The organism is Burkholderia sp. THE68 (genome assembly GCF_009938265.1).
In the GTDB taxonomy this organism is placed as follows: Bacteria; Pseudomonadota; Gammaproteobacteria; order Burkholderiales; family Burkholderiaceae; genus Caballeronia.
Genome location: NZ_AP022320.1, coordinates 115,343 through 229,868 on the forward strand (window position 1 = coordinate 115,343; position 114,526 = coordinate 229,868).

Annotated in this window: 108 protein-coding genes and 2 pseudogenes (2 of these 110 cut by a window edge); 54 read left to right on the forward strand and 56 right to left on the reverse strand. The window is 60.3% G+C overall.

Annotated features, from left to right (window positions below; all coding sequences use genetic code 11):
- From BTHE68_RS35940 to BTHE68_RS36055, 25 genes are all read left to right on the forward strand, one after another.
- A protein-coding gene (locus BTHE68_RS35940) for a GntR family transcriptional regulator (protein ID WP_162071069.1) crosses the window boundary here: on the forward strand, window positions 1–101 show its final stretch. Its footprint begins 652 nt before the window's first position; the window shows 101 of its 753 coding nt (coding positions 653–753); its start codon lies off the left edge, out of view; the stop codon is at window positions 99–101.
- Window positions 102–334: 233 nt separating this feature from the next.
- A complete protein-coding gene (locus BTHE68_RS35945) occupies window positions 335–784 on the forward strand; it encodes a MerR family transcriptional regulator (RefSeq protein WP_162071070.1) in 450 nt (149 codons plus the stop codon).
- 246 nt (window positions 785–1,030) lie between these two features.
- Window positions 1,031–1,942 carry an acetoacetate decarboxylase gene (locus BTHE68_RS35950; protein WP_162071071.1) on the forward strand — a complete coding sequence of 304 codons (912 nt, stop codon included), beginning with the start codon at window positions 1,031–1,033 and terminating at the stop codon, window positions 1,940–1,942.
- A 54-nt stretch (window positions 1,943–1,996) separates the two neighbouring features.
- Window positions 1,997–3,241, forward strand: a complete 1,245-nt coding sequence (locus tag BTHE68_RS35955) for a saccharopine dehydrogenase family protein (RefSeq protein WP_162071072.1) — start codon at window positions 1,997–1,999, stop codon at window positions 3,239–3,241.
- 81 nt (window positions 3,242–3,322) lie between these two features.
- The gene (locus BTHE68_RS35960; protein ID WP_162071073.1) at window positions 3,323–3,802 is read left to right on the forward strand and encodes a MerR family transcriptional regulator; all 480 of its coding nucleotides are present in this window, start codon (window positions 3,323–3,325) and stop codon (window positions 3,800–3,802) included.
- 180 nt (window positions 3,803–3,982) lie between these two features.
- A complete protein-coding gene (locus BTHE68_RS35965; protein ID WP_162071074.1) occupies window positions 3,983–4,666 on the forward strand; it encodes a type 1 glutamine amidotransferase domain-containing protein in 684 nt (227 codons plus the stop codon).
- A 102-nt stretch (window positions 4,667–4,768) separates the two neighbouring features.
- Window positions 4,769–6,220, forward strand: coding sequence for a coniferyl aldehyde dehydrogenase (locus BTHE68_RS35970; protein WP_162071075.1), 1,452 nt, complete (start codon window positions 4,769–4,771; stop codon window positions 6,218–6,220).
- A 726-nt stretch (window positions 6,221–6,946) separates the two neighbouring features.
- Window positions 6,947–8,416: a pyruvate carboxylase subunit B gene (locus BTHE68_RS35975; RefSeq protein WP_162071076.1), complete on the forward strand. Its 1,470-nt coding sequence runs from the start codon at window positions 6,947–6,949 to the stop codon at window positions 8,414–8,416.
- A gap of 30 nt (window positions 8,417–8,446) precedes the next feature.
- Window positions 8,447–8,980, forward strand: coding sequence for an acetyl-CoA carboxylase biotin carboxyl carrier protein (gene accB / locus BTHE68_RS35980; protein WP_162071077.1), 534 nt, complete (start codon window positions 8,447–8,449; stop codon window positions 8,978–8,980).
- An 8-nt stretch (window positions 8,981–8,988) separates the two neighbouring features.
- On the forward strand, window positions 8,989–10,359 hold the full coding sequence (gene accC / locus BTHE68_RS35985) for an acetyl-CoA carboxylase biotin carboxylase subunit (protein ID WP_162071078.1): 1,371 nt from the start codon (window positions 8,989–8,991) through the stop codon (window positions 10,357–10,359).
- 295 nt (window positions 10,360–10,654) lie between these two features.
- Window positions 10,655–11,017 (forward strand): DUF485 domain-containing protein, encoded by a 363-nt coding sequence (locus BTHE68_RS35990; protein ID WP_162071079.1) that lies wholly within the window; start codon window positions 10,655–10,657, stop codon window positions 11,015–11,017.
- Entirely contained in the window at window positions 11,014–12,690 is a 1,677-nt protein-coding gene (locus BTHE68_RS35995; protein WP_162071080.1) for a cation acetate symporter, read from the forward strand. The genes BTHE68_RS35990 and BTHE68_RS35995 overlap by 4 nt, the downstream gene beginning before the upstream one ends.
- Window positions 12,691–12,864: 174 nt before the next feature.
- Window positions 12,865–13,497: a carbonic anhydrase gene (locus BTHE68_RS36000; RefSeq protein ID WP_162071081.1), complete on the forward strand. Its 633-nt coding sequence runs from the start codon at window positions 12,865–12,867 to the stop codon at window positions 13,495–13,497.
- Between the two features lie 104 nt (window positions 13,498–13,601).
- The gene (locus BTHE68_RS36005) at window positions 13,602–14,921 is read left to right on the forward strand and encodes an adenosylmethionine--8-amino-7-oxononanoate transaminase (protein WP_162071082.1); all 1,320 of its coding nucleotides are present in this window, start codon (window positions 13,602–13,604) and stop codon (window positions 14,919–14,921) included.
- Window positions 14,918–16,108, forward strand: coding sequence for an 8-amino-7-oxononanoate synthase (gene bioF / locus BTHE68_RS36010; RefSeq protein ID WP_162071083.1), 1,191 nt, complete (start codon window positions 14,918–14,920; stop codon window positions 16,106–16,108). Before BTHE68_RS36005 ends, bioF begins: the two co-directional genes overlap by 4 nt.
- Window positions 16,105–16,806: a dethiobiotin synthase gene (gene bioD, locus BTHE68_RS36015; RefSeq protein ID WP_162071084.1), complete on the forward strand. Its 702-nt coding sequence runs from the start codon at window positions 16,105–16,107 to the stop codon at window positions 16,804–16,806. Before bioF ends, bioD begins: the two co-directional genes overlap by 4 nt.
- A gap of 4 nt (window positions 16,807–16,810) precedes the next feature.
- Window positions 16,811–17,812 carry a biotin synthase BioB gene (gene bioB / locus BTHE68_RS36020; RefSeq protein WP_162071085.1) on the forward strand — a complete coding sequence of 334 codons (1,002 nt, stop codon included), beginning with the start codon at window positions 16,811–16,813 and terminating at the stop codon, window positions 17,810–17,812.
- 179 nt (window positions 17,813–17,991) lie between these two features.
- Window positions 17,992–18,759, forward strand: a complete 768-nt coding sequence (locus BTHE68_RS36025) for an SDR family NAD(P)-dependent oxidoreductase (RefSeq protein ID WP_225936610.1) — start codon at window positions 17,992–17,994, stop codon at window positions 18,757–18,759.
- 17 nt (window positions 18,760–18,776) lie between these two features.
- Complete coding sequence (locus BTHE68_RS36030) at window positions 18,777–19,970, forward strand: acyl-CoA dehydrogenase family protein (protein ID WP_162071086.1); 1,194 nt, start codon at window positions 18,777–18,779, stop codon at window positions 19,968–19,970.
- Complete coding sequence (locus BTHE68_RS36035; RefSeq protein ID WP_162071087.1) at window positions 19,963–21,030, forward strand: phosphotransferase; 1,068 nt, start codon at window positions 19,963–19,965, stop codon at window positions 21,028–21,030. Before BTHE68_RS36030 ends, BTHE68_RS36035 begins: the two co-directional genes overlap by 8 nt.
- Before the next feature lie 1,113 nt (window positions 21,031–22,143).
- A complete protein-coding gene (locus BTHE68_RS36040; RefSeq protein ID WP_162071088.1) occupies window positions 22,144–23,127 on the forward strand; it encodes an NAD-dependent epimerase/dehydratase family protein in 984 nt (327 codons plus the stop codon).
- Between the two features lie 264 nt (window positions 23,128–23,391).
- Complete coding sequence (locus BTHE68_RS36045; protein WP_162071089.1) at window positions 23,392–24,228, forward strand: alpha/beta fold hydrolase; 837 nt, start codon at window positions 23,392–23,394, stop codon at window positions 24,226–24,228.
- Window positions 24,229–24,571: 343 nt separating this feature from the next.
- Window positions 24,572–27,505, forward strand: a complete 2,934-nt coding sequence (locus tag BTHE68_RS36050; protein ID WP_162071090.1) for a Tn3 family transposase — start codon at window positions 24,572–24,574, stop codon at window positions 27,503–27,505.
- A gap of 462 nt (window positions 27,506–27,967) precedes the next feature.
- Entirely contained in the window at window positions 27,968–28,792 is an 825-nt protein-coding gene (locus BTHE68_RS37380; protein WP_502710633.1) for a hypothetical protein, read from the forward strand.
- 206 nt (window positions 28,793–28,998) lie between these two features.
- Complete coding sequence (locus BTHE68_RS36055; protein ID WP_162070994.1) at window positions 28,999–29,832, forward strand: hypothetical protein; 834 nt, start codon at window positions 28,999–29,001, stop codon at window positions 29,830–29,832.
- 129 nt (window positions 29,833–29,961) lie between these two features.
- Here BTHE68_RS36055 and BTHE68_RS36060 read toward each other — a convergent pair whose 3' ends face one another.
- Together BTHE68_RS36060 and BTHE68_RS36065 are read right to left on the reverse strand one after the other, a co-directional pair.
- Complete coding sequence (locus BTHE68_RS36060; RefSeq protein ID WP_162071091.1) at window positions 29,962–30,549, reverse strand: hypothetical protein; 588 nt, start codon at window positions 30,547–30,549, stop codon at window positions 29,962–29,964.
- A 348-nt stretch (window positions 30,550–30,897) separates the two neighbouring features.
- Window positions 30,898–32,096 (reverse strand): IS3 family transposase gene (locus BTHE68_RS36065; protein WP_174258164.1). Its coding sequence is split into 2 segments (ribosomal slippage): window positions 30,898–31,781 and window positions 31,781–32,096, totalling 1,200 coding nucleotides; the frame shifts between segments, so codons are not numbered across the junction.
- Window positions 32,097–32,222: 126 nt separating this feature from the next.
- Here BTHE68_RS36065 and imuA point away from each other — a divergent pair.
- Window positions 32,223–32,936, forward strand: coding sequence for a translesion DNA synthesis-associated protein ImuA (gene imuA, locus BTHE68_RS36070; RefSeq protein ID WP_162071093.1), 714 nt, complete (start codon window positions 32,223–32,225; stop codon window positions 32,934–32,936).
- A gap of 13 nt (window positions 32,937–32,949) precedes the next feature.
- Here imuA and BTHE68_RS36075 read toward each other — a convergent pair whose 3' ends face one another.
- On the reverse strand, window positions 32,950–33,363 hold the full coding sequence (locus BTHE68_RS36075; protein WP_162071094.1) for a hypothetical protein: 414 nt from the start codon (window positions 33,361–33,363) through the stop codon (window positions 32,950–32,952).
- Window positions 33,364–33,616: 253 nt separating this feature from the next.
- On the opposite strand from BTHE68_RS36075, the gene BTHE68_RS36080 reads away from it, so the two are divergent.
- Window positions 33,617–33,841: a hypothetical protein gene (locus tag BTHE68_RS36080; RefSeq protein WP_162071095.1), complete on the forward strand. Its 225-nt coding sequence runs from the start codon at window positions 33,617–33,619 to the stop codon at window positions 33,839–33,841.
- 30 nt (window positions 33,842–33,871) lie between these two features.
- Window positions 33,872–34,549, forward strand: a complete 678-nt coding sequence (locus tag BTHE68_RS36085) for a hypothetical protein (protein WP_162071096.1) — start codon at window positions 33,872–33,874, stop codon at window positions 34,547–34,549.
- Here the strand turns inward: BTHE68_RS36085 and BTHE68_RS36090 are convergent.
- Together BTHE68_RS36090 and BTHE68_RS36095 are read right to left on the reverse strand one after the other, a co-directional pair.
- A complete protein-coding gene (locus tag BTHE68_RS36090; RefSeq protein WP_232078421.1) occupies window positions 34,526–35,215 on the reverse strand; it encodes an ATP-dependent DNA ligase in 690 nt (229 codons plus the stop codon). The genes BTHE68_RS36085 and BTHE68_RS36090 overlap by 24 nt on opposite strands.
- Window positions 35,212–35,403: a hypothetical protein gene (locus tag BTHE68_RS36095; protein WP_162071097.1), complete on the reverse strand. Its 192-nt coding sequence runs from the start codon at window positions 35,401–35,403 to the stop codon at window positions 35,212–35,214. Before BTHE68_RS36095 ends, BTHE68_RS36090 begins: the two co-directional genes overlap by 4 nt.
- A gap of 62 nt (window positions 35,404–35,465) precedes the next feature.
- Here BTHE68_RS36095 and BTHE68_RS36100 point away from each other — a divergent pair, with 62 nt between their 5' ends.
- The 3 genes from BTHE68_RS36100 to BTHE68_RS36110 all read left to right on the forward strand — a co-directional run bounded on the left by BTHE68_RS36100 (window position 35,466) and on the right by BTHE68_RS36110 (window position 36,180).
- Complete coding sequence (locus BTHE68_RS36100; protein ID WP_162071098.1) at window positions 35,466–35,681, forward strand: hypothetical protein; 216 nt, start codon at window positions 35,466–35,468, stop codon at window positions 35,679–35,681.
- A 72-nt stretch (window positions 35,682–35,753) separates the two neighbouring features.
- Entirely contained in the window at window positions 35,754–35,930 is a 177-nt protein-coding gene (locus BTHE68_RS36105; protein WP_162071099.1) for a hypothetical protein, read from the forward strand.
- Window positions 35,931–35,937: 7 nt separating this feature from the next.
- A complete protein-coding gene (locus tag BTHE68_RS36110; RefSeq protein WP_162071100.1) occupies window positions 35,938–36,180 on the forward strand; it encodes a hypothetical protein in 243 nt (80 codons plus the stop codon).
- Here BTHE68_RS36110 and BTHE68_RS36115 read toward each other — a convergent pair.
- Both BTHE68_RS36115 and BTHE68_RS37325 read right to left on the reverse strand, forming a co-directional pair.
- A complete protein-coding gene (locus BTHE68_RS36115; protein ID WP_162071101.1) occupies window positions 36,152–36,355 on the reverse strand; it encodes a hypothetical protein in 204 nt (67 codons plus the stop codon). The genes BTHE68_RS36110 and BTHE68_RS36115 overlap by 29 nt on opposite strands.
- Before the next feature lie 1,186 nt (window positions 36,356–37,541).
- Window positions 37,542–37,958: a surface-adhesin E family protein gene (locus BTHE68_RS37325; RefSeq protein ID WP_353622679.1), complete on the reverse strand. Its 417-nt coding sequence runs from the start codon at window positions 37,956–37,958 to the stop codon at window positions 37,542–37,544.
- Window positions 37,959–38,326: 368 nt separating this feature from the next.
- On the opposite strand from BTHE68_RS37325, the gene BTHE68_RS36120 reads away from it, so the two are divergent.
- From BTHE68_RS36120 to BTHE68_RS36130, 3 genes are all read left to right on the forward strand, one after another.
- Entirely contained in the window at window positions 38,327–39,136 is an 810-nt protein-coding gene (locus tag BTHE68_RS36120; protein ID WP_162071102.1) for a hypothetical protein, read from the forward strand.
- A gap of 107 nt (window positions 39,137–39,243) precedes the next feature.
- A complete protein-coding gene (locus tag BTHE68_RS36125) occupies window positions 39,244–39,486 on the forward strand; it encodes a hypothetical protein (RefSeq protein ID WP_162071103.1) in 243 nt (80 codons plus the stop codon).
- Between the two features lie 453 nt (window positions 39,487–39,939).
- Window positions 39,940–40,227 (forward strand): hypothetical protein, encoded by a 288-nt coding sequence (locus BTHE68_RS36130; RefSeq protein WP_162071104.1) that lies wholly within the window; start codon window positions 39,940–39,942, stop codon window positions 40,225–40,227.
- 21 nt (window positions 40,228–40,248) lie between these two features.
- Here BTHE68_RS36130 and BTHE68_RS37225 read toward each other — a convergent pair whose 3' ends face one another.
- The gene (locus BTHE68_RS37225; RefSeq protein WP_286202808.1) at window positions 40,249–40,383 is read right to left on the reverse strand and encodes a hypothetical protein; all 135 of its coding nucleotides are present in this window, start codon (window positions 40,381–40,383) and stop codon (window positions 40,249–40,251) included.
- Between the two features lie 370 nt (window positions 40,384–40,753).
- Window positions 40,754–40,933 carry a type II toxin-antitoxin system RelB family antitoxin gene (gene relB / locus BTHE68_RS36135; protein ID WP_162071105.1) on the reverse strand — a complete coding sequence of 60 codons (180 nt, stop codon included), beginning with the start codon at window positions 40,931–40,933 and terminating at the stop codon, window positions 40,754–40,756.
- 264 nt (window positions 40,934–41,197) lie between these two features.
- On the opposite strand from relB, the gene BTHE68_RS36140 reads away from it, so the two are divergent.
- Complete coding sequence (locus BTHE68_RS36140; protein WP_162071179.1) at window positions 41,198–41,428, forward strand: H-NS family nucleoid-associated regulatory protein; 231 nt, start codon at window positions 41,198–41,200, stop codon at window positions 41,426–41,428.
- On the opposite strand, the gene BTHE68_RS36145 is transcribed toward BTHE68_RS36140, so the two are convergent.
- Window positions 41,357–43,078, reverse strand: coding sequence for a caspase family protein (locus BTHE68_RS36145; protein WP_162071106.1), 1,722 nt, complete (start codon window positions 43,076–43,078; stop codon window positions 41,357–41,359). The two genes, BTHE68_RS36140 and BTHE68_RS36145, sit on opposite strands and share 72 nt — an antisense overlap.
- A 4-nt stretch (window positions 43,079–43,082) precedes the next feature.
- On the reverse strand, window positions 43,083–43,445 hold the full coding sequence (locus tag BTHE68_RS36150; protein WP_162071107.1) for a hypothetical protein: 363 nt from the start codon (window positions 43,443–43,445) through the stop codon (window positions 43,083–43,085).
- Between the two features lie 501 nt (window positions 43,446–43,946).
- Between BTHE68_RS36150 and BTHE68_RS36155 the strand changes: the two genes are divergently transcribed.
- On the forward strand, window positions 43,947–44,123 hold the full coding sequence (locus BTHE68_RS36155) for a hypothetical protein (RefSeq protein ID WP_162071108.1): 177 nt from the start codon (window positions 43,947–43,949) through the stop codon (window positions 44,121–44,123).
- A 2-nt stretch (window positions 44,124–44,125) separates the two neighbouring features.
- Window positions 44,126–44,920: a DUF6338 family protein gene (locus BTHE68_RS36160; RefSeq protein ID WP_162071109.1), complete on the forward strand. Its 795-nt coding sequence runs from the start codon at window positions 44,126–44,128 to the stop codon at window positions 44,918–44,920.
- A gap of 183 nt (window positions 44,921–45,103) precedes the next feature.
- On the opposite strand, the gene BTHE68_RS36165 is transcribed toward BTHE68_RS36160, so the two are convergent.
- The 22 genes from BTHE68_RS36165 to BTHE68_RS36270 form a co-directional block, all read right to left on the reverse strand.
- Complete coding sequence (locus BTHE68_RS36165; protein ID WP_162071110.1) at window positions 45,104–45,799, reverse strand: response regulator transcription factor; 696 nt, start codon at window positions 45,797–45,799, stop codon at window positions 45,104–45,106.
- 538 nt (window positions 45,800–46,337) lie between these two features.
- Window positions 46,338–49,700, reverse strand: a complete 3,363-nt coding sequence (locus tag BTHE68_RS36170; protein ID WP_162071111.1) for an eCIS core domain-containing protein — start codon at window positions 49,698–49,700, stop codon at window positions 46,338–46,340.
- Between the two features lie 19 nt (window positions 49,701–49,719).
- Window positions 49,720–50,670, reverse strand: a complete 951-nt coding sequence (locus tag BTHE68_RS36175; protein WP_162071112.1) for a hypothetical protein — start codon at window positions 50,668–50,670, stop codon at window positions 49,720–49,722.
- On the reverse strand, window positions 50,667–52,154 hold the full coding sequence (locus BTHE68_RS36180; protein ID WP_162071113.1) for a hypothetical protein: 1,488 nt from the start codon (window positions 52,152–52,154) through the stop codon (window positions 50,667–50,669). Before BTHE68_RS36180 ends, BTHE68_RS36175 begins: the two co-directional genes overlap by 4 nt.
- A gap of 66 nt (window positions 52,155–52,220) precedes the next feature.
- Window positions 52,221–54,329 (reverse strand): phage tail protein, encoded by a 2,109-nt coding sequence (locus BTHE68_RS36185; protein WP_162071114.1) that lies wholly within the window; start codon window positions 54,327–54,329, stop codon window positions 52,221–52,223.
- The gene (locus BTHE68_RS36190; protein ID WP_162071115.1) at window positions 54,326–56,227 is read right to left on the reverse strand and encodes a putative baseplate assembly protein; all 1,902 of its coding nucleotides are present in this window, start codon (window positions 56,225–56,227) and stop codon (window positions 54,326–54,328) included. The genes BTHE68_RS36185 and BTHE68_RS36190 overlap by 4 nt, the downstream gene beginning before the upstream one ends.
- On the reverse strand, window positions 56,224–61,407 hold the full coding sequence (locus tag BTHE68_RS36195) for a baseplate J/gp47 family protein (RefSeq protein ID WP_162071116.1): 5,184 nt from the start codon (window positions 61,405–61,407) through the stop codon (window positions 56,224–56,226). The genes BTHE68_RS36190 and BTHE68_RS36195 overlap by 4 nt, the downstream gene beginning before the upstream one ends.
- The gene (locus tag BTHE68_RS36200; RefSeq protein ID WP_162071117.1) at window positions 61,404–61,814 is read right to left on the reverse strand and encodes a GPW/gp25 family protein; all 411 of its coding nucleotides are present in this window, start codon (window positions 61,812–61,814) and stop codon (window positions 61,404–61,406) included. The genes BTHE68_RS36195 and BTHE68_RS36200 overlap by 4 nt, the downstream gene beginning before the upstream one ends.
- A gap of 12 nt (window positions 61,815–61,826) precedes the next feature.
- A complete protein-coding gene (locus tag BTHE68_RS36205) occupies window positions 61,827–62,123 on the reverse strand; it encodes a PAAR domain-containing protein (RefSeq protein WP_162071118.1) in 297 nt (98 codons plus the stop codon).
- Window positions 62,124–62,137: 14 nt separating this feature from the next.
- Window positions 62,138–62,779 carry a phage baseplate assembly protein V gene (locus BTHE68_RS36210; protein ID WP_162071119.1) on the reverse strand — a complete coding sequence of 214 codons (642 nt, stop codon included), beginning with the start codon at window positions 62,777–62,779 and terminating at the stop codon, window positions 62,138–62,140.
- A complete protein-coding gene (locus BTHE68_RS36215) occupies window positions 62,776–63,888 on the reverse strand; it encodes a phage late control D family protein (protein ID WP_162071120.1) in 1,113 nt (370 codons plus the stop codon). Before BTHE68_RS36215 ends, BTHE68_RS36210 begins: the two co-directional genes overlap by 4 nt.
- Window positions 63,866–64,564, reverse strand: a complete 699-nt coding sequence (locus tag BTHE68_RS36220) for a CIS tube protein (protein ID WP_162071121.1) — start codon at window positions 64,562–64,564, stop codon at window positions 63,866–63,868. Before BTHE68_RS36220 ends, BTHE68_RS36215 begins: the two co-directional genes overlap by 23 nt.
- A 5-nt stretch (window positions 64,565–64,569) precedes the next feature.
- Window positions 64,570–65,535: a hypothetical protein gene (locus tag BTHE68_RS36225; RefSeq protein WP_162071122.1), complete on the reverse strand. Its 966-nt coding sequence runs from the start codon at window positions 65,533–65,535 to the stop codon at window positions 64,570–64,572.
- Window positions 65,532–65,957: a phage tail protein gene (locus BTHE68_RS36230; protein ID WP_162071123.1), complete on the reverse strand. Its 426-nt coding sequence runs from the start codon at window positions 65,955–65,957 to the stop codon at window positions 65,532–65,534. Before BTHE68_RS36230 ends, BTHE68_RS36225 begins: the two co-directional genes overlap by 4 nt.
- 12 nt (window positions 65,958–65,969) lie before the next feature.
- Window positions 65,970–66,149, reverse strand: coding sequence for a DUF6760 family protein (locus BTHE68_RS36235; protein WP_162071124.1), 180 nt, complete (start codon window positions 66,147–66,149; stop codon window positions 65,970–65,972).
- On the reverse strand, window positions 66,146–66,538 hold the full coding sequence (locus BTHE68_RS36240) for a hypothetical protein (protein ID WP_162071125.1): 393 nt from the start codon (window positions 66,536–66,538) through the stop codon (window positions 66,146–66,148). The genes BTHE68_RS36235 and BTHE68_RS36240 overlap by 4 nt, the downstream gene beginning before the upstream one ends.
- A gap of 13 nt (window positions 66,539–66,551) precedes the next feature.
- Window positions 66,552–67,001: a phage tail protein gene (locus BTHE68_RS36245; protein WP_162071126.1), complete on the reverse strand. Its 450-nt coding sequence runs from the start codon at window positions 66,999–67,001 to the stop codon at window positions 66,552–66,554.
- A gap of 9 nt (window positions 67,002–67,010) precedes the next feature.
- Window positions 67,011–68,591 carry a phage tail sheath family protein gene (locus BTHE68_RS36250; protein WP_162071127.1) on the reverse strand — a complete coding sequence of 527 codons (1,581 nt, stop codon included), beginning with the start codon at window positions 68,589–68,591 and terminating at the stop codon, window positions 67,011–67,013.
- A gap of 67 nt (window positions 68,592–68,658) precedes the next feature.
- Window positions 68,659–70,002: a hypothetical protein gene (locus tag BTHE68_RS37115; RefSeq protein ID WP_162070995.1), complete on the reverse strand. Its 1,344-nt coding sequence runs from the start codon at window positions 70,000–70,002 to the stop codon at window positions 68,659–68,661.
- Between the two features lie 25 nt (window positions 70,003–70,027).
- Entirely contained in the window at window positions 70,028–70,705 is a 678-nt protein-coding gene (locus tag BTHE68_RS36260) for a hypothetical protein (RefSeq protein WP_162071128.1), read from the reverse strand.
- Window positions 70,698–71,288, reverse strand: a complete 591-nt coding sequence (locus BTHE68_RS36265; protein ID WP_162071129.1) for a Pvc16 family protein — start codon at window positions 71,286–71,288, stop codon at window positions 70,698–70,700. The genes BTHE68_RS36260 and BTHE68_RS36265 overlap by 8 nt, the downstream gene beginning before the upstream one ends.
- Window positions 71,285–73,816, reverse strand: a complete 2,532-nt coding sequence (locus BTHE68_RS36270; protein ID WP_162071130.1) for an ATP-binding protein — start codon at window positions 73,814–73,816, stop codon at window positions 71,285–71,287. The genes BTHE68_RS36265 and BTHE68_RS36270 overlap by 4 nt, the downstream gene beginning before the upstream one ends.
- 390 nt (window positions 73,817–74,206) lie before the next feature.
- On the opposite strand from BTHE68_RS36270, the gene BTHE68_RS36275 reads away from it, so the two are divergent.
- From BTHE68_RS36275 to BTHE68_RS36285, 3 genes are all read left to right on the forward strand, one after another.
- Complete coding sequence (locus tag BTHE68_RS36275; protein ID WP_162071131.1) at window positions 74,207–74,503, forward strand: hypothetical protein; 297 nt, start codon at window positions 74,207–74,209, stop codon at window positions 74,501–74,503.
- Between the two features lie 2,114 nt (window positions 74,504–76,617).
- Entirely contained in the window at window positions 76,618–77,088 is a 471-nt protein-coding gene (locus tag BTHE68_RS36280; protein ID WP_197919779.1) for a hypothetical protein, read from the forward strand.
- Between the two features lie 222 nt (window positions 77,089–77,310).
- Window positions 77,311–78,597 (forward strand): hypothetical protein, encoded by a 1,287-nt coding sequence (locus BTHE68_RS36285; RefSeq protein WP_162071132.1) that lies wholly within the window; start codon window positions 77,311–77,313, stop codon window positions 78,595–78,597.
- 502 nt (window positions 78,598–79,099) lie between these two features.
- Here the strand turns inward: BTHE68_RS36285 and BTHE68_RS36290 are convergent.
- Window positions 79,100–79,261, reverse strand: coding sequence for a hypothetical protein (locus tag BTHE68_RS36290; protein ID WP_160147514.1), 162 nt, complete (start codon window positions 79,259–79,261; stop codon window positions 79,100–79,102).
- A 204-nt stretch (window positions 79,262–79,465) separates the two neighbouring features.
- On the opposite strand from BTHE68_RS36290, the gene BTHE68_RS36295 reads away from it, so the two are divergent.
- Window positions 79,466–79,708 (forward strand): hypothetical protein, encoded by a 243-nt coding sequence (locus BTHE68_RS36295; RefSeq protein ID WP_162071133.1) that lies wholly within the window; start codon window positions 79,466–79,468, stop codon window positions 79,706–79,708.
- 187 nt (window positions 79,709–79,895) lie between these two features.
- Here BTHE68_RS36295 and BTHE68_RS36300 read toward each other — a convergent pair whose 3' ends face one another.
- On the reverse strand, window positions 79,896–80,882 hold the full coding sequence (locus BTHE68_RS36300; RefSeq protein WP_232078382.1) for a hypothetical protein: 987 nt from the start codon (window positions 80,880–80,882) through the stop codon (window positions 79,896–79,898).
- 36 nt (window positions 80,883–80,918) lie between these two features.
- Window positions 80,919–81,362 carry an SET domain-containing protein gene (locus BTHE68_RS36305; protein WP_162071134.1) on the reverse strand — a complete coding sequence of 148 codons (444 nt, stop codon included), beginning with the start codon at window positions 81,360–81,362 and terminating at the stop codon, window positions 80,919–80,921.
- A gap of 44 nt (window positions 81,363–81,406) precedes the next feature.
- Between BTHE68_RS36305 and BTHE68_RS36310 the strand changes: the two genes are divergently transcribed.
- Window positions 81,407–81,658 (forward strand): hypothetical protein, encoded by a 252-nt coding sequence (locus BTHE68_RS36310; protein ID WP_232078385.1) that lies wholly within the window; start codon window positions 81,407–81,409, stop codon window positions 81,656–81,658.
- A 79-nt stretch (window positions 81,659–81,737) separates the two neighbouring features.
- Here the strand turns inward: BTHE68_RS36310 and BTHE68_RS36315 are convergent, their stop codons facing one another.
- The 3 genes from BTHE68_RS36315 to BTHE68_RS36325 form a co-directional block, all read right to left on the reverse strand.
- Entirely contained in the window at window positions 81,738–82,016 is a 279-nt protein-coding gene (locus BTHE68_RS36315) for an HU family DNA-binding protein (protein ID WP_162071135.1), read from the reverse strand.
- Between the two features lie 72 nt (window positions 82,017–82,088).
- Window positions 82,089–82,364, reverse strand: coding sequence for a YlcI/YnfO family protein (locus tag BTHE68_RS36320; protein WP_162071136.1), 276 nt, complete (start codon window positions 82,362–82,364; stop codon window positions 82,089–82,091).
- An 86-nt stretch (window positions 82,365–82,450) separates the two neighbouring features.
- On the reverse strand, window positions 82,451–83,479 hold the full coding sequence (locus BTHE68_RS36325; protein ID WP_162071137.1) for a DNA-binding protein: 1,029 nt from the start codon (window positions 83,477–83,479) through the stop codon (window positions 82,451–82,453).
- A gap of 191 nt (window positions 83,480–83,670) precedes the next feature.
- On the opposite strand from BTHE68_RS36325, the gene BTHE68_RS36330 reads away from it, so the two are divergent.
- The 3 genes from BTHE68_RS36330 to BTHE68_RS36340 all read left to right on the forward strand — a co-directional run bounded on the left by BTHE68_RS36330 (window position 83,671) and on the right by BTHE68_RS36340 (window position 85,753).
- Window positions 83,671–84,837, forward strand: coding sequence for a tyrosine-type recombinase/integrase (locus BTHE68_RS36330; protein WP_162071182.1), 1,167 nt, complete (start codon window positions 83,671–83,673; stop codon window positions 84,835–84,837).
- Between the two features lie 106 nt (window positions 84,838–84,943).
- On the forward strand, window positions 84,944–85,213 hold the full coding sequence (locus BTHE68_RS36335; protein WP_162071138.1) for a DUF1488 family protein: 270 nt from the start codon (window positions 84,944–84,946) through the stop codon (window positions 85,211–85,213).
- Window positions 85,214–85,510: 297 nt separating this feature from the next.
- Window positions 85,511–85,753 carry a hypothetical protein gene (locus tag BTHE68_RS36340; RefSeq protein WP_162071139.1) on the forward strand — a complete coding sequence of 81 codons (243 nt, stop codon included), beginning with the start codon at window positions 85,511–85,513 and terminating at the stop codon, window positions 85,751–85,753.
- Between the two features lie 925 nt (window positions 85,754–86,678).
- On the opposite strand, the gene BTHE68_RS36345 is transcribed toward BTHE68_RS36340, so the two are convergent.
- The 11 genes and pseudogenes from BTHE68_RS36345 to BTHE68_RS36395 form a co-directional block, all read right to left on the reverse strand.
- Window positions 86,679–87,563: a plasmid partitioning protein RepB C-terminal domain-containing protein gene (locus BTHE68_RS36345; RefSeq protein ID WP_162071140.1), complete on the reverse strand. Its 885-nt coding sequence runs from the start codon at window positions 87,561–87,563 to the stop codon at window positions 86,679–86,681.
- A complete protein-coding gene (locus BTHE68_RS36350; protein ID WP_162071141.1) occupies window positions 87,560–88,459 on the reverse strand; it encodes a plasmid partitioning protein RepB C-terminal domain-containing protein in 900 nt (299 codons plus the stop codon). Before BTHE68_RS36350 ends, BTHE68_RS36345 begins: the two co-directional genes overlap by 4 nt.
- Complete coding sequence (locus BTHE68_RS36355; RefSeq protein WP_162071183.1) at window positions 88,456–90,018, reverse strand: recombinase family protein; 1,563 nt, start codon at window positions 90,016–90,018, stop codon at window positions 88,456–88,458. The genes BTHE68_RS36350 and BTHE68_RS36355 overlap by 4 nt, the downstream gene beginning before the upstream one ends.
- A gap of 769 nt (window positions 90,019–90,787) precedes the next feature.
- Window positions 90,788–90,910, reverse strand: a pseudogene (locus tag BTHE68_RS37120) (acetyl-CoA C-acyltransferase); the annotation flags it as partial.
- Window positions 90,911–90,983: 73 nt separating this feature from the next.
- Window positions 90,984–92,252, reverse strand: coding sequence for an MFS transporter (locus BTHE68_RS36365; RefSeq protein ID WP_162071142.1), 1,269 nt, complete (start codon window positions 92,250–92,252; stop codon window positions 90,984–90,986).
- A 55-nt stretch (window positions 92,253–92,307) separates the two neighbouring features.
- Complete coding sequence (locus BTHE68_RS36370) at window positions 92,308–93,063, reverse strand: maleate cis-trans isomerase family protein (protein WP_162071143.1); 756 nt, start codon at window positions 93,061–93,063, stop codon at window positions 92,308–92,310.
- The gene (locus BTHE68_RS36375; RefSeq protein ID WP_162071144.1) at window positions 93,060–93,539 is read right to left on the reverse strand and encodes an acyl-CoA thioesterase; all 480 of its coding nucleotides are present in this window, start codon (window positions 93,537–93,539) and stop codon (window positions 93,060–93,062) included. Before BTHE68_RS36375 ends, BTHE68_RS36370 begins: the two co-directional genes overlap by 4 nt.
- Complete coding sequence (locus BTHE68_RS36380; protein WP_162071145.1) at window positions 93,536–94,693, reverse strand: FAD-dependent monooxygenase; 1,158 nt, start codon at window positions 94,691–94,693, stop codon at window positions 93,536–93,538. Before BTHE68_RS36380 ends, BTHE68_RS36375 begins: the two co-directional genes overlap by 4 nt.
- Complete coding sequence (locus BTHE68_RS36385) at window positions 94,690–95,559, reverse strand: VOC family protein (RefSeq protein WP_162071146.1); 870 nt, start codon at window positions 95,557–95,559, stop codon at window positions 94,690–94,692. Before BTHE68_RS36385 ends, BTHE68_RS36380 begins: the two co-directional genes overlap by 4 nt.
- Before the next feature lie 3 nt (window positions 95,560–95,562).
- On the reverse strand, window positions 95,563–97,257 hold the full coding sequence (locus tag BTHE68_RS36390; RefSeq protein WP_232078387.1) for an AMP-binding protein: 1,695 nt from the start codon (window positions 97,255–97,257) through the stop codon (window positions 95,563–95,565).
- A gap of 33 nt (window positions 97,258–97,290) precedes the next feature.
- Window positions 97,291–98,547: an alpha/beta fold hydrolase gene (locus tag BTHE68_RS36395; RefSeq protein WP_174258162.1), complete on the reverse strand. Its 1,257-nt coding sequence runs from the start codon at window positions 98,545–98,547 to the stop codon at window positions 97,291–97,293.
- 116 nt (window positions 98,548–98,663) lie between these two features.
- Between BTHE68_RS36395 and BTHE68_RS36400 the strand changes: the two genes are divergently transcribed.
- Window positions 98,664–99,500 carry a TetR/AcrR family transcriptional regulator gene (locus tag BTHE68_RS36400; RefSeq protein WP_162071186.1) on the forward strand — a complete coding sequence of 279 codons (837 nt, stop codon included), beginning with the start codon at window positions 98,664–98,666 and terminating at the stop codon, window positions 99,498–99,500.
- On the opposite strand, the gene BTHE68_RS36405 is transcribed toward BTHE68_RS36400, so the two are convergent.
- A complete protein-coding gene (locus BTHE68_RS36405; RefSeq protein ID WP_061179289.1) occupies window positions 99,488–100,717 on the reverse strand; it encodes a porin in 1,230 nt (409 codons plus the stop codon). The two genes, BTHE68_RS36400 and BTHE68_RS36405, sit on opposite strands and share 13 nt — an antisense overlap.
- A gap of 460 nt (window positions 100,718–101,177) precedes the next feature.
- Between BTHE68_RS36405 and BTHE68_RS37125 the strand changes: the two are divergent.
- Window positions 101,178–101,288 (forward strand): annotated as a pseudogene (locus BTHE68_RS37125) (3-oxoacyl-ACP reductase); the annotation flags it as partial.
- Between the two features lie 180 nt (window positions 101,289–101,468).
- Here BTHE68_RS37125 and BTHE68_RS37130 read toward each other — a convergent pair.
- Window positions 101,469–101,597 (reverse strand): DUF2934 domain-containing protein, encoded by a 129-nt coding sequence (locus BTHE68_RS37130; protein WP_232078390.1) that lies wholly within the window; start codon window positions 101,595–101,597, stop codon window positions 101,469–101,471.
- A 316-nt stretch (window positions 101,598–101,913) separates the two neighbouring features.
- On the opposite strand from BTHE68_RS37130, the gene BTHE68_RS36415 reads away from it, so the two are divergent.
- Both BTHE68_RS36415 and BTHE68_RS36420 read left to right on the forward strand, forming a co-directional pair.
- Window positions 101,914–103,050, forward strand: coding sequence for a glutathione-independent formaldehyde dehydrogenase (locus BTHE68_RS36415; RefSeq protein ID WP_162071147.1), 1,137 nt, complete (start codon window positions 101,914–101,916; stop codon window positions 103,048–103,050).
- 26 nt (window positions 103,051–103,076) lie between these two features.
- Complete coding sequence (locus BTHE68_RS36420; RefSeq protein WP_162071148.1) at window positions 103,077–103,943, forward strand: glucose 1-dehydrogenase; 867 nt, start codon at window positions 103,077–103,079, stop codon at window positions 103,941–103,943.
- Between the two features lie 175 nt (window positions 103,944–104,118).
- Here the strand turns inward: BTHE68_RS36420 and BTHE68_RS36425 are convergent, their stop codons facing one another.
- The 4 genes from BTHE68_RS36425 to BTHE68_RS36440 all read right to left on the reverse strand — a co-directional run bounded on the left by BTHE68_RS36425 (window position 104,119) and on the right by BTHE68_RS36440 (window position 108,582).
- The gene (locus BTHE68_RS36425) at window positions 104,119–104,631 is read right to left on the reverse strand and encodes a flavin reductase family protein (protein WP_162071149.1); all 513 of its coding nucleotides are present in this window, start codon (window positions 104,629–104,631) and stop codon (window positions 104,119–104,121) included.
- A gap of 231 nt (window positions 104,632–104,862) precedes the next feature.
- On the reverse strand, window positions 104,863–105,207 hold the full coding sequence (locus BTHE68_RS37330) for a response regulator (protein WP_162071150.1): 345 nt from the start codon (window positions 105,205–105,207) through the stop codon (window positions 104,863–104,865).
- Window positions 105,208–105,299: 92 nt separating this feature from the next.
- Complete coding sequence (locus BTHE68_RS36435; RefSeq protein WP_502710630.1) at window positions 105,300–106,640, reverse strand: NRAMP family divalent metal transporter; 1,341 nt, start codon at window positions 106,638–106,640, stop codon at window positions 105,300–105,302.
- Between the two features lie 55 nt (window positions 106,641–106,695).
- A complete protein-coding gene (locus BTHE68_RS36440) occupies window positions 106,696–108,582 on the reverse strand; it encodes a thiamine pyrophosphate-binding protein (protein ID WP_232078398.1) in 1,887 nt (628 codons plus the stop codon).
- 653 nt (window positions 108,583–109,235) lie between these two features.
- Between BTHE68_RS36440 and BTHE68_RS36445 the strand changes: the two genes are divergently transcribed.
- The 5 genes in view from BTHE68_RS36445 to BTHE68_RS36465 are tightly spaced (at most 15 nt apart) and all read left to right on the forward strand, a layout consistent with a single transcriptional unit that may run on beyond the window.
- On the forward strand, window positions 109,236–111,032 hold the full coding sequence (locus BTHE68_RS36445; protein ID WP_162071152.1) for a thiamine pyrophosphate-requiring protein: 1,797 nt from the start codon (window positions 109,236–109,238) through the stop codon (window positions 111,030–111,032).
- A gap of 6 nt (window positions 111,033–111,038) precedes the next feature.
- Window positions 111,039–112,145, forward strand: coding sequence for an enolase C-terminal domain-like protein (locus tag BTHE68_RS36450; RefSeq protein ID WP_162071153.1), 1,107 nt, complete (start codon window positions 111,039–111,041; stop codon window positions 112,143–112,145).
- A 15-nt stretch (window positions 112,146–112,160) separates the two neighbouring features.
- Window positions 112,161–113,075: a sodium/proton-translocating pyrophosphatase gene (locus BTHE68_RS36455; RefSeq protein WP_162071154.1), complete on the forward strand. Its 915-nt coding sequence runs from the start codon at window positions 112,161–112,163 to the stop codon at window positions 113,073–113,075.
- Window positions 113,072–113,737, forward strand: coding sequence for a gluconate 2-dehydrogenase subunit 3 family protein (locus BTHE68_RS36460; RefSeq protein ID WP_162071155.1), 666 nt, complete (start codon window positions 113,072–113,074; stop codon window positions 113,735–113,737). The genes BTHE68_RS36455 and BTHE68_RS36460 overlap by 4 nt, the downstream gene beginning before the upstream one ends.
- On the forward strand, window positions 113,727–114,526 hold the 5' end (the start) of the coding sequence (locus BTHE68_RS36465) for a GMC family oxidoreductase (protein WP_162071156.1). It continues 844 nt past the right edge of the window; only the first 800 of its 1,644 coding nucleotides appear in the window; its start codon is at window positions 113,727–113,729; its stop codon lies beyond the right edge, outside the window. The genes BTHE68_RS36460 and BTHE68_RS36465 overlap by 11 nt, the downstream gene beginning before the upstream one ends.

Here is a 114,526-nt window from a genome sequence, read left to right on the forward strand (position 1 = left end):
ATGGAGCCCACATAGAGATAATGGGTAGCAGTTCTCGCGGGGAGCCGGTTTTTTATCAGCGGTTGTATCTTCCGTCGGGTGGCCCACGTTTGTACCTTTGAAGAAAAACGACCGGAAGTGACGTAACTAGCTTCCGTCGCGACCGTTACCGGGTTGAATCGGGGCTGCGTCGGGCATGTTTTTCCTCCATTAGTGGCGTTGGCGATGCTGTATGGAATAGTAGAACGGCTGAGGTGCGCTTGCCCGCGACCCGCTTCACCGAACCGTGTCGCCAACCGTGACACACTGTAGGATTAAAGTTAACCTTACTGTCACTGCTTTTTTCAGGTGCCGTATGAGGATTGGAGAACTGGCAAAGCTCAGCGGGTTGACGGCCTCGCGCATCCGCTTTTACGAGAGCGCCGGATTGATCTCCGCGGTCGAGCGCAAGGCGAATGGTTATCGCGATTACCCTCCTGAGACGGTGTCGATGCTGGAAATCATCGCTAGCGCGCAGGGTGCGGGATTTTCGCTCGATCAGATCCGCCATCTGCTGCCGAACGGCTCGGGCAACTGGCAACATGATGAATTGCTCGAAGCCCTGAGGCGGAAGGTTGCAGAGATCGAGGACATGCAAAAGCGCCTCAAAGAAAATAGGGCGCATCTGCTCGCGGCGATCAAGAGCATAGAAAATCGGCCACTGGATTTGACGTGTTCTGACAGGAAGAAATGGGTGTTAGAGCGCCTGCGCGAAGACGGCGTTGTACCAGCGCCGGGCAAGTCTCGTCCTTCCACCGCAAAATGACGGCCCGTAGCGGAAAACTGTTCCAAAATAGTTTGTAAATTTCTTAAGGCGCTTACTTCGCGCAGATGCCTTCAGCACTTGCTTCGCCAGCACCGCCTAGAGGAAGGGCCGAGCACGCGCTGCGATATGCATATCTAGACGCTTGACCTTCAAGTTGAGTTCAACCTTAAAGTGATGGCTGCCGGGCGCTTTGGCGGAGTGTCTCGGGCACAAGATGCCAGGTTACTCATTGAGAAAGGTCAACGAATGGATAGGCGACATACACTGGTCGAATTCGGGCCGCAGCAGGTCGAAGTGCCCGCAGGGGGATATTATGACCGCTTCCGAATGAACCCCGACCTTGATGAGGTCGCCCGGGACCCTGCCGCGGGGAACATCGATTTTTTCCGGCGGATTCCAAAGCAACTGGTTGCTTCGCGTGTGGGTCCGACCTGGGCCCCCAATTTCTACTATCGCGCAAGCAGTATCCAGGTGCTGTTCCTCGCACCTATGCCCCGGCTTAGGTCGATGCTACCGACGCCCCTCGAGCCACTGCGTGCGTTCCCAGGCTACGGGCTCTTAGCGCTGACTTTCTTTTCGTATGCCGTTTGCGATAACGACCCGTACGACGAAGTTTCCATCGCGATCGTGATCCGTCGTCCCGGCGCGCATGGACCCCATATGCTGGAGCTACTCAACTCCATGCGACGACGAAATTTCTTCGCGCACGTGTTGGCATTGCCCGTTACCACGGAAATCGCACGCGTACGCGGCCTGTACGGGTATCAGTTGCCCAAGTGGCGCACCGCAATCGAAGTGAACATCGACGCCGACGTACGGGCTCAAATAGCCGGCCCGGGCGGCACGCCAGACCTTACCCTGAGCGCGCCGCTTCCGGCCTTGCGCAATGTCGTGCCTCAGTCGCATATGGCAATGACGACTACGATCAACATGATTGATGGGCAATGGCATCAGACGGCGGTCCAGACCAACATGTTGTCGTTCGCTCAACGACTTCTTCCGCGGGACATACAGCTATTGCGAAGCGGCGGCCCCTTGACCCAGTTGCTGAAGGGTTTGGGTGCCTCGAGAATCCTTCGTCTGGACGTGGTCAAGGACGCGCAAATGGTGTTGAATCTGCCAACACCGTTGAAGACGTTCGATTGTCCAGGAAATTGAACGTAATCGTATGAATTCTAGCTCCTCGAGAAGCAGCCCCGCAAGGAAGCATCCATGAGCACTCCAGACTATGACGTGGTCGTATTTGGAGCCACCAGCTTTGTAGGCCACATCTTGGCGCGATATCTTGCCGAATACTTCTCGGGCCAGGTCGAAACGCTTAGTTGGGCCATCGCGGGCCGATCCGCAGCGAGGCTCAACGATGTCAAGCGCTCGCTGGGCGGGGTGGGGCAGTCTCTGCCCATCATTGTGGCGGACGCCGCGAATGAGAGCCAGTTGCGCGCTATGTGCGCGCAGACCCGGGTGATCGTATCGACCGTCGGCCCATATGCGCATTATGGTGAACTGCTGATCAAGGTTTGCGTAGAAAGCGGCATTGACTACTGCGATCTCACTGGCGAGACCCAGTGGATCAAACGAATGATCGAAAAATATGAGTCCAGGGCTCAAGAGTCGGGGGCACGCATCGTGCATTGCTGTGGCTTCGATTCGGTGCCCTCCGACATGGGGGTCTGGTTCCTGCAGCGACAAGCAATGCAAGAATTCGGTGCACCGGCAACCCAAGTCAAGATGCGGGTCAAGACACTCAAGGGCGGGGCATCAGGCGGCACAGTCGCCAGTCTGATCAACGTCGTCAAGGAGGCGGCTGCCAACCCGTCCTTACGAAAGGAACTCGCCAATCCCTACGCGCTCTGCCCCAAAGGACATGGTTTTCAGACGCGCCAACACAATGTCAAGTCCGCGGAGTTTGATTCCGCTTTCGGGTCATGGGTCGCCCCCTTCGTGATGGCGGCCATCAACGAGCGTGTGGTGCATCGCTCCAATGCCCTCTCTGGCAACGCCTATGGCGGCCGGTTTACCTATGACGAAGCCATATTGACCGGCACAGGCCTGAAGGGTCGCCTGAGTGCGCTGGCCACCGTGGCCGGGCTGGGAGCGTTCATGGCGGCCATCGTCACCGGCCCGGTTCGCAGCATGATGCAACGCTTCCTCCTGCCGCAACCCGGCGAAGGCCCAAGCCCTGAGGCACAGTTGGCAGGCCGTTACGACTTACGGTTTTTCGGGCGCACGGATGACGGCCAGGCGTTGCGCATCAAAGTGACTGGGGATCGCGATCCGGGCTATGGCTCAACCGGCAAGATGCTGGGTCAGGCGGCCATCAGTCTTGCGAGGGACCTCGTCAAGGACGGCGCCAAGGTTGGGCGTGCGGGCGGCTTCTGGACACCGGCCACGGTATTCGACGAGCGCTTCATCGAGCGTCTGAGGCGCCATGCAGGCTTACTTTTCGAGCGGATCTGATACCCCATGTAGTTGGGACTCGACTCGGCGTGGAAATGCAATTGAAGGCCAGCTTCGGTGAGGGTAAGGAGTATCCAAATCGTGAAGATCGGTGAATTGGCAGCACGCACGGGCATTGCTGCGTCGCGCATTCGCTTCTATGAGGGCATAGGGCTGTTAGAGGTTCAACGCCAGTCGAACGGCTACCGGATTTATCCGCCCGAGGCGGTGCTCATGCTCGACCTGATCGGGGCGGCGCAACAGGCCGGCTTCAGTCTCGACGAGATTCGCATGTTGCTACCGCCCGATTTGACGCAATGGAAGCACGGCACGCTGGTCGAAGCGCTGCGTAGCAAGGTGCGGGACATTGAGGCGATGGAGGTACGGCTCGCGAAAAGCAAGCAACACCTCGTTACGCTTCTGGACGAAATCGAGGCGAAGCCTGAGGAAATCGACTGCGCTACCAACGCAAAGAGGCTGTTGTCCCGGATGCAGTCGGGGGAATTGAAACGCGCGACAGCCACGGACGACACCACGAAACGTCACAGGACGAGCCGGCGCCGGTCGGTCAAAGTCCGTTAGCGGTGCAGGCGATAGGCGATCATGCCATCGTAGATGCCCTCTCGACCCTACTGGATGCGCCGCTGGCCAGAGACTCTTCATCAACCGATCCAAATCTCGAAACGCCTTGACATTCAGCTTTACTTTAACGATATGGTTTCCTCTGCAGCTTCCGGTGGCAGATCGAAAGGGAAATACAACTTGACCAAGCGCGTACTTCACGTTGTCAGCAACGTCGCCAACTATGCGGACCGGGCTGAGCCGACTGGCCTCTGGCTATCCGAGCTGACCCATGCCTGGCATGTCTTCGCTGAAAAAGGCTACGATCAACGTCTCGTGAGCCCGAAGGGCGGCGTCTCGCCCCTGGAGCCTCGCTCGCTCAAATGGCCGCTAGCCGATGCTTCGGTGAAGGAGTGGCTGAACGATAAGGATCGCCAGACGCTTCTGGCGACGACTGCGCGCCCCGACCAGATCAATCCGGCGGTGTTTGATGCGATCTATTTCACCGGCGGACACGCCGTCATGTGGGACTTTCCCGATGATGCGAACTTGCATCGGGTCACACGGGAGATCTACGAGCGCGGCGGCGTAGTCTCGTCCGTCTGCCACGGCTACTGCGGCTTGCTCAACGTGAAGCTCTCCGACGGCAAGCTTCTCGTGGCCGAGCGGCGAATCACCGGCTACTCATGGGTGGAGGAAGTGCTCGCAGGCGTCGCAAGCAAAGTCCCCTACAACGCCGAGGAGGAGATGATGCGGCGCGGCGCGCTCTACGAAAAGGCCCTGCTGCCGTTCGTCTCGAAGGTCGTCACAGATGGGCGGCTAGTGACCGGTCAGAACCCGCAGTCCGCCAGGGCAACAGCGGAGCAAGTTGCGGCATTGTTATGACGGCCGGCAAGCGGCCGACGTTACATATCCATTGCACAGCCTGCCATCCACGATGATCAAATTGACGGCATTTACGTTTAGATGCTCTCCGTGAGGTACACGATGACCATCCCCGCAGAGCCCATTCACGGCATCGACGCGGCCGATTTGCTAGGAGTTCAGCGCAGCGCCTTCCTCAAAGCGGGGCCGCCAGATCTCGCTCAGCGCAAGGCGCGGCTCGCCCGGCTGCGCGCGGTAGTCCTTAGGTATCGCAGCGAGGTGAAAGAGGCGATTAGCGCCGATTTCGGGCATCGCTCATATCACGAGACGGACATCATGGAACTGGTCGGCGTGGTCCAGTCGATCGACTACTTGACGCAAAATCTGCGCCGGTTCATGAAGCGCGAACGGCGGCACGTCGAGATCTTCTACCAGTCCGGCCGGGCGTGGGTCGAATACCAGCCGAAGGGCGTGGTCGGGGTGATGGCGCCGTGGAACTACCCGTTTTCATTGACGTTCATTCCCCTTGCGACAGCGCTCGCGGCCGGCAACCGCGTGATGCTCAAGCCATCGGAGCTGACGCCGCGCACCAGCGAGGTCATCCGGCGGATGCTCGCTGAAATCTTCTCAGCGGACGAAGTGGCCGTCGTGCTGGGCGGGCCGGAAGTCGGCGCTGCGTTCAGCAGCTTGCCGTTCGACCATCTGGTGTTTACGGGCAGCACGCAGGTCGGCCGCAAGGTCATGAAGGCGGCCAGCGACAATCTGGTGCCGGTTACGCTCGAGCTGGGTGGCAAGAGCCCGGCCATCGTTGCACGCGGCCACGTCGACGAGCGAACCATGGGCAGCATCGTCTTCGGCAAGCTCTCGAACAGCGGTCAGACCTGCGTCGCGCCTGACTATGCGCTCGTCCACGAAGACGACCTTGAGACCTTCGTCACGCAGTTCAATGCAACGGTGGCCCGATGCTATCCGGAGGGGCCCACTAGCAAAGACTACACCTCGATCGTCAGCGACAGACATTACGAGCGCCTTGTCGGCCTCGTCGCAGATGCCAGGCGCCAAGGTGCACGACTGGTCGAAGCGGGCGTCAGGCCGGAGAGTGCCACAGCGCGAGTGCGCACACTTGCACCGACGTTGGTTATCGGGGCCAGCGATGCAAGCGCCATCATGCAGGAGGAGATTTTCGGCCCGATCTTGCCGGTACGCACTTATCAAAGCATGAACGAGGTCATCGACTACGTGAACGCCCGCCCGCGTCCACTCGTTCTCTACTATTTTGGCAACGAGGACCAGGCGTGTGAGACGCTGCTCAAGCGGACGACCTCTGGCAACACCGGCATCAACAACACGCTCCTGCACGTGGCCCAGGATGACCTGCCTTTCGGCGGAGTTGGGCCAAGTGGGATGGGGGCCTATCATGGCATCGAGGGCTTTCGCGCGATGAGCCACGCCAAAGGGGTCTTTGTTCAGGGCCGGTGGAATTTTCCAACCCTGCTGCGTGCGCCGTTCGGAAAGCTTGTAGATCTTGCTTTGGCGGTGGTTCTTCGACGGGCGAAGCGACCACCCCCTCATTGAACGCAGTACCGAAACTCTGACGGCTCTCGATATGGACAATCGCAGGTGGGAATAGCATAGCGAATCGATTCCAACAGTAGGATCAAGCCGTCAATGCTTTCCTTCTTGAGCCCCGTGCCGTGCGGTCTTCAGCGCTGACCTGCGTTCTCGGGTTGTGTATTCCGGCTTGAGGTCGTGCCGTCGCCCCGTGAGAGCATGAGAGTCAGGCTAGACGAGTTACTTGCCGCTCAAGTGGGACGACGGCACGTGTCCATTCCAACCTACCGCTCAGCAGCACCGCGCAGCCTTGCGCGGAATTCGGCATCCAATGCTGACGAAACGGGGCACTCGCCTTCCGGGTACGGCGCCCGCTTCAGATTGGAACCCTTGGATCGGCCTCCCACGACGTTGACGGAACGGCATGTCTGGCATCAATGAGCCAGTTCGACGGGAGAGCGGCGAGTGCCAAGCCCGCTGCCGGCCTTCAGACGCATTAGGTGAGAGCGGTGGATCCGCGTAAGTCCGGTTCGGCTATATACACTATAGTAAATACCAAGCGGCCATTGAAATCCGCCTCCTGTTCGATGAGACTCGCCGACCATCTCAGAACCTTAAATTAGCGCTTAGACCTCGTTACTTCCCACTACACCAGCGCTTACAACGGACGAATCTCATAGGGAAAACACCATCGAGTCTTTTTTCAGACGTCCTGTTACTATGCAGTAAGTGAAACTGATCGGAGGTAGAATGGACAGGCAGGGTAAGAAGATCGGCATCGTCGACACAACACTGCGCGATGCTCATCAGTGTCTCTGGGCGACACGGATGAGAACGGCACATATGCTTCCCGTTGCGGAAGCTATGGACAACGCAGGGTTCGCACAGATTGACCTCGTAGCACCAATTCAATTCGACGTCTGTGTTCGCTACCTCAAGGAGGATCCTTGGGAGCGTGTGCGGCTAATGCGTAGTAAGGTACAGAAAACGCCACTTCGGTTTCTCGTGCGAAGCAAGAACTTGATGACATTCGACATGCTGCCGGATGACATCCTCGAGCTCTGGGTCGAGCGCGCGGTAGCAAACGGCTTTCGTATCGTCGGCTCGTTTGATGGGCTCAACGATGTGGAAAACATCTTGGCAACGACAAGGGTCGCTAGACGACTCGGTGTGGAGACGTTTGCCGCCCTGTCTTATTCGCTTAGCCCGGTTCATACCGACGAGCTGTATGTCAGAACCGCTCGGGAGTTGGTAAAAAGCAAATCAGTCGACGGAATCATGCTTAAGGACGCGGCCGGTCTTTTGACCGTAGATCGTATCCGTACGCTCGTGCCTGCAATCAAGCAGGTCATCGGCAATTTGCCGCTCGAGATCCACAGCCATTGCTTGACCGGCTTGGCTCCTCTCGTCTACCTCGAGGCCGTTAAATGTGGTGCGGATCTTCTTCATACTTCGATCGCACCGATGGCAAACGGAGCGGCTCAACCCGCGACGCAAAGCACCGCAAGGAATCTGCGCCTGATGGGATATGACGTCCCACTCGACGACCTGACGGTCGACATGGTCGGGGAACATTTCCAACGTATCGCCGAGGCAGAGGGCAAGCCTGTTGGAGAGGTGCTGGAATACGATGTGTTTCACTACCAGCACCAGATGCCGGGTGGCATGTTAAGTAACTTCAAGTCACAGTTGGCCGACGCGGGTCTTTCTGATCGATACGATCAACTGCTTGAAGAGGTGGCGAGAGTTCGCGAGGAACTCGGCTATCCAATCATGATCACGCCGTTCGCCCAATTGGTCGGCACGCAGGCTGTGCTGAATGTCGTCCATGGCGAGAGATATCGCGTTGTGCCGAATGAAATCAAGAAGTACGCGCTGGGTTACTACGGCAAGCTTCTCGCCCCTGTCGCACCCGACATGCTCGATCGCATTGTGGAGAACGGGTCTAAACAGATCGCGCTGAAGCCTTCTCCGCCCGAACCGGCCGTGGCTGCGCTACGCAAAAAATATCCGAACGCGTCGGATGACGAGAGACTCTTGCGGTACATGTTCGCTGGCTCCCAGGTAGACGAAATGCTTCGCGAGAAGGGCGATATGACTCGTGAATACCAGCACGATCACTCCATCGTGGCGTTGCTCAAAAACCTCTCGCAGCGCCCCAAAATCGGCCGTGTCCATATTTCTCGCGGTGAGTTTCAACTGGATATCTCCGGCAATTGAGAGCCGAGACTGTTTAACTGGGAGTTTTTCATGAGCATCAAGCAGCTTACGTACGAAGACGTCCGAGAGATCATTAAGCTGGTCGAGGAGGCAGACAAATTCAGCGAGTTTCGCCTCCGGTATGACGACATTGAAATTTCACTGAGCAAGAACTCACGCCCAGCGGACATTTCAACTCAAATACAAACATCGATCTCGAAGCCGGATTCGTCTGCAAAGCCGGCAGACCTGCCGGAAAGCGTCCGGAGCGATTCCGTGCGGAATGTCGAGGTGCCTGCGGGATCGAAACCGGTCGTTCAGGAGGGGTGGCCTGAACATTTCGTCACAGTTCGCGCGCCGATGGTCGGCACGTTCTATTGCGCCCCGGAACCCGGCGCGGAACCGTTTGTGTCCGTCGGAGATACGATCGCCGCTCAAGACACGGTTTGCATCATCGAGGTGATGAAATTGATGAACGCACTCGCTGCCGAATCCGGAGGCGTTGTCAAAAAGATTTTGGTATCGGATGGTGAAACAGTTGAGTACGGCCAACCGCTGATTGTGATCGATCCGGCAAGCCGATAGGGGAGAACATGGGTATCAAGATTAAGCGCCTCCTCGTTGCCAACCGTGGCGAGATCGCTGTCCGCATCATTCGAGCGTGCCGCGAATTGGGTATTGAAACGGTTCAGGTTTTCTCGGAAGCAGATAGGAACTCCCTGGCCGCGAAGATGGCTGATCGCGCCGTGTGCATCGGCGGTCCGAAGCCTCAGGACAGCTATCTGCAACCGCGGCGTATCCTGGCCGCCGCCTCAGCCCTCAACGTCGATGCGATCCACCCGGGCTACGGATTCCTTTCGGAGAATGCCGACTTTGCGGACCTCGTCGAAGCGGAAGGCTTCATTTTCGTCGGGCCGACAGGCGCCTCCATTCGTTCGATGGGCGATAAGGCAATGGCACGTAAGCTCGCCGAGGAGGCTGGAGTACCAACGACGCCTGGCTCCAAGGGCGTAGTTACCGACGCCGCAGCGGCTGCGGAAATCGCCGAGACCATCGGTTACCCCATTTTACTGAAAGCATCCGCCGGCGGCGGCGGTCGGGGAATGCGGGTGGTTCAAGATCGCTCAAGCATCGAAAAGGCGTTTCTTGAGGCATCACGCGAAGCTACCATTGCGTTCGGAAACGGGGCGATGTACTTGGAGAAGTTCTTAACCGATATCCGACATATCGAAATTCAGGTGCTCGGTGATGGAAAGAATGTCCTGCATCTCGGTGAGCGGGATTGTTCGACTCAACGTCGGAACCAGAAACTCATCGAGGAAAGTCCATCTCCTGTCCTCTCCGCCACCCTGCGGGCGAGGATCGGGGAGGCAGCCGTTCGCCTCTGCAAGCACGTCCACTATCGGAGCGCCGGGACAATCGAGTGCATTTTGGATCCAGCATCAGAAAGCTTCTATTTCATGGAGATGAATACGCGGATACAGGTCGAGCATCCGGTTACCGAAATGGTTTCGGGCATCGATCTCGTGAAGGCGCAGATTCGTATCGCCTCCGGTGAGGAAATCGAAGTGCTGCAGTCGGAGGTTCGTTTGAATGGTCACGCAATCGAATGTCGTATCAATGCGGAGGATCCCGCGCAGGATTTCCAGCCCAAGCCGGGACGGGTCCAGCGCTATTCACCGCCAGGCGGAATCGGCGTTAGGATGGACAGCCATCTGTTCTCAGGATATGTAGTGCCACCTTATTACGACTCCCTCCTCGGAAAGATCATCTGTTGGGGCGAGACGCGAGAAGAAGCCATCTCGAGAATGAAGCGCGCATTGCATGAACTGGAAATCGATGGCGTTCATACGACTCGAGACTTCCACCTTGACCTGATTGGCAGCAAGGACTTTGCTGAGGCGAAAATTCATACTCGGTACATTCAGGATACCTACTTGCCAGCTAAATCGAATAAAGGTTGAAGATGACCTCGCTCGATCGATGTTGTCCGACTTGGTGCAATAGATGTAATCCATTCGCATAACGAACGAGAAACGAAAGGCGCGGCCCGCTCGGGCGATCGAAGAACGCTCGATATTCGCTCTCGCATCGGTGCGGGATGAAGGAGGCGTAAGGCATACATTGAAGCTTAAACGGCTGTCCGAGAAAGCGCGGCGCCGGAATCCAGATTTAAGCGTGCGGCATGAACCCGTCTTTCGATGCGGTTATCGCGAGCACCGAAGTGGCGGACTTAACCGTGATAGGGAGGAGACATTTGTGCGTGATATTCATTCAGACGTAGAAAACAGCGGGACTGCTGCCGAGTTCGCACGGCGGTTCCGCGACATCCATTCCGATCCGAAATTTATTAGGCTCGTTACGAGCCGAAATCGTCTCGTGTCATTTCTACTGCTCGTGATCTTCGCAGGATATTTCGCTTTTTTGGCGATGGTTTGCTGGTATCCATCGATGGTGGCAATGCCGCTATACGATGGTGCTGGCGTGACTGTTGGTGTTGCTGCCGAACTCGTTCTTTTCATCGTCTTTCTTGCAATCTCGGCGATCTACGTATCGTTCGCAAACGGAAAATTCGACGCACTTCTGAGCAGTATTCTGACACAAGGAAAAGGGACGAGATGATGGCACGGACGACGCGATGTGGGGCCAGCTCGCTTCTGTTGGTAGTGGTGTCTAAGGCTGCGTGGGCCGGCGATGCAATACAAGCGACTACCCGCCAACCGCTGAACATTCAAGCGATAGCTTTGTTCTTCTGTTTTGTTTTGTTTACGCTCGGGATCACCTTTTGGGCAGCAAAAAGAACGAGGTCGACCTCCGACTTCTACAGTGCGGGTGGCGGCATCACGGGTTTTCAGAACGGCCTTGCTCTGGCTGGTGACTACATGTCTGCTTCAACGCTCCTCGGCATCACTGCACTTATTTATACGGATGGCGTGGACGGATATATTTATCTGATAGCGTTTTTTGCTGGGTGGCCGGTGCTTCTGCTGTTAATGACTGATCGCCTGAGAAATCTTGGAAAGTTCACATTTGCTGATATTACTTCCTATCGACTTTCGCAGCGGCCCCTCCGTGCAATGTCGGCAATTAGTTCGCTCGTTGTGGTCTGCTTTTATTTGATCGCACAGATGGTCGGCGCGGGTCAATTAATCAAGCTCTTGTTCGGCCTTGACTACAGCTGGGCGCTGGTAATTGTCGGTGTATTGATGATGGCCTACGTTACTTTCGGCGGTATGGTGGCGACCACGTGGGTGCAAATTACGAAAGCGTTTCTGTTGTTGGTTGGTGGCTCGATCGTCGCTGTCCTTGCGTTCTCAGATTTTCACTTCAGTTTCGAGACGCTCCTGTCCCGTGCGATGGAGATTCACAAGCGAGGTGCGGCACTAATGATGCCTGGCAAGCTTCTGGCGGATCCCGTCGCAGCGATTTCGCTCAGTCTGGGCCTAATCTTCGGTACAGCTGGTATGCCTCACATCCTGATGCGATTCTTCACTGTCAAGGACGCGAAAGAAGCGCGAAAGTCCGTGCTTTACGCAAGTAGTTTTATCGCGTATTTCTTTAATGTCATTCTGATCTTGGGGCTGGCGTCTATCGTTATCGTCAGTAGGGACCCCCGGTTCTTCGAGGGGGGCGACATTCACGGGAAATTGCTGGGCGGGGGAAACATGGTGGCGATGCATCTGGCCCATGCGGTCGGAGGCGACTTGATGTTTGGTTTCCTCGCAGCGGTGACCTTTGCTACGATTCTTGCCGTAGTGTCGGGATTGGCCCTTGCTGGTGCCTCCGCAATTGCATACGATCTTTACTCGCATGTGATCCGGCGAGGGGCCGCGGATGAGAAAGGCGAATTGCGTCTTACAAAATTCGCGTCGCTCGCAATTGGGATCGTTGCGATTTTTCTCGGGATGGCGTTTCAGAAGGTCAATGTGGCGTTCATGGTGGCCCTTGCATTCGGTGTGGCTGCCTCAGCAAATTTTCCTGTGCTCTTTCTGTCAATGTTTTGGAAGAACTTTACGACGAAGGGCGCGCTAGCGGGGGGGTACACTGGCCTCGTATCGGCTGTCCTGTTGGTCTTCATCTCGAAGTCGGTATGGGTAGATGTCTTGGGTCACGCGCAAGCAATTTTCCCTTATTCCCAGCCCGCCCTTTTCTCCATGCCTCTCGCGTTCGCGGTCGCGATCGCCGTGTCGTGGTTGGATCGAAGCGAATCAGCGTTATCTGAGCGCGCCCGGTTTGCCGATCTATATGTGCGGAGCCAGACAGGAATCGGTGCAAGCTCGCCCGCTTCACACTGACAATCCTTGGCGCTAGGTTGCGCTCTTCATCCGAGCGCGCCTGAACGGCACTTGTCCAACCGGGTGCCTGTGCCTCGCACGACACTCAAGTTGTGAGTTGAGGGCGGCATCGGTAAAGATGCTCTTGATTGGAACGGCAACCTATTCCGGCGTTGAATCGATTCGGAGTTGAGAGTGCAAGAAATCATCGATGGATTTTTCAAGTTTCGGCGTGACATTTTTCCAGAGAGGAGAGACCTCTTCCGGAAATTGGCCGCGAATCAGCAGCCCCGCACTTTGTTCATCGCGTGCTCAGACAGCCGAATGGTCCCGGAGCTGATCACTCAACGTGAACCAGGCGAACTCTTCGTTATTCGGAATGCAGGAAATATCATTCCTTCTTTTGGCCCTGAGCCCGGCGGGGTCACCGCTACTGTGGAGTATGCAGTGTCGGTGTTGGGTGTGCGGGACATCGTGGTGTGTGGCCACTCCGATTGCGGAGCGATGAAGGCGATCGCGAATTGCGACTGTATGGCGGATTTGCCGGCTGTAAGAAGCTGGTTGCGGTATGCCGACTCTGCGAAGCTGATCAACGATGCCAGGCCGCATCGGTCTCGCAGCGAGCGCCTTGAATCGATGATTAAGGAGAACGTGATCTGCCAGATCAACAATTTGCGCACTCATCCGTCAGTGGCGTTGGCAATCGCACAAGGTCGCCTTGATCTGCATGGATGGGTCTACGACATTGAGTCAGGATCGGTTACCGTTTTCGATAAAACCGGACATTCGTTTAAGCCTCTCGAAGCAACCGATGTAGTGAATTATTAGAGCGTTAAGCGTTTCCCGTAGAAGTATTTATCTATTGTTGGGACGCTCGGCCGTTGCTCTCTACGGAAAGCGTACTAAGGGCACACAACAGGAAGCGGTGCATCATGCACGTTCAAGGTTTAGATACCACCGAAAACGATCTCTGGGTTGCCCGCTCGCTTTCCGCCGTGTGGCACCCGTGCACCCAGATGAAACATCACGAGCGTGTGCCGCTCGTGCCGATCGCGCGCGGCAAGGGCGCGTGGCTCTACGATCCGCAGGGCAACCGCTATCTCGATGCGATCAGCTCGTGGTGGGTGAACCTCTTCGGCCACGCGAACGACGACATCAACCGCGCGCTGAAGGATCAGCTCGACACGCTCGAACACGCGATGCTCGCGGGCTGCACGCACGCCCCGGCGGTCGAACTGGCCGAGCGTCTTTCCGCGCTCACCGGCGGCACGCTAGGCCATGCGTTTTTCGCATCGGATGGCGCGTCGGCGGTCGAGATCGCGCTGAAGATGAGCTTTCACTTCTGGCGCAATAGCGGGCAGAGCGAGAAGCGCGAGTTCGCGTGCCTCGCGAACAGCTATCACGGCGAAACGATCGGCGCGCTCGGCGTGACCGACGTCGCCATTTTCAAGGACGCTTACGATCCGCTGATTCGTCATGCGCATGTGGTCGCGTCGCCGGCGGCTGTCGGCGTCGACGAAGCCATCGCTGCGATGCGCGCGCTTTTCGCGCAACGTGCGTCGACACTCGCGGCGGTCATCGTCGAGCCGCTCGTGCAATGCGCGGCCGGCATGGCGATGTACGACGCGTCGTATCTCACGCAATTGCGCGCGTTGTGCGACGAATTCGGCGTGCATCTGATCGCCGATGAAATCGCGGTCGGCTGCGGGCGCACCGGCACTTTTTTCGCGTGCGAGCAGGCGGGCATCTGGCCGGATTTCATCTGCCTGTCGAAGGGCATCAGCGGCGGCTATCTGCCGCTTTCGATCGTCCTCACGCGCGACGACATCTACGCCGCCTTCTACGACGACATCACCCGCGCCTTTCTGCATTCGCATTCGTACACGGGCAACCCGCTCGCGTGCCGCGCCGCATTGGCGACGCTCGATCTGTTCGAACGCGCGAACGTGCTGGCGGAAAACCGGCGCAAGTCCGCGTTGCTGCACGAAGCGTTGCATCCGCTTCTCGAACATGAGCGCGTGCGCAATCTGCGCCAGCGCGGCACGATCTTCGCGTTCGATGTCGATATCGACGACAAGACGTTCTCGCGCCGTTTCTTCGCGAACGCATTGAAGCGCGAACTGCTGATGCGCCCCATCGGTACGACGGTCTACATGATGCCGCCGTACATCCTCTCCGACGACGAACTCCTGCTCCTCGCGCAACGCACGCGCGACACGCTCGACGCCACGCTTCGCGGAGACGCCGCATGACGAACACATCGAAGGCGCTGTATGAAACGCTGAAGCAAGGTCTCGCCGATATCGACGCGCGCGGCCTGCGACGCCGCCGCAAGACGATCGACAGCGCGTGCTCCGCGCACATGACCGTCGATGGCCGCGAGATCATCGGCTTCGCGAGCAACGATTATCTCGGCCTCGCCGCGCACGAAGCGATCCGCGCGGCGCTCGCGGAAGGCGCGTCGCTCTACGGCGCGGGCAGTGGCGGATCGCATCTGCTCGGCGGCCATTCGCGCGCGCACGCGCAACTCGAAGACGATCTCGCCGCGTTCTCGGGCGGTTTCGTCGACAACCCGCGAGCGCTCTATTTCAGCACCGGCTACATGGCGAACCTCGCGGTGGTGACCGCGTTGGCCGGACGCGGCACGATCGTGTTCTCCGATGCGCTGAACCACGCATCGCTGATCGACGGCGTGAGGCTTTCCCGCGCGCAGACGCAGATCTATCCGCACGCCGACATGGAAGCGCTCGACGCGATGCTCGACGCCTCGCGCGACGATGCCGCGACGAAGCTCATCGTCACCGACACCGTGTTCAGCATGGACGGCGATATCGCGCCGCTCGCGCGTCTCGTCGAGCTCGCGGAAAAGTACGGCGCGTGGCTCGTCGTGGACGATGCGCACGGCTTCGGCGTGCTCGGTCCGCAAGGGCGCGGCGCACTTGCCGCTTACGCGCTGCGCTCGCCGCATCTCGTCTATGTCGGCACGCTCGGCAAAGCGGCGGGCGTCGCGGGCGCGTTCGTCGCGGCGGATGAAACCGTCGTCGAATGGCTCGTGCAGCGCGCGCGTCCATATATCTTCACGACGGCGTCGCCGCCGGCTGTCGCGCATGCGGTGTCGGCGAGCTTGAAGGTCATCGGCGGCGACGAGGGCGATCGAAGACGCGCGCATCTCGCATCGCTCATCGAAACTACGCGCGCGATGCTCAAACGCACGCGCTGGATGCCCGTCGATTCACACACCGCCGTGCAGCCGCTCGTGATCGGCGGCAACGACGAAACGCTGGAAATCGCCGCCGCGCTCGACAAGCACGGCCTCTGGGTGCCCGCGATTCGTCCGCCGACCGTTCCGCAAGGCACGTCGCGCCTGCGCATTTCGCTTTCCGCCGCGCACAGCGAAGACGATCTCGCGCGCCTCGATCACGCTTTGAACACGCTATGACCGCTTTATCGCTATTCGTCGCCGGAACCGATACGGAAATCGGCAAAACCTTCGTCTCCGCCGCGCTGCTGCACGGCTTCGCGCGCGCGGGCCTGCGCGCCGCCGCGATGAAGCCGATCGCGTCGGGCGCCATCGAGCGCGACGGCGTGCTGCACAACGAAGACGCCGATCAGCTCGACGCCGCCGCGAACGTCGCGCTGCCGAACGACATCCGCACGCCGTTCATGATGCGCGAGCCGATCGCGCCGCACATCGCCGCCGCGCGGGAGGGCATCGCGCTGGATATCGGGCGCATCGTCGACGCGCATCGCCATGCGATGACGAAAGCGGATATCGTCGTGGTGGAAGGCGTCGGCGGCTTTCGCGTGCCGCTTACCGACACGCACGACACCGCCGATCTCGCGCTCGCGCTGAATCTGCCGGTGGTGCTCGTCGTCGGCATGCGGCTCGGCTGCATCAGTCACGCGCTTTTGACCGTGGAAGCCATCGCGTCGCGCGGACTGAAGCTCGCGGGCTGGGTCGCGAATCGCGTCGACCCGAACATGCTGTATCCGGACGAAAATATCGCAACGCTCAGGCAACGCATCGACGCGCCGCTCATCGGCGTGATTCCGCATCTCGCGCCGAACGACGCACGGCGCGCCGCCGATTCGCTCGACATCGGCCTTCTGACAGACCAGCTTCATCGAAAGGATTGACCTCATGACCCAGCAAACCGCCGCAGAGACCACTTCCACGACCACCACGACCACGCCGCAACCGATGCAGCGCTGGCGCGTCGCCGATGTCGTCGCGCTGTACGACCTGCCGTTCAACGATCTGCTCTATCGCGCGCAAACCGTGCATCGCGAAAATTTCGATCCGAACGCGGTGCAGCTTTCCACGCTGCTCTCGATCAAGACGGGCGGCTGCGAGGAAGACTGCGCGTACTGTCCGCAGTCGGTGCATCACGACACCGGCCTCAAGGCCGAAAAGCTGATGGATGTCGACGAAGTCCTGAAGGCCGCCGAAACCGCCAAGTCCAACGGCGCGACGCGCTTCTGCATGGGCGCGGCGTGGCGCAATCCGAAGGATCGTCATCTTGAGCCGATCAAGGACATGATCCGCGGCGTCAAGGCGATGGGCCTCGAAACCTGCGTGACGCTCGGCATGCTGGAAGCGCATCAGGCGCAAGGACTGCGCGACGCCGGTCTCGATTACTACAACCACAATCTCGATACATCGCCCGAGTTCTACGGCCAGATCATCTCGACGCGCACGTACCAGGATCGTCTCGACACGCTCGAACACGTGCGCGATGCGGGCATCAACGTGTGCTGCGGCGGGATCGTCGGCATGGGCGAATCGCGGCGCGAGCGCGCGGGGCTGATCTCGCAACTCGCGAACATGGAGCCGTATCCGGAATCGGTGCCGATCAACAATCTCGTGCAGGTCGCGGGCACGCCGCTCACGGGCGTCGAGGCGCTCGATCCGTTCGAGTTCGTGCGCACGATCGCGGTCGCGCGCATCACGATGCCGAAAGCGATGGTGCGTCTCTCCGCCGGCCGCGAGCAGATGGACGAAGCGCTGCAGGCGCTGTGCTTTGCCGCCGGCGCGAATTCGATCTTTTACGGCGACCAGTTGCTCACTACGAGTAATCCGCAAGCGGAAGCGGACCGTCGCTTGTTGAGCCGTCTGGGCCTTGTCGCGCATGACATGGCATAGAAAAGCGGCGCCGTGTCGCCATTGCCGAGGCTACTTGAACGAGTCTCGGGCCTTCGCCTGAGAAAGGGCGTCTCGATTTTCATTACCGGCGCATCTGTGGACGCTCATGCGTGGTCGCAAGTGCCGCTTGTCCGATATATCTGCATCTTGCCAGACGGTCGGGATGACAAGGAGAAAAGGTGAGTGATCTGGAAACCGTTGAACAATGCTTCGACCTGCGAGGAAGACGTGTTTTGATAACGGGCGCATCAAGCGGGCTAGGTGCGCATTTCGCCGCATTGTTTGCGGGCTGCAGAGCCGAAGTGATCTTGGCCGGGCGGCGGATCAGCGTGCTCGAGGAACGGGTGCAGCACCTGCGTAGCGAAGGCTGCGCGGCGTCTTGCGTGCAAGTCGACGTCAACGATGCTGCCTCGAGAAAGGCGCTGGCGGAATCCATTGGTGAACTCGATGTGCTCGTGAACAACGCCGGGATCGTGATCGACAGGCCTGCATTGCAGCAGAGCGAGGCCGACTGGGACGCCGTCATTGATACCAATTTGAAAGCAATGTTTTTCGTCGCCAAGGATCTTTTCCCGGCGTTGAAGCCGCGCATGGGCGCAATCGTCAACGTCGCGTCGATTCTGGCGTTGCGGCAGGCCGGTAACGTACTGCCCTACGCCGTCTCGAAAGCGGGCGTGATACAGATGACCAAAACGCTCGCGCTCGAATGGGCACGCCACGGCATCCGCGTCAACGCGATCGCGCCCGGCTACTTCGAGACGGAGCTCAATCAGGAGTTATGGCGTACCAGCGCCGGTGAGGCGCTTATTAAACGCATTCCACAGCGACGCCTCGGGAAACTTGAAGATCTCGACGGTCCCATGCTCCTGCTTGCCTCCGCGGCGTCCCGCTACATGACCGGAACCGTACTCGTCGTCGATGGTGGCCATCTGACGAGCAGCCTCTAACTTCACCCGAAACCGCCATGCTGACACCTTCTCCCACCGACCGCAGCCGCGACATTGCGGACCGTGTCGAAGCATTCGTTCGTGAAACCGTCATTCCCTTCGAGTGCGACAGCCGCAACGGCCCTCACGGCCCCTCGGAAGAACTGGTCACTGAATTGCGCACGCTCGCGCGGGCGGCAGGGGTGATGACACCCCACATCCTTACCGATGGCACACATTTGACGCACGTCGAAACAGCGGCCGTGTTGAAACGTTCAGGCCTGTCGCCGTTGGGTCCCGTCGCAGTGAATACGATGGCGCCTGACGAGGGCAACATGTTCCTGCTGGGCAGGGTCGCTACCACCGCACAGAAAGAGCGCTTTCTGACAAAGTTGCAGACCGGCGAGGCGCGCTCTGCCTTCTTCATGACCGAGCCGGCCGAGGAGCAGGGCGCAGGCTCCGATCCATCGATGCTCAAGACCACTGCGCGCCGCGATGGCGATGCATGGGTCATCGATGGAAGCAAGACCTTCATCACCGGCGCGGTGGGTGCGGCGGTGGGCATCGTCATGGCCCTGACGAAAGATGGCGACAAGCCTCGCGCCACCATGTTTCTTGTCGACCTTCCAGATCCGGCTATCGAGGTCGTGAAGGTGCTCGATACCATCGACGGATCTATGCCCGGCGGCCACGCGCGGATCGCCATTCGCGGCTTGCGGGTACCGGCGGACTCGGTGCTGGGCGAAGTGCACGCAGGATTCGAATATGCTCAGATACGCCTTTCGCCCGCGCGGCTCTCGCATTGTATGCGCTGGCTCGGTCTGGCGGTACGGGCTCAGGAACTCGCGGTCGACTATGCTAGCCAGCGGCACGCATTCGGGAAGCGGCTGATCGACCATGAGGGCGTCGGCTTCATGCTGGCCGACAACGCAATCGACCTGCAGCAGGCAGCACTGATGATCGACTGGTGCGCCGACGTGCTCGACCGCGGCGATCTCGGTACGACCGAAAGCTCGATGGCTAAGGTCGCCGTCTCGGACGCACTCTTCAGGGTCGCCGACCGTTGCGTGCAGACCATGGGCGGATCCGGTGTGTCGCGCGATTCGATCGTGGAACAATTTTTCCGCGAGGTGCGGGCGTTTCGCATCTATGACGGCCCGACTGAGGTGCATAAATGGTCGCTGGCGAAAAAGATAAAGCGTGCCGCACTCGGAGGGAGCTATCGTGTCTGATGCCGACAAGTTCTCGGGCACAGTTCCCGTCCGCGAAGCCCATCGCTTCGATCAGCAGGCCCTTTTCGAATGGATGCGTGACAACATCGAAGGGTTTTCCGGCCCGCTCGAAGTCGAGCAGTTCAAGGGCGGGCAGTCGAATCCCACTTACCGGCTGCATACGCCCTTGCAGGACTACGTGCTGCGCCGCAAACCGCCTGGTCAACTACTTAAAGGCGCGCACGCCGTCGAGCGGGAGGCACGCGTGATGTCCGCCGTCGGTTCGGCCGGTTTTCCGGTGCCCAAGATATTCGGCACCTGCGACGATGCTGCCGTGCTAGGGAGCGGCTTCTTCGTGATGGAACTGGTGAAGGGTCGAATCTTCTGGGATTCGAGCTTCGCGTCGCTGTCGGCGGCCGACCGGTTTCGCTATCTCGATGCGATGAATGCCACTCTCGCTGATCTGCATCAACTCGATTATGCCGCGCTGGGTCTCGGCGATTTCGGCAGGCCGGGGCGTTATGTCGCAAGACAGGTCGAGCGCTGGTCGAATCAATATCTGAGCGACGACGCAGCCGGCCGCAATTCGGACATGGACAACGTGATCGATTGGCTGAAATCGAACCTGCCGGAGCGCGACGAAGCTGCGCTCACACATGGCGATTTCCGCGTCGACAATCTGATCTTTCATCCGGCCGAGCCGCGCGTGATCGCCGTGCTCGACTGGGAACTGTCCACGCTCGGCGACCCCTTGGCCGACTTCGCCTACAACGCAATGATGTACCGTTTGCCGCCGGACATTCTCGGAGGCCTCGGCGGTCTCGATCTCGCACGGCTCGCCTTGCCGAACGAGGCAAATTACGTCAGCACTTATTGCCGTCGCACGGGACGTGAACAACTCGTCGGCTTCGACTATTACATTGTATTCAACATGTTCCGATTCGCCGCGATTCTGCATGGCATTCGGGCGCGTGTCGTACGGGGCACGGCTGTTAGTCATGACGCGCGGGCGATGGGCGACCGGTTCGTACGCGTCGCGCAGCTCGCTTGGGCCGAGGCGCGGCGCGCCGACTCGGAATGAGCAGATCGCTCTCTCAACCGAGGGTAGGCTATTTCGCCAACCAAACTCGCGGTGTGCTTATGGGCGACTCTCTGGAATGTACTACCGGGTCGTACGAGAAGTCGAGATTTATGTCGCGCGGCTCGGTATGCGCGACGTCGCCAGTCGAGTACCGCTTTCTCGCGCGGCGTAGGCCGGAGAGCGTCGAGCAATCGGCAGCGCTGAAGCTTTTGATGTTCGCCCGTGCGACGCACCGCTATGCGGGCTGCATTTTCGTTGTGAAGGCTCATCCGACCGACGCGAACCGAGCCAGTGCGGTTGTCGTCGAAATGTCAGACGGGATTGGGGTGTACGGAACGTGTGTTCGCCTCTAGGACGGCACGCTTAAACTGAGTGTCGAGTCCTGGATAACGGCACAGGGATCAGCGGTCGAGGCGAAGAACTGGGTCTTGCGTTGCGTTGATGAAGAAAGATCAGTCTGGAAGGTCGTGAAGCCGTAGTGCGGAACACACGCGAGGGAATCTCGAAGCAGCGATGGTTAGATTGCTGCCCCGAATCCGTTGCGAGTGTCCACTTAGAAAGGAGCGTTGGACGTCGTTTCGCTGCTTTTCGCAACACTGCGGACGGGTTCGCCGTACTCGACGCGTCGAGCAGTGGGTCTCGCTTTCAACGTCTGTGCTGAGTCGTCGGCAATAGCTCCAAACGACGCCACCTCTTCTTAGCCGAGACAGGCGGCGGGTGGCGGCTCTCGACCAAGGCAAACCCGGAGTCGTTCCCGCTGCGGTGATTTCTAAGAGCATTATGGCGTCAAGTTGATGGTAACAGTGCCCTTTGGCCCTGCTATCAGCGGTCGGGATCAAGCCGTGGATTCACAGAACCAGATTCTGGAGCGCTCGGTCCGCATAAACTTGCTAGTCTCAATTCTCATCCATCAGAGCCAAAACAACAGTTGACTCTCAACTTTACTTTAAGGTTACGCTTTCTGAATCTTCAGGATGGGCTGCACCTTGTCGTAGTCGGGAAAGCCATCCGGCAGTTGGTCCTCGACGGTCGCACATACGCTTAAAGCGCGACACCAAAGCAGAGATACTCGGCTACTTATATTTTCACGAGCTTTTCACCAAGGTAGATGCAATGCAGACGATATTGGGAGCGAATGGCCAAATCGCTATCGAACTGGCGCGCGAACTTCGACGTAACTATACAAGCGATATACGGCTTGTGAGCCGCACCCCACGAAAAGTCGCCGATGCGGATACCTTGGTATCGGCCAATCTTCTTGATCCAGTTCAAACCGCGAAAGCGGTCAAGGGCAGCCGTATTGTCTATTTCACCGCGGGTCTTCCGCCCGATACGCGGCTGTGGGAAACGCAGTTCCCGCTGATGTTGAAAAACGCTTTGGCAGCGAGCCGAGCGGCGGGCGCTAGATTCGCCTACTTCGACAACACTTACATGTATCCGCAAAATAACACCCCGCAGACGGAGGAAACGCCGTTCGCTCCGGTCGGACGCAAGGGACGGGTACGCGCCGCGATGGCGGGAATGGTGCTTGAAGAAATGAAGCGCGCAGATATACCGGTATTGATCGGTCGGGCTCCCGAATTCTACGGTCCAGAAAAAACGCAAAGCGTCACAAATGCATTAATCATCGATAAGCTGAAAGCCGGAAAGAGACTTCGAGTTCCGGTGCGGGACGATACGCGACGCACGCTTATTTGGACACCCGATGCGAGCCGTGCGCTGGCAACGCTCGGAAATGCACCGGATGCGTTCGGTCAATCTTGGCATCTGCCATGTTGCGACGACCGACTGACCTACAAGCAGTTTGTCGCGCTGGCCTGCCAGATCTTTGGCCGGCCGTACGGGTACACTGTACTTGGCAAATGGACCTTGACTGCCGCGGGGATATTCTCGAAACAAGTTCGCGAAATCAGGGAATTGCTACCTCGATATGAAGTAGATAATCTTTTTGACTCTACTAAGTTCAAGAGCCGATTTCCCGAGTTCGAGGTCACGCCTTATCGAAGGGGCCTTGAACTGATCCGGGAAGAGTGGGGTGCGATAGACACCCCTCCTTACGTAAGACCCGTTTGCGAGACCGGGGATCGTAGTGCTTGACCTTAAACCTATATTGAATGTTACGGTTTCGACGATCGATGTGTACCGACGACCGACGTCTTGCCTAGCAAGAGTGATACCCAAAGGCGTGATTTGTCACGCTTCGGGGGTCACTGAGCGAGCTGTTCGCTGGAGGTCGACGCGTACAGCAACCTTCGCTCGACATGGGCAAGGGCGCGTGACTGGGTTCGCTTATCTCAGTTCGACGCGCAAGGTGAGGAAGTAGATCGAATTTTCTGATTCCCTACGACTAGGAGGCTGATCATGTCATTTGTCACGACGAAGGACGGTACGAGCATCTTCTTCAAGGATTGGGGGCCGAAGGACGCACAACCCATTGTCTTTCACCACGGCTGGCCATTGAGCGCTGATGATTGGGATGCACAGATGCTCTTCTTTTTGTCCCAAGGCTTTCGCGTCGTAGCTCACGATCGCCGCGGCCACGGCCGGTCGAGCCAAGTTAGCGAAGGGCACGATATGGATCACTATGCTGCTGACGCCTCGGCAGTGGTCGAACATTTAGACCTAAAGAACGCAGTTCATGTGGGCCATTCGACCGGCGGTGGCCAAGTTGCACGCTACGTCGCGAAGTTTGGCCAGCCGCAGGATCGCGTAGCCAAAGCGGTTCTCATCAGTTCGGTGCCCCCGTTGATGGTCAAGACTGCGAAGAGCCCCGAAGGCGCGCCAATCGAAATCTTGGACGGCCTGCGCGAGGGGCTCGCCGCAAATCGTGCGCAGTTCTATATCGACGTGCCAACCGGTCCTTTCTACGGCTACAACCGCGCTGATGCGAAGATCTCCCAAGGCATCATTCAGAACTGGTGGCGTCAAGGCATGATGGGAAGCGCCAAAGCTCACTACGAAGGCATCAAGGCGTTCTCCGAGACCGATCAGACTGAGGATCTGGAATCTATTACGGTGCCGACGCTCGTGATTCAAGGCGACGATGATCAGGTGGTTCCGTACAAAAACGCAGCGCTACTTCAGGCCAAGTTACTGAAGAACAGTACGCTCAAAATTTATCCCGGCTATCCGCACGGTATGCACACGACGAATGCCGATACGATTAACGCGGACATTCTCGCGTTTATCCGCGGATAGGAGTCTTCGGCACGGCGAAAAGAGGCTTGCAGGGAGTTTATCTCCCTGCAATGCAACTAAGGGATTAGCCGCTGAAAATTCAAACTCTGGCGTCGAACCAATTCGTTATCCTTATAACTTGACATAACCTTATTTATCGCATTTTAATTCGTGAGGCCTTATGTCAAGGACCATCTGCTGACTAGGCTCGTTTCAGGTCACATTATGTCAATTCCAGCGAATCGCCGCTGGTTCCTGTCGGCTGGACAGCCGATGCCAGGTCGGCATCCCGATTTGTACCGTAGCGCCGCCGATTTTGCGCCGCTAGGCTGGATCGCTTCGTGATCGCCGCGGAGCACAGACGATGGAAAGCTGGCGAACAGGCTATCTTGGGATCCGTCAAGTACCCCGCGATCTGAGCGAGTTTGAACTCAACACTTTCTTCACGTTCTCGAAGCAAGAGATCGCGCTCATCGAGACGCGGCGATCTGATTTATATCGTCTCGCCGTTGCGTTGCACGTCGGGTTCATACGAATGTCCGGCCGATCGCTGGATTCATATCGCCAGATACCTGCGATGCTGTGGCGGCACCTCGGTCGACAACTGCATGTCCAGCCGCCCGATCTCGGAACGCTGCGCTCGATCTACGACGGACGCTTCGATACGCTGTCCGACCATCAACGATTTGCTCAAATCATCGCGAACTTCCGCACGATCTCAGAGCACCAACGTCGATACGTGATACGTTGGCTGAAAGAACAATTGACGGGTCGCCCAGAGCGCGGCCAATTGGGCAATGACCTGAAGCAATGGTTCTACGAACATCGGATCGTCATACCCAACGAACGGACAATCCGACAGTTCATCGTCCAAGCAGTTCGCGATATCGAGAGTTCGCTCCACGAGGAATTTCAGCGAACCTTCGGCCCGGAGAAATTGGACAGCTGGGCACGCCTTTTACCCCAGCCACACAAGGAGTACGTGAGCCTGCAGGGCTGGCTTTGGGCTGTGCCGCTCCGTGGTTCGACTCAGCAGATGGGTGAAGTGCTGGACAAGATTAATCTCCTTACCATGCACGGCGTCGCATCCCCATGGCCAGGCGCATGCAACGATGCAGTTGTTCGCTACTACGCTCGTCGCTGTGCCAACCGCTCTCCATCCATCAGCAAACGGATCGCGCCGCAAAGCCGGAGGCTCGAGGCCGCCTGTTTCATGCGTTATTCGCTGTGCATGGCGACCGATCACGTACTCACGATGCTCCGGCGCTGGGTGCAGAAAGTCGCGAATGATGCATCTCGCGCGCTCGACGCGGCGAAGAACAAGCTTGACGATCAGCTTCGCGAGTTCGCCCTGGCTGTGAAGGCTTTGGCGATTGACGAGTCCCTGTCGCGCGAACAGCTTGGTAGCGCGCTCTGTGAACTGGCCGACAAGGTTCTCTGCCCACCGCAAAGCCGCCGCAGCCTCATGCGGCAGCATCTAATCGGCAAGCGACACTCGGCACGGAACCTATTGATGCGGATAGTGCAACTGCCCTTCGAGGCTGATTCCACTCAGCCCGTACTCGACGCGATCGTTCTGCTTCGAGATCTTTATCGCCGTCACGCTTACTTACTGCCCGATGGGTTGAATATTCGTCTGGGTCGCGCGTGGCGCGAAGCGATCGACGGATTCGACCGAATCAAAGCCATGAAGGCGTTCGAATGGGCCACGTTGTTCGCCCTGCGCGTCGCGCTTCGCAACGGATCCGTCTATGTGGAGCATAGTTTCGCGTTCCGTAGTCGAACGCGCATGTTGATTCCGATGGGCGAGTGGATCGCCAAACGCAACAATCTTTACGGGCAACTGGGTCTTCCGCAAGATCCCAAGGAATTTCTCGATCCGATCCTTGCACTTCTCGATCAAAGGCTTGATCTCTTGCTCGAAGCGGTGAAGCAAGGGGATGTGCAAGTTGACACGGCCGTGCATTTGAGTCCGCTTAATGCCCAGCCGGCGGACAACGAAGCGGATCGCCTGCGACAGGCGATCTACCAGGCGCATCCGCAGGGGCAACTACCGGAGATCATCCTCGAGATCGATAGCGCAACACGATTCAGTTGGCTTTTGCTCGGGCGTGAACCTCGCTCACGAGTGGAACTGCTGATGGTCTATTCAGCCGTGCTCGCGCATGGAACATCTCTCTCGGCCGCGGAACTCTCTAGGATGGTGCCCGAGGTGTCAGGCGACGCGATCCGCCAAATGATGAAACGCTTGGCGGACGAGAGAAAGCTCAGGCTTGCCGCCGATGCAGTTCTTGAGTTCATGCACGAGCACCCTATCGCTGCTCACTGGGGCCGTTCTGATCTCGCGTCTTCCGACATGATGTCGCTCGAAACCACACGAAAGGTATGGCAAGCTCGGGCAGATCCGCGGCGCCGCTCGGCATCCATCGGAATGTACACACACGTGCTCGATCGTTGGGGCATCTTTTACGATCAGCCGATCGTTTTGAATGAGCGGCAAGCAGGTGCGGCCATCGAAGGTGTTGTGCGCCAGAGTGCCACGAAAGACATCGCTCAGCTCGCTGTCGACACGCATGGGTACACCGATTTCGCGATGGGCCTGGCCCGCGCGCTTGGATTTGATCTCTGCCCTCGCCTGTCGCATCTTCGTGATCGTCGGCTTCACGTTCCTCGCAGTCAGGACGTGCCGCAAGAGCTTTGTGCGGTTACAGACCGCGACGTCAGACTTGACCTCATCGCTGAAATCTGGGACGAGTTTGTCAGGATTGCTGCATCGATTCGCTCAGGAAAATGTACTGCAGTGGAAGCCCTAAGCCGCTTCGGCTCAGCAGCGCGTGGGCAGCCGGTCTATGACGGAGGCGTCCACATCGGTCGCCTGTTCCGTAGCATCTTCCTGATCGATTACTTCACGAACACGACATTCAGGGCGGAGCTGCAGCACGTGTTGAATCGGGGCGAAGCCGTGCATGTGGTTCAGCGCGCGATTCATGTTGGCCGTATCCCAGTCGAATTGGCACGGCGCGAAGATTCGCTCTCGGCCGTGTCTTCCGCGTTGACCCTGCTTGCGAACATTCTGATGGCATGGAACACGACCCACATGCAGCATGCGCTCGAGGCGCTGCAAGCCTCCGGAGGCGAATCGCCTGGAGCCGAACAGCTCAGAAGGATTGCGCCGACGCATCTGGAGGGCATCAACCTGCGCGGAACCTTCATTTTCCCCGTGGGACGGTACGCAAGCAGGCTGCTTCCAAGCTTGACCCAAGGAGCGGCGACGCGTGCTGCCAGTCAGCGCGCATAGACGCGCCGACGATGCGTTTCAGGGTAGACAGAAAGCGCTTGATTTATAAGGATATTAATTTGGCGCCAGAAGGCAAAGCCTTGTCGGAGCTAGAGCGCCCTAACCCGGAAAATGCACGGGAATCAAGACCACCCCTAAGCCTGATACCGGGGCTGGCGCCGGTTTCGGGTCGGCAGCCTTCGTTCGATAACTTTCAACACGTATCGGGTCGAGATCGACGCTGTGAAGGGCGATACAGTCGATTGGCCATGAAGCTTCATCGATCTGCATGCGGGCGAACGCATCGAGCCCTTCCAGCGTAGTGCCCGAGCCGACCGGCAGACGGTCGCGAGCCCCAAACGAAATCGCAGATATGCATAGTGGACGGCGCAAGAGGGGGACCCCTCTTTCCTTTATGCCGGTCAATTTTATGTCTAAGAACTGCACCGACATGCGAGGCACGCGATGCTCGAATCTTTATTAATGGCTAGTACAGGCTTGACCGCTGTACTGGGTCAGCAAGCTTTTACGACGCCCGGTACCTACCAGTTTGTAGTTCCCGACCGTGTTTATGCAATTTCAGCCGTCGGTGTCGGCGGAGGTGGTGGTGGTTGGGATCGTAGCTCGGGTTCCACAGGGACGTGGGGATCGTCAGGCTTTGGTGGGTCGTTGCGGTGGAGAACATCGATTCCTGTCACTCCGCGCGAGACGCTGACAGTTATCGTTGGCGATAAGGGTTTGGATTCCAAGACGGCCCGCGCGGGTGACGGCGGCATCACCAAGATCCTGCGCGGCACCACGGTATTGCTGCAGGCTAACGGTGGCTCAGGTGGCGGGGCGACAGGCGCGGCTCAGATCACCAATACTGCGGCAGGCGGTGTCGGTGACGGTGGTGGTGACTCTGGTGTGTCGGGTCAAGTCGCCTTGTGCTACTGGGAATACCCAGGCGGTGGTTGCGGCGCAGGAGGGTACACGGGTAATGGTGGCGCAGGCGGCGCTACAACACAGGCCGCGATTGCGGGCGTCGGTGGGGGAGCCGGTGGTGGGTTCGGTGTTCCACGAGGCGGCACCGGACAAGGTGGCCGCGGTGGTGGTGTCGGCATTTTCGGTAAGGGCTCTAATGGTACGGCTGCCACGGCTAATAACACCAACGGTGGGGCCGGTTCGCAATATCCGGGCTCGGGTGAGTACGGTGGCGGAGCATCTGAAGCCGGCGGAGGGTATGTCAATGTGCCCGCGCAAACCGGCGCGTGTCGCATCGTTTGGGGAGCGGGACGCCAGTACCCCAACTACGTTCCGGATGTTTAAAGTCTTCGCGGCATAAAGGAGGGAGGGGCGGCCCTCCCTCCTTTATGCCCTTGTAGTCTTCCATTTTTTTTTGACTACGTCCACTGGACTGGGCGCCACCGACACAATTCGCTTGCAAGACGCCGCGCATGGACGATAATCCGCCATGCGGCAGTCGTTCGACTCCCACGATTTCTAATAGAAGAAAAACTCTGAGGAGAGACCCTATGGCCAGAACACCGAATGATGATCGCAGCGACAGCATGAATCCGAACAACGACGCTTATGATGCGAGCGAGCGCAATCGGGAAAATCAGATCGGCGCGAACGATGACGACGACGATGACTGGCCGAGCCGCTCAAGGAGATCGCCCCTCTCGTACTATTCCGAGCCGGCATTCTCACCGCGTGTCTCGAGGGAGGAGGAAGAAGAGATAGTGCTGGATGTGATTATTCGGCCGCAGCCAGTTCGCGTTAAGGGCCTGCACTTGCTGATCGTCTCGAACGACGAGACACGTAGGTGCGTCAAGGTGGACGCAGCTTCCATTGAGGAAGCAGTCAACGACGCAAAGACGATCTGGGATAGCAAACCGCTCGCATACCTCGCTCTGTACGACCAGGCGAACATCTATCTCGAGCAAACGCGAAGCAAACAGTTTAGCCCGGACGTGGTGGGATCTATCCAAGAGCTTAGCGAGCTCAACAAGTTGATCGCGTTTGCCGCAGACCACACCAGTTCCGCCCGACGCAGCTTGGGCAGCGTTGCAGCCAGGCCTGACGGACAACACGCGCTCGGGCGGTTCCTGGAGAGCTATGGCGCCTCCTATTCTGCCTTGCAGGGATTGTACGCAGAGAGGTCGGGACGGATTGAAGAGCTTCGCGCGAAAGGGCAAGACGTCACCGAGGAAACGGCAGAGGAGTTTGGGAAGGCAGGAAGACTGGCACAAGTCGTGGGCACGAACGTGCAATGGGTACGGGATTTCCAATCTGGAAAAACACGCCTCGATCCAATGACCGTCGCCTTCTCTCGGCCAGAGCGCGTCTTGGACGTTAAGGCGTAGCCCAACGGAATTGAATCGCTATCCGTTTTCTTTGGCATATCCGAATCTCCAGGGAAGCGCGGAAGAACGACATCCAAATTTCGGCTCTGATTCACGGCCTGACGGGTGTCGTCCCGTTTCATTCGAGCCTCAAATTGGCTTTAATAGGCGTTGCTTCAGCTTGGTAAATTCAAAGTACACCGCCGCATATTTGTCCTGAAGGATCTTGGCCGTGCTCCAGACAGCAGCCTGCGCTCGCCCATGAAGGTCTTCTGAACTCTGCGCTCTTAAGACAGTGTTCAAGCTGGTGTTGCGTCCGGAAATTTCATGCAGCGACAGCGAAAGAACGTAGCCAGCCGAGCGCGTTCGCTTCATACGCAAGAGGACATTGCGCGGAGAGTCTGCCTGGGAACCTCGAACGGGAACGGTCGCTGGCGTGCCTTCGCGCGCCGGGACCGAAACGAATGCGCTACTTAGCCAGAAGTAATGCCAGATACTGAACACGAACGACGTGAGCCGTTCGTCTACGTCCGGCATCTCGCCGAGCATTCTCACGCGCGTTTTCAGATGCTGCGCGGCTATTGTGTTGCGTCTTATTTCCTCGAAAACGGGATGCTCCTCATTGAAGGGGACACTTCTATCACTCAGCATATCCGAGTAACGATGGAAGTTTTTCATATATTCAGCGTGGATGGTTTCAAAATCCGCCATCACCGGCTCGACGTAGTCGATGAACATGCTGCGATTCAGTTTTTCCCTTCTGTCAACTAGTTGGATCAGACGATCGATCAACACCCCCAGCGTCGTTAGAGACTCGACTAGCATAAGTGCTCCATTTAGTTCCAAGTGCCGACACGCGAATGCATGCGCCTGCATCAGGTACCGGCTGACGTCCAATATAGTAAAAATGAGGCGACAGCCTAGTTGATCGAAATCCCTACAGCCCTGGCAATCAGGTTACTTCCAGCTTCGGGCGAGGGCAGGCTCCGGATCGAACTCGGGGCGAATGGACTCGACTGCGCTTAGACGTTAGAGCGTGTAGGATACTGTGGAGTTGCCCCTATAACTCAGGACACGCGGACACCGTTAGGTTGATGGCACCGCAGCGCGCCTGAACTCGCGAGGCGAGCGGTATTTCAGGGCTTTATGCGGGTGGCGCTCATTGTAGTGTTCAAACGCAATAGCCAGACGCGAGAGCGCCGTTGGTGCGTCGGGCTTGTCCATATAGGCGACGTAATTGTGTTTCATCGTCTTCACGAACGATTCGGCCATGCCATTACTTTGCGGCGAACGGACCGGCGTGGTCAGCGGCTCAAGCCCCAGTTCACGAGCGAAGCTGCGTGTGCGGTGGTCGATGTAGGCCGAGCCGTTGTCTGACAGCCATTCGATGAGCTGTGTAGCCCGCGTGGTGCCGAAGCGCTGTTCAACGGCGGCCAACATCACGTCGCGCACCACATCACCGCTATGGCCGCCGGTCGTCGCCGCCCAGCTAATCGCTTCCCGGTCGCAGCAGTCCAGCGCGAACGTGACGCGCAGCGGCGTGCCATCATCGCACCGGAACTCAAAGCCATCGGAGCACCAGCGGGTGTTGCTACGGTCAACGGCAACGCGACCGTCGTGCCGCCGACTGTCTCGCCGCACGCCGGGGCGACGCAGCAGCAACTGGTGCTCACACATAATCCGATACACGCGCTTGTGATTGATGCAAGGCGCGTTGGCCTGTTCCCGACTACGGCGCAGCAGTGCCCAGATGCGTCGGTAGCCGTAGGTTGGGAGGTGCGCTACGTGGGTCTGGATTTCCTCGACCAATTCAGTGTCGTCAGTCGGTTTGGCGCTACGACCATCTTGCCAATCCGGCGAGCGAGCCTGTTTCGCTGCTACACCAGAGCGCGCCACGCCGAGAACTTTGCAGACCGTCTTCAATGGTCGTCCCCTGGCAGCAAGGGCGAGCGCGCAATCAGGTTTTTTGAGCGGCTCCATTCCACGGCTTCTTTCAGGATTTCGACTTCCATTGTCTTTTTCCCGAGTAGTCGTTGCAGTTCCTTGATTTCCTTGATGGCGGCGGCCAGCTCGGATGCGGGCACAACAGATTCACCTGCCTTCACTGCAGCCAGACTGCCTTCCTGGTATTGCTTGCGCCAGCCGAACACCTGGTTGGCGTTGACGCCGTGCCGGCGTGCGACGCCTGACACGGACGCTCCCGGCTCCAGTGTTTCCTGCACGATGGCTATTTTTTCCTGCGGGGTGCGCCGACGACGGCGCTCCGGCTCGGTCAGAATTTCGATGGGTTCCACGTAATGACTAGGCTTACTGTTAGGCACAAGACTATCCCTTATTTTAAGAGAGTCCTCGTGTCCTCAGATACGTGGGGCCGCTCCATACTGTACATCCATACAGTAGTGAGCATTGCCATGTCCGCACTCCCGAAAGACATCGAAAACCTGCACCCGTCCCTCTGGCGAGGCAGCCAGCTGGGCCGCGCCGCTGGCCGCACGGTCGACACGGGATACGCCGCTCTGTCGGAACAGCTGCGGGGCGGGGGTTGGCCGATTGGGGCGCTGACCGAGCTCCTGGTTCAACAGCCCGGCATCGGTGAAGTTCGCCTGCTGCAGCCGGCGCTTGCCAAGGTGGCAAAGCGACCGATCGTTTTGCTCAAGCCGCCGCACACGCCAAACGCACTCGGGCTTTCGTATATTGGGGTTCCGCCGGACAAGATCATGCGACTCAATGTCGGCACCAGCGCCGACGCGCTGTGGGCCGCCGAGCAGATTCTCAAAACGAACACCTGCGGTGCGCTCTTGCTGTGGCAGCAACACATGCGAGCCGAGGCGCTTCGGCGACTGTCATTATGCGTGCAAGCATCCGAGATGCTGTTGTTCGTGCTGCGCCCGCTCGCCGCGCAACAGGACGCGTCGCCAGCGTCCTTACGCCTAGCAGTTAGGCCCGCAGCTGAAGGGGTTTCGATCGACATCGTCAAGCGGAAAGGGCCGCTCGGCATTGAGCCATTTGACGTCGCGGTCCGACCGTCACCCATCCTGCTGAGTCCGCACGGCCGGTCGAGCAACCGAGGCGCGCGGAAGCTTTCGCCCGTTGCGATCCCGGCGATCGCGTTGACCGACGTCTAACAAAGAGCTGAATTTATCTTGCTTTGCCTGCACCGCACACATTGTTGACGATTGCTTGCATTGTGCTGCCCGGAATCAGGACGTGTCGGTGTTCGTAGCTATTCGCCTCGAAAATGCCGCCGTCTGACTTATAGGAGACGTATCCGTCTGTCACGTAGACCGCCGGCGCATCACACGCGCTGCGGATATGAGTGAGTTCTGGGTTGATATATCCGAGCGAGTGCGGATCTGGGTGTTCGTTCGAATGATCGTGTATCGTCTTCAGCCAAAAGACAACGCCGCCGTCCGGCAACCTGCGCGCAGAAGCACGGTCCATGTAAATCGTGTCCTTTCCTATCGTTCCCAACTTAAACCAGTCCTCAGCCGCCTGGGCACTGCCCACCATCGCAGCCAGCGTAAGCGCGAGCGCCGCTCCTTTCCGCACCATTGCTCCCCCCGGACTTACCAATTTTTAACTTATCAGCTTGTGCCGCCTTCTATTCGCTTCTTAGCTTGCGCCCTCAGGCAAGCCCTATATGAGTCGCCTGCGACTCACGGTCGCGATTCTACTATGCTAACTGCGGCCAGCATCGCCCCAAAGAACGGCAACTAGGTGGTGAACACTTCCCGTCATTCGACAGGGCAAGTTTTTCACCACGAAAGAGCCTAAAGTTTCGTGCGAGCGTGTCGATATCCGAGGCATGACACGAGACGAAGCCCGCATCCATTTCGAAGCCGTCGACGAGGCCGCCGCAGCTGCCGTTGAAGCACAATTCGGCTTTTACGACGCCACTGATCGACGCTGCAACGCGCTCTACAGTGAAGTGCGATCTAACCTGCTCGACGAGCGATTGCAGGACATGATGTTGGAGGACTTGATGGAGTTCATCTATCCGTCCGGCGACCAAGTGCCTACTTTGAACTAGAGTAGAAGGACCTCTTCCGCCTCGGAAATCGTGAACACTGGTCTTTCTCCGCATCGTTCAAGTCTACCGACGATTGACGAGTGGCATTTCGATGGCGCTTCCCCGGCTCTGATCGAGCAGGTTGAGGCTTGCCCAGATCCCGACGAACTGATCCGGCAACTGGGGTCGTCGTTAGCAGCCGCAATCGATGGCAGTGGAGTGTCTTATAGCCGAGAGTTCGTCGACGAGCTGACGGTGGGTGATCAGCGCTCGCTTACATTTTTTCCGGTCGCGCCTGCGCTGTTCAATCAACTATTCAACGGCCGCCGAGGGTATCGCGCTCATTTCTGGGTCAGCCCGGAAACCGGCGATGAATTCAACCGGAAGATAATAAGCCAGCTCCGGGAGGAACTTGCGAGAATGCCGGTGACAGTTGGGGGACACGATCGGACCAGGTCGCGGAAGCTTCGTGACGCGCAAATAGAAAAGTCGTTTGTCCTTGACTCGCTTCGGCCTGATCTCGCGAAAATTTGGCTAACCTGCGGCGTCATCAGCGGTGTCCCGAGGATCGCCGTTGCGAACGGCAGATTGTGGCAGTCATTCCTCTACGGAGAAGAGCGCGGTTGGATCAGTTTAAAAGGAGCGCACCTCGATCAATCCGGTCGAGCCTATTCGCTTAAGGATCCGCTGATCCGCGCCAGGAAGCTACACGAGACTGGTGAAGTCTAGCGAGTGGCCGGAGAGCCACTCTAACTTTTGCCCGAAGCCCAGAGCCGCAGGACGGCTGTACTCCTGGAACTTCACTTTGATCCAGTCGCGCGATCGGCCGCGAGAATAGGGTGCGTCCAATCGCTTCGCCACCATTCCCTCCATGTCGTGCTCTTTGACCTGGTCGAAGACCCATGTGCCGGCACCCACGATGCCCACCGTGTAGATGAGCTGCTGCGTATTCTCGAAGCTGTCGCGCAGGATCAGCTTTCGCTCCGACAAGGGAAGGTGACGGATGTCGCGTTCCCGATCCGCGAGCATGTCGAAAATATAAAGGCGAGCGGGGTGTGCGTGCATCGCGGCCCGCACGCGCATCGGGACCTTGGTTACCGCGCGCTTCTGGAGTCGCTCGAACGACGACCTGCCGTCCCCGTGGTCCACCGTCAGCTCTGCGTCCCAAACAAAATTACCGGGCAGGCTCCATACGGCTTCGACGATGTCAGGGAATGAAGCGTTTGACGAATTTCCCTGTCGAGAAATGAGATCGACTCGGGCGCCGACCTTCCTGACCAGACAGCGATAGCCGTCGTACTTGAGTTCGAAGAGCCATTCTTCCCGCGAGAACGGCTTGCGAACCAGCGTGGCCAGCATCAGGTCATTCGAGTCGATGAACGGGATCGCGCTCACAGCTTCGCGCTGATGTAGGCGAGTTTCGCCCAAGCCAACGCTTCCTCGCCGACCGTCGCCGGATCGCAGCCACTGGACGCGCAAAAGTAGTCGAAGTCCTCGAGCGGCGTATGCCCGTATTCGTTCGGGGGCAGCGTCCGGACCGCGAAAATGTTCGCAAGAATCTCTTTGGGGTTTCCGTAGCACATGGTGGCTCTCCGTCTGCTATCTTGGTCTGAGCAACGATAGTTCCCGCCGACGGAGGTTCGCAATGCGTGCATCTCGCTTCGCCAATTACAACGGATGGAACATTGAAGCTTCCCCGACGATCATTGCGGACCAGCGGCTCTACCGTTCCGGCGTGGTGATCAGCCGCACGTCGGGAGAACGGTTCGTCTTCGCGGATCTGGGAAACCGAGTCTACCGATGGCAGGCGTATCAGCGCGGCCTCGACTGGGCGAAAGCGTGGGTCGACAGCAACTATTGAACGGGGTGAAGCATGACGATGCGGACGAACTACAACTTGGCGTGTGAATGTGGCGAGACGGGCCACTTCCGGATGAGCGAGAACGACTCGCCGTATTCCAGTGGCTATGAAACCTACGCCATTCACGGATTTAAAGGCGATGACGTCACGTTCACGCCGTCGGCGAACTGGGATCAGGTATTTCAGAAAATGCGCCCGAGCTGTTTGAAGTGTGGCGCGACGCTGACGCCGGCGAACCTGTGCGACTGAGGCAGCCATGACAGTCAAAATCGAACTGGACTTGCCCGATGACGTTTACACGGGCCTGGTCTTGGTGGCCCAGGCGTGCAGTGTCGCCGACCAACAACGTGAAGGCGCGACAACGCACGGCGCGCTCGACGCGAGGGCGTTGCTCGCGATGCTGGCAGAGGACGCCGCCATGACGCATAGCCGGCCGGGTTCGTGGGAAGGTGCGAACATGCTGCAAGTTCTCACCTCGCACGGCTACAGTCTGTCGTAATGACCGCGGCGGAACAGTAATCGTCGTCGCCGGTGCGGTCGTCGGCCGCCCGCTTTGGCGTCTCGCCATACATCATGGCGATGAGGTTCGGAAAGGGCACTTCGCAGCGCTTGGCGAAGTCTTGCGAGCCGCGCACCGGACAATCATTCGACATGTGCGAACCGAGGTCGGTCATCGCGTAGTCCGGGCCGAAGCGTGCGATCAGGCGCGCAAGCTGATATCGGCCACGCCGCGCGCAGCGTGTGCACGCCGGTGTACGGCACCGCTGTGTACCAGGCGAGCTGGGAGCTGAAGGCCCAGATCGATGGCGCGACGAAGGTTGAGGACATCCCGAGCGTGCCCGACACGATCGTGATCCCCAGCGCCCTACTCGTTGCTGCCGCGGCCTTAGGCGTCGGACTCGTCGCCAGTGCAATCAGCTGGCTTTTAGATTAGCCCAGCTCTACGGGGACGGGAGACTGAGCCATTAGTGGTGTATCGCACTGGCGGCCCGTAAAGTAAACGGCATGCTTTGCTGTGGGGCGCAGTAGACTAACTACATGGGGAAGTTACGCGATAGGGCCGATGAATGAGCGATAAAGCTACAACAAAAAAATTGGAACACACGTTGTTCTTTCGACGAACAGCTGGACCGGTCGCTATGACCATGCAGGTCGACCATTTTGCGCCAAACAGCAAATACGATTTGCTTCGTCTTCGCGCGGGCTCCGAACCCTTTCACTCGTTACATCGTTACTTCGTCATCGGCGACCATTCGCGCTGCGGGTACGGTAGATTATCTTCCTCACGTTTGAGCTCTTTCTCATCTAAGGTCGATTATAGAGGGGCCGACTTTTTTGGGGTTAGAAACATTAACGCGTGTGTCGAAATGGGAGTTAATCTAACTGGGGATCTTAAACCTTCTCTACGTAGCCAGATAGCAAATATTCGTTTGTCACACGAACGACCTATTGCCGACGTCGCTGTCTTCCAGGTAGCTTGCGCGCCCGACTTGCTGGCACTATCCTTTTCGTTCAAAGTGTTAGCGGAGGCTGGCGATCTTACATCGCAGTTGATCACTGCTTTCGAAGACGAAAGGGCTGCGACAAACGCTGCCGAGATAATGTTGAAACCGTTTAAGTACGAGCAAAACAGACGGAGCGACAGTACGCTAGCGCGGTTCGATTATGAAAAAGGGATCCCCATTTCTGGACCTTACCATTTAGTCGCTTTTGAGTCTGACGGCCTCCCGCTATTTACCCTTACGCTTGCGAAGTAGCTGGCGTATTCCAAATGGATTTCTTCAGGGAAATTCGCACCGGACTGCAGCCAGTCGCAGCGAGCGGTGCGGGTGCGAATTTCCCCTGGTCTTACCGAAATCATCATGATCGACAGAGCCGCGATGCGACCGCGTCCATATTCGTCTCCGGTACAATCTCTTTCCACTCGTGATCGTCTGTCGCGCTTCCTACCACAGCGCCGCTATCGTCATAAGCAGTTATCGATCTGCTATGCCACGTTCGGCGCGCGCAGTCGACATCGTCATGCGTCACTGTGTAAGAGTAAGTCACGCTCTTCCAAGACTTAGCGGGCGTATATACCTTCTTCGTCCAATAATCGACTACGTTGCCACTTCGCTTAACCGTATCGATTGCTACGAAAAACTGGACATTTTTTGATGTTGATACCAGTTTCCAGTTGGCCGCGTGTGCGGCAAACGAGAAGCAGATGGCGGCTGCCGCGATGGCGAATTTAATTCTCATTTGATGTGACCTCCCCGATGGCTTGCATTCTTGCATTCTCCGCTGTTCGTTCTTGTCCTTTACCGCACACGCAATGAAAACGCTCGGCAGGCGGCCCGTGGTCACGATGGGGAGGCGACTGGGGTCTTCGCAAACGAAGGCAACTTGATGCCGGCGCGCGCATACCTACGCTGTTCGATCCACTAAGAGGACCAACTCGCCACCGGCATACGGTTGTCGATGATCTTCTCGAGGATCTCGGTGGGCGCCGTAGCACACGGCAGCTTCCTTGTTCGGTATCTGACTTGAGGAATTCCGATTCCTACGCGACTCACAGGTTCCTGGCCGCTCCGCTCGAGCTGATAGTGGTCGCGCTTGCGTTATATTGCACCACCGCCCAGTCCGGGCTACTTTCGTGTCGAACTATGAGTGGAAACCTCGCGAACGTCTGGGCCAACCTCGATAAGGTCCCGAACATTGTCCAAATTCTTGTCACTGCAGCTACCGCCCTCATCGCGACGACTGCGACGATCTTAGTCGCGTTGATCGCTGCACTAGTGAGCGTATACAACACGAGAAATACGCTCAATCAGTCGAGAGAATCGCTCAGAGTTCAGCGGGCATCAAGCGATCGGCAAGCGGCTACATTCATCGCCGAGAAGCGGCAGAAATGGATAGACGATCTCCGCGCAGACGTGTCACTCTACGTCGCACTGACAACCCTCATGGTGGAAGGCTGGAAGCGCATGATCGGCGAGGTGGCTCACGCATGGGACAACGCGCCACCCGAGTTTCCGAGCCAGCTACACGGCTTCACCGAATCGGCAATGACATACGCAGCAACCATCGCGGAGCATGAAAGTCAGCACCACAGGCTGCTCACGCAGATCCTGCTGCGTCTAAACAACGAAGAAGTGGCGCACCTCGGGCTGGTCGATCGGCTTTTTAAGGTTCGGAGTTTGTTGGCTGATCTCAACATGAACGCTACGGCGCGTCACGTCTACGACAATCAAGAGATTTTCAGAGGCATCGAGCACGAGTTGCAGTTCGCGCAGATATACGCCAAGGTGATTTTGAAGGAGGAGTGGCAAAAGTTGAAGCGAGAGGTCGCCAATCCCGAGCGTCTCATAACTGAAATTCTCGCCACGAGCGCGCCCGACGTTGAAACGATGGAGGCGCTCGTTAACAAGACGGCGCCCAACGTACCGTCACCCTTTTCGAATCCGAACGCTTAGGGGCGAAAGAATCGGGCGATCAATCCAGCAGACGCCTTGCACAGCGTTTAGACTTGAGCGAACAGTGAAGGGAGTTTCGACAGCTTCCAATGCCATCGGGATAGGTCATGACGATCAATGTTGAGTTGGAACTTCGCGAAGAGGTCTACCGAGCCCTCGTCATGATCGCCGACGCCTGCAGCCTTGCGCATCAGCGACGCAAGACCACAACCACCCACGGCCCTCTCGACGTGGTGGCTTTGCTTACCATGCTCGCCGAGGACGCGGCGCTTCTACACAGCCGCCCCGGTGGCTGGGAGGCCGCGAACATGGCGATCCTTTTGGCGTCGCACGGCTACGAGGTCGAGTGACTACGGCATAATCGCGCGGCGTGGGCCGCGCGATTATGCCGCGTGAGAGTCGCTCAGCTCTGACAGACGGCGTTTGTTCGAGCGGCTCCAACCGTGTAGCTGGGCTATGGTGGCGAAAGACGAATGCCGTCAGTAGACGAGGAGCGCAAAAATGATCGGGTGTTTCGAGTGCGCTGCGTGCAGAAAAGTAACGCCGCTGTTCAACGACAAGGATGAACTCAGGTGCTCTATCTGCCAATCAACTGATGGTACATGGCGCTCACCGGAGGATTGTCAAAAGATGCTCGACGCCGGTGTCTATTTCAACATCCTCGCGAAAAAGACGAAACGCCAGAAATAGTGCGTCCGTTCGTTTATTCGATAACTTCTACTACGACACCCAGGCACCCGCTTATCAGCGTGGCATGGACTGGGCGAGGGCGTGGCTGGATTCAAACTTTTGAGAGTTGGGTCATGAGCGAGTTCGCAACAATCGTCGGAATTGTGGGCTCACTCCTGGCAATCGTGAACACGATCTATCAAATTCGAAAGTCGTCCCGCGACATTGAAAAGATGGATCGCGAGCTCGGACGAAACAAAGAGGCAAGGCGGGGGCAAATTCAGGTGCGATGGTGGGCCATCGCGCTCGTGCTAATCGTGCTCATATGGAGCATCCTCGCGGCCGGCGGCGCTTTCAATGAGAGTTCTGGGGAACGCGACAACAAGCTCAAAGATAGCCTTGGCATTCGTCACCAACCCTAAGTTTTGGCAGATCAGGAAGCTTCAGTAATCGTCGTCGATCGATTCATCGGCGGCCGGCTGCGGCGCCTCGTCATACATCATCGCGATGAGGTTCGGAAAGATGTGCGCGCCGTGCGCGACGACATCGCTCAGAGAGATGCTGCCTTGCCGTTTCATGAAAGAAATTCCGTTAGTAAGAGCCTCGATATATTAACGAGGCTCCTACTTCCTAAACGTCAGCACTGTTAAAGGCTTTCCTGCTGGTTAAACAGACCTTTGACTTGAGTGGTTGCGTTAGGTGCTATCAAAAAGCTAATGGGTCCGCAGAAGGGCCCGTAGCACGGTGTTGGCTTAGGCGTAGGTTGAACAGGAGTGCACTCCGATCCGTGGCAACGCGGAAAGAGATAGGGGTGCTCGGACGCCGGGACCACGGAGTCGAGGATCTGATCGAAGAGTTTGGTGGCAGCCATGGGGCTGCGCTGCGCGATGAAGGCCATGCGCTCGCGCAACTCTTCGCGTGCTTTTTCAGTCCAGAGGATCCGCAGACTCACCGCGGTTTGGCGTTAGCTATGGTCTTGCGGATGTCGGCCACGACTTCATCGTGCGGCACGAGCGGGCGCGGGTCATTAAGCGCTTCTTGGACCTTGGCGCGAAACCAGCGGTCATGGGAAGCGGCCTGTTCCTCGGTGTCGAATTCCGACTCGATGGGAGAAAGGGATGTGCTCATAACGGTCAGTATAAGGGAGTTTGAGAGAGTGTGAATGACAGGACGCGACGAAAAAATGCAACTAATAGTCTACTTTCGGTGGCGTCCGGTACGGAACCACTTGCGGAGAAAAAACATGGCGTCCAAAACACTTGCGCAGATGCGGGAAGAATACTGCGCTGGAACAGCAAATTGCTGCGGCCGAAGCATAAGGGTGTACGAAGGCCATCGAACGGATCCGCCGGATCATGGCGAAATTCAACGACTCCTGAAGACTTTGTGGTGATGCGCAAGCGCGGTCCGAATAGGAAACCGGCCGAACCGGTGCAAGCGAAAATTCAGGATCCGAACACCGGTGCCACTTGGAGTGGCCGAGGCCGCGCACCGGCCGAGTTCGTCGACGTGTCTTCCGCGGGCCGAGTAGGACGGCAGACAAATTGTTCTTTAGCTGTTAAGCCATGTCCACAGCTTTTGCGCCACGAGGCAAACTATCGCGCAGCCGAAGCTGATGGTTAGACTGGATAGGAGTAAATCTTGCTCGAGCGAACCTCTGGAAAAGAGAAAAACACTCGAACTGACTCCCGTAAACAGCATAGCGGAAACCATAGCCCCCAAAAAGATGCCCCGCAAAAATGTTCCTACGAGCATGACAGATCCAACGAATGTCAATATCAACCACAACGCGGGAAGATCTTGGTGTTTACTGAAGGCGGTTCCCGTTGCTCCGCCAACGATGAACACAGAGTAGAGGCAAACTAGCATCCAGCGAGGGACGGGCCTGTCGCTTTGGGAATCTAACTCCGACTCACGCGTTTCGGTTGCGAGAAGATTTCGCGAACGCCCATTTTTTCCCGTGTCCACACCTAGATCTGGGCGCTTACGTTGCGAGTCGTCTTCCGCCTGATCGGTCGCCCAAGAGATCCACTCACGTTCGACCGCGATTGCACCGCGCTCGCGATTCGGTTCTTTGGGCTGCTGAGCTTTAAACTCCTTTTCAACCCTCCGAGCGTCGATCTCTTCCTGAATCGATTGGCGTTCTGATGCCTCAAGCGCCTCGGGTGCCTTTTCAATCGAGGGTGATCCCTGCTTTTCTTGGTCGCTTGCCTTCTCCCCTGTGTCGATGCCTCTACGCATCACGTGAGTGTTAGGCTGCACTTCCGGACCATCGGCGACGTTTTCGAGGTCAGCCGCCGAGACCTGAAGCTCCACGAAGGCCGCCATCATGGCATCGAAGACTTCGCGATCTCGCTCGGAACCTATGCGCTCGCGCAGCAATTTCCGAGCGGCAATTCGAAGGGTCGGCCGCTTAGAAACGGTGTCTTTCAACTCTGCCACAGCGTTTTGACGGATGCTCCAAACAGGATCTTCGAATTTCGCCAGAAGGTCGGCGGGGATGGTCAGAGGTCGTGCTGCCGGATTTCGGGCAATGACCATGTCGCCGGAGTTTCGTGCGTACCTTTGCGGGGTCATCGCCGCCCCGGACTGGCGGGCGCGTCGGCAGAGATAGGTGTAGAGATCGTCGAGAGTAATGTACGGTTTGTCCGGTGCTGCTTCCCCAAGGCCTAGTCCATCAACCAGCCACGACGTGAAGTGGGAAAGCGTTGTTCGGCCGCCTGTGTGTTCGTCTCGAAGAGGGTCCGCGTCCAACGCGTATTGGATAGCATTCGTGGCAGTCAATACGTAGTGGCCTTCCGCGCCTTCGCCAGGATCAAAGGTTGCGTCATTGACCGCCGAATTTTTTCTACCTTTGGCGCCTTCGGTGAAGACACCGCTGTGGCAGCAATCTAGCACTACGATTATCTTTGCAGCGCGAGACTGCTGCATCATCTCGCGGATCTCTGTGGCCGGAAGGCTACGCGCTCGCGGCCGTTCAGCGCGTGTATCTCCCGTGCACAGAAAAAGGTTGTTAGCCCAGTCCACAATCCCGTGCCCCGAGTAATACAACAGCACCATGTCGGAAGGGTGCCGATCGTCCAGCAGGAAGGACAGTTTGTCGCGGACGGTCACCAAGTCCTCGTCAATGCTGGTGACGACCTCGAACCCGCCGCGTGAGGGATCAGCAAGTACCGCTTCGAGCGCCTCAACGTCTGACCGTGGCGCCAGCAAGCCACTCAACTGAGGATCCGAGAAACGCGTGACCCCGATGAGCAAGGCTTGAGCGCTCACGGCGCTATTCCCGTGCGCGAAGCTGTTTCGCAAGCTTCGCTACCTCGGCCGGAGTAACCCGCCGTGGATCGAAGCTAACTTCAGCCGTGTCGCGTGTGATCTTCATTGTTACAGGCGGATGGCCGGGCCGAGACGCGATCGCTTTGATGATTTCTAACGCGCCGGTTAACGCTTCAACTGGCAAGCCAACAAGAAGACTACCTATGACGCTAACAAGACCTTTCGCCGACTCGGGCGCTGATGCAACCACTGGATCAACGCTGTCCGCCTTTCGACCGCGGAATAGCGCGTCACCGATGTCCCGAGACAGCGCGGCAACCTCGCGCTCGGTCATCTCTTCACTGATGATGTCGATCCGGATTTCCATCGCGTCATTTCCCCTGGTCGGGTGCAACCGCGAAGCCAACGATTGTCATTTCATATTAGGCGATGGGCATCGCCATGGCGGCCAATCCGGAGGCGGCCAGTGCGTTGACACGCGCCGACGGGCGCGTTGCCCGTTGGGTTTGGAACATTTTAGTGACGCCGCGAAGACCGGCGCCGTCGCTTACAATAATTGACATAATTGTTTCTATCAACTTTTAGTAGTCTGCTTAAATTCGCGGCGAAAGCTGCGCGGCGACGTGGGCACCAAGCACCGTCAAGCCTCGTTGGCGAGCAGTTCTCCGCGGCGCGTCTTAGCTCATCTAGCGCTTGAAATATACTTACCCAGCTGCCAAATATCCGTGTATTAAGCTTGTTCACGCGTCGCAAAATAGGCAATTATTACCTATTTGATGGCTAAGCCTCAGTTTTGACACACGCTAATAGCCGCTCCCAACAAGCTGCGCTATGCTGTTGAGTAGTCAGCAAACTATCAGAGGTGAATATGAAGGTCGTGATGAGTTCAGATGTCAAAGCGCTCAAGCGATCCGCCTCCGGCATGAAGGCGTTGCGTACGATCGCTGCCAGCAGCAAGACGAACCGCGACACAAAGGTTGAACTTCGTGACGCGAATGGAAAGCGGCACTCGGTTGTGGTGAAGGTCGTTAACAGCAAGGGCTAAGCTTGAACATCGCTTTCCCAGCTGTCCTGCTGTTTGCCTTACTCTTCCCCGGCATTGTTTTCTATCACTTCTATCAGGATCGCGAGGTACGCGAGGCTGACTTCACGCCGTTTAGCCGTGCTCTGTTCATCGCGATTTTGGCCGCCTGCATTCTCAATGCAACGACGACGGCTATCGTGCATTTCGGCTGGGGATACAACATTCTCGTCGGCGATATCTTGCGCCTCTTGATTGGAGGCACCAGTCCCTCCGCACAAGTTTCGCTTAACGCGGCTACTTTGCGGTTGAACGACCACCCGCTCGAGCCAATCGGGTTCCTCCTTATATCCATTTTCCTTGCCATCGCGAGCTCGCTCGGATGGAGATGGGGGGTGCGCGGACTCGGTCTCGATCGCGCTTCCTCTCGGTTTCAATCCCTCATACGTGCTAGCGCTCCTTGGTACTACCTCTTTCGGGGTATCGATTCGCCAGAGAAGCCCGATGCAGTGCTCGTCTCAGCAATCGTTTCGTTGAAAGACACGTCGTACTTGTACACCGGTGTCCTGGAGGATTATTTCCTCACATCTAAGGGCGAGCTTGATCGCCTCGTTTTGAGCGGTGCCGCCCGACGCAAGCTCGAAGAAGACCACAAGGAAGGCAAGCAATGGGACGACCGGTTCTACGCGATCGATGGCGATTACCTCGTCATCCGTCAGAGCGAGTGGACAACACTGAACTTCAAGTACCTGATAGTGCAGGGAACGGTGCCCGACGTTGCCGAGGTAGAAGCCTTTTCAACCAACGACGGTTCTGCGTGAGGGTCATGCGCGCCGGCGCCGCGCGTGAACAACGGAGCGTCGACAGCGCTTCGATCCCGCGGATCGCCACTGTACTTTCTTGAAGCGTTAGCGTCGTAATCCTAATCTTCAGGGGAAATCCCAATCTTCATCAGAACTCGATGATGAACAAGCTTTGAAAAATGAAACGCTCGTGGCGCCCGCTCATTCGTTCTGCGCAGCCCGGTGCGCAGAACGGTCGTGCGCGGGCCTCTCCGGTAGCGACGAGGTGAGCCACGGCGCCTCGCGCACAGTGCGCATCGCATGCATGCGCCCCGGCAAGTCAAGCTTGGCGAGAATGCTGTGTACATGATGCTTGACCGTCGCCACACTCAGACATAGCTCTCGTGCGATTTCCTTGTTCGTCAGTCCGCATCCGATCAGATGAAGCACCTCGCTTTCGCGACGCGTCAGCATTTGCGCGGCGGCGAGCTTGTCTGATACCGCATCCATGCGAAACAGGGCGCGCAGCAGCCCGCTGGAGATTTCCGCCGGACACGCGAGCCTTCCTGCGACGACATCGACGAGTGAACGGCACAATGCGTCGATCGAGCAATCGCGGGCGACATAGCCGCGGAATCCCGCGCGACCGCAGCGGATCACTTCCTGACGTTGCTCCGCAAGACCGAGCGCCACCAGCGCGACTTCCGGCCATTCGACGGCCACCGCGCGCACGTCATAGAGATCGATGCCCTGCGTGACATCGATGAGCGCGAGATCCGCCGGCATCGAACCGAATGCATTGCGCAGCGCCGTCAGATCGTTGACGACCGCTGTCAGGGAGATCTCCGGACGATGGCTGAAGCATGCCTCAAGACCTTCGCCAAGCAGGCGGACCGGAGTCAGCAGGATGATATTCATGGAAAGCCCCGCATGCACCGCGACCGCATCGCGCGTCGTCAGACGAGCGTCGCGGGAAAGTGCAAGACATCGGACACGGGAAAGCGGTAAAGATGGGGGTGATGCCCGGCGCTTCGGAACGTTGGGCCGGCGCATCGTCCTCATGCAGTCATGTGGGCAAGTCTCTCGCGAATGCACGCGCGATGTCGCGAGCGTGTAATGGGAGGCGGTAGCGCCGGTCGCACGCGACCGCACGAAACGGGCGGCAGGGCGCGAACGGCCGTTCCGCCACGGACGTCACATGACTGGTGCGCATGCAGGTCACGGGCCTTCTCCTCATGCCTGGCGGCATCGGGGCCGCAACCAGCAGTGTTCATGGCGACGGCTCTTCCTTTCCGGGGCGACGGTGCGAGCCGGGGCACTTTCGGCGCGTCGACGAAATGCGTTCGAAAGCCTCGCGATGTTCGTTTGAAAAGCTTTATAGGACAGAGCCGCCCTTAAATCAATGTTTTGCTACGCCGGACGCCCACTTCGTTAGGATCGCGAGTTATTTTCCGCGTCATTTCGAGAGGGAATCGATATCCTGATTTTTGATCTGATTCTCGCCCGCGATGATACGTTTGCTGACTTCACCGATAAGCGTCTTGCTGTCCGCTTCGTCGAGCCCGGACTGCTTCTTATCCGACAAGTCCGTCCAGAATGCCGAGTCCGGATTGGCGACCCCCTGCATCACATCGACGTCGCGCGTGAGTTCCTGGCGCAGAACCGTAACGACGGCGTCGCGCTGTTCCTGCTTCTTCTTGCCGGACGCCAGTGGCGCCACCTTTCTGTTGAAATCTTCCTTCGTCTTGGTGCCCTTGCCGCCGAACGTCGCACCGGCCATATGTCGGATCTTGTGCAGATTGATGGCATATCCCTGCTTGGCGCGATTTTCCTTGCGCGTGAACAGTTGGCCCTTTTCGTCGAAGTAGCCGAACTCGTAGGCCGCGATCAAGACCGCCGCCTGCGGCTGATGGTCGGCGGTGAAGTTGTCGCCTTTGGGCTTGGGCATGGAGCCATAGGTGCCGGTGAGGCCTTCGAGCAGATATCTCTCGCGGATATCCTTGATGTTCAGCTCGGCTCGGCCCATCAGCGTGCTGAGCCGCTCGCCGACGACCACGTTCTTCTTCAGCAACTCGTTCTGGAGCTTGTCGATCTCGGGCGACTCCAATGGTCTGCCTTTGGCCACCTTCGCGTCGATTTGCGCGAGCGTTTTCTCCGCATCGGCGATTGCCGCCTTGACCTCATCGATCTGAGTCTTGTTCGCCGTTTCGAATCCGACGCCCTTGCTTTTCACGAAAGCGTCGAGGAAGGCTCTGGCCGGCATGACGGTGCTCGCGATCGCAAGGTACGGATGCGCGCCTTTCTCCTCGACGAGAATCGAATGACTCTTTCCTTTATCGTCCTTGAAGCCTGTCTTTACGGCGAGCCAGTTGAACAGCTTGCCGACCACCTTCTTGCCCACCGCCACGGCGCTCGCGGCCCCCTTCTTCACCCAGTTGGCGGCCTTCGCAATCCAGCCGACGAGCCAGTCCAGCGCCTTGTCGAACGGCGCGCGCACCTTGTTGAACACGCCCATCACCTTGTCGGCGACTTTGCCCAAGCCCGCGAAGCCCGCAAGGAAGTTGATCGCAAGCGACAGTCCGCTCGCAAGCGCGCCCTCGACCCGGGCGACGGCCGCGCCGATGTTCCCGTTCGCAATGTTAATAATCGAATCGACAAAGCTCGCGACCAGTTGGGCAATGCTCTTCAGTTTGTTCACGAACACCATCACGGTGTCGTAGATCGAAATGATCGCGGAGATGAAGCCCGCGCCCGGAATGAAGATTGCAATCAGCTTTGGAATGGCGCGCTTGACGACCATGTCGACGACGAAATCCTGAATCCCGCCGATCACCGTCTCCTTGAGATCGGCCAGTTGCTCCTTGATCTTGTCCCACGCCGCGACGGGGCCGTCGCGCACCAGCGCGACCACGATGTCGAAGCCCTTTTCGAGCCCCTTCACGAAAGTTTCGCTCGTCGCTTTGACGAGCTTCTGGCGGATATTCGCCCAACTGAGCCCGAGCACCGAGAGCGCGAACTTCGCGATTTCGATCAGCGTGAACGCGCGCGGAATATAGATGCCCGGCAGGGACCCCGTCAGCCAGTCGATGAGGCCCGCCTTGAGATGGTCGAGGAAATGCTCGGCGAAGTTCAGAAAGCCCTCTTTCGCCGCCTTGATCAGATTACCGACGAACGGCAGCGGATCGCGCAGGATCTTCCTGAGCGCCGCGCCGGTGCGTTTGATGTATGACAGCGCGCCGGGGCTGACCGAATCGAACACGATTTCGAGCAGGTTCCAGACCGCCGTTGCGCCCCACGTAACGAAGCGTCCCGCGAAGCCGCCGAACACGCCGGCCAGCTTGGCGAACGCGCGTGGAATAAGGATGATGTCCGCCACTTCGAGCGCGTGGAATGCCTGCACGAACAAGCCCGGAATCTCGCTGATGAAGCCTTTCAGCGCGGCGATCGCGCCTTTGAACCAGGCGAAGGCGCGCGGCACCGCCTTGGCTTTTTGCATGTTGTCCCAGATTTCTTCCTCGCCGATGAACTTCATGAACGCGCCCAGCAGCGACTCGGGATCTTGCTCGACACTCTCGCCGGTGATCGGATCCTTGCCCATCACGGCGCAGAGCAGCGGATAGCCATCGGTCGTGCGCGCGAAATCCGCGATCGGCCGCAGAATTGCGTCCTTGATGAGCCCGACGATGCCGTCCTTCAAGGCGATCGCAAACGCCGTGATCCGCGCGATCGGCCTGTCGACGATGCCGCGCGCGCGGTTCCACAGGTCGCCGGGATCGGTGAGATCGGTTAGTTTGAATTGATGCAGGAAACCGTCGATGTCCTGCGAAACCGAACCAGCGATGTCCTTGATCGCGTCGAACTGTTCCTGCACCCAGACGCTGGCGCTTGCGAATACGCCGTGGCGATTCATCGCGTCGGTGATGACCGCGCCGCCCGGAATCAGCTCGATCGCGCCCTTCAGAATGTTGCCGGCGCTGCGCTCGACGTGCGCGCCGCTGATCGGATTCACGCCGATCACGACCGTCAGCATCGTGAAGCCCGGAATGTTGGCCGCTTTTTCCGCGAAGTATTTTCGCGGGTCCGGAATTTCGATCAGATCGCGCTGGACGTGGGTGCTCGCTCGCGCGGCTACGCCAGGCTTGTCGCGCCGCTGGCTTGCAGCGCCCTGCTGGATTGTGTGCGTGAGTTCATGCGCGATCAGCTCGCGGCCCTGCTCGTTGTCCGGGCGAAAGCGGTCGCGCCCGAAGTACACATGCGGGCCGACCGTGAATGCGTGCGCATCCAGACTCGCGCTCCGGCGCGCCGCGTCGTCGTCGGTATGGATACGCACCTGGCCGAAGTTCGCGCCGAAGCGCGCCTCCATGAAACCCCGCACTCCCGCGGGCAAGGGCGCGCCACTCGTGCCGGCCGCCGCGGCGACGGGTGGCGCAGGAGGCGTGCTCGCTGGCGGCGCGGGACGCGCTGGGAGCACCGCGCGCTGAATCTTGTGCTTGCCGCCGTCCTCGTCGTGCCGCACATCTGCGCGTTGCACCAGCTCGCCCATGTGGACGACCCGGCGCCCAGTTTCACGCGCTTCGTGCTCGGCCGGATCGGATGGATGCGACACGTGCGCGCCCTGCAACGATACCGGCGTGCGCATCGACACCTGCGCCGGCAGCGGCGCGCTCGCCCGGGCCAGCAGCGCTTGCGCGCCCTCGATGCCCGCACGTTGACGCAGCGCCTGCGCGTTCGTCGGCGCCGCGCTGCGTCGTGCCGCAGACGACGCCACGCGCCGCGTGATCGCGGGCGTCCTGGCCGGTCCGGAGCGCTCGCGCGCCATGATCGCCTCGCGCCGCCGCTCAGGTCTTCTTCAGCGATTGCTGCTCTTCCCACACGACCGGGTCGCGCATCAGCACCGGGCGCACGAAACGCCGCACCTGATGATCGAGCTTCCACTCGCGCGGCGGCGAATTCCCGCCGGTGTCCGCATCCTTGGAACCTCTCGCGATGGCCAGCACGATCCAATGGTTCGTGCAGTCGCAGCAGTCGCATGCGCATAGTCCGGCGTAGTGGTCGTGATGGCACGAAAGGGACGGGTCCGCACAACCGCAGTCCGGCGCGGCTGGCGGCTCGCTAGACGACGGACGCGCCGCGCAGTCCGAAGTCGTAGCCGCGAGAGAATTATCTTTCTCGTCGGTGTCGTCTTTTTCGCCGATCTTTCGGATTCCATCGCCCTTGTCGCTGTTGTCTGCATTGCCGCTTCCGTCGCACTCGTTTTTCCCATCGCCCTTGTCCTGCGTCCGCCCTGACGTAACGTCGCATCCGCATGAGCATTCAGGCCGCTCGCCCAGCACGCCGATCTCGTAGCAGTCGCGCTCGCGGGTGCACACCATGCTGTCCGTGTCGTCATCGTCGTCGCAGGAACAGGTCGTCGAGCGCGGCGCACAGGACTTGTCGGTCCGGCGCAGCACGATCCACAAGGTCGATGGAACCGTCCGGCTCCCGCACGACGGGTCCAACGTGACGCTCCGTTCCTGCGGCACGTGGATCGGGTCGCCGTGACAATCGAGCGCCACGCCCGGGTGGACTGTCAGCTGCACGCCTCCGCAGGCGGCTTTTGCACTCACACGAAGGCCGCAGACCACACCGCAGCCGAACATCGTGCGGAACAGCAGCCGGCTCAGCTCGCGCGTGTAATCGATCGCCTGATTGAGATCGTCGTCGCGCAGCAGCAGCCCGGGACTGAAGCGCGGCCGTACGAGACTGGCATTGCCCTTCACCGGGTCGGTTATTTTTCCAATGGCGCTCATGACGTGGCTCCTTCAGGAGATGGAGACGATTCGCCCGATGTCGGCTTCGACGAGCAGCCGGAACGCCCGTCGACGGCGAACGTCGAGAGAAAGGTCCCGCCGGGCACGCCGCTTCCGGCCGGCGCATTGCCACGCGCACTCCCGTCCACGGCCTGTTGATTGCAATCGATGATCAGGGAGCCGCGCACCTGCACTTCGATATGCGTGACGCCCCGGAAAAGCTTGTCTTGCGGACCGCGCAGGACGTTCGTGATCCAATTGCAGGCGACCACCAGCGTGGCCTTCTGCGCGTAGGTCTCGCCCGAGTCGGGGCCGGGCGCCGGTTCGAGCACCAGATTCTCGATCGGCACTCGCCTGACGTGCCACCAGCCGTTGCCCGCGGGTCCGACGACGCTCATCGAGAAGCAGGCGGGCGTCAGCGACCTGGTCAGAACTGGCCGTGAAAACGTCACCCAGAACTTTTGCGTGACATAGTCGCCCTTGTCATTCACTTCGGCTCCGAAAGCATCCGAGAACGTCCTGAACGGAACTGGCTGTTTCTTGAACCAGTCCGCCCAGCCGATTTCGCTGATGGTCGTAAGGTCACAGCCGCGCAGCAGGTCGTACAAGACATCGTTGCGTTTGACGAGCCGCCTCGGTCCGCAGGCGTCGTACACCGAAAGCAGACGCCAGCCTCCGCATCCCGGATCCTCTTCCAGCGCAACGCAGGCGAGCGGGACGCCGTTGCACAGGTCCGCCCGCGTCACTTCATTCAGCTCGCGCAGGCATTCGCATTCCGGGTCGGGCGACAGCGCTGTCAGGTGCTCGCACAGGCACTGGCCGCCTCGCGGCGGCGCGCCCGGCCGGTCCGCGTGCGCATCGCAGCACGGGCCTGCGCCGCAATCGCACGTCAGCTCGCACGGCCGATCCGCACAGTAGTCGGTGCATTTGACGCGCCGAATCGAATAGCAGACCGTTTCAAACACACCGCCCCATTCGCGGCGTTCGCAACTGCAGGAATCACGCAGCATGACGGGTCCGACGCGACGCTCGGCGTAGTGCACGCTCAACAACCAGCATTCCCCCGGCTTCGGTTGCAGCGAGACGATGCCGTCCGCGAGCGGCGCGCCTTCGGCGTCGAGCACAACGAGCTTATCGAGCTCGAGGAGCAGCGGTTCGGTCTGCACCAGTTCGCGCCCTGCGCGGTCGAGCGCGAGTCCCGCGCCGATGCGCGCCTTGCCGGGCGGGACCGCGCAGCAAGCCGCATCCTTCGGCGGGATCGCGATGGGAAAACCGTACACGACGCCCCAGCCGTGAATTGCCCGGTTGATCAGCCTGCGGCGGCCGATCAGATAGTCCTGCTCGACGCGGAATGCGCCTGGCGTCATGCGTTTGCCGACGAAAAAGCGGTTGCGGCTTCCGGAGTCGCACTTCGCGTCGGCGCACTGGCCGGAACGCGTGCGCCGTTCCGTTGCTGGCGCGCCGTTGGCGGTAGGCGTATTCATGATCGTGTTCTCCTGTGCAGCGATGCGTGATCGGGTCGGGCGTCGTAGCCTTCAGCGCGGCGCATTTCAGTAGAGCGAAGTGTCCGAGCCGGCGCCGTGGCCCGGCAGGCGCGTCACGCCCGTCACCGCGTCGTCGCCCAGATGCGGCTCGGGCGGGTCGTCGAGCACGAAGTCGTCGAGCAACGGGACATCAGGCGCGGATACGCCGAGCCAGCGCAGCCTGACGCGGACGTTCGCGGGCACCATGTCGCCGAGCAAGGCCGCGAGCCACGGCTCCCAATCCGCCTGCTCGTGCGCATTCGCCTTCATGTCGATGCGCACGCAGCCGGCGAAACGGCGGCTCGCGTCGGACTGGATCTCGCCGGCGGGCGGCAGGCGCGCATGCCCGAGCACTGCCTTCGCGCCGAGTTCCGTCGCCGATGTCGGAAGGCCCCCGAGCACGGCGGGAAGCCGGCCGCCTTCGCAATGCCCGCTCGCCAGCTTCGCCATGCCGAAGTCGGTGGTGAAATCGACCACGCGAAAGCGCCGCCGCATGTCGTCCGGCATCAGGCAGTCGAGCAGCGCCTCGAGGCCGCTGCGCGTGCCGCGCGCGGCCGTGATCGTTTCAGCGCGAGCCAACAGCGCGCGTTTCTGCGCGGGCGCGAGCGCATCGTCCCAAGGAAGACCGAGCCAGCGGGCGACGAAGTCCAGCCACGCGCCGGGCGCGGTGTCCGGACTCATGTGGGCCGCCATCCGGCCGATGCGTGCGTCGAGCGATTGCGTGCTCGACTCCAGCACGCCGACCAGCGAGCGCAGAAATCCGCCGCCGCCGTCCGCGTCGCCGCGCCGGTAGACCGCGGGGAGTTCGTCCATCAACGTGGCGCCCTGATAGCGCACCACCAGTTCGGAAAGCGAAGGGGTTTCACCGCTCGCCGGCGCGGCCAGTGCGACGCTCACCCACAGCCATTGTTCGCGCACGTCGAACAGCGGCGCGGAAAGCGGCACGGACTTTTCGGCGCGCGGTGTCTCATCGCCGTGATACGTCATGCTGCGCCACGGGCCGAGCAGATCGTGCAGCGCGTTTTGCCGGCGTGCGCGCGTGAGCGAGGCGTCGTTCGCAATGCGGCGCGCCTGTGCGAGCCGTTCCGGATCGTCCGTGGCCGTCCAGGCGATTTCGAGCGACGCGCCGGCAGGCAGATGCACGCTCACATCGACGCGCAGCCAGCGCGCGTACCGGTCCTGCGACGCAGAGGTCAGCGGCGGCGTCAACAGTTCGGCGCGCACCTCGGAGGAAGTGTCCGCATCCGGACCTCCCGCCTCAAAGCAGAGCAATCCGCGCGCATCCGTGATGCAGAGGTGGAGACGATCGCCGGCGATAGCGCCTGGCCTATCCTCCACGATGAGATCCCTGATCAGCTCACCCGCGGCGTCGAGCACGAGCGCGTGATGGCGGCCGCCGGCCGGCTCGCCGTCGCTGCCGGCGACGAACAGCCGCGCGCATGCATCGCTGGCGAGCGCCGCCGCATTGAAACAAGGACGCAGCTCGGCAATCGGCATCCTGAAAACCGGCGCGCCGCCCGTAATTGGATACCAGAGGAGCGCGGGATGCGCCGCCCGCGTCAGGATGACGATCCGCCCGGCGCGCGCGAGATACGCCAATTGCATCGCGTCACTCGCACCTTGCAGACTCACGCGCGACACGACGCGGCCCGCACGGTCAACATGCGCGATCCCGGCCGCGCCGTCGCGCACGAGCAGCGCGAACACCCCCTCGCGGGCATCGCTTGCGATATCGGCGATTTCCGCATCCTCGATCGGCGCGACGACGCGCCACGCCAGGGTGTCGAGGTCGAACGCCGCGATCGATCCCGCCTCATTGTTTGCGGCCCATACCGTATCCGCGCCGGCAACGAGACGCTCCGCACGCGCGATTTCGACCGGTGCGGCCGTCTCGGTGGGCGTGGTGTCCGCATAGGCGAGCCGATGGAGACGGCCTGCGTCGTCCCGCCACAGCAGATCGCCCGCGCGCGTGACGGCGGGAGCATGACCGCCCGCGGACGTCCGGCGCACGGCCACGCTCCCGTACGGCGCGAGCGGTTGCAGCCCCGCGTCCGACATATCCGCGCCAGTCTCGATGCAGGCGCGGAATTGCGCCGGCGTCGCGAAGCGATAGCCGTCGAGCGCGGGCCGGTTCATTGTCGACCTCCTGCCGCGCGCACGGCTTCGATCGAACTCAGCGAAAAATCGATGCGCGGCAGGCCGTGGCGCGCGACCTTGACCTCATCGACAACTGCACCGCCGACGGTCACGAGCCGCAAGGCCTGCACGCGCCGCACTTCGGGCAGGGTCTGAAGCCACGCGACGACATCGCGTCGCGTCAGAGGCAGGCCGAACGGCCGCTCGGGCGCGACCGGGGTATCGCCGACAAGGCTGCCGCGCTCGCGCAGCGCGGCCTCGACCGCACGGACGACGGCGGCGGGATCGCGCTCGGGCGCCGCTTCGATCCGGCACACGACACCGAATTGCGCATAACGCGGCGCGACGACGGCGAGCCGTGCGCCCAGTGGAATGCGCGGCGCGAGCCGCCGCCTCACAGCTTCCAGCCAGCGCGGGGTCTCCGGAATCGCGGCCGGTTCGACACCGCCCGTGCGTGTCTGCATGGCAACCAGCGTGAGCGCATCCGTGGACGCCGGAATGAGCCATGCCCGCCCGACGCCGAGTCCGGGCAATGCGCACGTGGCTCGTTCGATGTCGTCGGCGCTCACGAGCGGATGCGCGTTCTGTGCGCTTCGGCGCGCCGCGAGCTGGTCGTCGCGCGGGCCGGACCGCGCGGCGCCGCCAGCGACCGCATCGGGATTGACACCGATCGCGCCAATAAAGCCCGGCGCGATCCATCGGCGGTTGCGCGCCACGTTGCCGAGTTCGCCGTCGTTCACCCGATACGAAGCGAACACCTGCGCGCCCGCCGGAAGCAGCCGGCCATTCACGCCATTGCCGATACTCACGCGTCCGGTCACCGGATCGAGCGAGAAGACGCGATCCTCCGGCCCGTGATCCGCGAGACGCATGACCTGCCGCCACGCCGGGAAAGCGCCCACATCGGCAACCTCCAGCACGACCGGCGCTTCACCCGGCTCGAAAGCCAGCCCGGCACGCTCTAAATCGAAGTACTCGCACGGTATGCCCTGCGCGATGTGCAACTCGCGCCCGATTACGCGCCCCTGTTCGACAGGCACGACACCTGGCTCGATGTGCAAAATCGCCGGCGCGCGCTCGAAGCCGCGTGGGGCGCGAAACTCCAGCGCCAGCGGCTGCGTGTCGCGCGCGATGCCGGATACATCCAGCAGCACCGCGCCGGTGTGCAGAAAGCCGCCCGTCGTGTCTTCGACAACCCGCAGCGAGCGGCGCGCATCGCGCGTAACCAGCGTCGCCTCGATGGCCGCGGCGTGCGCATCGTGATCACGCGGCGCGTCCGGCGCGCCATCGATTCGCACGCCGATCGCAAGGCACGCGTCGTCGAGCGGTTCGGGCGGCAGCAAGGGCGTGCCGCCGAGCGGTTCGAAGTTCATCCGCAACACGTCGTGCGGTCCGGCGGAGAGCCCGAACGGCATGAATGCGAGCCGTCCTCGCGCATTCGCGACGGTTTGATCGATCACCTCGCACCTCGCGAGATGCGATTTCAGCGAGGCGATACGCAAGGGCGCCAGCACGATCGCATGCGTCGGCGAGAACGCGGGCGCCGGCATATCGAGCACGTGCACGAGTGCGTCGCGTCCGATCAGTCGCGGATAGCGCAACGCAGCCTGGGCTTCGGCGTCGCCATGATCCGGCCAGATCAGCCCGCGCGCCGCACGCGGACCATGCGGCGCGAGACCCATGAGCGCCGCGAAGTTCTCGCGCTCGTCGCGACGATCGCAGCCGAGCGCGTACAACTGCGCCTCGGCCACCCACGCGAGCAGCTCCAGCAGCGTGATGCCCGGGTCGTGTGCGTTGTAGTCCGTCCAGTCCGGCGCGAGCGCGGGCAGCCGCGAGCGCGCCAGATCCATGAAGTCGGCGAAGCGGCGATCGAAAAGGTTGGGAGCTAGCCGGTTCATTCGACGGCCTCCACGATGTCGAAAGCGATGCGCACGCCATCGTCGGCGAGCAGCGCCAGTTCGTCGGGCGCGAGCTGCGCGGGCCATGGCGCTTCGCCGCCTCCTTCGATGACCTCGCTGAGTGCGATCGTGACGATGCCTTGCAGGTCGGGGGCGTCGAGCAGCATGCCGGCGATATCGTCCTCGCCGGGACGCACGCCGAGCGGCCAGCGGCATGCGCCGTCCACGGCCGGATCGAAGCGCTTGCGCAGAGCGTCCTTGACCCACGTTGCGATGCTGCCAGCGACATCGAGCGTTCCGGCGCGCAGCGCAAGTCGCACGCGCAGGCGGCGCGGCACCGGCGCTTCTATGCTCAGCGCATTCGGGGCGCCGAGCCAAGCGGGCGCGACCTCGAGCAGCGCGCGCCTGAGTTCACGCACGCGCGCCCGCGCCGGCACGAAAGCGACGCCGCGCATCACGACGACGAGCCGCACGTGCCCGTGTTCGATGAGACAGAGCGCCTGCGCGATGTCGGGAAACCATTCGAGCGCGAGATCCTGAAAATCTCGCGCGGTCAGCGCCCGCCCCCGATGTCTCAGCCGCGCCGCGCCAAAGCGCAACACGCGGGTGACGTCCTCGGGCGCGACGCCGCCTGCGGCCTGATCGGCGGCGATGGCAAATTCGACGTTCTCGACCGGCGTAACGAGGTTGAGCGGCGCACCGGCGGCAACCTGATTGGCGGGCACCACGCCGCCCACCGCCGGCTCCGTGCGCCGATAGGCGAACGCGACGATCACGCCTTCGCCGATTGGTGGAATCATGCCGTGCAGCCCATCGCCGAAGATGATCGTGCCGGTGTCTTCATCGAGCGCGTAGACGCGGGCATGCGCGTCCCGGTCGGCGGGATCGGCTACCTGCGTCCACAACACCCAGTCCCCCGGAAGGTCCGGCACGTCGCGCAGGACCCGCAGAGCGCCGCCGCGCAGCAATGCATCGCGCTCTTCCTCGCCGAGCGGCTCGCGCACGCGCAATTCGAGCGTGTCGTGCAGCAGTGGCGGACGCGCCAAGCGCAGCGTGAGATTCGGCGCGCCGTCGGACGATCCGATCAGTTCGCGCGTCAGCGTCTCGGCCGCCTGCGCCCACGCGGCGTTCAGGTATGCGCCGCGCAGTGAAGGCCGCCAGCCGTCCCCGGCGATGGCGGGCGTCAGGCGGACCCACGACAGGCTGTGGCCGAACAGGTCGATGGGCGTCGGCGTGACGTCGAAGGCCATCGAGACGATGCCCGATTCACTCAGCGCACGCGTCTCGTCCAGTGCGATCAGCGGCGTCACGCGCCCAGCCGCGAACGTGTCGAAGCCGAGCGGCGCGAACGCCTCGTGTGGTCGCTCATCCTCCACGCGCATCAGGATGTTGACGGGCTCGCCGGCGAGCTTCGAACTCACGCCGAGGAACAAGGCGCGGCGGTTGGCGCGCGCATCAGCCCGAAGCATTGTTTGCGCTGCGTCCCCGTCGCTCCCGATATCGTTCGCGCAAGCGTCGCCGGATGGGCTGGCCGGACCGGCGAGCTGCCGCAGCGTATAGACGAGCGGCGTAAAGATGTCGACGGCTGCATCTTGCGACCGGTTCGCACCGCTTTGATCTCGCAGGCCGCCGCTGTCCTGCGTCAGCAGGTAGGACGGCAGCACCGCTCGCGTCACCTCGTAAGTCACGCTTACATCGAGGGCGAACGGCGCGCGCACCCCCTCGGTCGTGCGCTGCACGATCTGCACGGTGCCGTTCCCGTCGGGCGCGGGCCGCGTCAGCACGGCCACCGTCTCCTCGCCGAAGTCGCCGCCCACGAGTCGCGCGCGAATCCAGTGATTGATTCTGCCCGACCACACGAGCGGCGCGAGATCGTCGGGGATGACGAACCTGACCACGCCCGGGTTGCGAAGGTTGTGCGTGGCGTCGCCATCGTCGCCGAGCGGAAGCCGCCACCAGCCGGTGCCGTTCCAGTATTCCCACGACAGCGCCGGGTTCGACGAAGTATCGCTGAGCACGCGCGTCCACTCCGACAGCGTGGCGTCGACGACGAACGGCACGTTTGCGTCGTTCGGGCGCGTCTCCCACGGCGCGTCGAGCGCGATCCAGCGCGGGCGTGGCGGCTGCGCCGCGTCGGCCGCTAACGCGCTTACCGTCTGGCGCGTCGGCGCGAGGCCCGGAAAGTAGAACGCACCGCGCGTAAGCGCCGCGAGCGGCCAGTCTGCATTGTCCGCGTCGAAGTGCAGCGCCGGATGCAGGCTTGCGGCGATCGGCTCGGCGCGCCAGTAGGCCAGTTCCGCGCCAGCGGTCGGGATCGGCAGGTTCTCCTTCATCACGGCCACACGACCCTTGAAGGAGTCGACCTCGAACACAGCGGGCGTCGTACTGTTCGACCCACCGTCTGTGATGTGCAACCATGCGGGCGTTTCAAGCGAATCGTTGTCGCGGGTATCCAGCCGCAGCTTGCGTGTGCTTTTGCCTACGACCTTGCCGGTGAAGGCCTGCTTCGACTCGGTTCCGACGAGCAGCAGCGTTTCGCCGACAGCGTCAGCAGGAAACGCTTTGTCCAGCAGAAAGAAGCCCTTGCCGGCACTGGCTCCGCGTCCTTCCGCAGCAACGTCGTCGACGACTTTGGACGACTCGGTGCCATGCGCAGGCTTCCTCGCGATCGTGTCGCCCACCTTGAGCCTTGGCGCGGGCAGCGTCACGGCGAGCGCCGAACTGAATTCCTGGAGTTTCGCCGACCGCGTCACGAGCTTACCGGTGAAGCGGGCCGCGAGCACTTCGGCCTCTTTCGCGCCAGGCGTCAACAAGCTGTCACCCGCCACGACCGCGCGGCCCGACGGCATGCCCGCCGCCGCATCGCAGGCCGACACGAACACGAGTTTCTCGAGATCCGGATCGACCGGACGCCAAGTCAACATCGCCGCCGCCTTCGAGTTGCTCGATGAGCGGATCACGCCGCGCACGATGAGTTGATCGTTCACCAGCGCTCCGTCGAGCGAGCAGCCGGACAGATCGAAGTTCGCCGGCAGAGGCGCGGTCGTCTCACTACGGTCCGGCGAACGCGCCAGCAGACTCGAACCATCATGCCCGGCGGCGACGGCCCACAGCTTCCCGTCCTCGCGCTCGATCGCGAACGGCGCGACATCGTTGCTGACCGAATCGAGCAGCTTGTCGAGCGTGCCGTTCGCATCGACGGAATACAGGGAAAACGTGCCCGCTTCGGCCGCGATGACGAGGGCGCGCCCGCTGAGTTTGCCGGGGACCTCGTGCCGGACCGGCACGAGCACGCTCAGGTCCAGCTTGCGTTTGTCGAGCACGAGCGGCGTCCATCCAGCGTTCTGGGCAAGCGGAGATTTGTGCAGGATGCCTTCGCGCAGCACAACGATCTCGACCCCTTGCGAACGGTCCAGCGGGTTCGTGTCAGCAAGCGCCGCGAGGCCGGAGATCGACGACTCTGGAGCGCTTCCACCGGGCGGCGCCCCGAGCACGGTCCAGTTGCGCGTGGGCGTCGCGCTCCGGATCGGGCGGTCAGCGAGCATGCCCGGCTGCGTCTCGTTCCAGACGAACACCTGGTCCCTCACGGCCATCGCCACGTGCAGCACGCCAGCTGCAGCCCACAGGACAGGGGCGAAGCTTTTCGCCGGTTCGCCGACGCGCTGCGCCGGCGCAGGCGGCGCGACGGGCTCATGCAGCGGGACGACGCTCGGCCGGTCCGCACTAGCGTCGACATCGGCCGCGAAGAGATGCAGCGCGGCCGCCTTGTCCACGCCGGCCAGCACAGTGCCTATTGCCGTCACCTCGGTCGCGCCGAGCGCGACGAAGTTCGCATCGGCGAGATCGAACTTCACGTATGCCACGCCGCGCTTCTTCGAGAACGCCTCCGCGCATCCGACATACAGCGTGTCAAAGATGCGAGGCGTCCGGCCGAGCGGATAGAAGCCGCGCGGCGTGTCGGGCGTCGAATTGACCATCACCTCGACCTGCGGCTTCCCGCCGGGCGCATCGGCGGATGGCGGCTTTCCAGTGGCGGCCTCCTGCACCGTGGCGTTGATGCGCAAGGCGATGCCGCTGGTCGTCAGCGATGGCCGACCGCCGTCGAGATGAGCTACGCGCGCGCGAATCCAGCGTGCCTGTGCCGCGCCCACCTGACGCGAGACGACTTCTCCCGCGGGCTTGAGCAGCACGAGCGCGTCGTTACGCTGCGTCGCGGCGGGCTTCAGTGCGCGCCAGTCGGGCTTCGCGGCGGCGTCTGCGCTGCCGCTCGCACCTTCGTCAATGGCTGCTTCCGAGGTCGTCGCCGGCGTCTCGCTCTCCGGCCTCGCCTTGCTCCAGATTTCCCAACTCACGCCCGCTCCGAGCGTTTGCGCGCCCACCACGTCGATGACCGCGGCGGCGTCGATATTCAGCAGATCGGCGTGGCCGAGATAGAGCAGGTGCGCTTGCTCGTTGCGCGCCTGATCGAACGGAGCGAACGCGTCGACTCGCGCGACGGGTGTTCGTTCGGCAAGGCCACCGCCCGGCGGCAGCGGCGGATCGATAGACGCGAGATCGTCCTTTGCCGCCGTGATGCGGTACTGCGCGCCGCCGATCGCGATGATCGTCCCCGCTTCGAGGCCGGTGGCCGACGGATTGAGCTGGAGCGTCGCAGAGCCAGGTCCGGCGAAGCTTTTCAGATGCCAGCGATCCGGCGACGGCGCGCGAGGCTGCGGATCGATCAGACTCGGCGGGGACACGTAGAACGCATCGGCCGACGGATCGACCGCGATGATCGTTTCGATGCCGCCCGGTAGGATGCACACATCCGCCTGCGTCTCGAAAATAACCGTCGCGTCCTGAACGTCCGTCTGCATGCGCACCGGCGGCGGCGCCTTCACCGGTTCGAGCGCGGTCTCCGCGAGCCTGAAGACGACCGGCGCGCGCGCGGGCCGCGCGGCGCCGCCGCGCACGCCGAGCCAGTCCAGAAAGGCGCGAAAGAGCTTGTCGCCGCCGCGGTCGAGCCGCTCGGCGACTTCGGCGTTCAGGCGCGCCGCCACTTCGAGCAGCGCGCGCCCGAAATCGCCCTCGTCGTCTGCGAAGCCCCACGCGGGCAGCCACGCGCGCGCGCGCGCGAACAGCTCCTGCCGGAAATCATCGAAACGGCGCGGTTCAAGTCCGGGCGGCTTGCTCGCGTTCATGGCCGTCCTCCCTCGCGCAAGTAGAACGGAAACACGAGGTTTCCGATCTGATTGGTCTTGCGCACGCGATATTCGAGTTCGATCAGCAGGCAGCCATCGACATCCGGATTTTCCTCAATGGCGACGCTCAGCACTTCGACGCGCGCCTCGCAACGAACCAGCGTTTCCTCGATGACCGAGCGGATGCGCTGCAGTGCCGTGCTGTCGATGGACGCGAACACCAACTCGTGGATGCCGCAACCGAAATTCCTGCGCATGACGCGCTCCCCCGGCGCCGTCTCCAGAATGATCAGGATCGACTGGCGGATGTCTTCCTCGTATTCCGCGCTCGCGACGAGCCCGGTGCGCGGATCGAGCCGCACCGGCATAGCCCAGCCGCGTCCGAGAAAGTTCTTCCGCTCGTTCATGATGTCGCGCCTCTATCCGATCATCACAGTCGGTTCGCCCTGCGCGATCGGGTTCGACATGCCCGCCTCGACGATCACGTCGCCCTGGCGCGCGGCCGGCGCGCCGCCGATCGTCACGGTCGCGCTGCCGATCATGACGACGCCGCCCACGTGCGGTTTCAGGCCGTCGATGAGCGGGCACCGCATCGTGTCCACGAGAGCACGCCACGCGGGGCGGCCGCCGATCAGCACCGTCGGGCAGCCGGGGCCCGCCATCAGCGGAAAGCCGTGGCCTGTCAGATCCATTAGGCGTGCAGCGGGCTGTCCCATGGCCTTGTCTCCGGTCAGTTGATCTTTACCTGCTGGCCGCTCACGCTGAGCAAGGCGCTCGCGGAAAGGTCCAGTGTGCTCGACGCCTCGATCTTCACGCTGCGCGCCTGGATCTTCAGATCGCCGATCGCCTTGAGCGTCATCGCGCCGCTGTCGCTGTCGATGCTCACCTCGTTGCCGTGCTCGTCCTGCATGCGGATGCCGCTATCGTCGATCACCACCTTGCGGCCCTTCTCGTGCGTGAGTTCGACCACGCCACGCTCGCCGTCATCGAACAACAGGTAGTGCCGCTTGCGCGACACCCAGCGTCGCTGATCGTTGCGGCCATCGGTGTTAGCGCCGGGCGGCTTGTCGTCGCCGTTCCACAACACGCCGAGGACGTAGGGCAGCGTGAGGTCTCCGCGCTCGAAAGCGACGAGCACTTCGTCGCCGACCTCGGGTATCACCATGAACCCGCGACCCTTGCCCGCCATCGGCATAGCGAGCCGCGCCCAGTCGCTCTCGCGAGGCTTCTCGTGCCACGGAAAACGGACCTTCACGCGGCACAGCCCGTTCGGGTCCTTGTTTTGCGTGACGACGGCAATCGCCACGCCCTTTACATAGCCACCCGCCTCGACTTCGGTTTCGCGCGGCGCGGTATCGGCGAGCAAGCTCATAGTCCGGTCTCCTTGACTTTGAAACGTGTGCGGTAGCCGCCCGCGTCGATCTTGTGCGTCGTCTGCTGGATGTAGTACGACTTAGAAAACGGCGCGCCGAGGTTATCGAGCGTCACGTTGCGATCGGGCCGCAGTTCGGGCAGACCGATGGCTTCGGCCTCGCCGGTGAGGAATTGCTTGGCGCGCTCGTTAAGCACCGCGCGCGCGCGCTTTTCGGCCTCGCCCTGCGTCGTGACGGCCTGTCGCAGTCGCAGCACGGGTTGCTTGTCCGGGTCCTTCACGAACCTCTTCAGGACCTGGGCGGCGCTCTCGTCGTTGGCTTTCTTCCCGGACTCGTCGCCGGCGGTCGCAACGCCCACGACCTGTGCCTTGCGTTTCAGATCCCAGCCATACACTTCGACGCGTGTAATCTGCCCGGCGAGGTTCGCCTCTGGCTTGAACGACAGCAGACCCTCGCCCCATGCGAGACGCACGACGGGCGGCGCGTTGTCGTTGGGTTTGTGGAAGTGCAGCGTGCGGCGTTCGTCAACGAACAACTCGAAGTGATTTCGATCCGCGAGCTTCTTCAGAAATTCGAAATCGCTTTCTTGGTTCTGCTCGATCTGCTCCAGCCGCTCCAGCGTCGATTCGATCTTCGCGCCGAGATTGTGGAAACTGGCGATCTGATGCGCCGCGTCACTTTCGAGCGCCTTGCTCCACGCCCGAGAGCTCTTTCCGACCGTCAGCGGGAAGGCGTGGTCGTAGCCCGCGATCGACAGTTCGGGCGCGCCCGCCTCGGGGAAGCTCGTCGTGATCTCGGTGATCACGCCGCTCACGACCAGCGGCACGGTGCGCGCGTCGCCATAGCCCATGCAGATTTCGACCTGCGCCCCGAACCTGAGCAGGTCGAGCACGCGAGCGCCGCGGCCCGTCAGAAAAGTGCGTGTCTCGATGTCATAGGCCTGCGGCACGCTGAAATTGAAGCGCGCCGCCGCGCCGAGCGACAGGTCCACTTCCACCTGGCCGATGGCCAGCAGCAAGTCGCGCACGAGATCGTTGCGTCCCATGCGAACCGAGAAGGCCGGCGCTCGAAAATTGGCGTAGCGCTCAGAGAGCGTCGACAGTTCCATCTGGATTCTCGATGGGCGGCAGTTCCAGCCAGTCGCCCGGTGCGATGTCACGCGGATCGTTGAGGTCGTTCGCCCGGGCGATGCGCACCCATTCGTTCGCGTCGCCATACTCGCGCGCGGCGAGCGCCCACAGGCTGTCGCGGCCGACGACGACGCGCCGCCTCGTCTTGTCCGCCGATTCCCGGCGCGGGTCCTCCAACTGTTCACGCAGCGTCCGATATTCCTTGAAGCTGACCGAGAGCGTCGCGCGGGCGGGCGTGCCGTCGGGATGAAACTTGGTGACCTTGCGACCGAGTTTTTCGATGACGGCGACGAACTCCATCGGCCCCCAGTTGAACCGCACGGGCGGCGGCGCATGCAGGCTCCGGTCGATTTCGAGCAGCTTCGTCAGATCGCGCAGGCGCTTCATGACCGGGTCCGATTCCTTCTGCCGCATCGAAGTCGGGCCTTGCGGATCGGTGTAATCGTCGAGGAAAAGCTCCATGCTGAGCTGGTCGCACTCGCCGTTGACGAACTGCAAGAGCGGCGCACCCAGACCGGGAATCGGCGTGGCCTTGTAGGAGTTGCTGCGCTCGAAGCTGTACTCGGCCGGATTGAACAGCACGGTAATGACCTTGTTGCGGCTCACGCCTTCGAGCGCCGTGATCGTCGCCTTCTGCAGATGGTTCTGGCTCATGACGGTCAGTGCCCCCTTCTTTCGCGCTCGATCCGAATACGCCGTTCGACCCGGCGGATAACGTCCTCCGCGATGCGTTCCGCGTAGGCGGAATTCAGCGCCGCGCCACCCGCGGCAGCAGTCGCGGCCGTCGCGGCCGTGATAACCCTGTCCGCCTGTACGCTGCCCGTCCTTTGCGCTGCGTCCACCGTGAGCGCATCGCGCGGCTCGGGCAGTTCGCGCGCGCCGATGTCGTGCGTCTCCAGCAGCTTCGGCTTGCGCCAAATGAGTTCGGACGCACGCGCCGTAGCACGCGTCTGCGATCCGCCCGCCGCATTCGTCGTTATCGCCCGCGGTCGCCTCACGATTCGCTTCGGATTGCCGATCGATCCGCCTGCCGGCCAGCGCAGTGACGGAGATGGAGCAGCCCCCCGCGGATGTGCCATTAGGCCTCGTTCCATCGCCGCGACGCGGATGTCGCCCGACGCAGCATTCGCCCTGCGCGCGTCGGCCAGGCGAATCGGCACATTGCGCTGTGATTCCGCGGCGGCGTCGCAGTGTGGCCGCAGTGCCGCGACACGGGCGACGGACGGCCCGATCCTCGGACGAGCCCCACCGGCCGCGCTCCGTTCACCTGGTATGGGGGATGCGAGACACCAGCGGTTGCGAATCGATACGGCGGCCTGCGTGAGGTCACGGCTTGAACCAACCGGCGCGGCTCGCGTCCGTGGTTGCATCGGCCGCCCCGGGCGCGCTGTTGCGCATCGCGCGTGCGCGCTCTCCGCGCGGTGGATGATCGTCCAACACATGTGCAGCGCCACGACCGATCCCGCATCATGCGTGCGCGCAACCGTCCGCGCGAACGGCTTTGCGGCACGCGCGAGAGGCCGGGCTAGTCGCCGCCAGCGCTTCCACGCCCGGCCGCGCGCAGGCGGCGCGCCGAGACGACGCGCGAGAAAGCGGCTGGCAGCGAGGGCGGCGGTCATTTTCATGTCGCTTTCCTCAGTCCGTGATGCGCGATTTCCAGGCTTTCCATCAACACCTGCGAGTTCGCTCCATCCAGATCGGACGACGACCACTTCACGGGAATGGCGTAATCGAGTTGCCATGCCCAGGCCTTCTCGCCGGCCTCGTCCTGTAGCCGGATGCGGATCGTCTTGCGCGTGACGTTGCCGTCGGCGGCCGCTTGCGCCCAGTTCCAGAGATCGTCGAGCGCGAGTCCCCGCTCCAGCACCACCGATGAATAAGTTACCTGCGAGACGAGTTTGTGCTCGTAGTCGTTGACGCCGCCCTCGCGGAAAGACTCGTGCTTCACTTCGCGCTGCATGCCCTTCACGCGCACGAACCCGCCGGAGGTAATGCCTTCGATCTCGACGAGGAAGCGAAAACCGCGCAGCGGGTCCAGCCGGGCCATGATCTGCCTCCTTCACACGTCGAAAGGGTTGGGCTGCGCGCCGTCGAGCGCCCGGTTGATGCGCGAGATCTCGCGGCACCAGCGGCGCCTTTCCCGATGTTCAAGACTCACGAGATCGGCATGGCTCCAGTGAAAGTGATGCGCGATGAAGGCCATCTCCTCGTAGAGCCAGTTCACGGGATAGGCCCTCATGCCTCCCCCAGCGCGGTGATCCTCCGCAAGGCGCCACCGCCTGCGAAGGCGCGTGAGGGGCTGGCCTCGGGCTCGGCATCGTCGGCGGCGTTGATACGGTCGTAGAGCCGCTGCAGATAGGCGAGATCGGATGCATACAAACCTTCGACGACGCCCGGATGAATGTCTTGCAGCGACCCCAGCCGGACGATCACCCGCGCCAGCACGATCACCACGAGATACGCCTCGTTCTGCTGCACGCGCGGGTCGCGCAGCGGCAGGATTTCATCGGCTGCGGTTGCGAGCCGCATGACGCCCCGTCGATGCAGCACGCCGTCCGCATCCACGTAACCCTTGGGAAGTTCGAAGTCGATTTCGGTCTGAAACGCGGGATGCGCGCTCGTGCTCATGATGTTCTCCGCCTCACTTCACCCGTTCGATGCCTTCGTTGGCCAGTTCCAGCAATTCGATCATTACTTCGTTTCCCTTACCGTTGAGATCGCTCGGATCGTACTTGATCGGCCAGGCGTCGGTAATCACGAAACGCGCACCCGCGCTCTCGTCGCCTGCCTCGTCCTGCACGACGATCACCACTTTCTTGCGCTTGTCCTTGATCTGCCCGGCCGACACGTCGCTGTGCCATTTGAAGAGTTCGAGTCCGCTCGCGCCGACGGTCATGCCCGCTTTCAGCGTGATGCTGCCGTATTTAGTGAGGCCGGAGAGCTTGCGCACATGCGGCGGGTCCGTGCCCTCGCGATAATCGACTGCGTCGATGGTCGTCTCGGCGATGGCGACTTCACTGAAACCCGCCTGCGTGATGTTGTCGATCTCGAGCCGGTAGCGGAAATTGCGTAGTGGATCGATGCGTGCCATGGCGCGCTCCTATCGTTGAGATTCCGCGGTGTTCTGGAAGATGCGGAAGATCACGAATTCCGCAGGACGGACCGGCGCGATGCCGATCTCGCAGATCAGCCGGCCGTTCAGGATGTCGTCCTGCGACATCACCGTTTCATTGCAGTTGATGAAAAACGCCTGTTCCTCCGTGCGTCCGAACAGGGCGCCGAGCCGCCATTGCGAGCGCAAGAACAGGCGGATCGTGTCGGTGACGCGTGCCCACAGGCGCGAATCGTTCGGCTCGAAGACCACCCATTGCGTGCCTTCGTAGATCGAGCGCTCCAGGAAAATGAACAGGCGCCGCACGCTCACGTATTTCCAGAGCGAGTTCGACGTGAGCGTCCGCGCGCCCCACACGCGTATGCCGCGGCCTGGAAAGCGCCGGATCACGTTGACGCCGCGCGGATTGAGCGTGTCCTGGGTCGCGTCGTTGATGTCGTATTCGAGATCGAGCGCGCCGCGCACGGTTTCGTTGGCGGGCGCCTTGAACACGCCCCGCTCGGTGTCGGTCCGCGCATAGACGCCGATCGAATGACCGCCTGGCGGCACCAGCTTGCGTGCGCCCGTGACTGGGTCGGAGATCACGATCCACGGATAGTAGAACGCCACGTAGCTCGAATCCGTGTTCATCCCGGTGCGCGGGTCGAGTGCGCCGGGATTGTTCTGCCCCTTGGGGCTGTCGACGACCGCGAAGCGAAAGCGCAGCAGCTCGCAATGATCGATGATCTTCCCCGCAATGTCCTTGTCCACGTTCGGCGCATAGACGAGCGCTACATCTCTAAACGGATCCAGCTCAAGCGCCGACAAACCCTGAGCCTGCAGGCGCGCCTCCGCGGGCAACCCTACGTAATCGTCGCTGCCTAGCCCGTTGGCGTCGTCCGCGCCACCGTCGGTGAGCACCTGGCTGCCGTTTTCGGGGCGCGTGTTTGCGGGCGCCCCGGCATTGCGTACGAGCATGCCGAGCGCCGAGCTGTCAGGCCCCTGGTTCACGTCGCCCTTGTCGAAATCGATGAACGGCAAGCGCTTGCCGAAATAATCCGGCGAACTCTCGTTGAGCACGAGGTCGTCGAAGTCCTCGGTATAGGCCGGCTGCGGTGTCTTCCGGCGTCCTTCTTCGGTGAACGGATCGAAGGGTTGCTGTCCGTCGACCCAATAGGCGAGCCGCAGCCTGAATCCGACCGGCTGGTTGTCCTTGTTCTTCGTCGTGCTGTCCTGGATCGTCGCCCATACGCGCCGGCCCCAGCTTCCCGGCCCCGCCGCGCGCACGAGGAAATCGCCGAAGGCCGCCTGCGCCGGCGAGGCCGCCTGCCCGACGAGCCGGCAGATATACACGCGCGCGCCGCCGTTTTCGAAGAAGCCGCTGACGGCATAGGGCAGAAACTTGTCGGGCGCATAGACGCCGCCGAACCAGCGCTGATATTCCTTGAAGCTGGTCACGAGGCGCGGCGTGATGGAACCGCGCTCCGCCTCACCGAGAAACGCGGCGGTGCTGGTCGGAACGCCTTCAATCGGCCGGGGCCCGCGTTCGATCTCTTCGATATAGACGCCGGGATGCAGATATTCGGACATAAGGGTTCTCCGGGTTCACTGGGGCGTTCGGTCACGGCACGGCGTGCATATCATCGGCGAGGCGCTTTCAGCGCGGCGGCGCCGGATCGTTCGTGCCGTGCTTCGCGCAGTCGCAAGGCGGATCGGTGGGCGCGGGCTTCTGACAGTCGCCTGTCGACGGAGGCGGTGGCGTGGTCGGCTTATCGCGGTACTGGTTGCAATCGACCGGGATCTCGAGACCGAAGAGGAAGTCGGCGGCCAGCGACGCCTTCCTCTTCGTGATGTCGGTTTGTGCCTTGGTGATCTGGGCAGTGATCGCAGCCAGATCGGCCTCCGCCTCGACTTGCGCCTGCTTTGCCGGCTTGTAGTAGCCCGTCACGAGGCAGCACAGAATCTCGAGGAGTCGGTCGGGATGCACGAGGTATGGATAGGGTCCAGGCGGCATACCGATCAGTTCGAGGCGCACCGGAAGACGCCCCATATCGGGACCGCAGGCCTGGTCAGGCGAACGCGCGTCGCCATTGCAGATATCGATGAACTTTCTGTCTATCTGCGTGTGGACGCTCCCGTCCGCTTCTCGCGGGCCGATCATCATATGGAGGGGCACGATGCTTCCGAGCAGTTCGTACAGGTTCTTGGCCACATTGCTGTTTTTGCTTCCATTGTCGAACTCGGTCAGCCACTTGTTGATTTCGGTCAGCGCCCCGCTGATCTTCTCGATGAGTTTCTCCCAGGCGACGATGATGGCCTCGATCCGCGTGAATCTCTGGCTCTTCATGTACAGGTCGCGCGCCCTCCAGTTGCCCAGGTCGCGAAGCGAGAACACCTCGCCGGGCAGCTTGCCGGTGCCATCGAGCTTGTCTTCGAGGTCGCGAATGTCGTAGAGCAAGGGACAAAGCCGGCATTCGATCAGGCAGTGCCAGCACGACAACTGGCACGCCAGCGTGTTGCATGCCTTGACGATCAGGACATCGTTATGGGTCCAGCTGTCGAGAAACTGGTTGTACATATCCACCGTGTATTTCTGTTGCGCATTGATCGCCCCCTTCTGCCTTTCCGCCAGTTCGTTTGCGAAATTCTTCGCCTTGTCCGCTGCCGTGAGGATCTTGGTCTGTTCCTCGATAAGCCTGTCGAAACAGTCAGGACTCGCGGGCGGCTTCTCAGGACAGCAGCAGTCGGTGCAGCGCTGCGGCGGGTCGGGGAGTTTGGGCACACCTGTGGACGTGGGAGTGGTGGGCTTCGGTTCACAAGGTGTCGGCGCGGGCATTGGTGCGGGCGCTGGATCACAAGGCGTCGGCGCGGGCGTCGGATCACAAGGCGTCGGTGCGGGCTGCTGTCCGCACGGCGGCTGCGTCGCGGGCGGCTGCTGCGAGGTGTTGCAGGGATTAGCCGCAGGCACCTGTCCCTGGTACTGATTCGGCTCTTGATTCATGGCGACAGCCTCCTGAATGGCGGACTCAGGGCGCAAGCTCGTCCCAGGCAAATGGTGGCAACGCGTCCGCGACGCGGCCTTGCCAAAGCGGGAATTCTCTGGAAGTGCGAACCGTGCCGTCGCGCGCCACGCACAGCCGTACCCGCAAAGCGCCGTCTTTGGCCCTTTCCGGCGTCTCCGCCGGTCTAAGACGAAGGATCGCGGCGAAATCCCCGCCGTCGTCACTGTGCGAGCGCAAGCCGGGATCTCTCCATAGCGGATCGGCGGCATCGCCGCCATGCTCGATCGGCTCCAGCCATTGCAGGCCGACGGCGGCCCTTCCAATCGGCGTGCGCTCGCCCGCATAGCTTTCGATCAGCACGCCGCGCATCGCCGTGACACCCGCGACGAACGGATAGCCGGAGCGGGGCGCGAGTTCGATGCGCCTCCTGCGCGCGGGCGGTACGGGTGCGGGCACGGTGACGCTCTCGTAAGGCGTGCCCCGTGTGATCACGACAATCTCACCCGGCTGCGCTTTGCCCTCGTCGAGAAACACATGCAGGCCGCTGCGATTGACCACGGGCCTGCGCGACAGACCGGTCGCCGAAACGCCGATTCCTTCCGTCACCGGCACCAGCGTGACGGCGTCCACAATCTCCACCGCGAACAGCACGCGGCGCACATAACCTTGCTCGGCGGGAACGCGGATTGCGGAGTCAGACATCGCCCGCCTCCGCATCGACATAACCGGCCACCAGGGCGTCCTGTAGCACACAGGCGGCCGTTTCTTCCGGCATCGGCGGGTCGACCCATACGGGCGTCGCGAGATACGCTACCGAGGTCCGGTAGTTGACCTGTGGAAAAAGCGCCCAGACGCGGCTCATGTCCTCCAGCGACAGCGCATCGAGCGACACGTGCACGGTTTCATTGCCGACTTCCGGGCCAGTGAGATCGGGATCGAGATTCAGCTCGCGCATCGCGAAACCGAGCGAGCGCAGCAGGATCTCCTCGGTCGCGTCGGCGCGCGTATTTCCGATCGATACGAGATAGCGGAGATCGAGCGGGAGCGAGTTCCTGAACACGATGACGGGTGGCGGTGGCTCATTGGAAATCACGTGATGCTCGTGGTTGCGCAGATTCGCGCTCGGCGCAACGCGGTAAAGGAAAAGGATGAGCGACGCGGTTTTGGCCTTGGCGTCGTCGAGCGGTCCCACGAACACCCGGCCTTTGACCTGCGATTGCTCCAGCGCGCGTTCGAGCCGCAGGCGCAGCGCCACCGTGACCTGGTAGATCGCATCGGCGCTCATGCCGCGCTCCGCTCACATGTGAAAGGAATGTCGACGAGCGGCATGCCGTGCTTCGCGAGTTCGGCACGAGCCGCATGCGCGATATGCGCAGTACCGATGCGCGCGCCCGCCGATGCAGCCAGAAACGCCGCCCTGAGCGTGATTTGTCGGATATGGCCGCCCGTCAGTTCGATCGAGCGTCCGAGCTGACGGAAAGCGGCGTCATCGAGCGTGTGCGAGCCGTCCGGCAGACAGCGCCGCCAGATCTGAATACGCGCGCCCAGGTCGGGCCGCGGAAACTCGACGACGAAGCGCAGTCTGCGCAGAAACGCCGCATCGACGTTTTCGCCCAGGTTGGTCGTGAGCATGGCGAGGCCCGCGAACGCTTCCATCCGTTGCAGCAGATAAGCGACCTCGATGTTCGCGTAGCGGTCGTGCGCGTCGCGCACTTCGCCGCGCTTGCCGAACAGCGCATCGGCCTCGTCGATGAGAAGCGCCGCGCCCGAGCGTTGCGCGTCGGTGAACACGCGATCAAGATGCTTCTCGGTATCGCCGATGTATTTGCTGACTACTCGTGACAGATCGATGCGTAGCAGATGAACGCCGAGTTCCCGCGCGATGCCGAGCGCCGCCATCGTCTTGCCGGTGCCGCTCGGCCCGTGAAAGAGCGCACCGACCCCACGCCCGTATGGAAGCCGGGCGCCGAAGTTCCAGTCGTCGAGCACTTGCCCGGCAAAGCGCACGCTGTCGACGATTTCGACGAGCTGATCGCGGGCCGCGACGGGCAGCACGACATCGTCGAGCCTGAAAAACGGCTCGATCCGTTCAAACAGATTGGAGTTGCCGCGCGTCGATGCCATCTTGCACGCCGCGGCGAAACGCTCCCGCGCCGCGTCATCCTGCCCGTCATTACGTCCGCGCACGCGCGCAAGCCGGCCCGCTTCGGCGAAGCCTTCGATGTCGAGCGGATAACGCGCGGCGAAACGGGCTGCCTCCTGCGCGTCGAGCGCCACCCCGGCGTCGCGCGCGGCGGCCGCGATCGCGCGCTGATGATCGTCCGGCTGCAACGGTTCGGCGTCGATCAGTGTATGCGACATATCGGCCACGAGCCGCGCCATGCGCACGCCGTCCGGGCAGAAGATCACGGCGGCGGCGCCTGCTCCATACAGCGTCTCGAACAGCGTGCGCAGCGTATCCTCTTCTTGCGGCGTTTCTTCTCCGGGCGCGACATCGATCGCGATGATGCGCGTGGTGAGCCTTGCCATGCGCGCGATCCGAAGCGCGGATTCTTCGACCTCGACCAGATCGAGCCCCGCGAGCCGCTGCGTTTCGACGCGCGCCAGCCGCACGCCTGCTGACGCCGCACCGCATTCGATCAGCGCGCGCCACGACGGCGACGCGTCCGGCAGCAAAACCCAGTGAGGCGCGGCGGCATCGCGCAGGCGCGCGACGAGCGACATCGCGTACTCGCGCGGTGGCCCGTCGAGCAACGCGGCACCCGGCCACGCGGCAACGCGCATTACGCGGCGCACGCGTGCATCGTCATCGAGTGCGTCCGGCTCGCCGAACAGCCATGCAACAAGCGGTGGATCGACGCGCACGGGTTCGTCGGCCGCGAGCACGCCACGGCAGGCGCTCTCGAAAATGCGCCAGCGCGTGAGCGAGTGCGATGCCGCCAGCCGCGTGCGTATGCGCGCCGGGACGCCGAGCAGCGACGCGAGCAGAACGATCGTGCCTGCGCGGCGGCTCATGTCATCGAGCAGGAAGCCGAAACAACGCTGACAGTGCAAGTCCAACTCGGGCGCGAAGGCGAGCGTCAGCAGCCGCGCTTCGGGCAGATCGAGGTCCAGCCGGCGGCAGAGCATCGCGAACGGCTCGGTGTCGGCGTCGGCCCGCGCGAGGGCGTCGATGAAGCACTCATCGGCATTTGCGAGTTCAGACGGTGGATCGTCTTCGCTCCGCTCCCCGGCGCGGTCGAGCAGCCGCAGCAGCGTTTGCGCCGTGACCGACAGCCCCGCGATATCGCCCTGCCCGCCGGGGCTGCGCAGGATCGCGTCGCGCAGCGCCGCATACACCCAGTTCAGCGACGCGTCGAAGAGCGGATGTGGATCGGCGTGCGCGGCGGCGACGAAGTCCGCATGATCCGACAGCGCCATGGCAGGAAGCACGATGCACGACATGCGCGCATCACCGCCTGGACCCGCGCGGAGCACGAGCCCGAGCAAAGCGGACAACAGGGTATCAAGCGAGGGATTGCGCCACGAAAAGCGCACGAAGTCATCGACGATATCGACGCACAGCACGACCAGATCCGCATGCGCGGCGAGCCATTGCTCGGCCAGTTGCGCCGTCTGTCCCGCGTATCCGACGACGATCACCGCGCACTGCGGTTCCGCGGGCAATTCGCCAAGCCGAGTGTTGGCCTTCGCGACTGTGAAGATGGAGTCGTCGATCAAGTGCATGTCGCTGCGCGCGGCGATGCGCGCCCTGACACCCTCGGCCTTCGTGTCGGGAGAGGCGGCCACCAGCAGCACGTTGATCGGAGACATGCAAGCCCCGCGCGTCGGGTTGATTGACGTCATTTGTCGCATGCATGCCGCGCTCCGGCGATGACCCGCGGGAGTCCAATCAAGATCCAATCGAAAGCTCGATGAGCGATGGATCAAGAAGTGCATGTCCGATGGATCGCGCGCCTATCTTTCATCGATCCAGTGGCAGATGCAGAAGAGAATTGACGCGAAAACGCCGTCCGCGGCGTGATGCCGTTTCGTTGATGTTCTGGGTGAGCCGACGAATGTTCGGCTGAAGATGTGCCGCGTGCAGGTCAGCCTGGGGAGGCAGAAGAATCCACTCCGGCTGAATGACTTCGCACCCCAGGCAATGGACCACAATGGCGCGACGAACTCGAAACACTTATTGAGCCTAACGAGCCGTTCTTCATGGTCTTCGAAGAAAGCGAGTTTTCAGAAGACCAGAGCGACACTAGGCTACGCGCGGTTTGGCTCAAGGCGAACAAAGCGCGACTGGCCAGAGTTTGCCTGTGCATTGTCACCATCGAATCCGACGCGATGACGCGAGAAGAGCAACTCGCGCAGTCGGCAGGGCTTGTAAAGGCGTTCGGCATCCCTCGACGCTTTGTTGCCGACGCGGTCGAAGCAGGGAAGGGGGCGGTCAATCGCGGTGAATACATTGAACAGAGTTCAAGTCTTCGAGCGCTGTCTAACTACCCCCGGTGATGTGCTGCGAGAGTAGCCGCGTATGTGGTAGAGACAGGCCGTACTACGAGCATCGCCGCCCCGTCCGTTTTCGTACTCAGATGGGTGCTGGGATCGGGCAGGACCATTGCGACCGGCCCGGCCGCCGGCGAAGCGTACCGGAACGCTGACGCAGGTTTGCAACACTGCCGTCATCGCTCGTCATCGCTCGGCACTGTCGCGATCGTCGAGGACACTCAAGCGCCACGGTATGGCCTGGTCAACCAGTAATACAAGTTTGGTCCGACCGTTGCAACCCTGAAACTCCTCGTTCAGCAATGCCGCTGCTTCGTCATTGTCGACCGCGGCCGCGCTATGATCTGCGTTCAATGTTCTGAGGCAGTACTGGATCTGCAGCTGATTGGGGCAGAAAACGCATCTATCGAGATAAATATCAGTTTCTTAACCGTTGCGTTCGCTCGCAAAACTGCAAAACTCGTAGCCAAGCAAATGAAGCGATGTCCTTTCTGGGATGTCCTGATGTCGTCTGCGTAGCGTGTGTAGGCCTCCCGGTGACGACGGTGGTTGTGGGTCGCCCGACTTCGCCCGACGACAACGTCGAGCCAAAATCCGACAGTCGTCGACGAACATCCCTTTTTGTTCGTCAGATCACCTGCCAAAGCGTCTCAAGTCTTGCGCTTCCACTGCCGTTATGCCGACATCGCTCCGTCCTCGTTGGCTTGCGGCCACCACCCCCGCGCGCGACGTATAAAATCGAGAAAATAATAGAATGCGCTACAACATATGCGATACATGCGGAGCCGAAGTAAGCGCTATGGCCTCTGTATGCAAACGGTGCCAGACCGCTCTGCCGCCGAATGCCCCTCCGGCGGAAGCATCGGGAGAAATTTCGATGTCCTCGCCTCGAAGCTTCTGCCGGCAGATCATGCTCGCGTCAAGCATTGGCATCATCGGCGCGATCGTTGTTGGCGGGGTTCTCGCAACCGCACCGCGCGACGAAAGTCGAATGCAGCGCAGAGCGGACGCGACTTCGGCAAGTGGTCGTGTGCTTCCGGCTGACCAGACCGAACGCCTATCTTCGACAAGTGCATCAAAGTGAAATCGGACCACGACAACGAAGGCCTACGCCCACCTTGTCGGGGATCGATGATAGCAAGCAGACGTTCCCACGGTATCGGCTGTGTATCCATTTTTCGCCGCGCCATCAAGCTGCCCTCGCAACTCGACGTGGGAGTATCGGCGCCGCCACTGTTCGTTCGCGTGCGCAATCCTTGATGCAACGTTCAATAGCAGATAGCCGGGCGAGCTGAACGGGGAGCAAGATGTAGTGAACTCGCAGATGATGTATGCGTGTCATCCAATACGCTGAAGCGATTGGCAATTGATGTGCTGCTGACGCTCTTACCGCGCCTACTACCTTTTCCAAGTGCGCCAGCTCGCCATCCGCGTCGCGTGACGCTCTTTTGGGGCCTGCACCGGTGCTGGATGCCGATGTCGCAAGGGGACCCCGCTTTGCCACGATTGACTTCATATTCTGCCTTTCTTCGACTGATCCACACCAGCCTAGCTGTGGCTCATTGAAGTCAAGGACAGCATTGAGATTGCGACTCGTCGGATACGAGCCAACGACCGCGTTCGCAAAGAGTAAATCGTGCCCGACCTGCGAAATGCGCCAACGGTCTGTTCAACAACAGATAGGCCATGGCGAGGGCGGTCATCCGGGCACTCCCTAGCTCGACCGAGTACTGCCACCCTCTCGCTCACCGCAGGTCATTTCTTCAGGGATACGGCTCAATTGCCGCGAGTTCCTGCTGTTCGGCATCCTGTCGTTACAAAAGGAGGGGAGCGACGTAGGTGTCACAGTGTCCGAGGGGCTCCTCCGCGGCTTCGGGGAGATTTGCTGCGCAGATCAGGACGCGTCATTGATCGCCACTCGAGTTAGTGGGCGCCCTAACCTTGCAGACCAGTTCGGCCGCCAACGAGGCGCGCACCACAATATCGATTCTCCTGACTTGTTATTATTTTTCCGGTTCCGTTGGACGCAGACCTCTTTCGTTCCTTCTTGCTGTATGCCTTCTCGCCGCTCACGCTCACAACCTTCTCGATCGCTGGCCCGCAAGCCCTTCAGCAAAGGGATGTTGCTGCCCTTGCCATCGTCAGCGGCACAGACCGTTGCGTTGTCGAATCATTTGACCTTCGCGGCATGTCGTGCCGGCGCTGGATCGGCGTTTCTGTTCAATGAACTTATTTACATGCTCTACGTGACGTTCTTTGTGCAGGATGCAGGGTATGGCGAGACGGACTTACTCGTTTATGGGCGCGCCGAAGCGGCTTTGGAGCGCGGCCTGCAGCGCGCTGAAGCGGAGCGGGTATGGACGCTCGAAACCGCAGATTGGCCGTTGTTCGAAGCGGTGCTGCAGGAGGCAGATCGCCAACTCGCCGGCGCGCCGCGGTATGCGCATATTGCTGCGCGCGAGAGACTCAAGCGCTTCGCCGCGAGTGGCCGCGCCTCGCCGCTACCTTCAGACGCTTCCGGCACTGACGCGCACAAGCGTTCTCCAACGTCAATCGCGCGAGTCCATCCCTCCGGTTATGACGCGAAGTGAAGAAGGAGGCCTCGCAATCTGACATGACGGACGTGACGCACGAGTGGGTCGGCGACGCGAGGTCTTGAAAGGTTTGTTCGTATATCTAATCTGCCTTTTCCCTCCGCGATTGAAAGCGAAACGTGGCCAGGCTAACGCAATAGTAGACGGAACAAGCACAAGACCGCCTCGTCTATAATTCACAGATCTATCGTCTCAAACAATGGGCAAGGAGCCGACTTCATGAGTCAAGCGCGCGGGCGATACTCGGGATCTCGAGACAGCGGCCAGCGTCAACCGCGCCACGTAACGAAAGCGTTATCTAACCGACAGGGCCAACGTTACTTGAAGGGGGCTCCGACGCGAGACCCCAGCGCGACCGCATCCATTTTCAAAACGCGATCGTTTCAGTTTTTGGTCGACGCGGTGGGTGCGGAGAACATTGCTTTAGGACTTGATTCAAACCTGACGCGAGTGGCCGAACTCATGAAGGGAGAGCGATTCACACCCGAGACGGCTTTTCATATGGAAACCACGCTTGGGCTACCGCACGGCTTCTTCGATCAGTCTCATCCTGTGCTCGCACCCGAGACAATTGCTCGGTTGCAATCACCGTTAGACTTTGCTCAGACCGGCGTCCAAGCAGAAGACGACCCTGAAGCGTTCGAACAAAGTCCCGCCCTGCAAGTCATTCAAACACCAGTTTTCAAAGATCGCTCGCCCGAGGAATCGGAAATGCCCAAGAAAGCAAGTGGCGGATCGCCATCGACCGCCAAAAATAGAAGAAATGTGAAGTCTGAGCAGCCTGGCGTTAGCGCCTCGTCGAAAGGCGGAACGGCCAAAGTGGAGACGTCTGCCAAAACGAGCCGGCAGCAATCGCTGGCCTTGAATGAACCCGCAGCCATTCAGGAGATTCGTCGTGCAAATCTCCACGTTCTAACCGCCCGCAATGGGTCAAAAGCGAAGCTCGGCGTGCTCATGGCACTCACTGGCTCCAACATGGCCCACCGACTGCATGGCAAGAAACGCATGGACGATGCTGAAGCGAATCGTTTCACGGAACGCCTCGGTTTGCCAGGTGGTTGGCTGGATACTTCTCGCTCGGAAGCAGAGATTCCAGAATCTGTGTCCCGCCTGCTGGAGCCTGCCTCACGGAAAAAGACGTCTGTTTCTCGGCATCAACCGAGCACCCACCCCGATGGCTCGCCGATTTCCGAACGTGTCTCCCCTGATGTGGAACCGCTTTTCGTCAGCGAAGATCATGCGGGCACCTCCTCTGAGCTAGCCGATGGCCCAGTTCGAGAGAGCTACGCCTCGGTGCCCGCGATAATCGAGCAGGCTCCGGTAGCGCCCGTGCCGCAGCTTCACGCGACGCCACACCCAATAACTTCCACGACAAGCCTGGAAAAACTTGACGGTATCCAACCCATTGCGGAGGCGCTAATCAAGACACTTGCAGGCAAAGCACGCACTGGTCGATTAGACGAGTTGAAAGCGCTTGAGCTCTTGCAGCAAGCAGTGTTGTTGTGAAGCAAGCGACGACGTAAAACTCGCTTCGAATAGCTTAACTAGGCGCGCGACTAGAGAGCCGATCCAGACATTAGGGAAGTTCATCCGGAACCCTTTCCGAGTTGCGTGCTGCGCTGATCTCGTCGGTGCTCCGGACCCCGGCGCGCGGCACGCTGCAACGTCGGGTCCGCATACAATCTGTTGTCAGGGTTCGATCTCAATTTAATTCGACCATAGCAGGCGCGACGATCGACTGCGAGAGTGCGTCTCGTCACGCTGAGGCGGAGTCGCCATTCGCGACGGAGGCCGTGGAAACGCATCAGCACGCAACTGCAAACCCTTCGACTTTCGTCCCTGAGTCAGGTGATCGAGCCCATCGATCGCGGCGCTCAAGAAATTCAGCGACCTACCGATAAACGGGCAATGGATGCCAAAGCTAAATTTCCTACGAGTTCCAGCGAGCTGCGATCGACGCACACCGAACTTGCGCATCTGCGCAACATGAGTTTTTTCCGTTCGCGCTTCAATTCAGGAGCATCAACGCCCGCCTTGCCTCTGCCAATTCCTTGGTGTATTTTTCCCGCGCTAATGCGTTGACCGCAGTCGCCAAGCGCACTTCCAGCTGTTGCACCTTCTTAAGCAGTTCGGTACGCCGCGCGTCAGCGGCCCGCTTCTCTTTTGACATACGACAATTCGTCCCTTTTCCCAAATTTATAGTGGCGCGTCGCGCAGTGGGCAAACCAGTTCATTTCAACAAGAGCAGAATCGAAAACCTGAGCGAACTCTCGACTTCGGCCACCGTGTGTTTCACAGACTCTCGCCCCCCTCCGGCGGACGGCGATCATACGCTTTTCCGTTGTTTTCGATCATGCGAGCCGATAAACGGGCAATGGAAGCCAAAGCTAATTTTCCTACAAGTTCCAGCGAATTGCGATCCACGGACACCGAACTTGCGCATCTACGCAACATGATTGCGATGGCCGTCCGGCATCGTGAGGCCGCTTTCCCGCTTAACTATCGGCGCGTTCGCGTGACGTCGATTCTGGCGACGAGCCATCTGCTGCCCGCCCAACTGCGCGTCGCCTCGGCCCTTCTCGCTCAGATCGACTCGGTCACGACGACACGCCCCTGATCGATTCGTTGAAGCAGCGCCGCCAAGGTTCTGGAAAACGGTGCGCTGTACCGACTTCAACTGGTTCACTTGATATCGAGCAGGCCGCACCATCATTGGCGGCATCATCTCGGCGCGCGTTTGTGTTCCGGTTCAACAAAACGTCCGCAGCAACCGTTCGGACGTAAAGCCAGCAGCGCACGCTCAATCATCGATGCCGCGCTCTCCGTGTCGCCATGTACACGTCAAACAGGCCCGCGTGCAGGCGGCTGAGTTCTTGACGAAGAGCGATCAGTTCGAACTGGTCACCTTCATGTTCCCGACGCAGGATCTCCCCGAGCAACGCGGTCGCACGCGATGCTGGTAGGTCACGCTGCACGCGCGCCTCGCCGAGCCTGCCCGCAAGCGCCGGTTTGATCACCAGCAGCCACGCCGGGAACCACGCATAGTCTTCGATCTCACCTGTGCCAGGAAACGCGGCATCGAAGCGTCGGCGCAGCGCGTCGACTGAGGCGTCCTCCAGCACGACGAGTAATGTGGTGAGCTTTGCCGGCGCCAACCACGCCAACTCAGCGAGTAGCGGCCACGCCGCGTCTATTCCGACCGCCCGATACCGCGCCTCGGTCATCCAGGCGAGTGGTGACGGGATGCGCCACCAGGACTCAATCGTTTCGATCGCATCGCTTGCCGCGTGATATTCGCTTGCCCGAAGCCATAGGGGTGCCGCGTGACTGTCTGGGTCGGTGCCTCGATACGCCAGCGTTGAGGCGCGCTGGGCAAGCGCGCGCCAGCACGGTGCCAACCACGATTGAGCGTTCTGCTCGGACAGGATCTGTTGGGCAGCCGGTACGACCTCCCCTTCCAAGTGACGGCAGATCGTGTCCAACTCAGCATGATCGGTCACGGGAAGCGTCGATACGTTCTCGAGTTCGCCGACGAGCACGGTCATCGCAGGTAGGGCGTTGTCGCTCGGATACTCGCGGGCAAGCAGCGTCAGTGCCGTTCGTGCGACGGCCGCGTTGCGACATTGCAACTGATCCACCACGTCATTGCGCAAGGCTACGTCACGGCTGTCGGCGAAAATGTCGAGTTGCTGCATCGTCGTCACGCTCAAGAAAGATTCATGCGAGGGCGCGTTTAGGCTAATCGATTTCACCGCGTCGAGGAAGCTGTCATTCCACGTTTCAGTGGTCATTCTCACACCACCACATGGTGCCGTAGTAACCGATCCTTACCGACGGGCCTCCAGCATGGTTCCTCGACAACGACGCGCGCCACAGCGGCATGCGTATATCCGCTTCAGCGCGGCTGTTCTGCGCCCTTCTACATCCAACTGGTAGTCAATGAAGAGTTCTGTTCCCTCTTTGATCGCGCGGGTTGCGTGGATGAAGATACGATCCCCTTGCTGCTCCGCTTCGCAGTTAGGGGCGCAACTGTGATTGATCCAGCGGGCCGAGTTTCCACCTCGGGCGCCGTCGATCATGCGACCGCCGTCGAGATTGAAGAAGAACGTATGGCCGTCCTCCGCCGTCGACCGCTCGACCCGGCGCTGCGCTTCCTTTATCGTGATGATCTCACCCTTGTACTCGATGATCGGATCGCCGCAGGCAATGTTGATGAGCGCGAAAACGCCTCGACCATGTATCCGCGAGGTTCGAACTGCAATGCGACGCATGGTGTGTTCCCACAGAGTTGAGGCGGCGAAACGTCCGCGGCTGCGTGACGACAGGCATAATCGCACATCAACTCGCGTTCGTTCGTCAAGATATGCCCGCTCCAACTCGTCGCACGAAACTTAAGCGCAAGCCGGCGCGCGGTACCTTGGTGCGTTACCAGGATCGCATTGCCGAGGTGATGGGTGAAGCGCGCGGGCAACGCGTGATGATCCGTTCGATTCACCCTGACGGAAAAGAGCGTCGCACGGCGGTGAAATGGGTCAACCTCGTGCCCCTCGAGACTCAGCTTTTCTGACCGGGTGTCACTGGATCGGCGAGAGGCAGTAGACAACTGGGTCGTCTGCCGCCAAGCGCGCATCCGGTCCTCGCTGTGTTCAAGCCTGATTGACGGCATCCTTGAATGCCTTGCCCGCCGTGAACTTGACCGTTTTCGCGGCCGCGATCTCGATCGCTTCGCCCGTCGCGGGATTTCGACCCGTCCGTGCTGCCCGCTCGCCACTTCCGAACGTACCAAAGCCAACAAGTTGAACCGCGTTGCCTGCCGCCACTTCCTTCGAGATGGTGTTCAAGACCGCATTGATCGCCTCTTCCGCGGCGCTCTTGCTTGTACCCGACTCGGAAGCAACAGCGTCGATCAGTTCCTGCTTGTTCATTGAATGCCTTCCTCTCTAGTGAAATTGAACGCGATCTTTGCGATCGGTTTTGAAGACTGGCCACCGCTACGGCTACGAGGTTGCGCCGGTCGCATCCAGGTCGAACAGATCCGAGGTGGTGCTGTGTGCGCTGAGCAGTTCGGGCAAGCCACCGTTTCGAACCTTGGCCAACGTGTCCGGCGACAGCCAGATTTCTTCCATCGCGTCGATGCCTTCCTCAATCAGCCGCTGCAAGAAGAACGACTGCTTGCGCCCCGTTGCCTCTGCCAGCACCCGCAAGCGCTGTTCGATGACCGGGTCGATGCGCACCGCCACGACCCTCAATATGTTCTCTGCTGATCTTCTCATCTGTTCGCTCCTTTTGGGCCGTCAGCGCGACTGCAACGCCAACTGGCCGTGGACCGCGCCGCGCCGCAGCGCCATCCGATCATTGTCTACGGGCGACCTTTCACTCTCGCCGTTTTGACTGCCGCTGCCTTTCGGGCGGCTCGCCTGGCGGGCGGACTAGCTTCGGCGGTGGGCACACGTCGCGTGGGCGGCCGCGTCGTTGTGCGCAACGACTTCAGTTGTTCTTGAAGTGACTTCTGTGCCGATTCGAGCGCGGCGAGCTTGCCCTGAAGCACCCCGGTTTGATGGCGAGCGTCGCCTTGTTGCTCCTGCAGCGCTTCGACGGTGCGACGAAGCTCGGCCTCTCGCTTGTCTGCCCGCTTGGCCGCCTCGGCCAATTCTTTCTGAGCCTTTGCCGCGGCGCTGCGTTCCCGATCGATTTCCAACAGCGCCCGCTTTTCCGATGCGCGTAAGCGTTCCTCGGCACGGCTGGCGGTCTCACGGAGCTTATCCAGATCACGCGAGAACGTGTCGCGTAGCTTTTCCAGTTCGCGCTCACGCGCGACCGCCTCTTCGCCGAGACGCTTGATCTGCGCATCGAGCGCTTTACGCGTCGCGGCCTCTTGCGCCTGCTGCCGCTCCAGCTCGCGAATCGCGACCTGCGCCGTTAGCAATGCCGCCGTGCGCTGCTCCAGCGCGGTTTCCGTCCGACCCAGTTCTTCCCGTGCGGCGACGACTTTCTGCTCGGCCTCGGCACGCTGCGCTTCGACGTCATCGCGTAGCGACGTCAGTTCGACCTGCGCCGAAGCTGCCGCCCGCGCCCACAGAACGCCGATCAGCTCGCCCGCTGCTTCGCTCAGATCCTTCGGCAAGTCCGGATGCTCGATGCGCACCCGGCTTTTCTCTCGCAACTCCGCCCAGAACTCGCTCAACACGGAAGCCGGCGTGCTCATGGTGCCGCGTCGGACCAGGTTGTAGAGACGATTGGCGGTCGGCGCGACGCCAAAGCGGAAGAACAGCAGCGCGCATACCTCGCGATAGAGCTCGCGCGTCTTGGGGAATTCGACCTTGAGGCGCTCGATATCGGCCGCGAGGCGGGTCTCGTCGGACGGGATTGCAGGATGAGCGTCGGACATGGGTCACGTGGGCGGAAACCAGCATCCATAATACAACGTATTTCAATCTAAACCTAACGAACATTGCGACTGGATTTGACATTATGCTTATAATGTCGAGTAAAATAGTTTAAAGTCGCTTATCAAATCGCTCGAACTTGAAACCCGCCCTGCCGCCGCGCTCCCTCGCGCTTCAGCCTGCGCCACTGGAGATGCTCGTCATTCCGTCGGAATTGGACGGCAGCACGGGTTTAAATCGTGCCGTCACGGGTCGCGCACAAATCGCCGCGACCAACGATCTTGATGCGATCCGTGCATGGCTGTCGCGCTTCACGGACACCAGGACCACCTTCGAGAACTACCGCAAGGAAGCCGAGCGGCTCTTGCTCTGGTCCGTCGTGGTGCTGAACAAACCGCTCTCTTCGCTGACGCACGAGGACTGCCTGCGCTATCAACACTTCCTGTCCAATCCCCAACCGGCGGCAACTTGGGTCGCGGGCGGCGGGCGCAAACACGCCCGCTCCGATGCGCGCTGGCGGCCGTTCTACGGCCCACTGTCGCCCACGAGTCAGCGTCAGGCGGTCGTGATTCTGAATGCGTTATTTTCATGGTTGGTGCAGGCGGGCTATCTGGCGGGCAATCCGCTCTCGCTGTCCCGACAGCGCGCCCGCCACGCGGCCCCGCGCATCACACGCTATTTGGAGCCGAGTGTCTGGCAGGAGGTCAAGGACACCATCGCCGCGATGCCGCGAGAAACCGAGCGCGAGATCGCACACGCCTACCGCGTGCGGTGGCTTTTTACCCTGCTCTATCTTGGCGGGCTGCGGATCGCCGAGGTCGGCACCAACGTGATGGGGCAGTTCTTTGTTCGGCGCGATGTTGACGGCGCGATGCGATGGTGGCTCACTGTGCATGGCAAAGGCGGCAAGGAACGGTTGGTTCCGGCCACGCGGGAGATGATGACGGAACTCTCGCGGTACCGACAACACCTTGGCTTGAGCGCGCTTCCCTCCCCGAAGGAAGACACGCCGCTCGTCTTGCCGATCGGCGCCACTGCAGCCAACCACGGCACCGAAACCTGTTCGCCGTTGACTCGAGCCGCCTTGCACGCGACCGTCAAAGCAGTGTTCGCAGGCGCAGCGGCAAGACTTCGCGAGCACGACCCATCCTCGGGCGCACGCGCTGACCTGCTTGAAAAAGCCTCCGCTCACTGGCTGCGGCACAGCGCGGGCTCGCACATGGCGGATCAGCAAGTCGATCTGCGACTTGTGCGTGACAACCTCGGACACGCGTCGCTGACAACGACAAGCCTCTACCTCCACGTCGATGACGACCGACGCCATCGGGAAACTGACGAGAAGCATCGCATTGACTGGTGACCGACCTTGGAAGCACGACGGTGCCGTAAGGCATCGAGCGACTCGTTTCCCAAATCGTGCGACGGCATGCCAAAATCGCTTGACCGTGCAACACGATGAACTTGCCATGGAAGCACTTGACCTTGAAGCACAGATTTCACCTAGCCGACGCGGCGTGACCTTCGTCCTGGCGGGAAAGAACGGCGTGGTCGAATGCATGATCGCGCGCGCCGCGCTGGAGGCCTTTTTCTGGCTCCCGACCCATGCGGACGATGCCAAAATGCTGAAGACTTTTCACGACGGTGCCAACCGCATCCACGCCGTCGCTCACCGCAAGTTGCTTGCGCACCCGGCAGCGCGCATGGAACTGACAACAGCCGACTTCTCCCGCAGCTGAACATGAGTCCTATCTCGATTACGCTGGTGGCATGTGTTGCTGGCGCAGCTGTAGAGGTCGCTCGCAGGGCGGACGATTAGTTGCAAAATTGCTCGATCTCGCGGTCGTTCCTTTATCGGACATTCTTAGAATCAATCGGGAGGTTGCCGAGCGACGCTCCGTACCTTACTTTTCAGGTGGGTGTGCATTGCCCGTCCAGTTGGGCGGACGTTCTCTTTCTTGTCGCGGCTCGATCGCGTCGCCAAGCCGGATTCTTCGCGGCGCGCAAGATTGCCTATATCTTTCGGGATTCACAACATGAGCAACCAGGTTCCCAAAGTGATGGCGCATGCACCGGGCTCACCGGGACAATTCAGCGAACTCGCCGCACAAGTCAGAGAGGCAACGGGCGCCGCCTGCGTAGCTCTGATAGTCGTCGACGCCGCCGGAAATGGTGGCTACAGCATCGCCGGCCCGCTCGAAGCTCAACTCAGCATTCCGCACACGCTCGAAGAAGTCGCTCTCCAACTGCGCTCGCAACTTGCGAGCTCCATCCAGTAGCACGCGCTCCACGATCGCAGCCGAACACATTGCTGCTTACTCACAGCGTCCCAAGGGGCGAAATCGACCCACTGCCGCCGTTCGCCTATCGGACGCCTCGTTGGCCGTCATCGTCAGCGGAGCGGACGTTCGAAAACACGATGCACCGATGCTTCAATACGAGATCCGTACCCGTCAAAGTCCGTTAGCCAGGAGCGCATCCAATGCGATCACGAAGTTGGGGTCAGCCTGCAACGAGATTCGCGTCGTACGCGAGCGCTTGTCCAGGCGAAGGTTCGGCCCCCTTCCTCGACGCTGACAAATCAACCCGCATTCGCATCGACGTTTCGACCGACGATTTCCTGGAGCACAGGCTCGCGGGCGTCTGCCTTGAAGCGCGCGTGCTCGTCCGTGAAACGCTGCATTTCGACCTCGATCGTAGATGGTATCTGCGGAATGGCGTAACCTCCCTACTAACGTGGCGAAGCGAGCGCGTCTGCTGAATCCTCACGCGGCGAATCTAAACTTTAGTTCTTGTACGATGGTTTATGCGCGAATCCAATGTTCAAATTAACATCGACGACATGCGGGTCCATTGCGTCTGCTATCTTGTTTGTGCAACGCTAGTGTCGTACGAGTTGACTCAATCATGGTCACTTTCTCACTTAGTCGAATCTACGCGCCTGTGGCACACACGATCGAAAACGTCCTTTGACTGGATGACGCGCGTTCAGCTTGGCCAACTCGCGTTGAAACTTTGCAGAGAACACGTCAAACAAAAGCGTCGCTGCCCCCAAGTCGAAAGTGTTTTCACCGAGACACTTGCGCTGGATTTGACGAGTGTCGACGTGATCGAATTGTGGGCACGCTGTCGTGACGCGCTCAGACCGCAAAAGTCGTGATGCGGGCACCCATAAAGACTCTTGACTGTACCGTTTGCGGACACTCATGATTGCTCAAGCGATACCGACTCTAGGATCAGCTCGAATTCCTTCACTAAGTCGGGATGATGAGCTAGGAGATACCGCATTATCTCCTCGTTCTCGAGCAATTTCGATAGGTAACCGCGAGCCAGCACTAGGTTTAATACGTCCTGACCGAAACTCTGCTCTGCGAGCTTATACCTGCTCTGCAGATTGCTCATCTCGCGCTCCATTTTTGCGATCTGCTCTTGGCTTGCGACGACGCGGCGAGGACGCCGCTTGCCTTCGACTAGCCGATCGGTCGGAGTTGCGGCCAACAGGGCTTCCGCATAGGCAGCGGTAATGTTGTTCGCCGCCAGCATGAGCTCAATGCATTCCACCTGCCGCGTTGGCTTCATTCTCCGAATCACCCGAGAAAGGCTTGGAGAAAATTGTTGATCCTTGAGAAGATCGATCGCTTCGGGACAGATTCCGTCCAACAGAGTCGCCTTACTGATAATGTGAGAGAGATTGACGCCAAGCGCCTTAGCTAAGCGCTCGGGCGACGCACCTTTTTCCATTGCTCGTCGAATCATGTAATGCTCTTGTAGGGCCGATAATCGATTCACCCGATTGTTGTAGGTGTAACCTTCGTCGTCGGTTGACACAAGGCAGGCCGCATGTGATATACGAAGTATTCGTAGCGCCAAGAGTCGCAGATGTCCGTCCAAAAGGACGAAACCACCGAGATGCTTGTCCTCGGGCAACACGGATAATGGCTCAATGAGTCCAACCTCCTGGATTGATGAGACAATCTGCTTGAACTTCCGTGAGCCTGTTAGTCCCGCAGTAGGCTGCCTCGACGGTAGGACCGAATCTAGCGGAACACTAATCGGCTCTGGGATGAACCCCAACTGAATTCGGCTCATGCTGCGCTCCCCGACCATACCCGGTCTGCCAAATATTTGGGTAAAGAGCTGATCGCTTCAGCGCGTAGCAAATTCACGAAATTCTCGTCGGCGAACAGTTGACGCAGCGCTCCGACAATGAAAAGAAGACGCTGTTGCGTAAAGTCTGCCTTTCGGACGAGCGCCTTCTGCCTTTTGGCCTCGTTTTGGTACGTTCTGACAAGTCCGCTCGCGGTCAGCGTAGACCTCTTACCTGCGGGTTTGTGAATGATCGACCGACCAAGTAATTGCCGTTTTTCGATCACGTGCCGAGCTCGGACTAGTTGCCTTCCTCGAAGTTGCCCGTTCTCATATGCTTCTTGGAGCGCGCTTTGGACAGCGCTATCGTCGTCACCCGCGCGAACAATCGACAACGCAGCATTCAGCGGGATCGCTCCACTCTCGACCGATACAAGGAGACGCTCCTCGCCGTACTTGAGCAATGTCAGAATTCCTTGGATGTACGATGCAGTTAATCCCGTTTTTTCGGAGATTGCTTTTGCTCCATATCCTCTTTCAGCCAATTGTCGGATACCGAAAAGAAGTTCAAGTGGACGGTATTGACGACGCGCGATGTTTTCGGCAAGACTCATGATCAGGGCGTCCTCATCGTCGACATCGATCACTAGAGCGGGAATCTCGCGTTCTCCCAAAGACTTGAACGCGGTCAAGCGTCCCTCCCCACAAACGAGGATGAAGCGTTCAGTGCCGTCCGATGCTATTCGCGAAGTAACTACTATCGGTTTCTTGAGCCCAATCGCCTGAATGTTCCCGACGATCTCCTCAAATATCCGACTGTTACGGTCACGGTGATTGATTATCTCGATGCGCTCGATCGGGACGGTTCGGACTACGAGTGGGTTTGCGCATGTATTCATGCTACCCTCCGAAGGCGCGCGCGTTCAGCCATGCGATAAAGGTAGTCAAGTGTGTCAAAGCGATAAGTTTCGAGCTCGACGGAGTTGCGTTCGGACAGTTGAATGTCACGTTGTCCAAAGTCGACTCGCGGCAACAGATAATAGTCGTACGGTAAATCGTTCCCGTCTTTCATTCTTATGGCAACAGTTATGTCGGGAAGCAAGCTTGCATCAAATCGAACTTTCCACCTCCGTTTTCCCAAACCCACATGATGACAACGTGCCAAGACGATTGAAACTGTGAACTCTCGATTGATGAACAGCACATCCGTGGCAGGATCTCGTACCGTCTCGCCGCCAATCTCGGCGATCAATCGCTCTGTATTATTTACGATCTCCGGATGCAGTCTACGAAGAAGTCGGTTTATCTCGACATACTGATAGTCTCGATCCGGCGTGAATCCTACGGCTTGATACGCTCTAACCAAACTGCCAAAGCGGTATGAGTAAACAGAAGATGAAGGCATCCCCTCGGTTTCGTCAATCACAATTCCAGAAAGAAAGCCGCGTGATTGATAGAGCTCCCGCAGACGTTCCAGCAATTCCTCGCTAGAGTATCGATGCGCACGTGCTCGCATGATCCCTTGGGCCGTATAGAATATGTCTGGCGACAAGACCGGCTTAAACGCTCCGTCTTTCCTGATCCACATTTCGGGCGGATTCGCCACTCTTAGCTTCTTGAGCTTGAACGAAACCCTGTTGTAGATGTTGTTGCCGATGTACTTTTCATTGGTGAGGACCTCATGTACCGTCGCCCTGCTCCATATACGATCGAGGTCGGTCCGAACGTTCATCGAGTTCAATCTCGCCGCGATTTGGGCGTCGGATAGCGATTCCTCGATGAACCACTGGTAGATCAAGCGAACGATTCCCGTCTCGCTCTCTGGGCCTGGCATCAAGACTACACGATCGGTTTGCAAGCTCTTACGTTCTCCGCGTCCAAGTGCCGACTTGATCAGCCCACTCTGGTCCAGAAGAACTCTTCGTAGGCCGAAGCCGGCGGGGCCCCCTTGTCGGAAGCCAAGCTCAATCAATCGACATTGACCGGCGAACACTTTCGTTGACAACTCCCGGCTGTACTCTCCGGCCATGGCCCGTTTGACACCTTTGACGATGGTCGACACAGGAGATCCGTCGTTCTCAAATTGTTCAGCACAGTAGACCACGTTGATGCCAGCGCGCCTGCACACGTACTCGTAATAGGCACTCTCATCTGCATCTTGAAATCGTCCCCAGCGGCTGACGTCATATACCAGTATTACTTGGAAGTCGACAGTGCGTGCTTCGACGTCATGGATGAGCCGCTGAAGTGCTGCGCGCCCATCTAACCTCAGGCCGCTCTTTCCCTCGTCTGCATAGGTCGCAACGATCCTGAGACGATGCTGATCGGCGTAGTCTCGAATCTTTGATCGCTGGTTCTCTGTGGAATACTGTTGGTGTTCGGTCGACATGCGAACATACTCGGCAGCTCTCGTATGGGAGCCGCCTTCGCACACCGTTGGTTCGGTATCGCCTGCCATTTTTGCCACCAATCCGATGACCCGCTTCATGCGTACCGTAGAACTCGTCCGAGCGAACCGCCAATCGACGCCCTACGGAGCGGAGCGCTTCGCGACGGAACCAGAGTAGCAGCGCGTAACGTTAGGCGGCACGAGTCATCTATTTACAAACTTTCCGCGCGAATCCCCTCCGTGGATTTCAGCACCGTGAGGTGAACGATCCACGCGTTCATCTTTGCGTGCAACGAGCTAGATACGGCCGTCAATATGTAGGTACCCGATTGCAGGTAAGAGTCGAGCGGCCAGACGTCCATCTTTGCAGCGGCACGTCGATGTGATGTCCGCATCTTCTGTTGCTCACGGTTGCGAGCGACATATACCGGATGATTTTCCCGATACAGTCTCCAATAATCGGGGTTTCGCGCTCGCCAATCTGCACTGGCTCGAAGCTGGTTTTCCCGGTAGTCGCCGTCAGACTGCATCCGCTCTTTCTGCCAGAGCCTTCGTCGCGTGAGCTGACATTCGTGATTGGAGCAGTACCGCTGATTTGGAGATTGCGGCCGTACCTTGAATCGTCTTTTGCAATTCCCGCAGCGGCGGAAGACATCCATTTTTCGCTCCCAGGGTCAGATTCACGGGCGTCGACTCGGGTCGTTGAGGTGGTTACGCGTTTAGCGGCGGGACGGGGATTGCTGCCCCAGTTCCCGACGGATTACGGACTGGCAAAGTTCGAAACCATGAAACTCCGTCTGTTTTGAGATCTTCCCCGCGCGCAGTTACCCCGAGATCCGCGTCCGACCCCAGCGCGTACGGCAGAGGATGCGAGAGTCGGCCCTGGCTTGATGTTGAATTCACCGCGATGAGCCTTGGTAATCGGAGTGCGTGCGGTGGCGACAATGACGGCCTCGCGCATTCTAAGTTCCCTTAACGCCTCAGATTTGGCGGGGCGTTCCAGCAAAGATGCAACGCCCGCGCCTTGTGGGGATTTACTTGCTCGCGACGGCGACCGTGCTCAATGACTCGTTCGCGTGACTCCCCGGCTTTGCATAGCGGCCGAGGCTCAAGAGGAGAGCTCCCGCGACGAGCAGAAGCACGGGGGCAATCTGCATCGGAAGCACATAGGACTTGGCGGCGTCAAAGTAATGCCCTGTCGCCATGGGACCGAAAACCGCACCAAGCGAATACCCCGAGAAGACAATCCCATAGAACAGTCCGAATTTTTCCATCCCCAGATAGGCACGGGTCAAATAGGAAAGAAGGTCACCTTCCGCACCAATGGCAAGCCCGACTAGAACCGACGCCAACAAAGCTCCCTGATAAGATTCGATCTGCCGAAGCAAGATGAAGCCGATTGCACCGAAAGCGAAATAAAGACAGGCAACGAACGGTGCGTGAATGCGATCGACGAGAAGGCCGGACGTGAGTCGACCAATCAAAATCCCAAGCCCGACCAGCGATGCACATCGTGCCGCGTCGGAAGCCGGAATTCCACGATCCATCAGAAGCGCAGGCAGATGAGGAACCAAGGACAAAACCGCAGTCGAGGCGCAAAGAGCGCCGGCCCAAATCAAGAACACCTTCAGCTTGCGATGCCGTACCGGACCGACGCCTGCCATCGAGGCACTGGTTGCTGCGTGTCTCTGCAGTTTGCGTTGAAGGCCGGGCTTCTCGCGCAGCAACAGAAATGCGACCGCCGCTCCGCCGAGAGAAATTACGGCGAGCACCTGATAGGCGTGGCGCCAACCGATGTGAGCGATCAACCACGCTGACAGCGCAGGCATGACAACCGTTCCGATGCCAAATCCAACCATCGCAATCCCGATCGCGAGCCCGAGCCGTCGGTCGAACCATTGCGGGAGTATCGCGAGATAGCCAAGCACGGACGTAGCCGCCCCAGTCATACCGATCACGAGAGATAGCGCGATCCAGCTGGCCGTATTTCCAGTCTGGAACGCCATGCACGACATCGCGATCGTGAAGACAATCGCAGATGAGAACACGACCTTCCTGACTCCAAAGCGGTCCATCAGTACGCCCACCAGCGGACTCACTAGAGCAAGGCCAAGCATCGACGCAGAATATGACTGGGCAGCCTGAGCACGTCCCCAATGAAAATCGCGCACTATCGATGGGATGAACACGCCGTTGGTCGCAATGAATATTGCTGCAAACCCGACCGCCATTCCCAGAGCAGCTCCGGCGACGTTTCGGGCGTACGTACTTTTTGACCTGCTCGCGTCTTCTGCGGCTTCCATGCCTGTCTCCTTGAGTTCTGTATATGACTAGATGCGTTGCTGCCTTCAATCAACCCTATAGACCGCCGCGGTCACCGAGATAGGCGCCCGCGCCGGGCGCCGACGGATCGAGGCAAAGGAGCTTCAGCATTTGACGTACGGTACATACCGCGGTCGAGGTAACGGGGATACCGAGCATTTCCTGTGCTTTCTGAATGGCCGGCAGTGATGGCATCTGCACGCAGGCTGACAGGACCACCGTGTCGACACCGCTCACGTTCAGCTTTTTTACGTCATCGAGCAGAAGCATCGGATCGCGTGCGCCAACGTCGAGGTTGTCTTCGATGGAAAAATTAATCGCGTCGTGAACTTGGATACCCTCAGCTTCGATGTAATCGACCACTCGCTTTGTCAGGGCATCAGAGTACGGCGCCATCAGCGAAATGCGCTTTGCGCCAAAGCTCTTTAGCTCGTCGACCAGCGCGCCGGCGGACGTCATCACGCCCGGCGATGCGGGATGCTCCTTTAGCGCGTCATTGAGTGACTGCGCCGCGGTCCGGTGATAGCCGGGCCCCATGCACATGATCGCGACGAGGCAGGCGGTGCTAAGTACATCCACGCGGGCGTCGGCTAGCTCAACCGCACAACGCCCTGTGTCACGATTCATTCGCTCTAATTCCTCCGCAACAACCCGGTGCATCCTCACCCGACTCGCATGAAAGGAAAACTGATGCTCCGGGTGAGCACGCATATATGACGCGAACAGAGCTGGAATCTCCTTCTCCATCGTGATGTTTGAACTAGGCACGATTTGCCCGATGCGAAAATTCATGTCAACTCCGTTTGCTGAAGCGGCTTTTGCGAAAATTGTGCGAGCGCCTTTCTCATCGGATCGGGAATATCGGTCCCGACACGCGCGTCGGTGCGAACACAGATAGGCGAGAATTTAGCCGTGAAGATCGGCCGACTGTCCGGTGACTTAGCGTCGAGAAGAATGTCGAAGGAGCGCGTCCGAACCTCGCCAATGCTGCAACGAATATCGATGCTGTCGTTCGGCCACAGCGTTCCGTGAAAATCGAACGTCATGCCGCGACACGGCAATCCGACGTTGAAACGCTCACCCAGAGACTGTCCTTCGCCACCGGTTGACTCCGCAATGAACTCCTTGAACAGAGCTACCGCGCTCAGAACATAATCACTGAACCGCCCGGTAAATACCACGCCAGCCGGATCGCAGTCGGCCCAGCGTACTGTACGACGCACGGTGAACGGATCTTCCCGCAGAACGTACTCGTAGCTGTGAATCATGAAAGCGCCTCGTTGGCAGGTATCGCACCGGCGCTTTCCAGTTCGCGAACGAGTTCTGGGTATTGTTCTCGCAAACGTGCTACATCGACCCGCCCAGTACGAGTCATAAACTGATAGACGAACTGATGCGGCGAGAAAGTCGTCATCCACTCGCGGATGTTCTCGTACCAAAGATATGAAGCCTCGGACGCGTGGATCAAACGATCCTTGGACTCGCGGCGCAGTTCTACGTACCCATCAAGCGCACGTTGAACGTCTTCGCCACTGGAGGCGATCGCCTGAGCAAGGGCGATCGAATCTTCCATGGCGATGCGGGTTCCCGATCCGATGGAAAAGTGCGCACTCGCGAGCGCATCACCGATCAAAACGCGGTTTCCATTGAACCAGTTTGCATTTCGGATAACAGGGAACTGCCGCCAAGCCGAATTGTTTGAGATCAGCTTGTGGCCATCCAGTTCTGCCGCGAATACCGTTTCGAAAAGACTCTGCCTTTCGTCCAGCGACAACTGTTCCAAACCCAAGTCGATCCAGGTCTGATGATCGCACTCAGCGACGAACGTGCTCATCGTCTCGGAATACGGATAGTAGTGCGCGACGAAATAGCCACCTTGGTATTCTCGAAAAACCAAAGCGGGACATTCAAATGCTTTTCCGACACCGAACCAAGCAAAGTGACTACTCAGTTCCCTCTTAGTAGTACCAAATCCAATTTCGTCACTTGCACGTACCCGGGAATTAACTCCATCTGCTCCCACGACGATGTCCCCAGTCAGCGACTCGATATCGGAGACACGTGACGAGTAGGTCACGGGAATGTTCAGGCGCGCGGCGTGGTCCTGCAGAATATTCAGGAGTTTGAGTCTGGGAATGGCGCCACCGCCTTGTCCTGGACGCTTGACGGTGATCGGCGTGCTGCCGCTGACAATCGTTTGCTGCGTGCTGAACTTCATGGCCGCCATGAGATCAGCGCAGACTTCGGGCGCAGCATCGTTCAGCCGCGACAGACCCGTGTCGGCGAGGACCACGCCGAAGCCGAAGGTCGCGTCGGCTGCGTTCTGCTCGATCACTTCCGTCTGGACGTGTGGCGCGAGACGGGCAAGAAGGATCGCGAGGAAGAGACCGGACGGGCCGCCTCCAACAATGTCGATTTTCATGATTGCACCGTCGGGGTGACTACCAGTTTGTCGGTGTCGAATTGTTCGATCGATCCGACGAGGCCTCCGGTCAAGGCGCCGTACCAAACCGCGGGCTTGAAGCCCAGCGCTTTGCGCTCGAACGTGATTCCTGGCGCTCCGTCGATTCGGATATAGCCGCCTTCCACTCGTGTCGCCTTGTAGCCATCGGCCGCGTCAACGGCAGCAACGAGAGCGCTGAATTCTGGGACGTCCAGAACGAAGACGGATGCGACGTCCGATCGCACAGCCTTGTTGAGATGGTCACCTTTGCGCTGCCATACCGGTTCGATGCTCTTAAACGACGTACCGTCGTGGCTTGCACGCTCCAGTTCGATTGCGGCCTCGATGGTGCGAGTAGCATCGCCTGCGTCTTTTTCTTCGAACGGCCGGGTTTGATACGTGATTTCGATGGGATAGCCGTTGGGATCGACGAAGTAGATCGACTCGATTACTTCATGCCGTACCTGATAGCGTAGCGGAATACCTGTCTCTTCCACGCGTGCTCGCCAGTCGGCAAGCTCATTAGCATCCTTGACGAGCCATGCGGTGTGCGTGGCCCGCTCTTGATAGTGTTCGGTCGGGACGAGCTTTTCGGGACGCTCGGTGCCGATATAGTAGAAGAAAGCAATTGTGCTGCCATTTCCACTATCGAAGAAAAAGTGAAGGAAGTCGGCGTGGTCTGCCGGACCCCAGCCGCGAGCCGAGATAGCGTGAACCAGCGGCAGTCCCAGCAAGTCGCGATAGAAATGCACGGTTTCTTCGAGCTTCCATGTCGGACGCGCAGTGTGATGCACCCCGTGAAGCACAGGATTTGAAAGGAAGGTTGCTTTTTCTGAACGGTTCATGACTTATCCCTGTGTGACAGTTCGTTGAGTGCGCTCTTCATCAAGGCGCTCCATCACCTGCTTGCGCAGCAGGACTTTGCTCAGCTTGCCCGATGCGGTAACGGGGAACTCGGAGATGATTTCCACGCGCTCTGGCCATTTGAATTTCGCAAGCCCTTCGGCTTGCAGAAACTCCGTTAATTCGGGTAACGTGAGCGGCGCTTGTCCCGGCTTAGGAACAATAAATGCACACACTTTCTCGCCGTAGACGGGATCGGGCATGCCCACAATTGCCGATGCGTGGACGCGCGGGCACGTGTTGATCAAGTTCTCCAATTCCTCAGCGTTGATCTTTTCGCCACCGCGATCCACGACGTCCTTTGTGCGACCGCGGAAATAGAAATAGCGCTTCCCGTCAATGACCTTCGCCATCATCAGGTCGCCTGAGCGGTAGAACCCATCGGCAGTAAAGCGGTGCACGTCTTCTTTCTCGGACTTGAAGTAACCGCGGATGGTGTAAGGGCCGCGAAACAGCGCCTCACCGATTTCTCCGTCTGGCACTTCAGTATCAGTTCCAGGTTCTACAATCCGCACTTCGTCATAGGCTGAAACAGGGCGTCCAACAGACTCGTCGAGCACCGCCTGCGGGTCCGAAGGGTGCGCGAACATGATCACCCCTTCTGTCATTCCGAAGATGTGGTAGCAAGGTGAGCCCAGCATATCCCTCAAGCGAGGAGCGTTTTTCGGCCCGATAAGCTTGCGGCGTTGCTTCTCCTCGTCAGTTGCAAGACGCATCGTTTCCGTGATACGCGATAGGATCGGGCCAGCTAGACCAAACCAAGTCGGTTTGTATCGTTCGACTACACCGCAGAGCGTTTCCTGCCGAATGTCCGGGCACACCGTTACGCTCGCACCGACTAGCATCATCGGTCCGAAGAAGCAGGCCATGTTCATGTTGTGCATGAAGGGGGTAGGCATGAACAGGACATCGTCCTTGTTGTAGTCATTCCACTTCGCGACTTCGCGCATGTTCAGCAGATAGTCGTTTTGGAAGCGCGGAATGATCTTGGGTACTCCGGTCGTCCCCCCCGACAACTGGAAAACGGCAACCTGAAAGGGATCATCGGGGATCGCGTCCAGCATGCGACGTGCTTCAGCGCGATCCACGCTGTCGACCAGCGACCACAACGTCTCTGCCTTGCCGCGTTTCTCTCCTCGTGCCTGCACGATAATGCGCAGCGAAGGGACGTTTTCCTGCATCTCTTCCGCAAATGCCACGTCGTCGAACTTGGCGTCGTCCCCTTGAACGATGTGCACTGCGGCTTCACACAGGTTGCCCAGATACGAAATCTCGTGCTTGCGAAATGCCTGCAGTGCACAAAGGGGAATCAGCGCTGCCTTCAGGCAACCGACAAAGGCAATCAGAAGCTCGTTGCAGTTGCCGCACTGGAGAATGACGGGGTCAAGCGGACGAGCTCCTTGACGCAGCAATGCCGCGCCGAACCTGTCCGTGAGGTCGTCAAACTGCTCATAGGTGAACTCCCCCTCGGGACCGACAAGCGCATTGCGGTGAGCATTGTCTCGAAACGATTCCCGCAGCGCTGCGCGCAGCGACTGGCTCCCGAGAATGCCTTCCTCCATGTAGCGGGCCAACCGATCGGCATCGGGATAGCGAACTCCTTGCAGAAGCTCTTTAGGCCTGAACTTGATCTCGTTCAACTGTGTCTCCATCTTCATCTGTGAGATGCGGCGTCAGGACGCAAAAGTCCTGTCCAGCCAGGTACCGATATGTTGACCCGCCACTTCTCGACCTGATGGGTCATCACGCGTGAGGGCCATGCCATGATGGTTGCCGCGCACCTTGACTCGAGACTTGTCTTTGGCGGCGATATCGCTGTAGATGCGCTCGAAATCTTCCGGATATGCACACTGATCGCCGGTATATTCGAGGAATAACGTGGGCGCTTCGATCGACGACGCACATTTCGCGAACGACGCGTTGCTTGAAAGCCCCGACCATGTCGACAGCCACGACTCCGGCGTGACGACGCGACCGAACGCGACGCTTCCCCAATTCGAAGTGAAGGGATCATTACCCCACAACGAGCCGACCTTGCGGTCCGAGGGGTCGATTGATGTGTCCCAAGCACGAAGATCGGCATCGGTTCGCCAGACTTGGAAGATTGGAGCGTACCCGGCCACACGACGCTCGCTCGCGCTCGCGATCCCATCTTTTACCCGTTTGCGCGCTTCCTGTTTGCGGGCGATCAGTTCGCGCGAGCGCGCGTCAAGTTTCTCTGCCCGAACGAGTTGGGCCGCTTTGTAGCGCTGTACAAACTCCTGCGAGTAGTGACCTCTACGAGCTTCAAGGTCGTACCCGTTTTCCGCGCTGAACGGATCGAGCGCCGAGTCGATGGACATGGGGTCATTCTCGTCAACGACGCTGGGATCCAGGCTGTTCAGGAGAATCGCGCCTTGGCCAGGATGCGGCGACACCAGGATGAGGCCGTCAGCGGTCGGCATTTCCGCTTCCGACAGTCCCGTCGGACGGCCACCCGGTGTGCGCCGGATGCGAGCTTCTGGGGCCAGATTGGACTGTTGGTTGTAAAAGGCATATAGCGCCCCGCCGCCCGAGTTGCCGAGAAGGACAATGTTCTTAAAGTCGAGTGCTCGCAAATGGCTCATGCCAGCGGCCACGTCAAGCAGCGCGATCTCGTGTTCCAGACGGAGGTCATTGCCGATGGAGCGCGGACCTTGCACCCAGCATGCGCAGCCAGCATCAAGCACCGAAGGGACAAGATAGTGCGTCACCGACATCTCGCGCGGATGCATGATCGATACGACGGTCTTCTCTGTTCCCGTCCTGCTGAAGAGAAATCCGAGCGTCTTCTGGCCGTCGGCCGTCTGCAGCGCATACGGCACTACCTTGTATGGGCGGCGCATCAGGGCCGGATCCCAATTTGCCCCGCGAAGTCCAGCGGTCACCACCGCCTTCTCGATTTCAGCCACGTTGCCTCCTTCAAATATTGAGAGCCATTGGAAGCATGGTAGAATTTAATTGCGATGGGTGTCAATTAAATTTTCTAGGTAGACTGTCAGTACTTTCCCGAGACCGCTTGCACACCATGACGGCTGCATCCAGAAAAACAGATGAGGTGATTGCTGAGACTGCCCCGCGGCGACGCGGCCGGCCGCCGAAAGCCGCTTCGGCCATTGGTGCCGAACCGATCTTGTCACGCAACGTGATCATCGATCGCGCGAGTGAAATGGCCCGCACGATGCCGCTGGATCAAGTGTCGATGGTTCAGCTCGCGAAAGAGATGGGGGTCGCGCCGGGGTTGATTCACTACTACTTGGGCAGTCGAGACGACCTCATCTCTGGCGTGCTTAACAGCTACTACCGTCGGCGGCTCGAAGCGCTTCCGGCGCTCACCGGAAATTGGCGTTCGGACGTAGAAAAAATCGCTCGAATTTCCTATTCCCTCGCGCGTGATATGCCCGGAGTGAGCCTATATATTGCGTCCCATAATCGGTTTCGACTGTTCCAGTCTGTCGGTCCCGGCGAAATTGACTATGGGCTTGCGCTTTTCAATCACACTACGTCCTGCTTCCTTCAAGGGGGATTTTCTGCAGATCAGACGGCGCTTGCCTATCACCTGCTCGCGCAATATCTGTTGTCGTCGAGCATCTCGGCGGCGGGACGCCAGTCGCCAGCAGAGCACTCGGCGTATATTCGCGGGAAGTTCGATGCCGCCTCGGACGACAGGTATCCGGCGGCAAAGCTGGTAGGTAAGGCGTTTTCTGAATTGAGCGCGGACCGCGCCTTCGATGAGGGGCTGCGAGTGCTGCTAGAGGGCTTCGAACAGTGGCTTGCGCGACAGAGCAAAGAGTCCGACAGGACGGCGCCGCGCGCTGCAAGACGCAAGCGCGCGACAGAGCCAAGTAACGATCAGAACTTGTGACGGATGCCCAGGCGGACGCCGACCTGCTTGTCAGTCGATGACGGGCTGAATCCAGCGATCGACGCGACAGCCGGTTGGCCCAAGGAGTCGCGACCCATCGCGCGCTGAAGGACCGTCAGCGCGTACAGGTCTGTTCGTTTGGACAGGTTGTAGTCGACCCCCAGATCCAATTGGAGATATTTCGCCCCGTCATCGCCCTTCACCGAGTTGCGATGCGTATAGTCGATTCCCGCGCCAAATTGCAGCGACGGGGTCAACCAATACCGAGCGTTAAGATCGATGCTCGTGAAAATCGCGTCTCCGGTATAACCCAGCGGGTTAGGGCCAGACGATGATCCCAGCGATTCGAAACGTACATTCGTCCCGACGAGCGAGACCGTCGTGCTACCGAAGTTATAGGACGCGCCACCGCCAATGATTTGCAAGGTCTTGGCGGACGCATAGCCTGCGTAGACCGGATTGGATTCCGGCGAAGTGGCGCTTCCTGCCGAACCGATATTGTTCGCTGTGGCTGTCCCCTTGTTGGGCGTGTTCCCGTAGAACGATACATTCGGGTCACGGGCGTTCATGTATCCGACTCCCGCTGCGAAGCTCGTTCCCGTGTACCCCGCACCGAGTCCCCATATTTGATTTTGAGTGACACTACCGGCAACACCGCCGAAACTGTAGAGCGCGCTGGCCTTGAATCCGCCATAGGTCGCCGACTCGTACTTGATGGAATTGTTGATGCGGTTCGTGTTCGTCAGGTTGTCTAAATCGTCCGGATGGGAACCCATGTAGCCCGCAAACGTGCCGGAGGCCGCGAACTGCTGCACGTAGTTCACCAACGGATCATACTGTCGGCCAGCCGTAACTGTTCCCCAAGGGCTGGAAATGCCAACCCACGCTTGACGTCCAAACTCGGCACCGCCCTGAGCGAGGGCTCCAGTGTTGGCGAGGAAGCCATTTTCCAGGGCGAAGATTGCCTTCAGGCCGCCTCCAAGGTCCTCGGCGCCTCTCAAGCCCCAGCGACTTCCGCTCATGCCCGTACTGTGTGCGTCTGTCATTGCAAACTGCGATTTTCCTTGCGGCACTCCTGCGACTCTCGAAGTCTGAGCGCTGTTTGCGTACTGCAGGCCCAGATCCACAATGCCGTATAAGGTGACGGTACTTTGCGCATGGGCTTGCGCCGCCATCGCGGCAGCAATCGAGAAAGCGGCGGCATATCTTCCCTTCATTATTGCGTCTCCTTAGGTAGTTATACTAATTAATAGATCTGATCTCGAGTTTTTGTTCAGGAGCTCTCTGGCTGAGAGCTGAGTCGATAGACCTCAAGTGACGCCAAAATCTACCATATTTGCTAGGGGTGTCAATAAATATGTGGGAAGCGGAGGCTAACGTTTACCCGATATGTAGGATCAGCTGGTTGTCGTGGGAGACCTGCCACTAAGGCGTTGCGTGGGCAGCGAAGTACCACGCCACAGGCTAGCGAGTGCCGGCCCGCGGGCGCTAAAAGTCGACTGAAAGGTTGAATCGCGTAAATGTGGGCGTGCGCCAAAGATCGGAATTCTGAGCGGGTGCTCGGCTGATGTCTTTGACGCTGTCGACTATGGCGCGCTCGTGAAAGAGCGTCGCTGCCCCAAGACGTCCTGCGTCGTCAGTGCGAACCGTTTCGGCGCTAGGACCTTGGAGGAAGGAGCGGCGAGGCCCGACGATATCGCGGCGGTGATTGCCTTTCTCGCCAGCGACGACGCGCGCTTGGTGACTGGCGGCGTAAGCGCCTCCAGCGGACGGCAGCCTTACGCATGACGCCGTGCGATTACGGTTCGCTGCGACTTTCAGCAGTGCACCTGTACGGCAAGTTCTGCGTCACTCGTGATATTACTTGCCCGCCGCCGGGCTCTGTTTCCCGCGTCTGAATCCGAATCTTTTTGCGCGACGCTGGTATCGCCATTCGCTGCGTGGCCGCCGTTGGAATCCTGCGCATCTTCAGCATCGATGGACGATCTCGCCCGCTTCCAGAAAGAACTCCTCGGCGCGACCCTCGGGACTCCCTTCGCGCTCCCAGATCTCGTATGCAAGACGACGGATGCGATCCTGTTCTTTCTGATCATCCATGGTTCTCTTCCTTGTGCACGGTAGGGGCCGCAGGTATGTTCGCACAGCACATCCGTGTCGAGCATCGCAGCAACGGTCATGCCACGTCGTCTCGGATGACGCGCATCTCCGCGCTGAGAATTGCCCTGAAAATCTTCCCGATACCTCCGGGCATTGCGCGGCGAATCCTCAAACTATCCCTTCATACTCGGACAGTAACGCTCCCCGTCCTCACGGCTCTGCAGCACGGTTTCTGCCTCGCTGCCGGGAACATCCAATGCTGAAAGGCAAACGTGACCGAGCACACGTCAGTCTGTCTCAAACTTTTGGAGTTCTCATGAAAGCACTCGTCTATGAAGGACCGCGCAACGTCGTCGTCAAGGACATGCCTGACGCGCGAATCGAGCAACCCACGGACGTGGTCGTCAAGATCACCACCACCAACATTTGCGGATCTGATTTGCACATGTATGAAGGCCGCACGAACATGGAAACAGGTCGCATCCTCGGCCATGAAAATCTCGGCGTGGTCGTGGAAGCGGGCCCGGGCGTGGTCAACGTGAAAGTGGGCGACCGTGTGTGCCTGCCGTTTAATATCGGCTGCGGATTCTGCAAAAACTGCGAGAAAGGCCTTACAGGATTCTGCCTTACCGCCAACCCTGGCATGGCGGGAGCGGCATATGGATTTGCGGGCATGGGCCCCTACAGCGGTGGCCAAGCCGAATTTCTGCGTGTGCCGTTCGCAGATTTCAACTGTCTGTTGCTTCCGCCCGATGCGCAAGAGAAGGAAAACGATTACGTGATGCTCTCCGACATCTTTCCCACCGGCTATCACGCAACTGTTCTCGCCGGTGTTGAGGCGGGCGACAGCGTCGTCATCTACGGAGCGGGACCCGTCGGTCTGATGGCGGCCATATCGGCGGATCTCAAAGGTGCGTCGAAAGTGATGGTCGTCGATTCCCATCCCGACCGCCTCAAGCTCGCGGAGCAACTCGGCGCGATACCGATCGACGACAGCGACGGCGGTGCGGTCGATCGCGTGCTTGAGCTTACGGGAGGAGAAGGCGCCGATCGCGGCTGCGAATGCGTCGGCTATCAATGCTCATGCAAGGGCCACGAAGTGCCGAATCTCACGATGAACAATCTCGTGGAGTCGGTGCGCGCGACGGGCGGCATCGGCGTGGTGGGCGTATTCATCGCCGAAGATCCCGGCTCACCCGACGACCTGATGATGAAGGGACAACTCGCCTTCGATTTCGGCAGCTTCTGGATGAAAGGCCAGCACATGGCGACCGGCCAGGCCAACGTCAAGGCGTATAACCGCAAGCTACGCGATCTCATTGCCGCAGGCAAGGTGAAGCCTTCGCAGATCATTTCTCACGAATTGCCGCTGGAGCAGGCACCAGAGGGTTACAAGAACTTTGATGAACGCAAGGCTGGCTGGACCAAGGTTGTGCTGAAAACCGCGGCCTAAAGTGCATGCCTGATAAGGAGCAAACCATGCCCGATATCGAATATCCCCGGCCGCCCATGCCGCCACAGCAGCAAGACCGCCGCCCCGGACTCACAGCGCCAATGGACCCTCAACCGGACCATGGTGAATCCACTTACAAGGGTAGCAACCGGCTCGCTGGCAAAGTCACGCTCATCACGGGTGCCGATAGCGGCATCGGTCGTGCGGTAGCGATCGCCTTCGCGCGCGAAGGGGCAGACGTCGCAATCGCGTACCTCGATGAGCACGACGATGCTAGAGACACCGCGCGCTGGGTCGAGCAGGCTGGGCAGCGAGCGCTGCTTCTGCATGGAGACGTTACGGATCGCGAGCATTGCAAAGCAATCGTTGCAAAGACAGCGGAGACGTTCGGACGGATCGACGTATTGGTGAACAACGCCGCTTACCAGGCCACCTACGACAAGCTCGAGGACATCAGCGACGACGAATGGGACAAGACCTATTCGACCAACATCGGCGCGATGTTCCGCATCACCAAAGCGGCACTCGCGCACATGAAGCCGGGGAGCGCCATCATCAACACGACGTCTGTCAACGCTGATGCGCCAAATCCTGGTCTGATTGCTTACGCAAGCACGAAGGGAGCGATCCAGAACTTCACGGGCGGACTTGCCCAATTGCTCGCCGAGCGCGGCATCCGGGCGAACTGCGTCGCGCCGGGACCGATCTGGACCCCGCTCATTCCATCGACGATGCCGCCATCGAGCGTCGAAAACTTCGGCAAACAGACGCCGATGAAGCGTCCCGGTCAGCCGGCCGAACTGGCCGCCGCTTATGTGATGCTGGCGACGGACGAGGCAAGCTACATATCGGGCGCAACCGTAGCCGTGACGGGCGGCAAGCCCATCATCTGACGCGCATCATGCTCGGCTTGATTGATCATTTCGCTGCGCATGCTCGCGTGGCGAGATAGTCAATCAAGCACTTTCGTCGGTAGGCCGTAGTCATCCTCAGCGCGGATTGCGCAGGCATCCGACAACGGGAAAATGAGGCTAACAAAGCCTCGGACTTTTTGTATGCGCGCGCTGCTTACAGCAGGCGGCAAAAATCTTTCGCGTAAAGATCAGCGCTTTGATCCAAGTTCCCTGTGGCTGAATAGAGCAACGGCTGGCCATCTGGACTTCGCACACCGCCATCCACGACTCGACCCACTATAAGTCGATGATCGCCAGCTTCGACATCGGTGAGCACCTGACAATCGAAATAAGCAAGCGCGTCGAGCAATAGTGGCGCTCCAGTCCGACCAGGCCGCCACGCCGTTGACGACAGCTTATCGACGGTTCGGCCTGATTGCGTTCCGAAGTGCTCGGCCAATCGCTGCTGTTTCGCTTCCAACACGCTTATCGCGAAAATTCGACCGCTCTGAAGGATCGAATACGATTCGTGTTCAGGATTGATGCTGAGCGCGACGAGCAGAGGGCGAAACGATACGTGCATGATTGAACTCGCGGTAAAGGCATTCCGGAGATCACCGTACGCAACGCCAATCACGTACACGCCGGTCGTCAGATGCCGGAAAAGTTCTGCCATGCGCTCAGCCATGATTTTTCCTTTGCTTCTTCGCCTTGCAATTTCGTTGTTTGGCCCCGAGTTTCCGATGCGCTTCGCAAAGCTTGTTCTCTTTGTACCATCGACTCGTCCCGGCGAGCCTCCAATCGCGAGAAGATTTGCCCCGACGTAGGCTGATGAAACCCCGCTGGTCTGAGAATTACTTCCTCAAACGCAATCGGGGAATTGAGCCGTTCTTCTGCGCGGGCATTTGATACGATCGGCTCAGCATGCATCAAGCGCAGCCTTGAAACCCTCTTCCGTGAGCGGCTTCAGAAACGCTCCATCAAAATGATCCGGTTGTTCCTGCAGGTGCCCCGCGTCGCCTGTGATCGCCACGACGCAAGCAAGCTTGCTCGGACCCGCCGCGCGCAGGCGTCTGCAAAGGTCGCGACCATCGACATCTGGCAAGCCGATGTCAAGAAAGATGGTGTCATATCGGTTCTTTCCGATCAGCAGCATCGCCTGGTGTCCATCATAGGCAACATCCGCGACATGACCGAGTGATATCGCGAGGGCCCTGAATGCCTCGCAGAGCCGGGTATCGTTTTCTACAAAGAGAACGCGCATAGATGATTACCGAGGGTCGATTCAAGGGCGTCTGGGATTGGACTGTCCCGAAGCTAATGTCATTCGCGCAAGATATAGGCCAACTTCCGGTTTCAGGCGAATTCCAGTGCAAAGTGCGCAACCAGCACCGCCGCCGTCGCAATCGTCGCCAGCCAGCTCAGCGCGCGAAGCATCCAGTGCGCAGCGAGATCGCCCACCGCTCCACGCTTTGAGCTGAGCAGAACGAGCAGCACCAGCACCGGCGTCACGGTCATTCCGTTTACAACAGCGCTCCAATATAGTGCCCGGACAGGCTCGACACGGCACGCGGCCAGTATCCATGCAGTAGCGATGCCGAGCACCATGATCGTGACGAGCAGCCACGCAATCCTTTGATCACGCCGGTCGCCGCGTTCCCAGTGAAGTGAGCTCGCCACCGCCTGCGCCGCCGAGCCCGCCAGCGGCGGAAGCGCAAGCAATGCAGAACCAAGCAGCGCGAGCGCGAGGACATGACCGGCATAGCCCTTCGCGAGCGGCTCCAGTACGCGGTCGATTTGCACGACCTGATCGACAGGCGCGTGTCGCATGACGTGCAGCGTCGCCGCCGCCGCGATCATCACGCAGAGGCTGACGGCATTCGAAAGCCCGGTCCTCAGCAGCACTTGACCACGCACGACGCTCATCTTTCGGTTCAGCGCTTCTGAACGCGTACACTTTTGCTCCTCGACGTCTTGCGCTTCCTGTTCTGCCTGCGCGAACATCAGGTAAGGACTGACGGTCGTGCCCAGCACCGCGATCAACATCGTCACATAGCCTTCATTCCACTCCATGCGCGGTACGAAGGCGCGCAATGCGACCGTCTGCCATGGCACGTCGACGAGCAGGACGACTCCGACGTACCCGAACATCGCGAGCGTCAGCCATTTGAGAACTAGCGCGTAACGTTCGTACAAAATACTCCATTGCAACACGAGCGACACGCAGCCTGATGCCAACGTCAGCCACGCTATCGATCCTCCGCCAAGCAACTGCAGCGCAAGGCCCATCGCAAGAACATCAACCGCGATGTTGAACGTATTGGCGATAAGAAAGCGCCCGACAGCAAAGTAGAAGAACAGCGGCGCATAGTGCTCGCGCATGTTCGTCGTCAGTCCGCAACCGGTAATTGCCGCCACGCGCGCGGCGATGAGTTGCAGCGCAACCGTCGACGGATACGAGAGCACGCACACCCAGAGTTGATCGAATCCATACCACGCGCCCGCGAGCGTGTACGTTGCGATGCCGCTCGGATCGTTGTCCGAGGCGACCGTGACGAGTCCCGGCCCGATGTTCGCCGCCCACGAATGCGCACGACGCGCTGCCCCGGGCGTGCTGCTTTCGTTCGTCTGCTTGTTTCTTCGAAAGCGCATTCCGAGACTCGGCGAGAAGATAGCCGTGCTTGACGCACAAAACATTCCTTTTCTCCGCGTCCCGGGTGCGAGGCACGATCCGCTATGAGCACCGCGCAAATCAGACCGTCAGCTTCTCCGGTGTGGTCACGGGCTCGGCAGGATCGACGCGCGCTTCGAGCACCGCCGCCTTCGACGATCCGAGCAGCGACGCGATGGACGGCCTCAGCTCGTGCGGTTTCGCGCAGCGAAAGCCGTCCGCGCCGCACGCGATCGCCACCTGTGCGAAATCGATGCCGCCCAGCTCGCAACCGTAAGGCGGATTCCCGAGCTCTTTCTGCTCGAATACCACTTCCGCAAGCATATCGTTGCGCAGCACGACGATCTTGACGGGCAAGCCGTATCGGACTGCGGTCGAGAGTTCCCCCATCAGCATCGCGAAGCCGCCGTCCCCGAAGATCGCCACCACCTGACGCTTCGGAAAGGCCAGTTGTGCGGCAATCGCGAAGGGCAGACCGGGCGCCATGGTGGCGAGCATGCCCGTTGCGACCAGTTGCTGGCCCGAGCGTATCGACATAAAACGCGCCGCGAAATGCGTGTTCGCGCCGCAATCGAGACAGATGAGTGCATCGGGAGCCAGGGCATCGCTGATTGCGCGAATCACCGACTGCGGCCTGAGCGGCACTCGTTCGACGGCAGCCACGCGGTCCAGCAACGCGTTCCATCGCGCGACCCCTGCCTGCGTTTCCCGAAGGAACCCGGGGTCTTTTGGACGCAGCTTCGGCAGGAGAGCGCGCAGCGTTTCCCGCGTGTCGCCGACCAGTCCAACCTCGACCGGAAACCGCAAGCCGATGCGGTCCGCCTTCGTGTCGATCTGGACGCCGCGTGCCGCACCCGGCTGCGGATAGGAATCGATCCACGGCATCGTCGTGCCGATGATCAGACAGGTGTCGCAACGATGCATCGCCTCTTCAGACGGCAGCGTGCCCAAATGACCGATGCCGCCCGTCGAGTACGGCGAGTCATCGGGCATGACCGCACGTCCGAGCAGCGATTTCGCCACGGGCGCGTTCAGCAGTTCAGCCAGTTGCCGCAATTCGTCCGTTGCGCCGAGTGCGCCCTGCCCGGCCATGATCGCGACGCGATGACCCGCGTTGATCACGTCCGCCGCGGCACGCAGATCATCGGGCAAAGGCGTCGCCGCCGGCTGGCTCCACGCCGTGGACGTGCGCACGCCATGATTTTCGGTGGAAGGCTTGTCATCCGCGAGTCGTTGTAACTGAACGTCCTTGGGGATGGTGAGATGCGCGACCCCTCGGTTGCCGAGCGCGTGACGGCATGCAATGTCGGTCACGGTCAACGCATGACGAGGCCCTGTCACGGCGACGTTATACAGCGCGACATCCGCCATCAGCGCGGTTGTCTGCACGCCCTGCTGAAAGCGCGTGCCGAGCAGGTCGTGAAAAGTGAGACCCGTGATGGCGAGAACGGGCGCGCCATCCATATGGGCATCGTAAAGGCCGTTCATCAGATGCACGGCACCCGGTCCGGTCGTTGCGATGCACACGCCGAGCCGACCTGTCGCTTTAGCCCAGCCGGAGGCCATGAACGCCGCCGCCTCCTCGTGGCGAACGCCGATGAAGCGGATTCGGTCCTGATGTCTGCGTAACGCTTCGATCAATGGATTGATGCCGTCGCCCACGATGCCGAAGATGTGTTCGACATCCCAGGTCAGCAACGTCTCCACGATGATGTCGGACGTCGTTGCGTCGCTCGCCGGGTCGAATTGCGGTTGACGATTCCGGTTCGGCGGTTGACCGTGAAAGGTCGACGTAGGCTGCGCCTGCGCGGATGAAAGACCGCTCGCGAGCATGCTCGCGCCGCCGAGTGCCGCCGCGGTCAGAATCGAACGACGTTGAGCAGAGCGGGGGGCGTCGGTTGTCGATACATCGCCGCTTTGAAACGGCGGCTGTCCGCGCTTGTCCGGATCAGAAGCGAATGAATCCATGGTCGGCTCCGCCGCAAAAGCCGACACGATTTGCTGCTGTGTTGAGGCGGTTTCGTCGGCTGGACAGCCGCCCTGCTCGTCGGGAAGCAAGCCGCTCGCCTTACATTTCACCTTGCTGCAGTGGTACGCGCGGCGACGCAGGACGCTGCGGCGCCCTGTCAGCCAGACGCAAGAATGCAGTCGTCGTAAGTCTCATCATTCCTCTGGTTGATGTGTTTCCTCCATCGCGGGAAAGAACGCGTTCCACACTGCCCGAACGCCTTGGGCGGCGGTGGCCTGCGCGATAGCCATGTGATTACCTAGCAACGCCACGCAAAAAATACATCACAAAGTGATACATTTTTCAAACGTTTGGAGAACGGCGTGTGCCGAGATGATCCGTCGCTCGTCTGGGTAAAGACACGGCCCAAACGAGGCGCTTCAGCGTCGTTTTCAAGTCACTGCTTGCACTCACCAGCCCTCAGTAAGAGAACGAAACCGGCCTGCGCCTCGAATCTCGTCTTCTCCTCATTTTCTGGGCTCTTCGACGGCAAGCGGCATGTACTTTGCGGCGGCTTGGTACGTCCACCCCCGCGCTCAACGATCTGTCAGCCATTCATGGAAGCGGGCCCCTTCCCGCGCTCCAACGTGAATAGCTCTACCGAGGTCTCCCTATGTCCACTACTGTCGGCGATTTTCTGATTGACCGTCTTCACGCCTGGGGCGTGCGTCGCATCTACGGCTATCCGGGCGATGGCATCAACGGCGTCTTCGGCGCGCTGAATCGTGCGAAAGGCAAGATCGAGTTCATTCAGGCGCGGCACGAGGAAATGGCGGCATTCATGGCCTCCGCGCATGCGAAGTTCACCGGCGAACTGGGCGTGTGCATCGCGACGTCGGGGCCGGGCGCCGCGCATCTCGTCACCGGTCTCTACGATGCGCGCCTCGATCACATGCCGGTGCTCGCCATCGTGGGTCAGCAAGCGCGCGCGGCATTGGGCGGCCACTACCAACAGGAGGTCGATCTTCCCGCGCTGTTCAAGGACGTCGCCGGCGCCTTCGTGCAGCAGGCGAGCGTGCCGTCGCAGATCCGCCATCTCGTCGATCGCGCGGTGCGTATCGCGCTTTCGGAACGAAAGGTGACCGCGCTCGTGTTGCCGAACGATCTGCAGGACCTCGACTACGAGGCGCCCGCGCGCAAGCACGGCACGCTGCATTCCGGCGTCGGCTACCGCGCGCCGAAGACGGTGCCCTATCTTGACGATTTGCAACACGCCGCCGATGTGCTCAACGCCGGCAAGAAAGTTGCGATTCTCGTGGGCGCGGGCGCGCTCGGGGCCACCGACGAGGTGATGGCGGTTGCCGAAAAACTCGGCGCGGGCGTCGCGAAGGCGCTGCTCGGCAAGGCCGCGTTGCCCGACGACCTGCCCTACGTCACCGGCTCCATCGGCCTGCTCGGCACCGAGCCGAGCTACAAGCTGATGAACGAATGCGACACGCTGCTCATGATCGGCTCGGGCTTTCCCTACTCGGAGTTCCTGCCGAAGGAAGGCGCCGCGCGCGGCGTGCAGATCGACATCAAGGCCGACATGCTCTCGATTCGCTATCCGATGGAGGTCAATCTCGTCGGCGATAGCGCAGAAACCTTGCGTGCGCTGTTGCCCCTCCTGCAAGCGCAAACGAACCACGCGTGGCGCACGGATATCGAAGGCTGGCTCGGTGACTGGTGGAAGACGCTCGAGAAACGCGCGCTTGAGCCCGCGAAAGTTGGCGTGAATCCGCAGCGCACCGTGTGGGAGCTTTCTCCACGCGTTCCTGCGAACGCGATCGTCACCAGCGATTCGGGTTCATGCGCGAACTGGTACGCGCGCGATCTGAAGGTGAAGCGCGGCATGATGTGCTCACTTTCGGGCGGGCTTGCGTCGATGGGCGCGGCCGTGCCCTACGCGATCGCGGCGAAGTTCGCGCATCCGGAACGTCCCGTCGTGGCGCTCGTCGGCGACGGCGCCATGCAGATGAACAACATGGCCGAACTCATTACCGTCGCGAAGTACTGGAAGCAATGGTCCAGTCCGCAGTGGATCTGCATGGTGCTGAACAACCAGGATCTGAATCAGGTCACGTGGGAACAGCGCGTGATGGAGGGCGATCCGAAGTTCGAGGCCTCGCAGGATATTCCGTCCGTGCCGTATCACAAGTTCGCGGAATTGATCGGCCTGAAGGGTCTTTACGTCGACGATGCCGAGCGCATGGCAGCCGTGTGGGACGAGGCGTTTGCATCGGACCGTCCTGTCGTGATCGAGGTGAAGGCCGACCCGAATGTGCCGCCACTGCCGCCGCACATCACGCTGCAACAGGCCAAGGCCTTCGCGACCACGCTGATGAAGGGCGATCCGAGCCAAGGCAACGTGATCGTCGACACTGCGCGACAGGTGCTCAGTGCCGTGCTGCCAGGACACAAGGACAAGTAACGCACCATGCTGCTCACCCGACGCCAGGCGCCCGTCGAAGCGATTCGCACGCGGGCCTACAACATTCCCACCGACAAGCCCGAAGCCGACGGCACCTTCGCCTGGCATTCGACGACGCTCGTCATTGCTGAGGTCGTCGCGGCAGGCAAGACGGGCATCGGCTACACGTATGGCGATGCCAGCGTCGCGAAGCTGATCGAAGGGATGCTCGCACCGGCGCTCGTCGGCGAGGACGCATGGAACATCAATGCGCTCTGGCTGCGCATGCAGCAGCGTGTACGTAATGTCGGACGGTCCGGTGTTGCGGCGAGCGCGATATCGGCGCTCGACTGCGCGCTTTGGGACGTGAAGGCGCGTCTGCTCGACATGCCGCTTGCACGTTTGCTTGGCGTGTTGCGAGAGCGCGTCCCGCTCTATGGCAGCGGCGGTTTCACCACCTATAGCGACGATGAAATGCACCAACAGCTTTCGCGCTGGGTTCACGACGACGGATGCCGCTGGGTGAAGATCAAGATCGGCAGCGTGCCTGAGCGTGACCCGCATCGCGTGCGTGTCGCGCGTGAAGCCATCGGTCCTGATGCGGGCCTTTTCGTCGACGCCAACGGCGCGCTCGACGGCAAGCAGGCGCTCGATTGCGCACAACGCTTCGAGGAGCGGAACGTCGTCTGGTTCGAAGAACCGGTTTCTTCCGATGACATCGCCGGACTCGCCGCCGTGCGCCACGCGCTGCCCGCATCCATGGAACTGGCTGCAGGGGAGTACGGATACACACAGGACGACTTCCGCACGCTACTCGCCAACGAGGCCGTCGATGTCTTGCAAGCCGATGTCACACGCTGCGGAGGTATCACGGGTTTCATGCGCGTGGCCGCACTGTGCGATGCGTTTCATCGGCCGCTGTCGGCCCACTGCGCTCCGTCGATCCATCTGCACGTCGCATGCGCGGTTCCGCGTCTGCGTCATCAGGAATGGTTTCACGATCACGTTCGCATCGAGCAGATGCTGTTCGATGGCGCGCCTCACGCGATCGATGGGGCGATTGCGCCAGACCTGTCGCGGCCCGGCTGCGGGCTCGATTTCAAGCATGCGGATGCGCAGTGCTATGCGGTTTGACAACAGAGCACGACAATGAACAGGACAACAACCGTCGGCACCGCTGTGGCATGCGGGCTCGCCGCACTGATCGGGACTAGCAAGCGCGCTCACCGTCGTGCGCCTGCGCAAACCCAAACGCAAACCCACATCGATACCGCGCGCACTTTCAATCGCAGTTCGGCGCTGCTTGCTCTCTCTGTGCTCGCGGGCAGCGCGATGGAGCACTATCGCGGCTCGTTCGACAACCCTGCGATGTACACGCCGCTCGTCGTCTCGACACTGTCCCTGCTTGCCGGTCTGCATGGCGGACACGATCATGAGCCGCGGCGTCATCCCATGCGCAACTCGGTGTATGTCGGCGCAGCGCTCGCCGGGCTCGCAGGCACCGGATTTCATGCCTACAACATTACCAAACGTCCCGGCCGATGGAGTTGGCACAACCTCTTCTATGCCGCGCCGATCGGTGCACCGATCGCGCTGCTGCTCTCCGGCGCGCTCGGCGCGGTCGCCGAACGCCTTCGCGATAAACCTCAGCACGAGCCGCGCCTCTTCGGCATGCCGGCAGGACAGGCGCTGGCGCTGCTGACGAGCGCGGGACTCGTCGGCACGCTGGGCGAAGCGGCGCTGCTGCATTTTCGCGGCGCTTTTCAAAACCCGGCGATGTACGCCCCCATCGTGATTCCGCCCGTCGCCGCGGCGCTGCTCGTGAACACTGCTGTTGCCGCGCCCCGATCGCGCTGGTTCACACGGCTCTGGCTGCGCATGACCGCGGCGCTCGGCGTCATCGGTGTCGGATTTCATGCGCGAGGCATCGCCCGCAATCAAGGTGGATGGCGCAACTGGAGCCAGAATCTGTTCAATGGACCGCCGCTACCTGCGCCGCCGAGTTTTTCGGCGCTCGCGCTAGCGGGACTAGCTGCGCAGCGCCTTCGGGAGACCGAGCGATGAGTCTCCCTCGCTATCGCGAGTACAACGTGCTGGACAAACGCGACACGCCGTCGTGGGACGACATCACGCGCGCGGTCATCGACGAGCGGCTCGCCACGCCGAGAGAGCCGCGCTTCTTCGATGCCGTGCAGTGGAACGCCGTGCAGGCGCTATGCGCGTGCGTCGTGCCGCAGCGCAATGAAAGCAACAGTGAACGCGAGCCCGTGCCCTTGCCCGCCTTGCTCGATGCGAAGCTCGCCAAAGGCGGCGGCGACGGCTACCGCGATGCGCGCCTTCCGCCGATGCACGACGCATGGCGGGTCGGCCTCGCCGCGCTCGATGCCGAAAGCCGCGCGCGTCACGAATTGCCGTTCGCTCGCATCGACGAGGATGCGCGAAAGTCGTTTTTGAGCGACATGCAGCACGGCAAGCTCAGCCACGGCGCATGGCAGGGCATGTCGTGTGAGCTTTTCTTCAAGCAACGCGTGCTCCACGATATTTGCGGCGCCTACTACTCGCATCCGCACGCGTGGAGCGAGATCGGCTTCGGCGGCCCCGCGAATCCCCGCGGCTATGTGCGCATGTACTTCGATCGGCGCGACCCGTGGGAAGCAGCGGAAACCGAGCCCGGAAAAGAACGCGAGGAACGCGAGGCGCGCAAGGAGAATCGCCGTGTCCGATGATGCCCAGGAGGTGCCGCGCGGCAAGCACGGACGTGCGCCGGATGTCTTTCACAAAAGCGCCTGGATGCCGATGCGCCAATATGACCCGGACGAAGCGGTCGACTTTGCGATTGTCGGCACGGGCGCCGGCGGCGGCACGCTCGCGTGCCGTCTCGCGGAGAAGGGCTTCAAGGTAGTCGGCTTCGATGCCGGCGCGTGGTGGCGGCCGCTCGAAGAGTTCGCCTCTGATGAGACGCACCAATCCAAACTCTTCTGGACCGACGAGCGCATCTGTGATGGTGAAAATCCCCTCCAACTTGGGACCAACAATAGCGGCAAAGCCGAGGGCGGAAGCACCGTGCACTTCGCGATGGTCTCGCTGCGCTTTCGGCCTGAATGGTTCAAGTCGAAAAGCGTGCTGGGCTACGGCGCGGACTGGCCGCTCGACTGGCGCGACATGTGGCGCTACTACGGCGAAGTCGAGCAGGCGCTGAAAATTGCTGGGCCAGTGACCTATCCATGGGGGCCGAAGCGGCCACGCTATCCCTACCGGCCACACGAACTGAACGCGGCGGCACTCGTACTCGCACGCGGCTGCGAGGCGCTTGGCATCGATTGGACGGAGACGCCGCTCGCGACCGTCTCTGCGCCACGCGGCGAATCGCATCCCTGCGTCTATCGCGGCTTCTGCGTGTCAGGGTGCGCCACCAACGCCAAGCAAAGTGCCCTTGTCACGTGGATTCCACGCGCCGTTCGCGCGGGTGCCGAGATTCGCGATCTCGCGATGGTCGGTCGCATCGTCATGGGCGA

Bases quoted from the DNA above. Each gene is read 5' to 3' on its own strand.
- BTHE68_RS35945 (WP_162071070.1), top strand. From the start codon at position 335: ATGAGGATTGGAGAACTGGCAAAGCTCAGCGGGTTGACGGCCTCGCGC.
- BTHE68_RS35950 (WP_162071071.1), top strand. From the start codon at position 1,031: ATGGATAGGCGACATACACTGGTCGAATTCGGGCCGCAGCAGGTCGAA.
- BTHE68_RS35955 (WP_162071072.1), top strand. From the start codon at position 1,997: ATGAGCACTCCAGACTATGACGTGGTCGTATTTGGAGCCACCAGCTTT.
- BTHE68_RS35970 (WP_162071075.1), top strand. From the start codon at position 4,769: ATGACCATCCCCGCAGAGCCCATTCACGGCATCGACGCGGCCGATTTG.
- BTHE68_RS35975 (WP_162071076.1), top strand. From the start codon at position 6,947: ATGGACAGGCAGGGTAAGAAGATCGGCATCGTCGACACAACACTGCGC.
- accB (WP_162071077.1), top strand. From the start codon at position 8,447: ATGAGCATCAAGCAGCTTACGTACGAAGACGTCCGAGAGATCATTAAG.
- accC (WP_162071078.1), top strand. From the start codon at position 8,989: ATGGGTATCAAGATTAAGCGCCTCCTCGTTGCCAACCGTGGCGAGATC.
- BTHE68_RS35995 (WP_162071080.1), top strand. From the start codon at position 11,014: ATGATGGCACGGACGACGCGATGTGGGGCCAGCTCGCTTCTGTTGGTA.
- BTHE68_RS36005 (WP_162071082.1), top strand. From the start codon at position 13,602: ATGCACGTTCAAGGTTTAGATACCACCGAAAACGATCTCTGGGTTGCC.
- bioF (WP_162071083.1), top strand. From the start codon at position 14,918: ATGACGAACACATCGAAGGCGCTGTATGAAACGCTGAAGCAAGGTCTC.
- bioD (WP_162071084.1), top strand. From the start codon at position 16,105: ATGACCGCTTTATCGCTATTCGTCGCCGGAACCGATACGGAAATCGGC.
- bioB (WP_162071085.1), top strand. From the start codon at position 16,811: ATGACCCAGCAAACCGCCGCAGAGACCACTTCCACGACCACCACGACC.
- BTHE68_RS36030 (WP_162071086.1), top strand. From the start codon at position 18,777: ATGCTGACACCTTCTCCCACCGACCGCAGCCGCGACATTGCGGACCGT.
- BTHE68_RS36040 (WP_162071088.1), top strand. From the start codon at position 22,144: ATGCAGACGATATTGGGAGCGAATGGCCAAATCGCTATCGAACTGGCG.
- BTHE68_RS36045 (WP_162071089.1), top strand. From the start codon at position 23,392: ATGTCATTTGTCACGACGAAGGACGGTACGAGCATCTTCTTCAAGGAT.
- BTHE68_RS36050 (WP_162071090.1), top strand. From the start codon at position 24,572: ATGGAAAGCTGGCGAACAGGCTATCTTGGGATCCGTCAAGTACCCCGC.
- BTHE68_RS37380 (WP_502710633.1), top strand. From the start codon at position 27,968: ATGGCTAGTACAGGCTTGACCGCTGTACTGGGTCAGCAAGCTTTTACG.
- BTHE68_RS36055 (WP_162070994.1), top strand. From the start codon at position 28,999: ATGGCCAGAACACCGAATGATGATCGCAGCGACAGCATGAATCCGAAC.
- BTHE68_RS36060 (WP_162071091.1), bottom strand. From the start codon at position 30,549: ATGTTCATCGACTACGTCGAGCCGGTGATGGCGGATTTTGAAACCATC.
- imuA (WP_162071093.1), top strand. From the start codon at position 32,223: ATGTCCGCACTCCCGAAAGACATCGAAAACCTGCACCCGTCCCTCTGG.
- BTHE68_RS36075 (WP_162071094.1), bottom strand. From the start codon at position 33,363: ATGGTGCGGAAAGGAGCGGCGCTCGCGCTTACGCTGGCTGCGATGGTG.
- BTHE68_RS36080 (WP_162071095.1), top strand. From the start codon at position 33,617: ATGACACGAGACGAAGCCCGCATCCATTTCGAAGCCGTCGACGAGGCC.
- BTHE68_RS36095 (WP_162071097.1), bottom strand. From the start codon at position 35,403: ATGTGCTACGGAAACCCCAAAGAGATTCTTGCGAACATTTTCGCGGTC.
- BTHE68_RS36100 (WP_162071098.1), top strand. From the start codon at position 35,466: ATGCGTGCATCTCGCTTCGCCAATTACAACGGATGGAACATTGAAGCT.
- BTHE68_RS36105 (WP_162071099.1), top strand. From the start codon at position 35,754: ATGAGCGAGAACGACTCGCCGTATTCCAGTGGCTATGAAACCTACGCC.
- BTHE68_RS36110 (WP_162071100.1), top strand. From the start codon at position 35,938: ATGACAGTCAAAATCGAACTGGACTTGCCCGATGACGTTTACACGGGC.
- BTHE68_RS36115 (WP_162071101.1), bottom strand. From the start codon at position 36,355: ATGACCGACCTCGGTTCGCACATGTCGAATGATTGTCCGGTGCGCGGC.
- BTHE68_RS37325 (WP_353622679.1), bottom strand. From the start codon at position 37,958: ATGCAAGAATGCAAGCCATCGGGGAGGTCACATCAAATGAGAATTAAA.
- BTHE68_RS36120 (WP_162071102.1), top strand. From the start codon at position 38,327: ATGAGTGGAAACCTCGCGAACGTCTGGGCCAACCTCGATAAGGTCCCG.
- BTHE68_RS36125 (WP_162071103.1), top strand. From the start codon at position 39,244: ATGACGATCAATGTTGAGTTGGAACTTCGCGAAGAGGTCTACCGAGCC.
- BTHE68_RS36130 (WP_162071104.1), top strand. From the start codon at position 39,940: ATGAGCGAGTTCGCAACAATCGTCGGAATTGTGGGCTCACTCCTGGCA.
- BTHE68_RS37225 (WP_286202808.1), bottom strand. From the start codon at position 40,383: ATGAAACGGCAAGGCAGCATCTCTCTGAGCGATGTCGTCGCGCACGGC.
- relB (WP_162071105.1), bottom strand. From the start codon at position 40,933: ATGAGCACATCCCTTTCTCCCATCGAGTCGGAATTCGACACCGAGGAA.
- BTHE68_RS36140 (WP_162071179.1), top strand. From the start codon at position 41,198: ATGCGCAAGCGCGGTCCGAATAGGAAACCGGCCGAACCGGTGCAAGCG.
- BTHE68_RS36150 (WP_162071107.1), bottom strand. From the start codon at position 43,445: ATGGAAATCCGGATCGACATCATCAGTGAAGAGATGACCGAGCGCGAG.
- BTHE68_RS36155 (WP_162071108.1), top strand. From the start codon at position 43,947: ATGAAGGTCGTGATGAGTTCAGATGTCAAAGCGCTCAAGCGATCCGCC.
- BTHE68_RS36165 (WP_162071110.1), bottom strand. From the start codon at position 45,799: ATGAATATCATCCTGCTGACTCCGGTCCGCCTGCTTGGCGAAGGTCTT.
- BTHE68_RS36170 (WP_162071111.1), bottom strand. From the start codon at position 49,700: ATGGCGCGCGAGCGCTCCGGACCGGCCAGGACGCCCGCGATCACGCGG.
- BTHE68_RS36175 (WP_162071112.1), bottom strand. From the start codon at position 50,670: ATGAGCGCCATTGGAAAAATAACCGACCCGGTGAAGGGCAATGCCAGT.
- BTHE68_RS36180 (WP_162071113.1), bottom strand. From the start codon at position 52,154: ATGAATACGCCTACCGCCAACGGCGCGCCAGCAACGGAACGGCGCACG.
- BTHE68_RS36185 (WP_162071114.1), bottom strand. From the start codon at position 54,329: ATGAACCGGCCCGCGCTCGACGGCTATCGCTTCGCGACGCCGGCGCAA.
- BTHE68_RS36190 (WP_162071115.1), bottom strand. From the start codon at position 56,227: ATGAACCGGCTAGCTCCCAACCTTTTCGATCGCCGCTTCGCCGACTTC.
- BTHE68_RS36195 (WP_162071116.1), bottom strand. From the start codon at position 61,407: ATGAACGCGAGCAAGCCGCCCGGACTTGAACCGCGCCGTTTCGATGAT.
- BTHE68_RS36200 (WP_162071117.1), bottom strand. From the start codon at position 61,814: ATGAACGAGCGGAAGAACTTTCTCGGACGCGGCTGGGCTATGCCGGTG.
- BTHE68_RS36205 (WP_162071118.1), bottom strand. From the start codon at position 62,123: ATGGGACAGCCCGCTGCACGCCTAATGGATCTGACAGGCCACGGCTTT.
- BTHE68_RS36210 (WP_162071119.1), bottom strand. From the start codon at position 62,779: ATGAGCTTGCTCGCCGATACCGCGCCGCGCGAAACCGAAGTCGAGGCG.
- BTHE68_RS36215 (WP_162071120.1), bottom strand. From the start codon at position 63,888: ATGGAACTGTCGACGCTCTCTGAGCGCTACGCCAATTTTCGAGCGCCG.
- BTHE68_RS36220 (WP_162071121.1), bottom strand. From the start codon at position 64,564: ATGAGCCAGAACCATCTGCAGAAGGCGACGATCACGGCGCTCGAAGGC.
- BTHE68_RS36225 (WP_162071122.1), bottom strand. From the start codon at position 65,535: ATGAAAATGACCGCCGCCCTCGCTGCCAGCCGCTTTCTCGCGCGTCGT.
- BTHE68_RS36230 (WP_162071123.1), bottom strand. From the start codon at position 65,957: ATGGCCCGGCTGGACCCGCTGCGCGGTTTTCGCTTCCTCGTCGAGATC.
- BTHE68_RS36235 (WP_162071124.1), bottom strand. From the start codon at position 66,149: ATGAGGGCCTATCCCGTGAACTGGCTCTACGAGGAGATGGCCTTCATC.
- BTHE68_RS36240 (WP_162071125.1), bottom strand. From the start codon at position 66,538: ATGAGCACGAGCGCGCATCCCGCGTTTCAGACCGAAATCGACTTCGAA.
- BTHE68_RS36245 (WP_162071126.1), bottom strand. From the start codon at position 67,001: ATGGCACGCATCGATCCACTACGCAATTTCCGCTACCGGCTCGAGATC.
- BTHE68_RS36250 (WP_162071127.1), bottom strand. From the start codon at position 68,591: ATGTCCGAATATCTGCATCCCGGCGTCTATATCGAAGAGATCGAACGC.
- BTHE68_RS37115 (WP_162070995.1), bottom strand. From the start codon at position 70,002: ATGAATCAAGAGCCGAATCAGTACCAGGGACAGGTGCCTGCGGCTAAT.
- BTHE68_RS36260 (WP_162071128.1), bottom strand. From the start codon at position 70,705: ATGTCTGACTCCGCAATCCGCGTTCCCGCCGAGCAAGGTTATGTGCGC.
- BTHE68_RS36265 (WP_162071129.1), bottom strand. From the start codon at position 71,288: ATGAGCGCCGATGCGATCTACCAGGTCACGGTGGCGCTGCGCCTGCGG.
- BTHE68_RS36270 (WP_162071130.1), bottom strand. From the start codon at position 73,816: ATGTCTCCGATCAACGTGCTGCTGGTGGCCGCCTCTCCCGACACGAAG.
- BTHE68_RS36275 (WP_162071131.1), top strand. From the start codon at position 74,207: ATGGTCTTCGAAGAAAGCGAGTTTTCAGAAGACCAGAGCGACACTAGG.
- BTHE68_RS36280 (WP_197919779.1), top strand. From the start codon at position 76,618: ATGTTGCTGCCCTTGCCATCGTCAGCGGCACAGACCGTTGCGTTGTCG.
- BTHE68_RS36285 (WP_162071132.1), top strand. From the start codon at position 77,311: ATGAGTCAAGCGCGCGGGCGATACTCGGGATCTCGAGACAGCGGCCAG.
- BTHE68_RS36290 (WP_160147514.1), bottom strand. From the start codon at position 79,261: ATGTCAAAAGAGAAGCGGGCCGCTGACGCGCGGCGTACCGAACTGCTT.
- BTHE68_RS36295 (WP_162071133.1), top strand. From the start codon at position 79,466: ATGGAAGCCAAAGCTAATTTTCCTACAAGTTCCAGCGAATTGCGATCC.
- BTHE68_RS36300 (WP_232078382.1), bottom strand. From the start codon at position 80,882: ATGACCACTGAAACGTGGAATGACAGCTTCCTCGACGCGGTGAAATCG.
- BTHE68_RS36305 (WP_162071134.1), bottom strand. From the start codon at position 81,362: ATGCGTCGCATTGCAGTTCGAACCTCGCGGATACATGGTCGAGGCGTT.
- BTHE68_RS36315 (WP_162071135.1), bottom strand. From the start codon at position 82,016: ATGAACAAGCAGGAACTGATCGACGCTGTTGCTTCCGAGTCGGGTACA.
- BTHE68_RS36320 (WP_162071136.1), bottom strand. From the start codon at position 82,364: ATGAGAAGATCAGCAGAGAACATATTGAGGGTCGTGGCGGTGCGCATC.
- BTHE68_RS36325 (WP_162071137.1), bottom strand. From the start codon at position 83,479: ATGTCCGACGCTCATCCTGCAATCCCGTCCGACGAGACCCGCCTCGCG.
- BTHE68_RS36330 (WP_162071182.1), top strand. From the start codon at position 83,671: ATGCTCGTCATTCCGTCGGAATTGGACGGCAGCACGGGTTTAAATCGT.
- BTHE68_RS36335 (WP_162071138.1), top strand. From the start codon at position 84,944: ATGGAAGCACTTGACCTTGAAGCACAGATTTCACCTAGCCGACGCGGC.
- BTHE68_RS36340 (WP_162071139.1), top strand. From the start codon at position 85,511: ATGAGCAACCAGGTTCCCAAAGTGATGGCGCATGCACCGGGCTCACCG.
- BTHE68_RS36345 (WP_162071140.1), bottom strand. From the start codon at position 87,563: ATGAGCCGAATTCAGTTGGGGTTCATCCCAGAGCCGATTAGTGTTCCG.
- BTHE68_RS36350 (WP_162071141.1), bottom strand. From the start codon at position 88,459: ATGAATACATGCGCAAACCCACTCGTAGTCCGAACCGTCCCGATCGAG.
- BTHE68_RS36355 (WP_162071183.1), bottom strand. From the start codon at position 90,018: ATGGCAGGCGATACCGAACCAACGGTGTGCGAAGGCGGCTCCCATACG.
- BTHE68_RS36365 (WP_162071142.1), bottom strand. From the start codon at position 92,252: ATGGAAGCCGCAGAAGACGCGAGCAGGTCAAAAAGTACGTACGCCCGA.
- BTHE68_RS36370 (WP_162071143.1), bottom strand. From the start codon at position 93,063: ATGAATTTTCGCATCGGGCAAATCGTGCCTAGTTCAAACATCACGATG.
- BTHE68_RS36375 (WP_162071144.1), bottom strand. From the start codon at position 93,539: ATGATTCACAGCTACGAGTACGTTCTGCGGGAAGATCCGTTCACCGTG.
- BTHE68_RS36380 (WP_162071145.1), bottom strand. From the start codon at position 94,693: ATGAAAATCGACATTGTTGGAGGCGGCCCGTCCGGTCTCTTCCTCGCG.
- BTHE68_RS36385 (WP_162071146.1), bottom strand. From the start codon at position 95,559: ATGAACCGTTCAGAAAAAGCAACCTTCCTTTCAAATCCTGTGCTTCAC.
- BTHE68_RS36400 (WP_162071186.1), top strand. From the start codon at position 98,664: ATGACGGCTGCATCCAGAAAAACAGATGAGGTGATTGCTGAGACTGCC.
- BTHE68_RS36405 (WP_061179289.1), bottom strand. From the start codon at position 100,717: ATGAAGGGAAGATATGCCGCCGCTTTCTCGATTGCTGCCGCGATGGCG.
- BTHE68_RS37130 (WP_232078390.1), bottom strand. From the start codon at position 101,597: ATGGATGATCAGAAAGAACAGGATCGCATCCGTCGTCTTGCATACGAG.
- BTHE68_RS36415 (WP_162071147.1), top strand. From the start codon at position 101,914: ATGAAAGCACTCGTCTATGAAGGACCGCGCAACGTCGTCGTCAAGGAC.
- BTHE68_RS36420 (WP_162071148.1), top strand. From the start codon at position 103,077: ATGCCCGATATCGAATATCCCCGGCCGCCCATGCCGCCACAGCAGCAA.
- BTHE68_RS36425 (WP_162071149.1), bottom strand. From the start codon at position 104,631: ATGGCTGAGCGCATGGCAGAACTTTTCCGGCATCTGACGACCGGCGTG.
- BTHE68_RS37330 (WP_162071150.1), bottom strand. From the start codon at position 105,207: ATGCGCGTTCTCTTTGTAGAAAACGATACCCGGCTCTGCGAGGCATTC.
- BTHE68_RS36435 (WP_502710630.1), bottom strand. From the start codon at position 106,640: ATGTTTTGTGCGTCAAGCACGGCTATCTTCTCGCCGAGTCTCGGAATG.
- BTHE68_RS36440 (WP_232078398.1), bottom strand. From the start codon at position 108,582: ATGGATTCATTCGCTTCTGATCCGGACAAGCGCGGACAGCCGCCGTTT.
- BTHE68_RS36445 (WP_162071152.1), top strand. From the start codon at position 109,236: ATGTCCACTACTGTCGGCGATTTTCTGATTGACCGTCTTCACGCCTGG.
- BTHE68_RS36450 (WP_162071153.1), top strand. From the start codon at position 111,039: ATGCTGCTCACCCGACGCCAGGCGCCCGTCGAAGCGATTCGCACGCGG.
- BTHE68_RS36455 (WP_162071154.1), top strand. From the start codon at position 112,161: ATGAACAGGACAACAACCGTCGGCACCGCTGTGGCATGCGGGCTCGCC.
- BTHE68_RS36460 (WP_162071155.1), top strand. From the start codon at position 113,072: ATGAGTCTCCCTCGCTATCGCGAGTACAACGTGCTGGACAAACGCGAC.